At 65.8% G+C, this 89,557-nt stretch carries 75 protein-coding genes, 1 tRNA gene and 1 other RNA gene; 43 read left to right on the top strand and 34 right to left on the bottom strand.

Translation table 11 applies throughout. The annotated features are described in order from the left end of the window. Both KF759_RS08015 and KF759_RS08010 read left to right on the top strand, forming a co-directional pair. Positions 1-354 (top strand): TrmH family RNA methyltransferase (locus tag KF759_RS08015; protein ID WP_291224325.1); only part of this gene is annotated, 354 nt, incomplete at its 5' end. A 91-nt stretch (positions 355-445) separates the two neighbouring features. Continuing rightward, a complete protein-coding gene (locus KF759_RS08010; RefSeq protein WP_291224323.1) occupies positions 446-1,249 on the top strand; it encodes a hypothetical protein in 804 nt (267 codons plus the stop codon). Positions 1,250-1,297: 48 nt separating this feature from the next. On the opposite strand, the gene KF759_RS08005 is transcribed toward KF759_RS08010, so the two are convergent. From KF759_RS08005 to KF759_RS07995, 3 genes are all read right to left on the bottom strand, one after another. After that, positions 1,298-2,722, bottom strand: a complete 1,425-nt coding sequence (locus KF759_RS08005; protein WP_291224321.1) for a M20/M25/M40 family metallo-hydrolase — start codon at positions 2,720-2,722, stop codon at positions 1,298-1,300. Between the two features lie 105 nt (positions 2,723-2,827). After that, positions 2,828-3,226 (bottom strand): large-conductance mechanosensitive channel protein MscL, encoded by a 399-nt coding sequence (gene mscL, locus KF759_RS08000; protein WP_291224319.1) that lies wholly within the window; start codon positions 3,224-3,226, stop codon positions 2,828-2,830. Between the two features lie 141 nt (positions 3,227-3,367). Then, positions 3,368-4,063 (bottom strand): fumarylacetoacetate hydrolase family protein, encoded by a 696-nt coding sequence (locus KF759_RS07995; RefSeq protein ID WP_291224317.1) that lies wholly within the window; start codon positions 4,061-4,063, stop codon positions 3,368-3,370. Between the two features lie 416 nt (positions 4,064-4,479). On the opposite strand from KF759_RS07995, the gene KF759_RS07990 reads away from it, so the two are divergent. The 4 genes from KF759_RS07990 (at position 4,480) to KF759_RS07975 (ending at position 9,025) form a co-directional block, all read left to right on the top strand. Continuing rightward, a complete protein-coding gene (locus KF759_RS07990; RefSeq protein WP_291224329.1) occupies positions 4,480-5,700 on the top strand; it encodes an efflux RND transporter periplasmic adaptor subunit in 1,221 nt (406 codons plus the stop codon). 142 nt (positions 5,701-5,842) lie between these two features. Beyond that, the gene (locus KF759_RS07985; protein WP_291224315.1) at positions 5,843-6,532 is read left to right on the top strand and encodes an ABC transporter ATP-binding protein; all 690 of its coding nucleotides are present in this window, start codon (positions 5,843-5,845) and stop codon (positions 6,530-6,532) included. A 12-nt stretch (positions 6,533-6,544) separates the two neighbouring features. Then, positions 6,545-7,705 (top strand): FtsX-like permease family protein, encoded by a 1,161-nt coding sequence (locus KF759_RS07980; protein WP_291224313.1) that lies wholly within the window; start codon positions 6,545-6,547, stop codon positions 7,703-7,705. A gap of 12 nt (positions 7,706-7,717) precedes the next feature. After that, a complete protein-coding gene (locus KF759_RS07975) occupies positions 7,718-9,025 on the top strand; it encodes an ABC transporter permease (protein ID WP_291224311.1) in 1,308 nt (435 codons plus the stop codon). On the opposite strand, the gene yedA is transcribed toward KF759_RS07975, so the two are convergent. Further along, positions 8,922-9,935 (bottom strand): drug/metabolite exporter YedA, encoded by a 1,014-nt coding sequence (yedA, locus tag KF759_RS07970; RefSeq protein ID WP_291224309.1) that lies wholly within the window; start codon positions 9,933-9,935, stop codon positions 8,922-8,924. The genes KF759_RS07975 and yedA overlap by 104 nt on opposite strands. A gap of 103 nt (positions 9,936-10,038) precedes the next feature. After that, positions 10,039-10,320, bottom strand: coding sequence for a hypothetical protein (locus tag KF759_RS07965; protein WP_291224307.1), 282 nt, complete (start codon positions 10,318-10,320; stop codon positions 10,039-10,041). Between the two features lie 95 nt (positions 10,321-10,415). On the opposite strand from KF759_RS07965, the gene KF759_RS07960 reads away from it, so the two are divergent. Continuing rightward, entirely contained in the window at positions 10,416-10,745 is a 330-nt protein-coding gene (locus tag KF759_RS07960) for a Rieske 2Fe-2S domain-containing protein (RefSeq protein WP_291224306.1), read from the top strand. 15 nt (positions 10,746-10,760) lie between these two features. On the opposite strand, the gene KF759_RS07955 is transcribed toward KF759_RS07960, so the two are convergent. From KF759_RS07955 to KF759_RS07940, 4 genes are all read right to left on the bottom strand, one after another. Further along, positions 10,761-12,614, bottom strand: a complete 1,854-nt coding sequence (locus tag KF759_RS07955; RefSeq protein ID WP_291224304.1) for an SLC13 family permease — start codon at positions 12,612-12,614, stop codon at positions 10,761-10,763. Positions 12,615-12,658: 44 nt separating this feature from the next. After that, positions 12,659-13,348 carry a tRNA (guanosine(46)-N7)-methyltransferase TrmB gene (gene trmB / locus KF759_RS07950; protein ID WP_291224302.1) on the bottom strand — a complete coding sequence of 230 codons (690 nt, stop codon included), beginning with the start codon at positions 13,346-13,348 and terminating at the stop codon, positions 12,659-12,661. 159 nt (positions 13,349-13,507) lie between these two features. Next, positions 13,508-15,877: a DUF6600 domain-containing protein gene (locus KF759_RS07945; RefSeq protein ID WP_291224300.1), complete on the bottom strand. Its 2,370-nt coding sequence runs from the start codon at positions 15,875-15,877 to the stop codon at positions 13,508-13,510. Between the two features lie 352 nt (positions 15,878-16,229). Continuing rightward, positions 16,230-16,946 carry a hypothetical protein gene (locus KF759_RS07940; RefSeq protein ID WP_291224298.1) on the bottom strand — a complete coding sequence of 239 codons (717 nt, stop codon included), beginning with the start codon at positions 16,944-16,946 and terminating at the stop codon, positions 16,230-16,232. A gap of 79 nt (positions 16,947-17,025) precedes the next feature. On the opposite strand from KF759_RS07940, the gene KF759_RS07935 reads away from it, so the two are divergent. Further along, a tRNA-Gly gene (locus KF759_RS07935) sits at positions 17,026-17,099 on the top strand. Between the two features lie 84 nt (positions 17,100-17,183). Next, entirely contained in the window at positions 17,184-17,990 is an 807-nt protein-coding gene (locus KF759_RS07930; RefSeq protein WP_291224296.1) for a TOBE domain-containing protein, read from the top strand. 52 nt (positions 17,991-18,042) lie between these two features. Here the strand turns inward: KF759_RS07930 and KF759_RS07925 are convergent, their stop codons facing one another. Together KF759_RS07925 and KF759_RS07920 are read right to left on the bottom strand one after the other, a co-directional pair. Then, the gene (locus KF759_RS07925) at positions 18,043-20,109 is read right to left on the bottom strand and encodes a TonB-dependent receptor (protein WP_291224294.1); all 2,067 of its coding nucleotides are present in this window, start codon (positions 20,107-20,109) and stop codon (positions 18,043-18,045) included. A 107-nt stretch (positions 20,110-20,216) separates the two neighbouring features. Then, a complete protein-coding gene (locus tag KF759_RS07920; RefSeq protein WP_291224292.1) occupies positions 20,217-20,747 on the bottom strand; it encodes a molybdopterin-dependent oxidoreductase in 531 nt (176 codons plus the stop codon). Positions 20,748-21,037: 290 nt separating this feature from the next. Here KF759_RS07920 and KF759_RS07915 point away from each other — a divergent pair, with 290 nt between their 5' ends. Together KF759_RS07915 and rimK are read left to right on the top strand one after the other, a co-directional pair. Next, positions 21,038-21,529 carry a hypothetical protein gene (locus KF759_RS07915; protein WP_291224290.1) on the top strand — a complete coding sequence of 164 codons (492 nt, stop codon included), beginning with the start codon at positions 21,038-21,040 and terminating at the stop codon, positions 21,527-21,529. A gap of 172 nt (positions 21,530-21,701) precedes the next feature. Then, positions 21,702-22,619, top strand: a complete 918-nt coding sequence (rimK, locus tag KF759_RS07910; RefSeq protein ID WP_291224288.1) for a 30S ribosomal protein S6--L-glutamate ligase — start codon at positions 21,702-21,704, stop codon at positions 22,617-22,619. Here rimK and KF759_RS07905 read toward each other — a convergent pair. From KF759_RS07905 to KF759_RS07885, 5 genes are all read right to left on the bottom strand, one after another. Then, positions 22,613-23,131 carry an adenine phosphoribosyltransferase gene (locus tag KF759_RS07905; protein ID WP_291224286.1) on the bottom strand — a complete coding sequence of 173 codons (519 nt, stop codon included), beginning with the start codon at positions 23,129-23,131 and terminating at the stop codon, positions 22,613-22,615. The genes rimK and KF759_RS07905 overlap by 7 nt on opposite strands. Positions 23,132-23,139: 8 nt before the next feature. Further along, positions 23,140-24,066, bottom strand: a complete 927-nt coding sequence (gene grxD, locus KF759_RS07900; RefSeq protein WP_291224285.1) for a Grx4 family monothiol glutaredoxin — start codon at positions 24,064-24,066, stop codon at positions 23,140-23,142. 118 nt (positions 24,067-24,184) lie between these two features. Beyond that, positions 24,185-24,778 carry a C40 family peptidase gene (locus KF759_RS07895; RefSeq protein ID WP_291224283.1) on the bottom strand — a complete coding sequence of 198 codons (594 nt, stop codon included), beginning with the start codon at positions 24,776-24,778 and terminating at the stop codon, positions 24,185-24,187. Positions 24,779-25,004: 226 nt separating this feature from the next. Beyond that, positions 25,005-25,631 carry an SGNH/GDSL hydrolase family protein gene (locus tag KF759_RS07890; protein WP_291224281.1) on the bottom strand — a complete coding sequence of 209 codons (627 nt, stop codon included), beginning with the start codon at positions 25,629-25,631 and terminating at the stop codon, positions 25,005-25,007. After that, positions 25,631-26,869, bottom strand: a complete 1,239-nt coding sequence (locus tag KF759_RS07885) for an aminotransferase class I/II-fold pyridoxal phosphate-dependent enzyme (RefSeq protein ID WP_291224279.1) — start codon at positions 26,867-26,869, stop codon at positions 25,631-25,633. Before KF759_RS07885 ends, KF759_RS07890 begins: the two co-directional genes overlap by 1 nt. Before the next feature lie 109 nt (positions 26,870-26,978). Between KF759_RS07885 and rsgA the strand changes: the two genes are divergently transcribed. The 4 genes from rsgA (at position 26,979) to KF759_RS07865 (ending at position 33,337) form a co-directional block, all read left to right on the top strand. Beyond that, positions 26,979-28,058: a ribosome small subunit-dependent GTPase A gene (gene rsgA, locus KF759_RS07880; protein WP_291224277.1), complete on the top strand. Its 1,080-nt coding sequence runs from the start codon at positions 26,979-26,981 to the stop codon at positions 28,056-28,058. A gap of 6 nt (positions 28,059-28,064) precedes the next feature. Beyond that, entirely contained in the window at positions 28,065-29,324 is a 1,260-nt protein-coding gene (locus tag KF759_RS07875; RefSeq protein WP_291224276.1) for a flavohemoglobin expression-modulating QEGLA motif protein, read from the top strand. 85 nt (positions 29,325-29,409) lie between these two features. Then, a complete protein-coding gene (locus KF759_RS07870) occupies positions 29,410-30,729 on the top strand; it encodes an amidohydrolase (protein ID WP_291224274.1) in 1,320 nt (439 codons plus the stop codon). Between the two features lie 289 nt (positions 30,730-31,018). Further along, positions 31,019-33,337, top strand: coding sequence for an NADP-dependent malic enzyme (locus tag KF759_RS07865; protein WP_291224272.1), 2,319 nt, complete (start codon positions 31,019-31,021; stop codon positions 33,335-33,337). 91 nt (positions 33,338-33,428) lie between these two features. Here KF759_RS07865 and KF759_RS07860 read toward each other — a convergent pair whose 3' ends face one another. The 10 genes from KF759_RS07860 to KF759_RS07815 form a co-directional block, all read right to left on the bottom strand. Beyond that, the gene (locus KF759_RS07860; RefSeq protein ID WP_291224271.1) at positions 33,429-35,372 is read right to left on the bottom strand and encodes a caspase family protein; all 1,944 of its coding nucleotides are present in this window, start codon (positions 35,370-35,372) and stop codon (positions 33,429-33,431) included. Between the two features lie 10 nt (positions 35,373-35,382). Beyond that, positions 35,383-38,340 (bottom strand): autotransporter domain-containing protein, encoded by a 2,958-nt coding sequence (locus KF759_RS07855; protein WP_291224269.1) that lies wholly within the window; start codon positions 38,338-38,340, stop codon positions 35,383-35,385. A gap of 162 nt (positions 38,341-38,502) precedes the next feature. Further along, positions 38,503-39,117 (bottom strand): OmpA family protein, encoded by a 615-nt coding sequence (locus KF759_RS07850; RefSeq protein ID WP_291224267.1) that lies wholly within the window; start codon positions 39,115-39,117, stop codon positions 38,503-38,505. A gap of 54 nt (positions 39,118-39,171) precedes the next feature. Further along, positions 39,172-39,843, bottom strand: a complete 672-nt coding sequence (locus tag KF759_RS07845; RefSeq protein ID WP_291224265.1) for a hypothetical protein — start codon at positions 39,841-39,843, stop codon at positions 39,172-39,174. Continuing rightward, positions 39,836-40,492, bottom strand: a complete 657-nt coding sequence (locus tag KF759_RS07840; RefSeq protein ID WP_291224263.1) for a sigma-70 family RNA polymerase sigma factor — start codon at positions 40,490-40,492, stop codon at positions 39,836-39,838. Before KF759_RS07840 ends, KF759_RS07845 begins: the two co-directional genes overlap by 8 nt. Next, positions 40,477-40,821: a hypothetical protein gene (locus tag KF759_RS07835; RefSeq protein WP_291224262.1), complete on the bottom strand. Its 345-nt coding sequence runs from the start codon at positions 40,819-40,821 to the stop codon at positions 40,477-40,479. Before KF759_RS07835 ends, KF759_RS07840 begins: the two co-directional genes overlap by 16 nt. A 3-nt stretch (positions 40,822-40,824) precedes the next feature. Further along, on the bottom strand, positions 40,825-42,369 hold the full coding sequence (locus KF759_RS07830) for a DUF4384 domain-containing protein (RefSeq protein WP_291224260.1): 1,545 nt from the start codon (positions 42,367-42,369) through the stop codon (positions 40,825-40,827). Further along, entirely contained in the window at positions 42,366-42,671 is a 306-nt protein-coding gene (locus KF759_RS07825; RefSeq protein ID WP_291224258.1) for a hypothetical protein, read from the bottom strand. Before KF759_RS07825 ends, KF759_RS07830 begins: the two co-directional genes overlap by 4 nt. Before the next feature lie 73 nt (positions 42,672-42,744). Beyond that, positions 42,745-43,218: a hypothetical protein gene (locus KF759_RS07820; protein ID WP_291224257.1), complete on the bottom strand. Its 474-nt coding sequence runs from the start codon at positions 43,216-43,218 to the stop codon at positions 42,745-42,747. Positions 43,219-43,330: 112 nt separating this feature from the next. Then, on the bottom strand, positions 43,331-43,849 hold the full coding sequence (locus KF759_RS07815; protein ID WP_291224255.1) for a GFA family protein: 519 nt from the start codon (positions 43,847-43,849) through the stop codon (positions 43,331-43,333). Between the two features lie 438 nt (positions 43,850-44,287). Between KF759_RS07815 and KF759_RS07810 the strand changes: the two genes are divergently transcribed. The 4 genes from KF759_RS07810 (at position 44,288) to KF759_RS07795 (ending at position 49,072) form a co-directional block, all read left to right on the top strand. Beyond that, a complete protein-coding gene (locus tag KF759_RS07810; protein ID WP_291224253.1) occupies positions 44,288-44,932 on the top strand; it encodes a response regulator transcription factor in 645 nt (214 codons plus the stop codon). A 6-nt stretch (positions 44,933-44,938) separates the two neighbouring features. Beyond that, positions 44,939-46,735, top strand: coding sequence for a hypothetical protein (locus KF759_RS07805; RefSeq protein WP_291224251.1), 1,797 nt, complete (start codon positions 44,939-44,941; stop codon positions 46,733-46,735). Positions 46,736-46,738: 3 nt separating this feature from the next. Beyond that, complete coding sequence (locus tag KF759_RS07800) at positions 46,739-48,541, top strand: sensor histidine kinase (protein ID WP_291224249.1); 1,803 nt, start codon at positions 46,739-46,741, stop codon at positions 48,539-48,541. 171 nt (positions 48,542-48,712) lie between these two features. Next, complete coding sequence (locus tag KF759_RS07795; RefSeq protein WP_291224247.1) at positions 48,713-49,072, top strand: HU family DNA-binding protein; 360 nt, start codon at positions 48,713-48,715, stop codon at positions 49,070-49,072. A 57-nt stretch (positions 49,073-49,129) separates the two neighbouring features. Here KF759_RS07795 and KF759_RS07790 read toward each other — a convergent pair whose 3' ends face one another. The 4 genes from KF759_RS07790 to aceE all read right to left on the bottom strand — a co-directional run bounded on the left by KF759_RS07790 (position 49,130) and on the right by aceE (position 57,073). After that, positions 49,130-51,472, bottom strand: a complete 2,343-nt coding sequence (locus KF759_RS07790; protein WP_291224245.1) for a DUF3772 domain-containing protein — start codon at positions 51,470-51,472, stop codon at positions 49,130-49,132. Between the two features lie 73 nt (positions 51,473-51,545). Beyond that, on the bottom strand, positions 51,546-52,646 hold the full coding sequence (locus KF759_RS07785) for an alkaline phosphatase family protein (protein ID WP_291224243.1): 1,101 nt from the start codon (positions 52,644-52,646) through the stop codon (positions 51,546-51,548). Between the two features lie 137 nt (positions 52,647-52,783). Beyond that, positions 52,784-54,172 (bottom strand): MFS transporter, encoded by a 1,389-nt coding sequence (locus KF759_RS07780; protein ID WP_291224241.1) that lies wholly within the window; start codon positions 54,170-54,172, stop codon positions 52,784-52,786. Positions 54,173-54,352: 180 nt separating this feature from the next. Further along, positions 54,353-57,073, bottom strand: coding sequence for a pyruvate dehydrogenase (acetyl-transferring), homodimeric type (gene aceE, locus KF759_RS07775; protein ID WP_291224239.1), 2,721 nt, complete (start codon positions 57,071-57,073; stop codon positions 54,353-54,355). Between the two features lie 539 nt (positions 57,074-57,612). Between aceE and KF759_RS07770 the strand changes: the two genes are divergently transcribed. Then, positions 57,613-58,236, top strand: coding sequence for a sigma-70 family RNA polymerase sigma factor (locus KF759_RS07770; RefSeq protein ID WP_291224237.1), 624 nt, complete (start codon positions 57,613-57,615; stop codon positions 58,234-58,236). A gap of 497 nt (positions 58,237-58,733) precedes the next feature. Beyond that, positions 58,734-60,800 carry a hypothetical protein gene (locus KF759_RS07765; protein ID WP_291224235.1) on the top strand — a complete coding sequence of 689 codons (2,067 nt, stop codon included), beginning with the start codon at positions 58,734-58,736 and terminating at the stop codon, positions 60,798-60,800. 43 nt (positions 60,801-60,843) lie between these two features. Here the strand turns inward: KF759_RS07765 and KF759_RS07760 are convergent, their stop codons facing one another. Genes KF759_RS07760 through KF759_RS07750 form a run of 3 tightly spaced genes read right to left on the bottom strand, consistent with a single transcriptional unit; the run spans position 60,844 to position 63,657 of the window. Then, on the bottom strand, positions 60,844-61,434 hold the full coding sequence (locus KF759_RS07760; protein ID WP_291224233.1) for a BON domain-containing protein: 591 nt from the start codon (positions 61,432-61,434) through the stop codon (positions 60,844-60,846). 10 nt (positions 61,435-61,444) lie between these two features. Further along, on the bottom strand, positions 61,445-61,822 hold the full coding sequence (locus tag KF759_RS07755; RefSeq protein WP_291224231.1) for a YraN family protein: 378 nt from the start codon (positions 61,820-61,822) through the stop codon (positions 61,445-61,447). After that, positions 61,819-63,657: a penicillin-binding protein activator gene (locus KF759_RS07750; RefSeq protein WP_291224229.1), complete on the bottom strand. Its 1,839-nt coding sequence runs from the start codon at positions 63,655-63,657 to the stop codon at positions 61,819-61,821. The genes KF759_RS07755 and KF759_RS07750 overlap by 4 nt, the downstream gene beginning before the upstream one ends. A gap of 78 nt (positions 63,658-63,735) precedes the next feature. Between KF759_RS07750 and rsmI the strand changes: the two genes are divergently transcribed. From rsmI to lpxC, 19 genes are all read left to right on the top strand, one after another. Continuing rightward, positions 63,736-64,581 carry a 16S rRNA (cytidine(1402)-2'-O)-methyltransferase gene (gene rsmI, locus KF759_RS07745; RefSeq protein ID WP_291224228.1) on the top strand — a complete coding sequence of 282 codons (846 nt, stop codon included), beginning with the start codon at positions 63,736-63,738 and terminating at the stop codon, positions 64,579-64,581. Between the two features lie 7 nt (positions 64,582-64,588). Further along, positions 64,589-64,855, top strand: coding sequence for a hypothetical protein (locus tag KF759_RS07740; protein ID WP_291224226.1), 267 nt, complete (start codon positions 64,589-64,591; stop codon positions 64,853-64,855). Between the two features lie 37 nt (positions 64,856-64,892). Further along, an RNA gene (gene rnpB, locus KF759_RS07735) (RNase P RNA component class A) lies at positions 64,893-65,260 on the top strand. 325 nt (positions 65,261-65,585) lie between these two features. Continuing rightward, positions 65,586-66,368, top strand: coding sequence for a sulfite exporter TauE/SafE family protein (locus KF759_RS07730; RefSeq protein ID WP_291224224.1), 783 nt, complete (start codon positions 65,586-65,588; stop codon positions 66,366-66,368). A gap of 403 nt (positions 66,369-66,771) precedes the next feature. Beyond that, positions 66,772-67,215 carry a division/cell wall cluster transcriptional repressor MraZ gene (gene mraZ / locus KF759_RS07725; protein ID WP_291224222.1) on the top strand — a complete coding sequence of 148 codons (444 nt, stop codon included), beginning with the start codon at positions 66,772-66,774 and terminating at the stop codon, positions 67,213-67,215. Positions 67,216-67,228: 13 nt separating this feature from the next. Then, positions 67,229-68,164: a 16S rRNA (cytosine(1402)-N(4))-methyltransferase RsmH gene (gene rsmH / locus KF759_RS07720; RefSeq protein ID WP_291224220.1), complete on the top strand. Its 936-nt coding sequence runs from the start codon at positions 67,229-67,231 to the stop codon at positions 68,162-68,164. A 29-nt stretch (positions 68,165-68,193) separates the two neighbouring features. Then, positions 68,194-68,433: a cell division protein FtsL gene (ftsL, locus tag KF759_RS07715; RefSeq protein ID WP_291224327.1), complete on the top strand. Its 240-nt coding sequence runs from the start codon at positions 68,194-68,196 to the stop codon at positions 68,431-68,433. Continuing rightward, positions 68,430-70,226, top strand: coding sequence for a penicillin-binding protein 2 (locus KF759_RS07710; protein WP_291224218.1), 1,797 nt, complete (start codon positions 68,430-68,432; stop codon positions 70,224-70,226). The genes ftsL and KF759_RS07710 overlap by 4 nt, the downstream gene beginning before the upstream one ends. A gap of 166 nt (positions 70,227-70,392) precedes the next feature. Beyond that, positions 70,393-71,895 carry a UDP-N-acetylmuramoyl-L-alanyl-D-glutamate--2,6-diaminopimelate ligase gene (locus KF759_RS07705; protein WP_291224216.1) on the top strand — a complete coding sequence of 501 codons (1,503 nt, stop codon included), beginning with the start codon at positions 70,393-70,395 and terminating at the stop codon, positions 71,893-71,895. Beyond that, positions 71,889-73,265 carry a UDP-N-acetylmuramoyl-tripeptide--D-alanyl-D-alanine ligase gene (murF, locus tag KF759_RS07700; RefSeq protein ID WP_291224214.1) on the top strand — a complete coding sequence of 459 codons (1,377 nt, stop codon included), beginning with the start codon at positions 71,889-71,891 and terminating at the stop codon, positions 73,263-73,265. Before KF759_RS07705 ends, murF begins: the two co-directional genes overlap by 7 nt. Further along, positions 73,255-74,388, top strand: coding sequence for a phospho-N-acetylmuramoyl-pentapeptide-transferase (gene mraY, locus KF759_RS07695; RefSeq protein WP_291224212.1), 1,134 nt, complete (start codon positions 73,255-73,257; stop codon positions 74,386-74,388). Before murF ends, mraY begins: the two co-directional genes overlap by 11 nt. Further along, on the top strand, positions 74,388-75,596 hold the full coding sequence (gene ftsW, locus KF759_RS07690) for a putative lipid II flippase FtsW (RefSeq protein WP_291224210.1): 1,209 nt from the start codon (positions 74,388-74,390) through the stop codon (positions 75,594-75,596). Before mraY ends, ftsW begins: the two co-directional genes overlap by 1 nt. Further along, complete coding sequence (murG, locus tag KF759_RS07685; RefSeq protein ID WP_291224209.1) at positions 75,593-76,675, top strand: undecaprenyldiphospho-muramoylpentapeptide beta-N-acetylglucosaminyltransferase; 1,083 nt, start codon at positions 75,593-75,595, stop codon at positions 76,673-76,675. The genes ftsW and murG overlap by 4 nt, the downstream gene beginning before the upstream one ends. After that, the gene (gene murC, locus KF759_RS07680) at positions 76,672-78,114 is read left to right on the top strand and encodes a UDP-N-acetylmuramate--L-alanine ligase (RefSeq protein WP_291224207.1); all 1,443 of its coding nucleotides are present in this window, start codon (positions 76,672-76,674) and stop codon (positions 78,112-78,114) included. Before murG ends, murC begins: the two co-directional genes overlap by 4 nt. Further along, a complete protein-coding gene (locus tag KF759_RS07675) occupies positions 78,114-79,118 on the top strand; it encodes a D-alanine--D-alanine ligase (protein ID WP_291224205.1) in 1,005 nt (334 codons plus the stop codon). The genes murC and KF759_RS07675 overlap by 1 nt, the downstream gene beginning before the upstream one ends. Next, entirely contained in the window at positions 79,115-79,930 is an 816-nt protein-coding gene (locus KF759_RS07670; RefSeq protein ID WP_291224204.1) for a cell division protein FtsQ/DivIB, read from the top strand. The genes KF759_RS07675 and KF759_RS07670 overlap by 4 nt, the downstream gene beginning before the upstream one ends. Continuing rightward, positions 79,927-81,162, top strand: coding sequence for a cell division protein FtsA (gene ftsA / locus KF759_RS07665; protein ID WP_291224201.1), 1,236 nt, complete (start codon positions 79,927-79,929; stop codon positions 81,160-81,162). The genes KF759_RS07670 and ftsA overlap by 4 nt, the downstream gene beginning before the upstream one ends. A gap of 189 nt (positions 81,163-81,351) precedes the next feature. Next, positions 81,352-82,530, top strand: coding sequence for a cell division protein FtsZ (gene ftsZ, locus KF759_RS07660; protein WP_291224199.1), 1,179 nt, complete (start codon positions 81,352-81,354; stop codon positions 82,528-82,530). Between the two features lie 297 nt (positions 82,531-82,827). Continuing rightward, the gene (lpxC, locus tag KF759_RS07655; protein ID WP_291224197.1) at positions 82,828-83,739 is read left to right on the top strand and encodes a UDP-3-O-acyl-N-acetylglucosamine deacetylase; all 912 of its coding nucleotides are present in this window, start codon (positions 82,828-82,830) and stop codon (positions 83,737-83,739) included. A 116-nt stretch (positions 83,740-83,855) separates the two neighbouring features. Here the strand turns inward: lpxC and KF759_RS07650 are convergent, their stop codons facing one another. Then, positions 83,856-84,311 carry a DUF721 domain-containing protein gene (locus tag KF759_RS07650; RefSeq protein ID WP_291224196.1) on the bottom strand — a complete coding sequence of 152 codons (456 nt, stop codon included), beginning with the start codon at positions 84,309-84,311 and terminating at the stop codon, positions 83,856-83,858. 24 nt (positions 84,312-84,335) lie between these two features. Here KF759_RS07650 and KF759_RS07645 point away from each other — a divergent pair, with 24 nt between their 5' ends. From KF759_RS07645 to KF759_RS07635, 3 genes are all read left to right on the top strand, one after another. After that, positions 84,336-85,280: a M23 family metallopeptidase gene (locus tag KF759_RS07645; protein ID WP_291224194.1), complete on the top strand. Its 945-nt coding sequence runs from the start codon at positions 84,336-84,338 to the stop codon at positions 85,278-85,280. Between the two features lie 344 nt (positions 85,281-85,624). Beyond that, positions 85,625-88,387, top strand: a complete 2,763-nt coding sequence (gene secA / locus KF759_RS07640) for a preprotein translocase subunit SecA (protein WP_291224192.1) — start codon at positions 85,625-85,627, stop codon at positions 88,385-88,387. Positions 88,388-88,405: 18 nt separating this feature from the next. Further along, the gene (locus KF759_RS07635) at positions 88,406-89,353 is read left to right on the top strand and encodes a Nudix family hydrolase (RefSeq protein ID WP_291224190.1); all 948 of its coding nucleotides are present in this window, start codon (positions 88,406-88,408) and stop codon (positions 89,351-89,353) included. Positions 89,354-89,557: the final 204 nt, after the last annotated feature.

Here is an 89,557-nt window from a genome sequence, read left to right as displayed (position 1 = left end):
GGCGCCGCCGCGCGCGTGGCCGAAGGTGCCGCCGAAGTCGTGCCGCTCGCATTCGCGCCCGCCGCCGCCGACACGCTCGCGCAATTGCGCAAGCACGCCTTCGCGATCGCCGCCACCGTGCCACGCGAAGGCGTCACGCTCTATGACGCCAGGCTTCCAGCGCGCATCGTGCTCGTGTTCGGTGCCGAAGGGCAAGGCATGAGTGATGCCCTGATCGCTGCCGCCGACCTGCGCCTCACGATTCCCGGCAGCGGCGCGGTCGAGAGCCTCAACGTGGCCGCAAGCGTAGCCGTGGTGCTCGGCGAATGCTGGCGCCAGGTGCGGGCGCTTGCTTCCTCGCCTGGCAAGGAGTAAGACGCAGGCAGATCTTCACCAGATTCGACCGTCAACGCGAAGCAAGGGGTGTGCGATGCGTGCGATTCTCGCAGGTGCGGTTCTTTCATCCGTGTTGTTCTTCGCCGTAGGTGCCGCGTCGACTGCCCAGGCCCAGGGAACCATTGTCGACGGCCCGGTCAGTTTCGTGCGTGGTGTCTCGCCGTGGGATGGTTCTCCAGGTGCGGATTTCAAGGGCGTTGCTGCCAACGCCGCGGAAGACCAGCTGTTCGAAGTGGGTTGGTGGTTCCGCACCACCGCCGACACCAGCGAATCCGTCCTGGGTACACCAAGCGCACAGAGCTATGGCGGCGCGAGTTCGGTGATCGATTGGACCGACGTCGGCACGCGTGCCTTGTTCTCGGCGCAGGAGGTAACCACCGTCATCAATCTGGACCCCGGGAGTTCGCCCCAGGGCGAAGTCTGGATGACGCTGCGCCTCACCAACCTCAGTCAAGTCAATTCGCTCACGCTCGATGTCTTCAATATGGTGGACTTCGACCTGGGGGGGACCTCCGGTTCCGACTCTGCCGTCCTGCTGCCAGACGGCATGCACATTCGCATCACCGATGCCGGTGGCGTTTTTGCCGAGTACGTGGCGCCCGGCGCGTCCGCCTATCTGGTGCGGCCGTTTGGCGCGACTGACGTAGGCGCTGTGCTTGGCAATTCGGCCGTGGATGACTTCGACAACAGTGGTCTGCCGTTCGGGCCCGGGGATTTCACCGCCGGGATGCAATGGTCGGGCATCACGCTGCCTCCGGCCGGCTCGCAGGACCTGGTCGTTCATCTGCTGGTGAACGCAGCGGCGCCGCCGCTCGACAGGATTTTCGCCGATGGTTTCGACATGGACAATGCGCCGACGATTGCGCCGCAGTAATGTCCGCCCGGCAGCGCGGTACGGCGCTGGCCGTACCGTGCCGACGCGTCACTCGTGCGCGTCGGCAAACGCGCCGGGCCGCGAGCCGAAATCACCCTTGGCCTGCGCGGCCAGATAGGCGACCACGACATAGGCGGCGACGTTCTGGCGCAGTTGTTCCGGATCGATCTTGTCGAAGGTATCGTTGGCGGTGTGGTGCCAGTCGAAATAGCGCGTGGCGTCCTGATGCAGGCTCAAGCCGGCCATGCCGACCGCGTGCACGGCGGAGAGATCCGAGCCTCCCGCGCCCGGCGCCTTGGCGTCGTAGTCGATGCCCAGCGGCTTGAGCAAGGCGGCGATCTGGTCGACTGCGGCGCGCGCCTCGGGCTTCACGCTGGCGGTGATCTTGTAGATGCGGTCGGCGCCCAGATCCGACTCCGTGCCAAGCACGGCCTTGGCGATTTCCCTGGCATGCGCTTGGGCATAGGCCTTGCCGCCGTATAGCCCCGATTCCTCGTTGGCGAAGGCGACCACGCGGATGCTGCGCGCGGGACGCTTGGGCAAGTTCGCGATCAGCTTGGCCGCGGCGACGGCGATGCCGATGCCCGAGGCATCGTCGATCGCGCCGGTACCCAGGTCCCAGGAGTCGAGATGGCCGCCCATGATGAAGTATTCATCGGGCTTGCTGCTGCCCTTGAATTCGCCGATCACGTTGGCGCCGGTGTACTCGCCTTCGAAACCGCAATCGAGCGTGTACTTCACCGTGAGTGGCTTGCCACTGGCGAGGATGCGCTCGATCTGGTCGGCATCGGGACTGGACAGCGCGGCCGCGGGAATCGGCGTGACGCCTTCGTTGAAATGGGTGACGCCGGTATGGGCGAGGCGGTTGTCGTCGGTACCCGCCGAACGCAGCAGGAAACCGATCGCGCCCTTGCTCGAGGCCAGCGAGGGGCCAATCGAGCGGACGCCCGCGCCGATGCCATAGTCTTCGCCGCTGCGCTTGGCGTGCATGCGCGGGCCGACATAGACGATCTTGCCCTTGATGCTCGCGGCGTCGGCATTCTTGAGTGCGTCGAGATTGGCAAAGCCGATCACCTCGCCGCTCAGACCAGCCGCGGGCGTGCCGGGCGAATGGCCCAGGGCGGTGAGCGTGAGCGGCTGCGGGAACGGTGCGAGGATCTGTCCGCTTTCGCCGTGGCGTACCCATTTGGGATAGCCCACGGCTTCGGTCCACACCTTGTCGAAGCCCAGGGCCTTGAAGCGGGCGATCACCCATTCGCGTGCCTTGAGATCGTTCGCGCTGCCCGCCAGACGCGCACCGACTTCGGTAGTGAGATCGCGCGTGAAATCGAGCGCGAGGTCGTCCTTGAGTGCGGCTTCGCGCAATTGCGTCGCGGTGGTGATTGCGGCTTCGGGTATCACGGTGGGCTTGCCCGCCGCCATGGCGAGCGGCGTGACGAGCAGGAGCAGGGCAAGCGGCAGCGGGCGGCGCATGGCGGGATCCTCGCGATGGAAGCAGCGATTATGCGCGTTCGTCTGCCCGACGCTTTGGGTCAAAGGTCATGCCCGCGCGGCCAGTGCCGCGCGGGCGGGTGGCACTCATTTGCCCTGCTTGAGCAAGTCGCGGATTTCGGTGAGCAGCACCACGTCGGGCGTGGGCGCGGCCGGTGCGGTCTCTTCCTTCTTCATCACGCGATTCATCGCCTTGATCACGATGAAGATCGCGAACGCCACGATGGCGAAGGTGATCACGGTGTTGAGGAAGCTGCCCCACATGATCGCGACTTCGCCCTTGCCATCGGCGCCGGCTGCCTTGATCACGGTCTTGATCGAGGAAAAGTCGATGCCGCCGATGAGCAGGCCGATCGGCGGCATGATGATGCCTTCGACCAGGGTCGAGACGATCTTGCCGAACGCGGCGCCGATCACGATACCGGTGGCCATGTCGACCACGTTGCCCTTCATTGCGAACGTCTTGAACTCGGATAAGAAACTCACGGCAACCTCCATGACAGGGAAAGAATCTGCGCGCCGCGCAGCGCGGCTACTGTAGCCGTCTGGGCGTGCAGATTCGATGCGTGTTGACGATTTTCCACGTGCGCGCCAAGTTCGCGCAGCGACCACCCGAGCTTGCGCCCCTCAGGCGATGACGCCATCGAGCGCGACAATGCCCTCCAGTTCGGCGCGAAAGCGATCGCCGCGTGCGAGCGCAGCCACGCCCGCGGGCGTGCCGGTGAAGACGAGATCGCCCGGCGCCAGCGTCCACAACTTCGACAGCTCATGGATGATCGAGGCGACGTCGAAGATCATGTCGCCAATGTCGCCGTGCTGGCGCGGCTCGCCGTTGACCTGCAAGGTGAGCGCCCCGCGCCGCGGATGCCCGCAGCGCGCGACCGGCACCAAGACCGAGGCCGGCGCCGAGGCATCGAAACCCTTGGCCGCATCCCAGGGATGACCCTTGGCCTTGGCCGCCGCCTGCAGGTCGCGGCGCGTGAGGTCCAGGCCTACGCCGTAGCCAAACACGCAATCGAGCGCGTCGCCCGGCGCGATGTCGTGCCCACCGCGCCCGAGCGCAACCATCATCTCGACTTCATGGTGCAGTTCCTGCGTGGCCGATGGATAGGGCACGATCACGCCCGAACCTTCGTCGGCGACGATCGCATCGGCGGGCTTCATGAAGAACATCGGCGTGCCGCGTTCGACTGCTGCGCCCATTTCCTTCGCATGCTCGGCGTAGTTGCGGCCAACGCAGTAGATGCGATGCACGGGGAAGCGCTGCGCGCTGCCGGTGATGGCGAGGCTTGGAATCGGCGGCGTGGCAATGGCGTGCGTCATCGATGCGCTTGGCTGCGGGTGGCGGTGCGCAGGATAGCAGCGCGTCATCGATGCCGAAGCGGTGAGCCGATCATTCCCCGGCGAGCGCAGGTGCGAGCGGTGCGCGCAAGGCGCTCCACGCCGGGATCAGCGCGCTGGCGAGGCCGATCATGAGCGCATAGGCGAGGGTCGAGATCAGCACCTCGCTTCTCATTTTGACTTGGGCGAGGCAATGGGTGGCTGTTTCGAGCCATCCGCTGCGAGGCTCGATTGCATTGTCAACAGTACGCGCTGCGGAGACGGGAGGGCGTCAAGCCGCGAGCGAGCTTTTCGTGACGACTGTCACCTCGAAGCCTTGATCCTTGCCAGTGGCGTGGCTGCCGTGCGGTGGCGCACCATGTCAGAATCAAGGGCCCTGTCGGCACGTGTACGCATCCATGGATCAAGGCGAGCTCCTCAAGCAATTGCGCATCGACCGCAGCGAACCCGAGGTGCGTTCGCGAGGCTGGATCGCTGCGTTGGTCATCGGCCTTGCGCTCGTGCTCGCCGCAGGCGCCTGGTGGTGGCTGCGTGGTGGCGCGGTGATCGAAGTCGAGGCTGCGACCGCGGCGGCACCGAGCAGTGCGGCCGCGGGCAGCGCCGCGGTCTTGCAGGCAACCGGCTACGTGGTCGCGCGGCGCCAGGCGACGGTGTCGGCGCAGATCACCGGCACCCTGACCCAGGTGTTGATCGAGGAAGGCGAGCGCGTCGAGAAGGGGCAGGTGCTGGCCACGCTCGAGGACACCGCGCAGAAGGCGATGCTCGCCCAGGCGCAGGCGAACCTGCGTTCGGCGCAGGCCCAGCTCGTGCAGGCACGCACCCAGCTTGCGCAGAACCAGCGTGATCTCACGCGTGCGGACGATCTGGTCGCGCGGCAGCTGGTATCGAAGCAGGCGGCCGAACTCGCGCGCACCCAGGTCGAGAGCCAGCGCGCGCTGGTCGATGCGCAGGCCAGGCAGGTTGAGGTCGCGCAAGCGAGTGTCGCGGGCGCCCAAGTGCAGCTCGACTACTGCACGGTGCGCGCGCCCTTCTCGGGCGTGGTGATCGCCAAGGCCGCGCAGGTCGGCGAGATCGTCTCGCCGCTGTCGGCGGGCGGCGGCTTCACGCGCACCGGTGTGGGCACGATCGTCGACATGGATTCGCTGGAGATCGAGGTCGATGTCAACGAGTCCTACATTCATCGCGTGTCTGCCGATCAGCCCACCGAGGCCGTGCTCGATGCCTATCAGGACTGGAAGATCCCCGGCCACGTGATCGCGATCATCCCGACCGCCGACCGCAGCAAGGCGACGGTCAAGGTGCGTGTCGCCTTCGCGCAGAAGGACGCGCGCATCGTGCCCGATATGGGCGTGCGCGTGTCCTTCCTCGAAGACGCGCAGGACCAGCCAACGCAGGCGAAGGCGCCCACCGGCGTGCTGGTTCCGGCGGGCGCGCTGCTCCAGCGTGATGGCAAGGACATGCTGTTCGTGATCGAGGGCGATCGTGCCCGGCTGCGCAAGGTCACGCCGGGGCAGAGCATGGGCGACCTGCGCCTGGTCGAAGGCGTCGCTGCGGGTACGCGCATCGTGCGCGCGCCACCCGCGGGTCTGGTCGATGGGGCGCGCGTGCGCATCAGGTGAAGCGGTGCAAGCGAAGACGTCGCTGCGGTCATCGCGGCGGCGGCAATGACAGGTGCGCGCGGGCGGGATCACGCCCTGCGCACGGCGGGACATGAACATCCCCGACGCCAGCGGGCGAGTGGGGCAGCAGACGGAGGCACAGATGAGCGCATTGGTCGAGATCCGCAACCTCAGCAAGGTCTACACGCGCGGCAAGCAGAAGATCGAAGTGCTGCATCACATCGATCTGGACATCGCCAAGGGCGACTTCCTCGCCCTGATGGGGCCGTCCGGTTCGGGCAAGACCACCTTGCTCAACCTCATCGGTGGTCTGGATACGCCCAGCCAGGGCAGCCTGTCGGTTGGTGGCCAGCGCATCGATTCACTCGGCGAAGGCGCGCTCGCCAAATGGCGCAGCGAGCATGTCGGCTTCGTGTTCCAGTTCTACAACCTGCTGCCGATGCTGACGGCGCAGAAAAATGTCGAGCTGCCCCTGCTGCTGACCAAGCTGTCGGCGGCGCAGCGCAAGCAGAACGCGGCGATCGCGCTGAAGTTGGTCGACCTCGCCGACCGCGCCACACACAAGCCCACCGAGCTGTCAGGTGGCCAGCAACAGCGCGTGGCGATCGCGCGTGCGATCGTGTCCGATCCGGATCTGCTGGTGTGCGACGAGCCGACTGGCGATCTCGATCGCCAGTCCGCGCAGCAGGTGCTCGAACTGCTGCAGATGCTCAATCGCGATCACGGCAAGACCATCATCATGGTGACGCACGATCCCAAGGCCGCCGAGTTCGCCCGCCACACCCTGCATCTGGACAAGGGCACCCTGGTCGAACAAGCGGCGCAGGCCTGAGGGAGCACGCTGATGAAATATCTGCACTTGGTCTGGGCGGCGCTGTTCCGGCGCAAGACCCGCACCTTCTTCACGATCGCCTCGGTACTGGCGGCCTTCCTCTTGTTCGGGCTGCTCGATTCGGTGCGCACGGCGTTTTCGCAGGCCAGCGAAAGCGTGGCGGGCGCCAACCGCATCCTCACGATGTCAAAGATCAGCTTCACGATGTCGCTGCCGCAGAGCCTGCTGCCGCGCATCCAGGCGGTGCCCGGCGTCAAGGAAGTGGCCTTTGCGAACTGGTTTGGCGGCGTCTATCAGGATCCGAAGAATTTCTTTCCCAACGAGGCGGTAAGCGAGAATTTCTTCAGCGTCTACAGCGATTTCGTGGTGCCGCCCGAGCAGCTTGCCGCGTTCAAGAGCACGCGCACGGGTGCGATCGTCGGCGAGGCGCTGGCGCAAAAGTACGGCTGGAAGATCGGTGACAAGATCCCGCTGCAGGCAACGATCTTTCCGCAGAAGGACGGCAGCAATGCCTGGACCTTCGATCTCGTTGGCATCTACCGCGTGGCCGATCCCAAGGACAGGAACAACGAGCAGGCGATGTTCTTCAACTGGAAGTATTTCGACGAGGCGCGTCAGTTCGGCAATGGCGCGATCGGCTGGTACATCGAGAAGGTCGACGATCCGGCCAATGCCGACCGCATTGCCAATGCGATCGATGCGATCTCGGCCAATTCCGATCACGAGACCAAGACGCAGAGCGAAAATGCATTCACGCGTTCGTTCGTGAGCCAGTTTGCCGATGTGGGTCTGATCGTCGCCGGCATCATGAGCGCGGTGTTCTTCACCCTGATCCTGCTCACCGGCAACACCATGGCGCAGGCAGTGCGCGAGCGCATTCCGGAACTGGCGATCCTCAAGACGCTGGGCTTTTCCAATCCCGGGGTGCTGGCGCTGGTGCTCGCCGAGTCGGTCTTGCTGGTGTTGCTCGGTGGACTGGCGGGGATTGCCCTCGCGGCCGTGGTGGTGCCGGCGATGAGTGTGCATGCGGGCGGCCTGCTGCCCGACAGCGTGCGACCCAACACCTGGGCGCTGGGCATCGGCTTGATGCTCGCGATCGGTTTGGTGGTGGGCGTGCTGCCGGCGCTGCGCGGCATGCATCTCAAGATCGTCGATGCGCTTGCAGGCCGGTGAGAGGAGTTGATCATGAAGACATTGCTCAATATCGCCATCGGTGTGCTGTGCGTTGCCGGCGCGGCGGTGCTCGCCCTGTTGCCCTGGCTGTTGCTGATCGCGCTGGTGGCCGTGCTGGGACTGTGGATGGCCTTCAGTCGCCGCGGCCAGCAGACCTGGTCGGTCACGCGCATGGGCCTGGCGACGATTCCGGGCCGTCTGGGATCCAGCTCGGTGGTCGTGATCGGCATTGCCGGCGTGGTCGGCGTGCTGGTCGCGTTGCTGGCAATGGGCGAGGGCTTCCAGGCCACGCTCAAGCAGACTGGCAGCGACGACACCGTGCTGGTGATGCGCGCCGGCGCCAACTCCGAACTCAATTCGGTGCTCTCGCATGATGCGGTGGTGCAGATCGAGCAGGCGCCGGGCGTGCTCAAGAATGCCAAGGGTGAGGCTATCGTTTCACCCGAACTCGTGGTTGTCGCCTCGCGGCCGCGTCGCAGCTCCGGGCTCGATGCCAATGTCGAGATCCGCGGCGTCGGCGCACAGGTGTGGGAGTTGCGACCGCATGTGCACATGATCGCCGGGCGCAAGTTCACGCCGGGCCTGCGCGAGCTCATCGTCGGCAAGCGCGCGGCCGAGCAGTTCAGCGGGTTGGAAGTCGGCTCGACGATCCAGCTCAGCAACCAGACCTGGACGATCGTCGGCACCTTTGAGTCGGGTGATGCCTACGAGTCGGGTATGTGGGGTGATGCCGACATCGTCGCCTCGGCCTATCGTCGCGGCAACAGCGTCACCGATGTCGCGGTCAAGCTCACCAGTGCAGGGGCTTTCGATGCGTTCAAGGCCGCGCTTGCCTCCAATCCGCAGCTCAAGGTCGATGTGCAGACCACGCGCGAGTATTTCAGCAAGCAGTCCGAGGGCCTTGCCAAACTGATTCGCATCATCGGCAGCGTGGTTGGCGCGATCATGGCGATCGGTGCGATCTTCGGCGCGCTCAACACCATGTATGCGGCGGTGGCCACGCGCGCGCGAGAGATCGCCACCCTGCGCGCGCTGGGTTTTCGCGGCGGTGCGGTGGTGGTGTCGGTGCTCGCCGAAACGATGCTGCTGGCCCTGCTCGGCGGCGCGGTCGGTGCGGTGATCGCCTACCTGATCTTCGACAACTATTCGGTATCGACGGTGAGCCCGAACTTCAGCCAAATCGTGTTCAATTTCAAGGTCTCACCCGGTCTCGTGCTCAGTGGCCTGCACTGGGCATTGGTGATCGGGTTTCTGGGCGGGCTGTTTCCGGCGCTGCGGGCGGCGCGCATGCCGGTGACGGCGGCGTTGCGGGAGCTGTGATCGTGCGCTTGCGCGTGAGTGCGATGATCGCCACGCCCGCGAGGATCACCGCCATCGCGACGAGATCGGTACCGTGCACGATCTCGCCGCCAAGCAGGGCGCCGAACAGCACGGCGATCGGCGGGTTGACGTAGGCGTAACTGGTCGCGATCGTGGGACGCACGGCGCCAAGCAGGTAGAGGTAAGCGCTGAATCCGACCAGTGAGCCGGCGACCACGAGATAGGCTAGCGCGAGGTTCGCGCGCAGCGGTGGCAATGCGTGCAGGCGCTCGCCGATCAGCAATGCGAACGCAACCAACATCACGCCCGCCGTGAGCATTTGCGCGGCGGTATTCATGGCCGGCGCCGGCATGTCACGGCGCTTGCTCCATATCGAGCCAAACGCCCACGCCGCCGCGGCGACGACCAGTGCCAGCGTCGCCAAGGGCGAACCGGCCATGCCGCCGCCGAGGCCGAGCAGGATCACCCCGGCAAAGCCGACGATGAGGCCGAGCCATTCGTGGCGATGTGGCCGCAGTCCGTAGAGTCCGGCAAATACCGCGGCGAACAACGGCATGCTGGCGACCGCAACCGCGGCCAGACCCGAAGCGACACTTTGCTCGGCAAGGCAGACCAGGCCATTGCCCATACCGAGCAGGAGCAGGCCGGTGATCGCACAGTTGCGCCACTGACGCGCGGTTGGCGCCGCCACGCCGCGCCAGCGCAGGAAGCCATACAAGACACTGCCGGCGATGAGGAAGCGCACGCCCGCGAGCAGGAACGGCGGCCAGCTCGCCACCGCGACGCGGATCGCCAGATAGGTCGAGCCCCACACCAGATACAGCGCGAGCAAGGATGCCGGGATCAGCACGGCGGGGCGTTGCCACCAGACCTGCGGCTGTGGCAAATCGGAAGTGATCGGAGTGGACATCAAGGCTCGGATTCCGGGTGCAGGCAGGCCGCAAAGTGTCGGGTACCCTGCGCGGCCCGGACAGGGCCGGCCCCCGCATGATCGATGGAACCAATGACGCGGCTCAGTTGCGGCGTGGCGTTTGCGGGGCGTGCGGCAGCACCGTGAACTCGCCGTCGATGACGCCGCTGGCCGGGCTGGTCGATGGCCTCGTTGCGGCCTGGCCGCCGAGTACCGAGCGCAAGTTGCGCCACAGCATCCACAGTGCGCCGCCGACGACGAGCACGGCGAGCACGATCGCGCCCAGCAACAGCGCGCTGGCGATGGCGACGACGCCGATCGCAAGCCAAGCCAGCCGTGCGAGCGGGTGGCGGGGGCGTGGCAGATGGAACGAGGTTCGGATCATTGAAATGTTTGCCTGTGCCAGAATGCGCGCAAGCGGCCCTGCGGGAAATGGACGATAGGGCCGCGGCGACCTTCCCACAAGTGCTGAAAGCTGGCATGTCTGTTAAAAACGTGTTGTGTCGTTTTGAAGAATTGCCCGATGGCGGCGCGATTGCCGCGCACGTGGACAGCGCTACCGGGGGGTTCGAGTTGATCGTGATGCGCCAGGGCGACACGGTCGTTGCCTATCACAACGAATGCCCGCACGCGGGGCGCCGCCTCGACTATGCGCCCGGACAGTTCCTCGTGCGCGATGGCCGCATCATCTGCGCCGTGCATGGCGCAACGTTCGAGGTCGCCAGCGGTTGTTGCGTGGGCGGACCGGCGCGCAGCGGACTGGTCAGCCTGCCAGTCGAAGTCGTCGATGGCGAGGTGCGACTGCGTTGAGCCCGTCGCGGCTGCCTACACGTGCCCGTAGATGAAGTTGATCGCCAACAGCATCACCACCAGCATGAGCACAGTCAGGGGTGCGCCCACGCGCAGGAAATCGCGCGTGCGATAGCCGCCGGCGCCACTGATGATCATCAGCACCGGATTCGCGCTGGGCAGCAGGAACACGTTCGAGGTGGAGATCGCGACCACCAGCGCATACAGCGCCGGATTGCCACCCGACGCGAGCGCCACGTTGATCGCCATCGGCACCATCATCACCGTGGCGCCGACATTGGAAACGACCTGTGCAAGCAGCAGGGTAATCAGCGCGATCACCGCCTGCAGGCCCCACTGCGGCCAACTGCCGATGTGCTGCAACACTTCCTGTGCGAGCCAGGCGGCCGCGCCCGTGGAGTCCATGGTCCAGCCCAGCGGCACCAGGCAGGCGAGCGTGAACACGGTCTTCCAATTGATCGCCTCGTAGGCCTCGTCCATGTTGAGTACGCCGGTGAGCAACATGCCCACCGCGCCGACCATCATCGCGATCGACAGCTTGATGTCGGTGAACAGCCCCAGCCCCATCGCCACGGCGAAAAATGCAACCGCATGCCAGATCTTGCCGGGGCGCTGTTCTTCCTTGGGGTAGTCGGTGACGACGACGAAGTCGTGCGACTCGGCCGCATTGGCCAGGTCGCGCCAGAAGCTGTGCAGCACCAGGGTGTCGCCGGCGCGCAGGCTCAGCGAACGCAGATCCTCGCGGAACACCTGCTCGCCGCGATTGACTGCAAGGACCGACAGCGCGGCGGTCTTGCGCAGGCGAAGTTCGCCGACGCTCTTCTTGATCCAGTGGGAATTGGGGGGCACCACGGCTTCGGAGATGCCCGCGCGGCTCGGATTGAACAGGTCGGCGAAATTGCGCAGCCGCGTGTGCATCTGACAGAGCTGGGTGTTGGCGAAGGCTTGGATGGATTCACGCTTGCCGAGCACGCCGAGCACGCTGCCAACCCAGATCATCTCATCGCCCGGTGGCGCCAGCCGTGCCTCGTTGTTGCTCTTGAGCGCGAGTATGAGCGGCGCATCGTGCAGTTGCTCGATCTCGGCCACGCTCATTCCCACCAGTGGACTGTCGACGGTGACCACCAGTTCGACCACGCTGCCGTCGATGCCGTAGGTCTCGGCAAAATAGGTTTCGGTGCGCCCGGGCGTGACCTTCTGGCGATCCTCCTCGTCACCGGGCAGGAGCTTGCGCGTGAACAGGGCGAAATAAAGCAGACCCGCCAGCAGCAAGGGCACGCCGATCGGCGCCACCGCGAACAGCGTGAATTGCTCGATCGTCTGCGCGCCCGGCGGCAGGTTGCGATTGGCGTTGACGATCAGGTCGTTGAGCAGGATCAACGGCGAGTTCGAAATCATCGTCATGTTGGTGCCGCACAGGATCATGCAGGCCATCGGCAGCAACAGGCGGCGCAGTGGCAGGCCGGTGCGCGCACTGACGCGGCTGACCACCGGCAAGAACAGTGCGCTCAGAGCCTGACTCTGGATCACGCTCGACAGGCTGCCGGCGACCGCGTTTATCAGCAGCGACACGCGCGCCTCGACACCACCGGCCATGCGCAGGATGAACGAGGCCGCCTTGGCCAGCACGCCGGTGCGGTCGAGACCCGCGCCCATGATCATCACGCCCAGCAGCGAGATCACCGCGTTGCCGGCGAAACCGTCGAACAGTTGCTCCACCGGCAGCAGGCGGGTGATGCCGATCACCACGATCACCAGCAAGGCCACGAGGTCGGCGCGGATCCACTCGAGCACGAGCATGAGCACGGTGAACGCCAGCAAGGCGAACACCAGCATCATGTTCGGAGTGAGGGTCAGACCGGCTTCCATTCGGGGCAGTTCTTGTGTGTTTTGCCGGCGCGCGTCAACCGCGCTCAGATTCTTTCATGGACGAAATCCCATACACGATGGCCCAGACGCAGGCCGCGGCGCTCGAAATGCGTCTGGATGCGCCAGGGCGGACACACGCCGGGGTCGGCGAATTCCGCGCAGGACCGCCAGTCAGGCGCTTCGCGCAGCATTTCCTGCATGTGCTCGGCATAGTCGGCCCAGTCCGTCGCCAAATGCAAGCGGCCACCAGGTTTCACGCGCGAAGCGAGCAGGGCGAGAAACGGCAATTGCACGAGGCGGCGCTTGTGGTGGCGCTTCTTGTGCCAGGGGTCGGGGAAGTAGATCCGCACTTCGGCCAGGCTCGCAGTGCCAAGTTCATTCTCGATCACCTCGACGGCGTCGTGGTTGCAAATGCGCACGTTGTCGACGCCGGCCTGTGCCAGCGCATTCATGAGGCGCCCGACGCCGGGCTTGTGCACCTCGATGCCGATGAAGTCGCGCTCGGGCTCGGCCTGCGCCGAATGCAGGAGTTGCTCGCCGTTGCCGAAGCCGATCTCCAGCACGCGCGGCGCGCTGCGGCCGAAAACCGCATTCAGATCGCGCGGGGTGGCTCGATAGTCGAGTCCGTAGCGCGCCCAGTGTGCGTCGAAGGCGCGTTGCTGCGCGGGCGTGAAACGGCCCTGGCGCAGCACGAAGCTGCGGATGCGGCGTTCGCTGAAAGGTGTTTCGGACATCGGGCCTTCTGCTCGGACAAGGTTCGCGCGTACGACCCGCGTGCGCGCATGAAGCCTGAATGATCGCATCGTCAGTGGCTGCTGAAACAGCCTGCCGGTTGATCGTGCAAAAAAAGATGCCGCGCAGTGCGCGGCATCCTGGACCATGAGGCGGGACAATCAGCGGCGACTGATGCCGCGACCACCGTCATCCGAGTCCCTTGTCGATTCGCGTCGTGCAGGCGCAGCCTCACGCGCTGGCGGCGGTGACGCCTGGCGTTGCGGAGCCTCCATGCGGGGTTGCTGCATTGGCTGCGGCGCACGTTGAACCGGCGCGGGCTGGTAGGAACGCTGCGGCGGTGCGGACTGGTAGGAACGCTGCGGCGGTGCGGACTCGTAGGAACGCTGCGGCGGTGCGGACTGGTAGGAACGCTGCTGCGGCGCTGATTCCACGCTGCGCGAGTAGCTTGGCGGCGCGCTTCCACGCTGCTGGGCGGGCTGATACGTGCGTTGCGGCGGTGCCGATTCCACGCTGCGCGAGCGGTAGTTCGAAGACGGAACGCTTTCGCGCGGCGCCTCCACCGATTCGACATTGCGCGAGCGATAAGCAGGCTGATTGTTCGAACGCGGCGCCTCCACCGATTCGGCATTGCGCGAGCGATAAGCAGGCTGGTTGTTCGAACGCGGCGGTTCGACCTGTTCGTTTCCGCGACCGCGCAGATTGCCTGGGCGCGCCCCGCTGTCGACACTGCCGCTACGCTGCGGGGTACGCATGGATGCATCGACGTTGCCACGCGACGGCATGCCTTCGTTGCCGACGCTGCGCTGTGGCGCGAAGCGTGACGAAGGCAGGGCGCGTTCACTGGGCACCGTGCCGCGGTCATTGCTGCGCTGTACTTGCGCATCGGCGCCGGTTCGCTGCGGCATGCGCGACTGCCCGACGGACGGGGCGTTGCGGCGATCGACGCTGCTGCCCACCGGCGTCCTCGAGATCGCCTGCGGACGTGCGGTCGGGCTGTCCACCACCTGCACGCGTGACGGGATGCCGCGCTGGGCGGTTGCTTCGCCGCGAGCGGGAACGGCTGCAGGCAGCGGGCGTGCGAGCGGGCGCCCCTGGTTGCGTTCAATCGCCTGCACACGCTCGGCGATGGGTGCCACGGTCGGCGCCGGCGCGGTGCGGGCGATGACGCGACGATCGAGCACGGCGGCCTGCGGCACGGCGCTGGCACGGCGCACATCGGCGGCGACAAAGCTCGCCTGGGTGGGAGCGATGCCGAGGCGACTGGCGACCGGGGCCTTGTTCCACTGCGCGGCGTTGACGTTGATGCGGCCGGCAAGCACCGGACGCGAGCCGACGAAGGTTTCGCGCGAAACCGCGGTCATGGCGGCGCTGTTGTTGCGCCACATGTAGTTGTTGCCGGGCACCGGGCGGCCGCGCGAGTAATCGTTGTAGATGTTGGTGATGTGGATGTTGTTGATGATCGTCGTGTTGTGGACGTTGATGTCGGTGAAATAGCGGCGCGAGGTGTGATACCAGGGCACGTAGACATCACGCGGGCCGAGCGGGAACCAGCCCACCGGACCATCACCGAGCCGGATACTCGCGGACCAATTGTTGCCGCCGACGAAGGCGACCATTGCCGGCGAGTAGATTGGCCGGTAGTGGCGCGGGCCGGGGCACCAGCCCCAGCGGTTGCCGACATAGATCCAGCGGCCATAGTGGAATGGTGCAAAGCCCCATGGTGCAGTGTCGATCCAGGTCCAGCCCCATGCGCCGACCCACGACCAGTGTCCGCTGCGGTAGGGCGCCCAGCCGACCGCGACGCTGGTCGGATACCACACCGAGCCGTAGTCGGCGACGGTGTTCCACGAGCCGTATTCGTCGAGATCGGAGTAGCCGATCATGTCGTCGGAGACGTAGCGACGCGAGACCGAACGCTCGTAACGGCGTTCACGCGAGGCGACCCAATTGTCGAAATCATCGCCGCGCGGCAGATCGAGCACCTCGTAGTCACGCAGGGCCGAATCATTGAAGCGATAGCTGTTGCCGGCGCGCACGCTGTAGTTGGCGTTCTGCTCGCCATAGACATCGCCGTTGCCATCGAACACGGTGACCATGGTCGAGCGGCCGTCGGGCGCGACGTCGATGCGGTATTCGCCGGGCATCGTGGTCACGAAGGCGAGCGTGGGAGTGTCGATCTCGTAGCTCTGGTCGCGGCCGAGATTGCGCACGCTCAGGCGCAGCACGCCTTCGCTGAGTTCGAATTGTGCGATCTGGTCATTGAGATTGAGCACGTTGATCGAGCTGCGGTCGTCCAGGCGAACGGTGGCGCCGCCCATCTGCAGTTCGGTGCGTGAATTGCGGTCGGTGTAGAGCGAGTCACCGGCGATCAGCGGCCGGTTGAGCGAAGCCTGCACCCAGTTGTGGTCTCCGGCGGGCTGGAAACTCACTTCGCCGCCGAGATAGCTCAGGCGCGCCACGCGGCTGGGTGGATCGGCCGCGTCGTCATCGGGCGCGGCCAGTGCGCTGCCGAGCATGGTCAGACTCATCAGCCCCGCCAGAGCCGCCGCGCCCAAATATCGCGGAACGGAAAACTTGGTGAACATGGGTTGTGCTCCTCCTCGCGCCTACGCCAGTTCCCGTCGCGGCGGGTCGTGCCCAGATTACGACCGCCGGAACTGACAGGCGCGCCAAGTATCCGCCTCGCGAGCCTGAATGACGACTTTCCGGCCTTGTCGGTTTGCAGTCCATTGCAGTGTCAGTCGGCGCGGATTCAGGCATTGGCGGCGAACCGCATCCGCGGGCGCAGCCGAGCAATCGCATCGGCGCGCATCGCTCTTCACTCGCGCACGGCGCTGCGCCATGGCTCGCGGGCCTGCATGATGCGACTGCGCGCAAGGGTCAACCCGGCCAGCCGACCGCAAGGTCGAAAGCCAGATCGCAGCGCATGTCGGTTTCGTTCAACGGGGCGTCGCGTGCTTCGGTGACCAGTTTGCCGGTGAAGCGCTCACCCTTTGCGGTCAGTTCGATCCGGCCGTTGCCACCGTCGAGGCCGGTCAGGCTGCCGTCCGCGGCGAGGTACATGATGTTCACGATGGTCGCCATGTCGAGATCGCCGCCGACATGCGCCAGCTCGATCCAGCCGGCATCGACCGCTGCATGCTGTGCTTCGATGAGATCGCCGCGCGGGCTGACGAACGTGTTGGTGCCGAGCTCGCCGCGGGCTTGCGCGGATTTCGCCAGCGCGCTGCGGTCGAGCGGCTTGGCGGTCAGGTAGATGGTCGTGGTGACGACGCCGCTTTCGTCGCGGGCGTCCTTGAAGGCAATGCCGTCGCTGAAGTCGAGGCGCTTGCCATCGCGCTCACACCAGCCCTTGACCGAATCCGCGTGGGCGGTACCGGCAAGCAGGAAAACAAGCGAAATCAAGACCGCGCGCATGGTGCCTCTCCTGGAAACCTGCGGATGCAGGCGCTTGCGGGTGAATACGGAAGTCGGCATCGATACGGGCCAGGCTGCAACAGGCGCGGCGACGACAGGCAGGGTGGAATGATCCCGGCAGGGAAGGAGCCGCCCGTCGTCCGCCCTTGCAAGGCCTGCCCGGTTTGCCGGCAGCGCCATCTTGTCGGCCGCGGCGGTCGCGGTTAGGCTCGCCTTCCGCGCGTGCCGCTGCGCAGCAGCTGGTCCGAGCGATGCCGATGCGGGTGTAGCTCAATGGTAGAGCTGTAGCTTCCCAAGCTACTGACGAGGGTTCGATTCCCTTCACCCGCTCCAGCCCCGCATCATCGGTTCCGAGCCGCGCCGCGGCAGCCGGTGCGCTGATGTACCCTGCGATCTCGTTCCCAGGTGTCGGTGGGCATGTCAGGTTCCGATGTTCCCATTCTCGAACCCCTGATTGATCTGCGCGGCGCAGGCACCAGCCTGACGCCGCAAAGGGCGCGGCTGCTGCACGCGCTCGAGACGCAGCATTCGATCAGCGCCGCCGCGCGTGCGGTTGGCATGAGTTACAAGGGTGCATGGGATGCGATTGCCGCGCTCAACCGCTTCGCCGGACAACCGCTGGTGGAGGCGATCACTGGCGGCAGTGGTGGTGGTGGCGCGCAACTGACCGTGATGGGAAAACGCGTGTTGGCGTTCCACCAGGCGCTTACCACGTTGCAGCAGCGACTGCTCGCGGCGCCGCCGGGCGCGACCAGTCCATCGGATATCGATCAACTCCTGCAGAGGCTGGGAAATCTCATGCTCAAGACCAGTGCACGCAACCAGTTTGAAGGGCGCGTCGTGTCGATCACGCGAGGTGCAGTGAACAGCGAAGTGGTACTTGATCTCGAAGGAGGGGATCGGCTCACCGCGATCATCACGCATCGCAGTGTCGAGGATCTGGGGCTGCGCGAAGGCAGCAGCGCGATCGCGCTGATCAAGTCCTCGTTCGTCGTGCTGGCGGCGCCGGGCACACGCACCAGTGCCCGCAACGTGCTGGCCGGCACGGTGAGCCGTTGCCGCAAGGGCGCGGTCAATGCCGAGGTGGAGCTCGCGCTCGCCGGCGGTTGCCGCATCGTTGCCACGGTGACCAATGAAAGCGTGGATGGCCTGCCGATCGACGAAGGCCAGAAGATGCTTGCCCTGATCAAGGCCTCGCACGTGATACTCGCGGTGGCCGTGTGATTCGCTCCGCCCCGTGCAATGCTTGGCATCGCACGGGGCGGCTTGCTCCGGATCAGTAGCGGTAATACAGATTGGCGAACCAGCTGCGTCCGGGCATGGGATAGCCTTCGCTGAGCTCGTACCACTTGTCGCCGAGGTTGCGCACGCCCAGTTCGATCTCGGTGTCGGCTCGCGGCATCCACGCCAGTTTCGCGCCGAAGATTGCGTAGCCACCCAATTGCAGGAAGCCGCCACGGTTGCCGGGGCCGCTGTAGGTGACGATGCGGCCCTGTTCGGTCTCGACGTTGGCTTGCAGTGTCCATTGGGGTGCGAACGCCCACTGGACATGGCCAAACAGCCTTTGCCGCGGACTGTTGGTGAGTCGCTTGGACGGATCATCCAGGTTGTCGCGGTCGAGCAGGGTGTAGGCGATACCGGCCTGGGCGCGCTCGCCCAGTGCCTGCTGCAGAGACAATTCCACGCCGCGATGACGTGCCCGGCCGATGTTTTGCGCTTGATCGCAGACCGTGCCACCGCACTGGTCCGAAGCGACCTCGGCATCCTGGATCAAATCGCTGATGCGGCTTAGAAAGGCAGTCGCCTCGAAATGTGCGCCCTGCCAGGGCTGTCCACGCCAGCCGAATTCGAAATGGCGGGCGACTTCCGGCTTGAGGTCGGGGTTGGGCAGGGCGCGGCCCATGCGCGCCGAATAGCGATCCTTGATGGTGGGAAAGCGGGTCTTGTGCGAAGCGCCCGCAAACAGTTCTCCGTCTTCACCGAGCCTGTGCACCCATTCGATCAAGCCATTGTTTGCCTGGGTCGAGCCCGTCGGCCAGTGGTACACCTCCTTGGCCTCACGCCGTTCGCGGCTGATTCCCGCGCGCAGGCTGGTGTTCTGGCCGAGGCTGATGAAATCCTCGATCGCCAATGACGAGGTGAGGTCGCGATAGTCCTTGAGCGGAGACTGCGGATTGCGGTCGCGGTGTCGATCCTCCTTGAGGTGCAGGGCCAGATGCAGTCCGTGGTTGGCAAAGGCGCTGCCGATCAACTCGGCGCTGGCGCCGCGGGTGAGGTCTTCGTAGGTGCTTGGAAAGCTGGTGTTGTGGATGGGCGTGTCGTAGCTGGCGTTGGTGAAGGCATCAAGTCCATTGCCATAGTGGTCTTCCCATGCGCGCAGGCGCAGGCTGCTGTTCGCGCCGAGGCCCAGACTGCCGAGCAAATACAGACTTTCCTTGTCCCACCACGGCCAGCGCCAGTAGCGGATGCCGCTGCTGGCGCGGCCGGTGTAAACGGGATTGCCCTTCTCGCCGTCCTGTCGGACGTAGCCGATCGCGAACTCGGTGCGATCATCGGCTTCAAATCCAAGCTTGATCGAACTGCGACGATCGCTGCGAAAGGCATTTTCCCGCTCATCGCCGGTATCGGTGGGGTTGGGTTTGTAATCTCGAAAACCATCGGGCAGCGGGAAACTGTCGGCATCCAGCATGGACCAGCCGGCCTGCATGTACCAGCGGCCACGACGCAGGCCGAGATTGCCCGCGACCTTGCGTTCGCCGCCGCTGGCAAGGCCGACGCGGGCGTCGCCTTCCAGCGGCTGGCTGGGCTTTCGCGATACAAGGTTGATTGCGCCGCCCAGCGTATTGGGTCCGTAAAGCAGCGAGGCCGATCCTTTGGCGACGCGGATCTCGGCCAAATCGAAGGTGGTGAAGCGGCCGAAATCGATGTAGCCGTCGTAGGGCACGTATTGCGGGATGCCATCGAGGAACACCGGCACCTGGCGCGGGTCGAAGCCGCGCAACAACACGATGGTTTCGTTGCGGCTGTTGACCGAAAGGTTGACGCCGGGCGCAATGGCCACCGCGTCGCTGACGGTTTCACGATTGAGCTGGTCCAGCTGCTCGCGGGTGATGATCGATTCGCTTTGGGTGGATGTGCCATCGGCCTTGCCGGTCACTTGCACGACGCCCAGTTCGAAGACTTCGGCAGGCAGTTCGTCCGCCGTGGCCGGCCTGCCACCGGAGCCTGCGACCGTGGCGAGGCAGATGAGAATCGAAAGGCTTGCATGGAGCGGCGTTCGCAACCGCAGGCAGGGTGAATGCGGTGGCGCGATTGCGGGATGTTGCGCGGAGAATCCTGACATGGTCGCTACTCGGTTCTGGATGGAATTGGCGCGCACGACAGGGCTGCGCGCGCCGCAGCCGGCACGCGCATCCATGGACGGGAGCTGAGGGGTGGGCGCGTCCGTGATTACGGAATGCGCACGACTTCGATGCGATCGAGCCAGCGCACGTGGCGGGGGCCGGTCTTGATGTCCTGGCCTGAAATCAGCAGCAGCTGACCCTCCTTGGCGTCCAGTGGCTGGCCATCCTTTTCCCAGGCGACCAGAACTTCCTTGCCGATCGTGGTGTTGAACAGCTCGCTCCACGAGAAGGTCACGACGTAGCCATCGGTGGCGCGCGCCACGATCACCATGCGGCGATCGTCCTTGTGACCTTCGAGCTTGAGGCCAACGTGCTTGAGCACGTCGGTGAGCAGCACACCCCGGTAGTTGTCGGCCTTGCCCATGGTCGCGCCCGAGGCACAGACCACCGTGGTTGGGCCGCTGTCGTGCGGCGTGAGCCGCTTGAGTGCCGCCAGGTCGAGCTCGACCTTGGCCTTGACTGCGCCGCTCACGCGCAGCGAATGGCTCGGCGTGCCGATCGCGGGCGCTTGCGCGAACACGGCGGCCGGGGCCAGCGAAATCAGCGCCAAGCTGAACAGGAGGGCGGGAAGTCTCATTGCTCGAACCTCGCTATAAGTTCATGTATATAGCGAAGCATGCACAGGGCCCGATGCGCGGTGCTTGATCTGGGTCAGGCCTGGTCAACGTGCCGCGCCAGCCTGCCAGATGCTGCGCGGCGGGTCTGCCTTGTGCCCGTCGCGCAAGGCGGTCATGGTCCCGGCTCGGGCGCCTGTCGTCGCGGCAGCGCGCACAAGCGCCAAGGCACGACCAAAGGGACTTGACAGGCAAAATCTACGTGTGGTTTAGTACGAGCGCATTCGTACTACACCCGGAGCAAGACCCCATGATGTCCCGTTCGATCCTCCCTCTGATGCTTCTGGCCGGCTGTTTCGCCTTCTCCCTGTCCGCAAGCGCGCGCGTCGCCGATCAGCCCTGGCAAAGCACGGTCGATGCAGCGGCCTTTGCCCAGCAGGCAAAACAGGTGCGCGAAGAAATGCAGACTCAAGGCCGCTATGGCGATATCGGCAGCGCCGATCGCAGCGAGGTGGAAGCCAATCTCGACAAGATGCAAAAGCTGTTCGATGAGCGCGGTTCGGTCTCGAAGATGAACAACGCCGAGCAGGTGGATCTCGCCAATGCGCAGGAAAAGATCAACGCCTTGCTGACCAGCAATGACGGCGATCGCAAGATCTGCACCCTCGAGCAGCGCTCGGGTACGCACTTCAAGACCAAGATCTGCATGACTGCGCGCGAACGCGCCGAGGTCACGCGCGGCAGCCAGGAAGCCTACCGCAAGGAATTGATGAAGGGTGGCGCAACCCAGGCCGTTGGCAACTGAGGCGCCGCAACGGGTGCCGATCCGCGTCCGCTGCGGATCGGTCGCCGCGCCGATGATCGTCGCCCGCAGCCGCCGGGCGCGGGGAGGCGGTCCGCAGGCGCTCGACACGGATGCTTTCCTGTAGGCTGCCGCCACCGTCGCGGCATGGCCGCGTCAACGCCGGCATGCCTGCATGAAAGTCGCCATCCTGTCGCGCAATGCGCGTCTGTATTCGACCCGCCGGTTGGTCGAAGCCGCGCGTGAGCGCGGCCACGTCGTGCGTGTGCTCGATCCGCTGCGTTGCTACATGCGCATCGGTCCGGGCAGTTTCGAGATGCACTGCGGCGGCAAGCGCCTGCATGGCTTTGATGCGGTGATTCCGCGCATTGGCACCTCGATCACCTTCTACGGCACCGCGGTGGTGCGCCAGTTCGAGAAGATGGGCGCCTTCACGCCCAATGATGCCGATGCGATCCTGCGTGCACGCGACAAGCTGCGCGCACTGCAGATGCTCGCGGCCGAAGGCATTGACCTGCCGACCACGGTGTTCGGCGACAATCCCGAAGACAGCAACGATCTGCTGGCGATGCTCGGCGAACCGCCGCACGTGCTCAAGCTCAACGAGGGTGCGCAGGGTCAGGGCGTATTGCTCGCGGAAAAGCGCAGCGCCTCACTGGGCATGATCGAGGCGTTTCGCAGCCTGTATGCGAATTTCATCGTGCAGGAGTTCATCCGCGAAGCCAACGGTGCCGACCTGCGCTGCTTCGTCATCGGCGAGCGGGTGGTCGCGGCAATGCAGCGGCAGGCGCCGGAAGGCGACTTTCGCGCCAACCTGCATCGTGGGGGCACTGCCAATCCGGTCGAGCTCAGTGCCGCCGAACAAGCGGTTGCATTGCGTGCGACGCGTGCCCTGGGCCTGGGCGTTGCCGGCGTCGATCTGTTGCGTTCGGCACGCGGGCCGCTGGTGCTCGAAGTCAATTCCTCACCGGGACTCGAAGGCATCGAGGCGGCCAGTGGCGTCGATGTCGCCGGCGCGATCATCGACCACCTGACCGCGCAAGTGAAGCGCAAGAATCCGGCCGAGCCTTCGCGCTCGCGCCGGGCTCAGTAGTGCAACAACGCGTGCAGCGGCGTTGACGCGCCCCAGGCAGCGCGGCCGGGCAAGGCGTCGAGTTCGATCAGCACGCTGGCACCGAGCAACTGCGCGCCGGACTCATCGATCAGCCGACGCGCGGCACTCAAGGTGCCGCCGGTGGCGAGCACGTCATCGACCAGCAGTACCCGATTGCCGCAGGCGAGGGCATCAGCGCGCATTTCCAACCGGTCCTGGCCGTACTCGAGCGCGTAGTCGATGCCGATCACCGGTGGCGGCAGCTTGCCCGGCTTGCGCAGCGGCACGAAACCCGCGCCGAGCCGGGACGCGATCGCGGTGCCGAATATGAAGCCGCGCGCCTCGACCGCGCAGACCGCGTCGATGCGCATGTCGAGCCACGGCTGCGCCAGCAGATCGATCGCATGTCCGAACGCCTGTACGTCGGCGAGCAGCGGCGTGATGTCGCGGAACAGGATGCCCGGCGCGGGAAAATCCGCGACCGCGCGAATCAGGTCGGCAATGCGTTCCATTGCAGGACTCAATAGCGCGGAATCGATGAATCGATCTCGCGCGACCAGGCGTCGATGCCGCCCTCGATGTTGTACAGATCCGTGAAGCCGTGGTCGCGGAAATGCTCGGCGGCATTGCGACTGGAGACGCCGTGATGGCAGAGGAAGGCCAGCGGCGTGTCCTTGGGCAGGGCGGTCAGGCGGGCATGGGTTTGCGGCGTGAACACTTCGGCTCCCGCGAACGGCGCATGCGAACGCTCTTCGTCTGCGCGCACGTCAATCACCGTGAGGTCGCCGCGCTGCAGTCGCTGCTGCAGGCCGTGCACGTCGAGCGGCTTGATGTCGATCCGCGGCGCCTGCGGCAGGAAGATCGCCAGACCCACGCCGTGGGGCGTCTGGGTCCAGTCGATCTGCGCGCCGCGCGCGCGCTGCGCGCTGGCCACGTCGAAATGGATTTCCAGACCGTTGGCCTGCGCGACGATGTCGTTGTCACCGGCCTCGCGCAGCTGGAACTGCGGCTGGTAGTGGCCGTCGACGACGAGGAACAGGCAGGCATCGCCGGCACCGCCGAGCGCCGCGCGAATCTGCTCCGCGGCCGCGTCGGTGATGTTGAGCTCGGGCGGCGTGCGGTCGGGCGCGGCCTTGCCGAACATCTCGTGGAGCTGGCCCGAATCAAACATCGACTGCACGATGTCGGCACCACCGACGAGCTCGCCATCGACATACAGTTGCGGGATGGTAGGCCAGTTGCCGAATTCCTTGATGCCGGCGCGGATTTCCTCGTCGGCGAGCACGTTGACGCTGTGGTAGTCGTCAAGCACGGCATTGAGGCGATCGGCGGCGGCGGCGGAAAAGCCGCATTGCGGCGCGAGCCGCGTACCTTTCATGAACAGCACGACGCGATGATCGGCGAGCAGCGCCTCGATGCGGGCGCGTACGGCGGGAGACAGGGACATGGATCGATCCACGGAAGGGAAACCGTGCATGATACGCTGCGGCAGCGCAGGCCGTCCGCTCAGTGCACGGGGCAGGCCATCAAGGACAATCCACCACCCGCCTGCCTGACGGGCTGCCTCAGCCGAGAATCTGCGGCCGGCGCGCGCCGGCGTAGCGGCGGGCCCAGTAGCTGTCGTCGAGGTTGCTGACGCTCACGTGCTTGCCGGTCGATGGCGAGTGGATGAAGCGGTTGTCGCCGATGTAGATGCCCACGTGCGAGATGCGCTTGCCGTGCGTACGGAAAAACACCAGATCGCCGGTTTTCATTTCATCGCGCGGGACGCTGGTGCCGATCCGGTACTGGCTGGCCGAATTCGCGGGCAGCAGGGCGCCGACGGTGTGCTGGAAGACATAGCGCACGAAACCGCTGCAATCGAAGCCGGTCCTGGGGTCGTGGCCGCCGCGGCGGTAGCGGATGCCGCGCAGGTTCATCGAGAAGTCGTTGAGCAGCTGGCGCAGGTGCGAAGTCGTGGCCGCCGCGGTGAGGGCGGGCGGGCCGAATTCGGTGCCCGTGCTGTCGGCGAGGCGGATCACGCCACTGGCCGGCATCGCCGTCGAGGCGAAAGCGCCGGGTCGATCAAGGCTCCAGATGGCGGGATCGATGCCGGCGAACGACGCGGCATGGGCGCAGCCGATCGCGCCAAAAAAGCTCAACAGTACGGACAGCGTCATTCGCTGGAATGGCATGCAAAAACCCCGGTGTTGCGCGGATCAAGGGGCAGGCAATGGCCAAGGCGTGCCCCGCGAGGGGGCGAAATTAGCAAAGGCTTTGCTGAACGGTGTTGGCGTTTCGTTAAGAACCGACCGCTTTCCGTGATGCCGTTCACGCAATCGGTGTGGGTCTCGTCGCAGTCGAAACCGTGCGTACTGTGCCAGCCGCGTCGGGCACCCGCGGGTATCAGCTCAGCGCATGCCGCGCTGCCTCGACGATCGGCGCAAGCCAGGCCGTGTACTGCGCCGCGCCGGGGTGGAGACCGTCTTCGGCAAGCCAGCCGGCCGGGTCGGTTGGTGGCGTGCGCGAGATGGCCGTGATGTCGACGAAGCGGGCACCGCGGGCCTGCGTGACTTCCCGCGCGCTTGCGTTGAAGGTGTCGATCTGCGCGCCGATGAGCGCCTTGCCTCGCGGATCGGTGGCGGCAAACGGGGTGTTGCCCCAATCGGGAATCGAGACCACGACGACGCGACGGGCGGCGCCGGCGAGCGCGATCGCGCGATCGAGCAGCTGCGCGAACTGCAGCCGGTATTCGTCGAGCGGACGATCCCGGTACTGGTTGTTGACGCCGATCAGCAGGCTGACCAGATCGTAAGGAGGCGTGAAACGATGAGCGGCGATCGCCGCGGCGAGCTCGTCGGTGGTCCAGCCGGTGACGGCAACGATTTCGGGGGCCTCGATGCTGATTCCCCGCGTACGCAGGCCTGCGACCAGTTGTTCGGGCCAACGTGCGGCCGCCTCGACACCTTCGCCGATGGTGTAGGAATCACCGAGCGCGAGATAGCGCAAGCGCGCGCCCTGCGCCGTCGGCATCAGGCCACGCGCCGATTCGCCTGTGCGGCGAAGCGTTCGAGCTGGCGTTCGATCGCGGCAAAGGCCTCGGCGATCGTTGCCGGTTCGGGCAGCAGGGTGACGCGGAAGTGATTGCGTGCGGCGATGTTGAAGCTCGATCCGGGCACCAGCAGGATGCGCTCATGCTCGAGCAGGTCGAGCGCGAAGGCGGCGTCATCGAAGCCGGGCAGTCGATCAGTATCGACCGACGGGAATGCGTACAGCGCACCTTGCGGCTTGACCAATTGCAGGAAGGCGCTGCGCTCGACGGCATCGATCACCGCGCTGCGCGCTGCATGCAGGCGACCGCCGGGCGCAGTCAACTTGCCGATTTCGTTCGGACCTTCCAGCGCGGGCTTGATCGCCCATTGCGCGGTGACGTTGCTGCACAGGCGCAGGCTCGCGAGCAGGTCGAGCGCGCGCACCAGCTCGGTGGTGGATGCGACCTCGCCGCTCACCGACAGCCAGCCGACGCGATAGCCGCAGGCCAGATGCACCTTGGACAGGCCACCGTAACTCAGGCACGGCACCTCGCCGGCGAGTGGCGCGAGTGCGCTGAACGCGGCCGCGTCGTAGAGCACGCTGTCGTAGATCTCGTCGGCCAGCAGCACCAAGCCGTGGCGCCGCGCGATGGCGACGAGCTCGACGAGCAACTCGCGCGGATAGACCGCGCCGGTCGGATTGTTGGGGTTGATGATCACCAGCGCGCGCGTGCGCGACGTGATCAGCGCTTCGATCTCGCCGGCATCGGGCAGATGCGCGCGTTCGGGCGGACAGGGATAGTGCACGGGTACGCCGCCATTGAGGCGCGTGGCTGCGGTCCACAGCGGATAGTCGGGCGCAGGAATGAGGACTTCGTCGCCGACATCGAGCAGGGCGCGCAGGCTGAGATCGATGAGTTCGCTCACGCCATTGCCGATGAACACGCGCTCGGCGGCGGCATTGACGCCATGGCGCCGGTGCTGCGCGGCGATCGCCTCGCGCGCTTCGATCAGGCCTTGCTGGTGGCAGTAGGCTTCGCTGCGCGGCAGATGCTCGGAAATTGCATCGCGCAGATGCTGCGGCACGCGAAAGCCGAACAGACCGGGGTTGCCGATATGCAGACGCAGGATCGACTGGCCCTCGCGCTCGAGTTCATGGGCGCGCCGACTGAGCGGGCCACGAATGTCGTAGCGCACCTGATTCAGGCGTTGACTGGTCGCGATCGGCGCGGTGGTCATCGAGTATTCCGGGGAAAATGATCCTGCCATCGTAGCAGCGCATCTGCGGCGCCGCACCATGCGGTGACGAGGGCACGGTTCGCACGGCAAACCCGGCTAGAATCCTGCCATGCAGACCGCTTCCGACACCGCCGCGCGCCTGGCCCGCATTGGCTGGCGCCCGGCCGTGCCGGTGCCGGCGCTGGAGCCGGCGCAGCGGCTGGCTCGTGTGGTCGCCCAGCATCGTGCCGGCTATGAATTGCACGATGGCGATGCGCCATTCAATGCCCAGCCTGCGGCGCGTTTCCTGCGTCGTGACATCGATCCGGTCGATCGGCCCGCGGTCGGTGACTTCGTCATCGTCGCGCCGGGCCAGCCGCCGACGATCGAGGCCATCCTGCCGCGTTCGAGCGAGTTCAAGCGCGGCGCCGCGGGCGAGAGCCATCGCCGTCAGGTGATCGCCGCCAACATCGACACCGTGTTCGTGCTGATGGGGCTCGATGGCGATTTCAATCCGGCGCGCATCGAACGCTACCTGCTTCTGATCGAGGACAGCGGCGCGCAGGCCGTGGTGGTGTTGACCAAGGCGGATCGCAGCGATGCCGCCGCTGACGCGCTCGTGCAATTGCGTGAGCGGCTGGGCGATGCCGCGCGTGTATTGGCCATCAATGCCAAGTCGGCCGAGAGTGTCGCGCCGCTGCTGGCCTGGCTCGGTCCCGGCAGCAGCACCGTGCTGGTTGGTTCCTCGGGCGCGGGCAAGTCGACCCTGACCAATACCCTGCTTGGCGAACTGCGCCAGGCCACCGGCGCAGTACGCGAGCGCGACAGCCGCGGTCGCCACACCACCACCCACCGCGCCCTGCTCATGCTGCCCAGTGGCGGTTGCCTGATCGACACACCCGGCATGCGTGAGCTCAAGCTCACCGGCAGCGAAGAACTCGACGAGGGGCAGTTCGCCGATATCGACGCGCTCGCCCGGTCCTGTCGATTCGGCGACTGCGCACACCAAAGCGAGCCCGGTTGTGCGGTGCGTGCGGCGCTCGAAGACGGCAGCCTCGATGGTGATCGCTGGCGCAATTTCTGCAAGTTGCGCGACGAACTCGTCGCGACCGCCGATGCGCTCGAAGCGCAGATGCGACGCAAGGGCGAGGGCAAGGTGCTGACCAAGGCGCTCAACCGGCGACTGGCTGAAAAATACGGGCGCGGCTGAAGACGCATGAACGCGCAGCGCGAGGCCGATCATTTCGCCGAACTCGATCGCCAACTGGTCGAAGCCACGCGCGGCGTGCGCCTGCTCGATGCGGTGAGCTGGCCGGCATCGATCGAGCAGAAATTTCTTGCCGACTGGCAGGCAGGCAAGGCCGTCTTGCCGCAGGTGAGCTATGCGCGCGCGGATTTCTCGGCCACGCGCCATAGTCTGGACGCAATCCTCGCCGCAGCCGATCCGACGCATCCACTGGGTGACTATCTCCATCGCAGTGCGCGTTCCTGGCATGTCGCCACGCAATTGCTCGAAGCGGTGGGCACCCGCGCCTTCAGCGCCTGCTCGATCGAACTGTACGGCCGACCCGATGGCCGCGTGCCGGGCGCGCAATTGTCCAATCTCGATGCCGCGCGCCACTTCATCGAGATCGCCGACGAATGCAATGGCGGCGACCTGCCCGACGGTGCCAGCGATGACATTCCCGCGAGTGTCCTGCGCGATGAATTGTCGGCGCGGCTCGATGCCTATTTCGGAGCCGGCGTGGTGCGGGTGGAAACCGATCCCGACCTGATCGCCAAGGCCGCCGCGGGTGCGACCCGCATCCGCCTGCGCGCGGCGACTTCATTTTCCAGCTACGACCGCGACCAGCTGCTCAATCACGAAGCCTTCGTGCATTCGCTGACTGCGCTCAACGGACGCGCACAGCCGCTGCTGAAGTCGATGGCGCGTTCCTCGCCGCGCATCACCGCCACCCAGGAAGGCCTGGCGGTGTTCGCCGAGCTGATGTCGGGCTCGATCGACATCGCGCGCATGAAGCGGATTTCGCTGCGCATCCTCGCCATCGACATGGCATTGCGCGGCGCCGACTTCATCGAGGTGTTCCGCTGCTTTCTCGATGCGGGGCAAAGCCAGAGCGACAGTTTTGCCTCGGCGCAGCGCGTGTTCCGCGGCGTCATGCCCACGGGTGGCGCAGCCTTCACCAAGGATGCGGTCTACCTGCATGGTCTGCTCTCGGTGCACACCTTCTTCCGCTGGGCGCTCAAGAACCAGCGCATGGAACTGTGCCGCTACCTGTTTGCGGGCAAGCTCGCGCTGCGGGATGTGCTCGCGCTCGAGTCCCAATTCGACAACGGCCGCATCGCGCCGCCGCGCTTCCTGCCGCCCTGGCTGCAACACGCGCGCGGCCTGTCCGGCGTGCTCGCGTTTTCGCTGTTCGCCAACCGCATCCATCTCGACCATGTCGAGGCCGAGGATTTGATGCTGGCGCTGTAGACTGTCACGCCGCACGCAGATGCGCGCGCATGGACGCGGACGCGCGCTGCGGATTTCCACCACCTTGCCTTGCCGGGAGTCGATCATGTCCAAGTCTCCTTTCGTCCTCGCTCTCCTTGCCGCGCTCGCGGCGTGCCCTGTGGTCGCCGCCGAACAGGCAAGCACTGCGCAGGGGGAAATGGCGTCGATGCAGAAGCAGATGATCGCGTGGCGCCGCGATTTCCATCAGCATCCCGAGCTCTCCAATCGCGAAGTACGCACTTCGAGGATCGTCGCGGCGCAGCTCAAGAAGTTCGGCTATCGCGTGCGCACCGGCATCGCACATACCGGCGTGGTCGGCGTGCTCGACAGCGGCAAGCCGGGACCGAAGCTCGCGATTCGCGCCGACATGGACGCGCTGCCGGTGACCGAGGAAGTGGATCTGCCGTTCGCCTCGAAGGCCAAGGGCGAGTATCTGGGCAAGACGGTCGGCGTGATGCATGCCTGCGGCCACGATGCGCACATGGCGATGACGCTGGGCGTGGCCAAGGTGCTCGCCGAGCAGCGCAAGAACTGGAGCGGGCAGGTGATGTTCATCTTTCAGCCGGCCGAGGAAGGCGCGCCGCGCGGCGAGGAGGGCGGCGCACCGCTGATGGTCAAGGAAGGCGTGTTCAAGGACTTCAAACCCGACGCGATCCTCGGCATGCATGTGGTCAGCGCCTTGCCCGAAGGCACGGTGGCGCTGCGACCGGGTGGCGCAATGGCCAGTTCCGACACCTTCCGCATCGTCGTCCACGGCAAGCAGAGTCATGGCGCGACGCCGTGGGCCGGCATTGATCCGATCGTCACCGCGGCCGAGATCGTCACGGCGGCGCAGACCATCGTCAGCCGCAAGCTCGACATCAACAAGGAACCCGCGGTCGTCACCTTCGGCATCTTCGATGGCGGCGCGCGCTTCAACATCGTGCCCGACACGGTCGAATTGCAGGGCACCGTGCGCGCCTTCGACGAGGGCATGCGCAAACAGGCGCTCGATGGTCTGCGCAACATCGCCGAGCATGTCGCTGCCGCGCATGGCGCCACGGTCGAGGCACAGGTGCCGCTGGGGGCCGATTCCAGCAATCCGGTCAACTACAACGATCCGGCGCTGACCGCGCGCGTGCGCGCGAGTCTGGAAACCGCGCTCGGCAAGGAGCACGTGCAGGAAGCGCGGCGCTGGACCGCATCCGAGGATTTCCCGCATTTCGGTGCGGCGATCGAGGTGCCGAGCGTGTATTTCTTCGTCGGTGCCACGCCGCAGGGCGAAGACCCGGCGACCGCGCCGAGCAACCACTCGCCACGCTTCCATCTCGACGAGGGCGCACTCGCGGTTGGCGGTGCGGGCATGCTGCAGGTGGCGCTGGATTACCTGCACGCCACGCCGTGAGCGCCTGGCTCACGGCGAGGGAGTTGTTCGAGGCCTCGGCGAATTTCGGTGCCGCTGGCGCGGCGCCGTTCGGGTTGACCTTGCACCCTCTTGAACACGCTCGCATCAAGTTCAGCTGGCGGCCTCGCGCGGAGCGCTTGGCCCGGATGAAGGCGACGCAAACCAGGGCGATGCGCAAGGGCTGAGGCTGGCTCCGCGGACGGGCGCGCGGTTGTATAGTTGCGCGGCGCGCGGCTGGTGGAATCGTACCGCCGCATCGCGCGTGCACCCAACTCCTGTCACGAAGCCCATGCCCACCCTGGAAGAACTCAAGCAAGCCGCGCTTGCCTACCACCGCAAGGCGCCTTGCGGAAAGATCAAGGTTTCCGCAACCAAGCCGGTCGTCACGGCGCGAGAGCTCTCGCTGGCGTATTCGCCCGGGGTCGCGGCAGCGTGCGAGGAAATCGTCCGCGATCCGGGTGAAGTCGCCACGCTCACCGCACGCAGCAATCTGGTGGCGGTGATCACCAACGGCACCGCGGTGCTGGGCTTGGGCAACATCGGCCCGCTCGCGGCCAAGCCGGTGATGGAAGGCAAGGGCGTGCTGTTCCAGAAGTTCGCCGGCATCGACGTGTTCGATCTGGAAGTTGCCGAAAATGATCCCGACAAACTGGTCGACATCATCGCCAGTCTCGAACCGAGTTTCGGCGGGATCAACCTCGAGGACATCAAGGCGCCGGAGTGCTTCGAGGTCGAACGCAAGCTGCGCGAGCGGATGAACATCCCGGTGTTCCACGACGATCAGCACGGCACCGCGATCATCGTCGGCGCCGCGATCGTCAATGCGCTGCACATCGCCGGCAAGAAAATCGAGGACATCAAGCTTGTCTCCACCGGTGCCGGCGCCGCGGGCATTGCCTGCCTGGACATGCTGGTGAGTCTGGGCGCGAAGATGGAAAACATCTGGGTTGCCGATCGCCTCGGTGTGGTCTGGCAGGGGCGCAAGGAGGAGATGGACGCGAACAAGTGCCGCTATGCGCGTGCGACGGACGCGCGCGTGCTCGACGAGATCATCGAAGGGGCCGACGTCTTCCTCGGTTTGTCGGCGCCAGGGGTGCTCAAGCCGGCGATGGTCGCGCGCATGGCGCAGCGACCGATCATTCTCGCACTGGCCAATCCCACGCCCGAGATCCTGCCCGATGAGGCGCGCGCGGTGCGCGCCGATGCGATCATCGCCACCGGGCGCTCGGATTTTCCCAACCAGGTCAACAACGCGCTGTGCTTTCCCTACATCTTTCGGGGTGCGCTCGATGTCGGTGCGACCACGATCAACGAGGCGATGAAGGTCGCCTGCGTGCAGGCGATTGCCAAGCTTGCGCGGCGTGAAATGACCGATGTCGCGGCACGTGCCTATGGTGGACAGAGCCTGTCGTTCGGGCCCGATTACATCATCCCCAAGCCGTTCGATCCGCGCCTGATCGTCGATCTGGCGCCGGCGGTTGCGCGAGCGGCGATGGAGTCGGGCGTGGCGACACGGCCGATCGATGACCTTTCCGCCTACAAGGAAAAACTCAGCGCCTTCGTGTTCCGCACCACCCAGCTGATGAAGCCGGTGTTCGAACGCGCCAAGGCCAACCCGCAGCGCGTCGTCTATGCCGAGGGTGAGGAGGAAGTGGTGCTGCGTGCGGTGCAGCACGTGGTGGACGAGAAGCTGGCACTGCCGATCCTGGTCGGGCGACCGTCGGTGATCGAATCGCGCATCGAACGGCTCAACCTGCGCCTCAAGCCGGGCGTCGATTTCGAGTTGTGCAACATCGAGAACGATCCGCGCTTCAAGGACTACTGGACGCTCTACCACGAGCTCATGCAGCGCAACGGGGTCACGCCCGACAGTGCCAAGCAGGTGGTGCGCTCGCGCGCGACGATCATCGCCGCGCTGATGCTGCGCCGGGGCGAGGCGGATGCGATGATCTGCGGCGTCGTTGGCCGCTATCACAAGAAACTCGCTTATCTGCGCGGCGTGATTCCGATGCAGCCGGGTGTGCAGTCGCTGTCGGCGATGAGCGCGGTGTTCAATGATCGCGGCGTATTCTTCTTCCTCGACACTCATGTCGCGGTGGAGCCCGATGCCGACCGCTTGGCTGAGGCAGCCGCGCAGGCGGTGCTGCGGCTCAAGTTGTTCGGCATCACGCCCAAGGTCGCGATCCTGTCGCATTCGAATTTCGGCAGCCACGATGATGCCAGCGCGCACAAGATGCGGCGGGTGGTCGAGCTGCTGCGTGAGCGCCTGCCCAAGGGCGTCGAGGTCGAGGGCGAGATGCATGCCGACACGGCGCTCAATCCGGAGATTCGCGAGCGACTGTTCCCCAATTCGCGCCTGAGTGGCGTCGCCAACGTGTTCGTGTGTCCGACCATGGATGCGGCCAACATCGCCTTCAACATGACGCGGGTGATGACCGATGGCGTGGTGCTCGGCCCGATTCTCATGGGCCTGTCCAAACCCGCCCACGTGCTCACGCCCGCGGCGACCGTGCGACGCGTATACAACATGACCGCGATCGCCAGCGTCGAAGCGCAGATCCGCGCTGCCAGCGAGCAGATGCCCTTGCCCGGCCTGGGCAGCGACTGAGGAACGGGTGGCCGGAAGCGGCGCTTGCCGGCGCGGGCGGCTGCGCCGACATGGCGCCCGCGCCCGCTGCGCGGACGCCAAACCAGGCGGCTTAGATGCCGCTGCCCAGAATGAGTTCCAGCTCGGGCATCAGCGAAACCAGATCCTTGCCCGTGCGCGGCACGAACAGGAAATCGCCGCCGACGTGGCCGGCGAAGCGCATCTGTCCGTATTGCGGCTCCTGCTGTTCGCCATAGCCGTCGGCGGCAGTGCGCACCTTGGGCGCGATCTCCTGGTACAGCGTGCGCGCCTCGAATGGTGCGCTCTGGTGCCGCTTGAGTCCGTCGATGAATTCGTTGGCGAATACCGAATGGTTGCCACGGCCGCCGTCCATGACCTCGCGGATGTTGCCCGAACTCATGACCTTGCGGCTCGGGATCTGTGACCGCTGCATCTGCGCGTCGAAGGTGTCGGCGGCCGCTTCATCGGCAACCGATTGCACGAACACGCCCGAGTAGCAGGAATCGGCGACGATGAGGATCTGCCGTGCACGCATCACGCCGATCTGGTCGGTCACATCGGCTGATGAAATGAAATTGGCTACCGAATCCTTGTCACCATCCACCGGCACCCAATAACCCTGCAGGTTGCCAGCATCCCAACTGCCGTGCCCGGAGTAGTAGACGAGCAGATCGTCGTTCTCGGTGAGACTCTTGCGCAATTCGGCCAGCTTGCGGAAGGTTTGCGCGCGCGTGGCATCGAGCAGGAGGGTGGTCTGGAAGCCGAAGCTCTCGCGCAGCAGGTTGGCGACGCTTTCGGCGTCATGCTGTGGTGTGGCCAGCGGTGCCCAGCTGGCATAGCGCGAATTGCCGATGACGAGGGCAAAGTAGCGCCTGGGTGCCTGCGGCGCGGCAGCGGTGCGGCTTGCCGGCGCCTGATTCTCCGCCACCAGCAGCAGCGGCAGCACCGCCTTGTGGTTGGCGACATCCGAGGCGGTGATTTCCACCGGTAGCGCGCGGTCTGCAAACGGCACTTCGAGCGCAAATTCGCCCTTGTCGTCCGCCTTGACCACACGGGTTCCGATGCGGACTTCATTGAGTGCAAGGCCCGCCTTCACGCGAACGCGGATGCGCTGTCGTGTCGTGTTGGCTGGCACGCGCACGGCGATGAGGCCGCGCACCGGCGTGAACGCGGGCTCGATCAACTCGATTTGCGGGGCATCTGCGGCGTTTGCCGGCACGGCAGTGCGTGCGAGGCGTTCGGCTGCCTGCGTGCTCTCCAGCGCGCGATCGGCCTGGGCGCGTTGGGTGCCCGCAGCCTCCAGCGCCTGCTGGGTCTTTTGCAGTGCCTGCTCGACCGCGGCGGTCTTCTGCGCATTGGACTCGCTGCGCACACGCTGCAGATCCTTGCGCAGGCGGGAGATCTCCGCTTCCAGCGCGCGCTCCCGGCTGGTCGCGTTGTCGCGTTGTGCTTGAGCCTGACTACGCGCCTGGCCCAGTTCCTCGCGCAAGGCATTGATCTGGTCGTCACGCTGGGCCACGTCACTGGCGTAGGCCAGCGGCTGCTCGAGTCGCGCGGCGCGGCGGTAGAGCTCAAGCGCGCTGTGTGCATCGCCGCCACTGGCCAGGCCGCGTTCGTAGAGCATCGCCAGCGCCGTCATCGCCGCAGCACTTCCCGAATCGGCCGCGCGCCGGTACCACTGCGCGGCCTTCTGCGGATCGCTCGGTCGACCCAGTCCCTTCTCGTAGATCTGCCCGACGTTGTACTGGGCTTGCGCGTCTCCGTCTTCGGCAGGCGGCAGCCACACGCGCAATGCGGTCTCGTAATTGGCACGATCGGGCTCGGTGTAGTAGCCGCCGCGCAGGCCGCAATCGTCGGCGCTGGTGCGAATCGCGCGGGCGCGACCCGTGGTCGCAAGACCGGTGCCTATGTGCAAGACGACCCCGGGCAGCTCGCAATCGACGATGTCGAAGCTGTCCATGCGTCCGGTCGGCGCGGTGGCACAGCCGCCGGTGAGCAGCAGCGTGGCAACGAGAAGCAGACGTGATGCAGACATGGCGATGGACTCAGAAGGGAACGCGCAGGCCAAGCATGAAGGTGCGGCTGTCGTAGTCGCTGCGGCCAATGTCGGTGTCGAAACCGAAGAATGCCGACAGCGGATGGGCCTTGATCGACGTCATCCAGCTCAAGGACAGGCGTGCGGTCGCGTAGCGACGATCAGGCTTGGCCAGTTGGATCGGAATGGACGGGCCGCCGGCGAGCAGGCGCGCAAAGATGGCATCGACCTTCTGGTTCTCGTTCATGTATTCCACTGCCAACGAGGGAATCCATACGCCGCTGCGCGTGCTGAAAGCCCGATCCAGGCTGACGCCGGCATTGAGCGCGGACCGTGACAATGAGGTGCCTCCAATCGACAGCGCATCGATGCAGTCGCCGTGCTCGGTGAATGCATCGAGCTTCGCCCGTACGTTCTCGTAGCGAAGATACGGCGTGAAGCGCATCGCATTGCGATTGAACGAGTAGCCTGCCTCGATGCTCAACGCGCGCTGGGTGCCCGAAGTCTGCGTCCACAGCTGGATGTTGCAGGCGAGCCTGCGCACATCGAATTCCGTTCCGCCAAAGTTGAGTGCGGCATTGACGTAGGCATTTTCGACGGGCAGCCATTGCGCGTAGAGCGATCCGCTCAACCCGCGGGCATGCTGCCGGGTGCCGCCAGCTGCATTGGTACTGGAGCGCAGGGCGCCAATCGCGGCTCCGAATACCAGACCCGGCGTCGCCCTGACATCGGCGCCCAGGGTCAGGCCGCGCGTGGTGACATCGAATCCGTTGCGGGTGCCGGGACGGGAATCGCGCTTGCCCAGGTCGATGCTGCCGGCGGCGAAGGCATTGAACCGCGTTTCCTGGTCGCTGCCTGCCCTCTTGTCGGTGGAAATCGCCCCATCGCCGGTCTGCACGACCACGTCGTTGCTCAGGCCGCGCCCACCATTGCGCAGGTCGCGCAGGTGATTGCCGATGTTGGTGAATTGCGTGCGTGGCGCATCGAGCACCTGCTGCACCATCGGTGCCAGCATTGCCGTGGCCGGCTCCTCGATGGCGCGTTTGGCGTTACGCACCGGAACCGACAGGCACACGCCCGGCCGGTTGTTCACGCAGGCTTTCAAGGTGGCACTCATCAGGGCGTCGGTCACGCTCAGGTGGGCGGTCGCCATGCCCAGATCGCCAACCTGGACTCTTGCTTCGATCGAGCCAGCATCGGTGGGGGTGAGTTCGAACTCGAGCATGACTCCGCCTAGCGCTGCACCCTGCACGTCGCGCACCGCGAACGTCAGCGGGGTGGAAGTGTTTGGCTGCAGCACGAGCAGGGCCGTGGCAGGCGTCAGGATGATTGAACCTGCGCGGTCATCGGGTCCATGCAGGGTCAAGTCGAGCGGCGCGGGCGCGCGCGGCGAATTGACGACCAGACGACGATTGGCGCTCGTGCATCCGGGCACGAAGCTGACGGTCGCGATGCCTTGCGCGTTGGTGATGCTGCTCCCACTCGCGGGTGCGTCTGCGGAAACACAATCCACCTTGCGGGGCTGCGGCGCGGAAATCTCGACCTGCCAGGCGATCGGAGCGCCAGCAACCGGAGCGCCGGTCTCATCGATCACCGCAACCGGCAGAGTCAATGCCACGCCTGGCGTGAACTGCAGGGCAGGTGCGTTCGGACCCAATTCCAGATGCGTGACCTGATCGCGCACGCGGACATGTGCAGAGTTGGAATATACGTACCCGTAATTGGAAATGCGTGAGCGCGCAGTGATTTCATGATTTCCTGCCGGCGCATCCGACCAGGTGAACTGGTACGGCCCTCCGGGTGGGATGCGGCCGATGACATCGCCATTGGCGAGCAGGTCGACCGTCATGGTTGCCGCCGATTGCGGATCGACCTCGACTGATAGCTCGATGTCATCGTGGGTGTGAAACGTGGCGCCGTCGAGCGGTGATGTCAGTTTGAGCAACTGTGCGGCCCAGCGTGAGTTCTGCAACGACACGCGCCGGCAGACGGTAGGCTGGTTGCGCAGGCACGCGTTGAGCGTCGCGAAGCTGGTTGCGTTGGACAACACCAGTTGGGTGTTCGCCTCGCCTTCGTCACCGGTCTGCGCGCTTGCAACGACCGTTCCCGCTGCGCTCGGCGACAAGGTGAAATCGAGGATCGCGCCGGCTACGGGGAGGTAGTCCGACGTGCGGACCCGAAACCTGATGTCGGTCGAATGCGCGGGTGCGACGGCAAGCAACGTCACGTCCGGAATCATCACCACACTGCTTGCGGTGCTGTCCGGCCCTGAAATGACCAGGCTAAGGGGGCTGGCTGCACCGGGCGCGGAGACGATGAGGCGGCGGTCGGCGCTCGAACATCCCGGAACGAATCCGATATTCACTATGCCTTGCAGGTCGCTGATGCCGGAGCCCGATGCAGGCGTGTCTGCTCCCGTGCACGCGAACTTTTCGGATGTGGGCGCCAGTTCTTCCAGCTGCCATGTCACCGGTGTGCCGGCCATGATCGATCCCGTCTCGTCGGTGACGGCGATCGGCAGGCTCAGGTTGACGCCCGGCGTGAACACGAGCGCGGGCGCGCCGGGCGCCAGCTCCAGCTGAGGCACCGGGTCACGGACGATGACCTGTATCGGCGCACTGGTGTAGGAGGGATCGCCCGTGATGGCGTAGCGGGGAATGGGGATGTAGTAGGTGCAGGTCACCCAGAGCTGGTGGGTTCCGGCCGGCACGTCGTTCCAAACGACCTGATACGGTCCCCCGGGACCGACTTCCCCGAGCAAGTTCGAGTTGGCGAAGAAATCGATGAATTCCAGGTTGCTGGCGCATATGCCTGTGAGGGAAGCCGTCAGCACGATGTTGTCGTGCGTGTGGAACGTGGCTCCATTCTCCGGCGAGGTCAATGCGATGAGCGGTACGGTTTGCGCCGATGCAAGTCGTGGTAGTGCGAGCCATGCCAGCGCGCAGGCGAGCAGGACGAAAACAAGCATGCGCGCCCGGATATGGTCGTTGCGCCGACCGCATCCGTGCGCGCGCGAGCGAGCAGCACTGTCCATCAGGGCCATCCTTTGTCGAACGAATCAGGGTCCATGTCGCCAACAGGGCGGCGCGAGCGTCGTTCGCGCGCTCGCGCCAGTCCGAAGCTGCAGGGTTCAGCCCAGATGGAATTGCACGCGGCGGTTGCGCGGGTCCAGTGGGTTGGCCGGATCGAGCGGCGCCCGCTGGCCAAAGCCCTGGGTGCGCAGGCGCGACGCCGGGAAGTTGTGGTGTTGCTCCAGATAGAGCTTGACGGTTTCCGCGCGGTGGCGTGAAAGCACCTCGTTGAACGCGGGCGTACCGGTGGCGTCCGTATGGCCATCGATGATGATCACCTGGCTGGAATCGAGCAACTTGAGCCCTTCGGCGATCGCATCGAGTTGCGCAGAGGCCTGCGGTCGCAGCGCGGCGGAGCCCAATGCAAAACCGATCGCGACGTCGAGCGCGCCACCTGGCGCTGCCGGTTCCACGGGCGTCGCGGCAGCGACTTCAGGCGTGGAAGGGCCGTTCGCGGCCGAGACAGAATCGGCCGCCGCTTGCGCAGCAGCAGGCTCGTCCATCGACAGGCCGCGCTTGCGCACGTGTGGTTTGAAGTTGCTGCCGGCCAGCGCACGCGCGACGTCGATGGGGCGCGGCACCTCGTTCTCGCCCACGTAGCGGGCCTGTTGTGAATATGCGAAAGGCGCGAACGCAAGGCCAAGGACGAGCATCCATACAGGGGAAGATTTCATGATCATGCTCCAGGGGTTGTTACCGGCTTGGGTCGTGCGATGAGCCGGTGAGGTTCAATTCGATTGCGCTCCGGTGCGCGTCGGCGGCAGCGATTCGACGCCGGCCACTTCACGCACCGCGCCGGTGGTGCGCAGCGCATCGATTGCAGCGATCACGCGTTGCTGGGGCACGGCGAGATAGTATTCACCGCCTGCGCCAGGACCGCCGACGATGGAGGCATTCTGGGCGGCAACCAGCAATCGGATCTCGCCTTCGGTCGTGGCAGGATCAAACACCACGCGCAGCAAGGCGCTATCGACGCCCATCGTGGTCGGCCGCGCCACCCCTGCCGGGGCACCACGCATCAGCTGCGTATCCACATGCGGCGGGCGATCCGGGAGCAGAAATTGCGCAACTGCGACCACAAGCCCGCCGGCCAGTGCCGGTCCGAGCCAGGACATCGGACGTGAACGCCCTTGGGCAAACCAGCTGCGCAGCCAACCCGCCGGTTTGGTCGTTGATTGAAGGCGCTCCTCCAGCTGGATTCGATCGAGGGTGCGCTGCAGGGCAATATCCTCGGCGACCGCCATGTGCCTGCATTGCGTTGCGGCAAGTTCTTCCCAGAACAGGAGCTCATTGCGCAAGGCCGGTTCCGTGCGCAGGCGACGGGCAATGTCGGCACGCTCGGGTTCGGCGAGCGTCGCGTTCACATACCAGGGCAGGGCGGAAATGGATTCATCAAGCATGGTGGACCACCTTGGGTCTGTTATGCCCTTCGCTGATCATCATCAGGCGCAGGCAGTTCCGGATCTTCTGGCGCGCGTGAAACAGGCGCGTCTTGACGGTGTTCTCGGGACAACCCTGCATGCTGGCTACCTCAACGAGAGGGGCACCTTCATAGAACACCAGATGCAGGCATTCGCGATGGACGTCGGACAGCTTGTCCATGCAATTGCGCACGCTGCCCTCACGCTGCTGGGCGGCGACGCCTTCCTCGAGGCTCGGCCCGTCGTCGGGCAGCGCGTCATCGATCTCGACTGCGGCACCGTCGATCATTCGGGTCGGCGAGCGCATGCGGTCGAGAGCGCGGTGTCTGGCGATGCCGATGACCCAGGTCGAGAAGCGCGACAGGCCATCAAACCGCTGCGGGTTCTTCCAGACTTCGAACATCGTGTCGGAAACCACTTCCTCGGCTTGCTCGTGGTCACCCAGCAAGCGCATCGCGTAGGCAAATACCCGCCGCCCCATCGCGCGGTGGATCGTCACGAACGCAGCCTGATCCTTGTCCGCGACGCGCTTGAGCAGGTACGACGCGGTCGCGTTGTCCAGATCGCCATGGCCATGGATCGGCCGGGCGGCGGCGTGGATGTTCGCGGCGCTCATTCGACCAGACATGTGGAGTTGTCGAGGTCGTACAGGCGCAGGCTGCGGCCACCTGCCGCGGGCACGTTGACCGTCTTGTCTTCCTCGATCGGCAGCTGCGCGACCTGACGCTCGATGATGAGCTTGCCCTTTTGCCAACAGCGCAGGGTGCGGCTCGTACGAGGTGAAACCTGCAGGGCGCGTGCGTCGATCGAGTCTATTTCACCCAGCCCGCGCGCCTCGGGCGCGTTGCCGCTGCTCCCGGGGGCCGGCGCGACGCCGGCCGTGGCATGAGTTGCATGGGCGATGCACAGGACCAGTGCAACTGCCTGCAACAGTGGAATGGCACGAAAGATCGTCATGGCTCAGCCTCCCGATGGCTTGGCGGAAAAGGCTGCGCCAACCCCTGTGAATTCAATCGTGGCCACGGCGTGCTCGGGCGCCAGGCTGGAAAACACGTTGCGCAATACGCCCAGGTCACCCACCTTGGCAAGGGGCTTGAGGTCTCCGCCCGGCAAGGCAACGCCGAGCGTGCTGTCGACGCTGCTGCGCGTGGCAAAACACTGCAGGTATTGCGCGGCCGCCGCGGCCGTGATCTGGAAGCGACCGCCTGGCAGATCGACCGCATGCCCTGCCGCCACGCGCGACTGGGCTTGCCAGCGGTTGGGGAAGACGCGGGCGGTGGCCCCGGTTTCGTCCCTGAGGAAGCAGTAGACGCTGGCGTCGATGCTAGGCGTCAGGCGAAAACGCACGGAGTTCGGGCGGGCAGGATCCACGGGCAGGGCCTGCAGGGCGATCTTGAGATTGGGTTTGCCTTGCTGTTCGAGCTTGGCCATCACCTGGTTCTGGTCCGCCGCAAAGTGCGCGCGCATCAGGGCCAGCGAGAACTCGCCCGTGTAGGGCACGCCGAGCACGTCGAAGTAGCGGCGCAAGGCGGTCTTGAACACATTTGGGTCCGTTGGCTTGCCATCGTCGGGCAGCAGGCCGATCGCGGTGAGGTGGCGGATGTAGAACGCGAGCTTTTCGGCGCCGCCCATGCCGTCCTGCCAATCCTCGATCTCCGCTGCGATGTCGGGGTTGGATTGATCCACGCCGAGGCATTTCCAATACGGCACCTTGGTCAGTTTGCCGATCAGTTCGATCGCGGAAAGTTCGACCAGGTTGCGCACGGCAACCGCCTTGCCGTCGGACTTCGAAAAGCTCGTCATGTAGTTGATGCCGAGCTTGGAAAACGCGGCTTCACCGTCGATGCCATCGCCTTCCTGCAGGATCGCCGCGCTGTTGCGCGAATTCACCCCAGGCACGATCGTGAAATCCGCCGAGCGCACCACGGTCAGGTCCAGCGCGAGCATGTTGATCGAAGTGCTGCGAGATGCGCCGACGCCGAGGAAATTCTTGCTCGCAATGCCCAGGGTGAGGCCGGCATCGGCGGTCTTCTTGGCGAGGTTGTCGTCGAACTGGGTGATCGATCCACGCACGGTGTAGGTCGGGATCAGGTCCGCCTGGAACGCCGACAGGGAATTGGATTGCAGCATGTAGGAGCTGAGGTTCTTGACATCATCGCCATAGGCCATCGTGCGGATCGCCTGGCTGCGTCGTGTCATCTGCGACATCGCCGAGAGGAACATCTGGGTGGTGCCGACCGAGACCTTGGCGGTCTTGTCGTTGAGGTCCTCGACCAACAGCGACGCGCGCGCGCCATAGGTCTCGAGCAACTCGTCCATGCAGCGCAGCGGCTTGTCGAAATCGGTCACCACGCGCTGCACCGGCAGCATCGTGCTTTGCCGACGCTGGCCATATTCCTTGACCACGGGAGTGCGGGTGTCAGACAGGGTCTGGCACCCGGCGAGGCCGGCGATGAATACCAGCAGGCAGACGCCGGCGGTGACCCGTAAGGCCTGATGTTTCACCGGTTGCATATCTGCACGATGTTGCCGGTCACCACGGTAATCGGCTTGCGTGGAGTACGCATGCCCGGCCTTGCGTCGTTGTTTGACGAATTGACGTTCATGTCGCAGCTGTCGCTGCTCTGGCCGCGGGTCCCGGCCGGGTTCTTGCCGTCCTTGTCGTCCTGGTAGCGATGCATCTTCGACAGCTCCTTGACCACGCTGGCGCGTGTGCCGTCGTCGAGATCCTTGATGGCTGCGCCGATGCTGCCGGCATGGGCCGATGCGCACGCAAGCAAGGTGAATGCAAACAATGCCGTCTTCATCACTGGTCCTCCCAATGCGGGATGGCGGCGGGGAAATCCCGCCGCCTGGTGCGAACTCGCGCGAAAACTCGGCTTATTCGGCGTTGCCGACGTTCACGTTCTGCTTGGCCGTGGAGCCCATCACGGCGGCATTTGTGACGATCACGTTCTTGGTCGTCAGGGTGGCCTCGCCACCGTTGGCCGCGTTGGCGAGCTTGACGTTCTGCTTGGCGGTCGAACCCATCACGGCGGCGTTGGTGACGATGATGTTGTCGGCCTTGAGCGTCGCCTTGCCACCATCGCTGGCATTGCCGAGCTTGAGGTTCTGTTCCGCGGTCGAACCCATGACGGCCGCGTTGGTCGCGATCACGTTCTTGGCGGTGACCTTCGACTGGCCGCCGTCCTTCGCATTGCCGATGTCGATGTTCTGCTTGGCCGTGGAACCCATGACGGCTGCGTTGGTCACGATGACGTTGTCGATCTTGACTTGGGACTTGCTCTTCTGTGCGAAGGCGGCGCCGGACATGGCGAGGGAAATCAGCAGGGCGGCGGCAATCTTGGTCTTCATGGATGTCTCCAGGGGTGAATTGGAATTTGGGGTTCCGGCACGGAACTCGTTGAGTGCGCGACGCCGTGCCGGTGGCGTCTGGCATTTGAGTCGCGGACTCGGCTGGAGAGGTTCAAAGAATCTTTGCGTTGCCTCGGAGGGCCCGCACCTGTTGCATCGAGACGGGGATCTCGAGCGAGCGTGGTGGGCGCGGTGGCGCGCGCAGGCCGTCGTACATCGGCCCGCCCGGGCGCTCCAGGTACTTGGGCAGGTTGTCGGCAACGTCGAATTGCCGCTGCGAATAGTTGACGTGCATGATCGGTGCAAAACGCTCGGGCACGGCGCCGTGGCCAGCATTGGCCAGCGCTTGGCCCGGAATCAGGCGAAAACCCAAGGCATCTTCCGCGAACAGGATGTCGCCGCAGCCGGCGCAGAAATGACGTTTCGATTGGCGGTTCCCGAGCGTGAAGCAGGCCAAGGCGCGCGCCCCGGCGGGCAAGTCGACTTCGCTGCGGCGCCATGCGGCAAGGGCAGTCACCGCGCCGCCGAACAGCTCACGGCATGCCTGGCTGTGGCAATACGCGCGCAGCACCGGGATGCCGCTGGCAAAGATTCGGCTGGTACCGCAACGGCAGGAAATCGACAGGGTCATCGGGGCGTGCTCCGCAGGAAGGGTCCGGGCATCGAGTCCCCTGCACGTGGATCTGTTCGATCACGAGGGAGCGAGCCGATCCTGCCTTGCATCCCGGCGCGCCGATGCCCACGGCGCGGCTGTGCGCATCACGCGGTCGAAGGATGGCCATCCATGGCCGTGCGGGGCGATCAGGGGATGAAGCCCCGCGCTATCGACTGAGTAATCCTGCGCCGATCCAATGAAAGATGCGTCCACAAATTTGTGTAGACAGTTACCCAAGGCTTATGAGGTTGGGCAATATGCAATCAGGACCCGGTCGGGTTTGTGCGGCACGCTGGCTATGATGGAAGGCGCCTGCGCCCCCGGTCATGGATCGCGACGAGCCGCTTGGGTCGGTCGGCACGCGGCATTTCATGGGCGCGCGGCCTTGGTGTGGTGACGATGGGGGATAGGGCCTTGCGGGTACTGCTGCTGGAAGATGACCCTAATGCGCGTCAGGTGGTGCGCGAAGCCGTCAGCGTGCTCGACAGGTACGACATGCAGTTGCAGGAAACCGAAACGCTGGCGCAGTGCTTGCAAGCACTGGATGAGCAGCCTTGCGACCTGCTGCTGGCCGACCTCGTCTTGCCCGATGGATCGGGCATCGATGCGATCGTCCATGCCTGCGCGCTACCGCAGCCACCGGTCGTGCTGGTGATCTCATCCGTTGCCGACGAAGACAGCGTGGTCGAGGCGATCCTTGCCGGCGCCAAGGGCTATGCGTCGAAGCTCGATCCAACCGAGGAAATTGCGCACTCCATTGCCGTTGCCTCGCAGGGCGGCTCATGCATCAGCCCGAGCATTGCGCAGCGCCTGATGGACCTTCTGCGCAAGCAGGAAAATCTGCGCAAGCCGCCGCAAGGACTACCGGTCAGCCTCACCCAGAGCGAACGCGCGGTCCTGCAGCTGGCTGCGCAAGGACACAGTTACCGGGCCATCTCCGAAATGACCGGCACGCGACCATCGACGGTGTACACCCATGTACGCCACGTCTACGAGAAGCTGCAGGTTTCCAATCTTGCCCAGGCTTTGTTCGAGGCGCGGCGCCGGCGCCTGGTGTGATTGGAGATGCCAAGTGCCCCGCGCTCCGGCTTGCGCCTGGCCTTGCAACGCTTGTCGATGGTTGCCGCATTGATGGTCGCGGTCGCGCTCGCCCTGTTCGCGACGCGTTATCGCCAAGCGCCAGGCGCGCAGTGCATTGCCACGCCGCCGCAGGTGATCGAGGTCATGCAGCCGGGCCAAGCCACCGCAGCTGGACCGGCGCTTGCGCGTTACCAATTCCGATTCGAGCTGCCGACCGTGCCGGCCGCGCGGCTTGCGCTGGCAATCGGCAGCGCCCGGCCGTTCTATCGACTCACGCTCAATGGCGCCGATCTCACGCCGGGCGTCGAGCTTGCGGCAAGCAACCGGCGCGATATCTCACCGCACCTGCATGTCTTGCCGGCGGACCTGCTGCGCACGGGGGACAATGTTGCCGACCTGATTCTGCCGGAAAACCCAGCCCTTGGTCCGCATGGCGTCGAGCAGCTGTGCTTGGGTCCATTGGCCGTGCTCGGCCCTGCATTCGAAGCGAACTGGTGGCGCATCACGGGACTGGCCAGGCTTGGCCTCGCCTTGCTGCTGGCGCTGGCGATCCTGGCCGGCCTGCTGTGGTGGCTCAACGGCCGGCCTGCCGCGTACCTGTGGTACATCGCGCTGCTCGCGGTGCTGATCGTGCGCATGGCGTATGGCGCCTCGCCGGCGCGACCGGGCGGCCCGATGCTGTGGATCCACATCGGCAACGCGAGCCTGATTGCCTTGCCCTACCTGCTCCATGGGTTCATGCGTGCGCACTGGCGCTATCGGGTACCCTGGCTGCTCAAATTGCTGTACGTATCCACGTTTCTCGAAGCGGCCTGCGTGGCCTTGCGCATGCATGGGTTGCCGCCGGCATCCGACGCTGTCGCAGGCATGGCTTTCATGTTGCTCGTGTTGTCCAGCGCCTTGATGGTTGCGCTCGTGATCTTCGTGCGGGCGCGTTTCATGCACCGTATCGAGCGGCGCGTCGTGATTGGTGTCTGTGCCTTCGCCTTCATGGTGTCGCTGCCGGAAACCATTGATGGCTGGCTGCCGTTCGCGCAGCGCTGGCATGGCGCGAGCGCGCTGGCGATGATGGCGCTGGCCATGGGCCTGGGCTATTTGCTGGTGCGGCGCATGGCCATCGGCGGTTACGTCCTCAATGCGGCAACCGAAAGCCTGGCCGGGGAGCTCGATCAGGCGCTGGCCGACGACAACATGCCGACCAGGCGATTGTGGGCGCATTTGACCTCCAGGATTGGGGAGCGCGAGCGCCGCAGGCTCATGCGCGACATTCATGATGGCTTTGGCTCGCGCCTGGTCGGCGTACTTGCGCAAGCCCGCCGCGAGTTGCCGCACTCACCCCTGCGCGGGCAGATCCAGCGCGCCTTGCTCGACATGCGCTTGATGCTCGATGCGATGGATGATTCCTCGCAATCGCTCGGCAGCGCGATGGCGCGCTTCCGCAGCCGCTTCGAGCAAGCCAATACACTGGCTGCGGATCGCTGCCAATGGAAGTTCGATCAACTCGATGATGTCATCATCGGCAATCGCAATCGCCTGATCGCAGCCTATCGGGGAGTCGAGGAGTTGCTCAGCGAGGCCCTGGCCGGTATTGGCGACGGACCGGTCGTGGTCGCGATCCATGCAGGTGCTAGCGCGGTCGACTTCACCGTGCTCGGCGGCGCGGGTTGGAATGCCACCGTGGTGGCGCGCGTCGAACGGCTGGTTCGTTCCGCGCGCGGCGTGCTTCATTGGTCGATCGATACGCAGCAGCCTCGCTGCGGCTTCACCTTGCCGATGTTCTGATTCATGCAGAAAGCAGCCTTCCAGCGCCGTGTGATTGCAGCCGCATTGGTGTTGCTCGCGATGCTTGCGGTCGTGGCCTTCTACCGCAACACGAATGCGCCGCCTTCCCTTTGCACCGACGTGATGATGGATGCCGATCGCGGCGCGCCGGTCGATCTGCCCAGTTACCTGCATGCCAACGCCGATGGAACCGCGATCCTGTCCTTGCGGCATCATTTTCGATACGACGCCGATCGCGTGCCACAGGCGGCCTACATCGGCATGGCCGCGCCCTTCCTCGAAGTGCACGTCAATGCGCGCAACCTGACGCCGCAGATCGACCTCGAACGACGCGATTACCGTTCCTCCGTGCCGCGCCTGTACCTGATACCCGAGGATGCCTTGCGCTGGGGCAACAACCTGCTCAGCTTGCGCGTTCCAATCAGCGACACGCTGGGCCCGACGATCCTTGGGCCGATGTGCGTTGGCCCCGCAGCACAGTTGCAACCCGTGTGGTTGGGCAACTGGTGGCGCCAGGTCGTGATCCCCGTGATTTGCATCGCCTTGTTGGTGGTGCTCGGCTTGATCGCGGTGGTCCTTTCCAGTTTGTACCGCGGTGCGCCCGAATGGACCCATTTCATGCTTGCCGTCGCGCTGGCGACCCTGCGGCCCCTGTATCTGGTGATCGGCGTGATGCCCGGTGGGCCGGAGCTGTGGCGCACGCTGTCCGACCTGAGTCTTCTGTTCTTCATCGTCGTGGTGCATCGCTTATTGCTCGGTTTCTGGCGCATCACGGCAAAGCGCTGGGCCGGCATCATGATGACCGCCCTGATCGGCATGCAGGTGGTCATGCGGCTGGCCGACCTTGATGCAAACCGCTGGCTGGACCTGCTGTTCTGGCTGGGAACTGCCGGCATTGCCGCGCTGCTTGCGATCGATGTCTGCCTGCGCGCGCGGCATGCGCCACGCATCGAGCGGGCGGCCCTGTACTGGGCCTTGGGCTTTGCAATCCTGTGCGCGGTCCTGGAAATCCTGGGCGGGCGCGTGAGCCCGATGCAGGGCATGCGCTGGATCAGTCCGCTGGGCGTGACCGTGCTGATGGCGACGATCGGCTTCCTGCTCGTGCGCCGCGTGACGATGGGCGCGCGCCTGCTCAAGCAGGCAGCCCGTACCCTCGATGTGCATCTCGATGGCGTGCTGCCGACCGGACGTGCCTCGAGCCTGACCGCGTGGAACCGGATTTCGGAGGAAATCGCCGGCGAGGAGCGCGAGCGCATGCTCAATGCGATCGATGAGGGATTCGGTGCGCGCATGCTTGCAGTTCTCGCGCGCATTCGCGATGAAATGCCAAGCTCGCCCCTGAGCGGTGAGATCCAGCGTGCGCTGCTTGACTTGCGTTTGATGATCGACGCGATCGATGGCGCTTCGCAAACGGTAGGTGGCGCGCTGGAATTGCTGCGACAACGCATGCAATCGCCGCTGGATGCGGCGGGCTTGCGCAGCCAGTGGTTGATAGACGGCGTCGATCGCGTCCAGGTCACGAGCCGGCGCAGGCTGGCCGAGGTGTTCCGCTGCGTCGAGGAACTGCTCAGCAACGTAATCCAGCACGCGCAGGCGAGTGAAGTGCGCATCATTGCGCGCCGGGACCAGGGCGATCTCGTGCTCGCGGTTGAAGATGATGGCTGCGGCCTGGTGCAGCCACGGGGCAGCGGGCGTGGCTTGCGCAACCTGCAGGCGCGCATGCATGCGCTGGGCGGGAGCTTCTCGATCACGCCGCGTGCGCAAGCGCCGGGCACCAACGTGATGCTGCGGGTGGCGCGCATCTGAGTGCGCGCCGGCTGATCCACCTGCGAAGCATGCTGGCGCGATCCGTGCACGTCGCGCCGCACAAAGTGCGTTTTTTTGGGCCTTTGCTTGCGCGCAAGGCCTTAAAACACGCTACGCTACGCGCAGCGGCGCCAGCATCGCGTCGCGCTACCCCACGGAGAAACGATAACCATGGCTACATCCAAAAAGCCGGCTGCCGGCAAGAAGCCCGCGTCCAAGCCGATCACCGAAGCGCTGGGCAAATCGGGCCTGGTGGCGCATCTGGCCGAGCACAGTGGCGTTGCGTCCAAGGACGTGCGCGCCGTGCTCGCCGCGCTCGAACAGGCAGCTGCCAATTCGATCCACAAGAAGGGTGCGGGCGTGTTCACGCTGCCGGGCCTGCTCAAGGTCACGGCGGTCAATGTGCCGGCCAAGCCCAAGCGCAAGGGCATCGATCCGTTCACCAAGGAAGAGCGTTGGTTTGCGGCCAAGCCGGCTTCGGTCAAGGTGAAGATCCGCGCTCTCAAGAAGCTCAAGGACGCGGCGCAGTAAGCGCGCCCATCCGCAAGCGTTCTTGCGCACCGCCGGCCTCGTGCCGGCGGTGTCGTATCAGGGGTTGATGCCGGCGTCGGACCTTGTGCCGGCGCCATCGAGCGAAACCGGCATCGGCGTGCGCAGGCTGATGCCCTCGGCACGCAGGCGCGCCAACAGTTCCAGCAGCAGTTCGCTGCGCACGCTGCTGGTATCGCGCGGGTTGGCGATGAAGGCGGCGATGACGAACAGCAGGCGGTTGTCGCCGATGGCATCAAGCAGAACCACAGGGGCCGGGTACGCGAGCACGGCCGGGTGACTGACCAGCACGTTGAGTGCAATGTCGTGCACACGGCCGGGGTCACTGTCGAGCGCAACCGGCAGGGTGAAACGTACGCGGCCCTCGGCGCCGGCGCGGGTTACGTTGCGCACGCTCTTGGTGATCAGTTCGGAATTGGGAACGATCACGGTCGAATAGTCGGCCATGCGGATTTCGGTGGCGCGCACGTGGATGCGGCGGATGTCGCCCTCGGTGTCCCCCAGCGCGACCCAGTCGCCGACCTTGACCGGACGCTCGGCGAGCAGGATCAGTCCGGACACGAAATTCTGCACCACAGATTGCAAGCCGAAGCCGATACCGACCGAGAGTGCGCTTGCGACCCAGGCGATTCGCTCCAGCGACAGGCCGAGCTCGGACAGGGCCAGCGCCACCACCAGGACAAGGCCGGCATAGCCGAGGATTGTCGACACCGAGGAACGCATGGCCGGTTCGAGGCTGGTGGTGGGCAGGAAGCGCTCGCCGAACCAGCGTTGCGCGGCGCGTACCGCCCAGCTGCCGAGCAGGAAGACGGCAATGGCTCCGAACACTGACGATGGTGCCAAGTGGATTTCGCCGATCGACAGACCGTTGCCGAGTTTGCTGCCGCGCTCGAGCAAGTCCGAAGGCCGCGTACCGAAGGGTGCCAGCGAAGCGGCCAGCGCCAGCACGAAAACCAGCAAGCGGAACGTACCCGAGAGCAGCACGCCCGTCTGGTCGAGCGTGTGTGGCGCCAGACCCAGGGTGCGCTGTGCCCATTCCGCCTGCGAAGAAAGCACTGCGGCGGCCAGATCGTCAATGAAACAGATCAGCAGGTAGCAGCTCGCGGCAATGATGCCCAACCACAGCATCTGCCCGGAAATGAGATAGGCGACCGCGATGTAGCCCGCGAGGCAGGTCAGCAAGGTCGCAAAGACGCCCAGCCAGAGCGCGGCGATCGTGAAGCCAAGCAAGTTCGCATGCGCTGCGTTTGCGGTGTCGGCCGGCACGCGCAGACGCGTGAGCGTCCAGGCGATCAAGCCGCCGTAGCCGAGGGCGGCAATACAGCTGGTAGCGATCGTCGCCGACAGGCTGATGCCGATCAGGCGATTGAGCGCAACCAGGGCAATGATGGACGTGCTGAAGACGCCGAACAGGATGGGCGCAAGCCGCAGGCGTTGCGCGATCGAGTCGGGAATCGGCGGCAGCCGCCAGCTTGGGCGCGACACCGACAGCAAGGCGCGGGCGAGTCCGGCGACGAAGCTGCCGACGTAGATCGCGCCAACGAGCGTGTTGGCCAACTCCCTGGCCATGCCGCTGAGCGCGCCTTGAGCATCGAGTCCGGCCAATGCGATCTGCGCACCGGCGCCGTTCAACACGGTACCTGTGATCACCACTGCGACGGCATGGGACGAGCGGCGCAGGCGGCCGGGAGCCACCCGGTTTGCGGTCAGGTGCTGCAACAGGCGTTCGGCCAGCCAGCGTCCAAGCAGCACCAGCAGCAACGCGGCGCTGATGCCGGCGATCGCGTTCACCCGGTTGTCCGGCGCAAAGCTGGCCTGCAAGGCGCTGCGCAGCGCGCCGCGCAGGTTGGCAAGGCGCGCGCCATCACGGGGTGCATTGGTGCTGACCTCGACCCAGAACGCCGGCGTCAATGGCGAAGCGGTGCGCTGCGACAGGCGGGTGAGGAAGTTGGAGCGGCGGACCTCGGCGATCTCACCACTGAGCTGCTGGCTGTCGACGCTGAGCAATTTGGCGCGTTTGATCTCGGCGTCGAGCGCATTGATCTGTCGGCCCAATTCGCTGCGCTGCGCAGCGATGTCGGTGGCTTCGCTGCTGCCCTTGGCCGGCGCCGGTCCGAGTTCGGCCAAGCGGGCTTCAATCGCTGCCAGTGCGGGTGTGCGCTCGGCCACAATCGCGTCTGCCTGGCTCGACACGGCCGCCGCTGCATCACGAAATCGATTGAATTGGGCGTCGTCGACGTCGGCGTCGCCGAGTTGCTTGCGGATATCGGCGACTTGCGCGCGTGCTTCGTCGAAGAATTTCGATGAGTCCGGCGATTGCGCCAATGCAGGCACCGCGCAGATCAGAAGGATCAGCAGCAACGGAAGGCGGAAGATCGGCATCGGGAGATGATAAGCAACGTTGAAGAACTCGGCACGGCGGATCCGCCGCGACCGGCGAAGCATCGCGGCTGTGTCAGTGCCGCGTGAATACGTCGGCGCCGAAAGTCACCAACCCCGGAATGCCCGCGTAGCCGAGCGGTGCAAGTCCGAAGTTGTCCTCGCTCCAGCGCAACAGGGAATAGTGGTTGTAGGGTACGTCGCTCAGGGTGCCGGGGGCGATGTGTGGTGACAGCAACACCGCGCCGATGCGGCCGCCGCCGGGACCACCCAAACCGGGTTCGGGACCGCCGGGCAAAGGCCGTGCGCCGCAGCAGGCCGACTTGTCAGCCATGGTCGCCTCGTCGAAGGTGATGAGGATGAGCCCGCCCTGCTTGTAGGCCGGCGAAGCCATGATGCGCGGCACCCAATGGCGCAGGAACTTGTCAACCGAAACCAGTCCTCCGGGTTCGCCGTTCTTGCAGGGTGCGTCATGCCCGTCGTGACAGAGATTGGGCGTGATGTAACTGTAGTTGGGCGTGGTGTCGAGCCTGCGCAGGTCGCGGTCGAGGCGATTGAGATTGACAACCCCGCGCCGGCAACGTTTGTGGTCGTCGATGATCGAACGGAAGTAGACAAAGGGATTGTGCTTGGCGACGTACATGTCGCGCGCGCTGGCGTGGCGCGTACGCTCCTCGGCACCGATCGGTGAGTGGCCACACTCGGCAGCTGCGCGCGCAGGATCGTTGCCCATGTCTTCCATGTACGCCTTCCAGTGCTTGCCGGCAGCGTCGAGCTGGTCGGCGATGGTGAGCACCGAAGCCGGGTAGACGCAGCCCTCGCCGGGCAGCTGGCCGTCGGCATCGAGCGGACCGCTGGCGACGAATTGGCTGAACGTGGTGCAGTCGCGTTGGGTCGCGGGATTGGGCGCCTGGCCGCTGATCGTCGCGATGTAGTTCGGCAAACTGAGGTGGCCGATGCCGTAGAACTGACGCAGCAGCGCGCCCTTGGCCGGCAATTCACGCGCAAGGTACGGTGCCGGTGACTGCTTGCCGAAGGTGGTCTCGAACAACTGGTTCTCGAGCATGATGATGAAGAGGTGATCGATCTTCGGTGCCTTCCAGTCCTGTCCTTGCGCGCGTGCGGGCGCGGCCTGGTTGGCAAGCAGGCAGGCGACAAGCAGGATCAGGCATCGCATCGATTTCTCCAGCAAGGGCGCGAAGTCCGGCGAGCGCGGAGTTTAGGGCAACACCGATCAAGCAGCGTAACCATCACGCTCCCTGTCTGCGTGGGGATCGCGGCGCATTGAAGGCAGCAAGGCGCGTCGCGCATGGATCAGTGCGAGACGTCCTCCAATCGCCGCCCGCTCGTGCGTGGTCCCAGCAGCGCGATGAGCCCTGCGAGCACTCCGGTGAGGCCGATGCCGAGAAAGCCGACGAAGAACGAGGTCGCCCCAACCAGCGCCGGCAGCAACAGCGCGCCGACCGCGCCGCCGGCGTGACCGATGCCATCGGAGAGCGCAAAGCCGCTGGCGCGTGCGCGCGTCGGGAACAGCTCCGCGGTGTAGGTATAGGCCACTTGCAGATACAGGCCCAGCGCAAGTGAAGCCAGGAAGGAACCGGCCACGAGCATGGTTTCGTCGCTCTTGGCGCCGATCAGCAGCATGCCGGCCAGCCACACGAGGGTCGAGCAGAATATGAGCAGTCGCCGCTCGAAGCGATCCGCGATGCAGGCCATGAGCAGGGCGCCCACCGGATAACCCAGGGCGCCGATGCCCAGAAACAGCAGCGAACTGCCGACCGCGAAGCCCTGCTCGGCGACCAGCGTCGCGGCATCGCCGAGGAATCCGTAGTTGCCGATGTACCAGCAGAACCACATCGCCGCCAGCAGCACGAGGCGTCCGCGATACGGTGGCGCGAGCAGCGCACGGAACGGGAATGCGTGCAGCTCGGCGGAGACGGCTCTGGGCTGCGGCGGTGGCAATTCAATTGCGCGCATGCGTGCGCCTTGTTCCATGCGCCGCACGACCGCGTCGGCCTCCTCGACGCGCCCATGCAGGGCGAGCCAGCGCGGCGACTCGGGCAACTGGAAGCGCGCGATCACGCCGATCGAGGCGATCAGGCCGCCGATCACGAACATCGCGCGCCAGCCCCAGGCGAAGTTGGGCACCAGCGCCAGCGCGATGAACGGCGTGAGCGCCTGGCCGAGAATGCCAACGAGGAAAGTCAGGTTCGAGATGCGGCCACGCTGGCCCGCGGGCGCCAGTTCGCCGACATAGGTCGAGACGAGGTTGAGATCGGCGCCGACGCCGAAACCGGTGACGAAGCGCCAGATCGACAGCGAGACGATACCGGTTGCGGTGGCATCGAGAAACGAACCCAGCGCGGTGATCGTGAGCGTGACCACCAGGGTGCGGTAACGCCCCACGCGATCGGCAATCGCACCGATCACGATCGAGCCGATCACGTAGCCGATCAGTCCCAAGGCAAGTGCCACGAACAGCGTTTCCGAGTTCGACAAGCCGAACTCGGCTGCGATCGCCGGCATCGTGTAACCGATGTCGGCGATGTCGAAGAATGTGAAGAAGTAGCCGACGCCGATGATGGCCAGATAGCTGCGTGGCAGCGTCCACACCGGAATGCGATCCTGGCGTGCAAGCACGTCCTCGGCAGTCAACGCCAGCGCAGCGGCCGGCGCACTTCGATCGTCCAAAACCATCTCCATGTCCCCGTGATCGCCTTGCGTGAAGGCAACATGGGACACTGTAGTCCGCGGATGCGAAACGGATCGGAAACGCGGCACATGGGGCGTGACGGGTCGCCGAACGCCACTGCAACCCTGGCACGCAGGGACCGTGCCCGCGCCGGAGCGCTGCGTCGCGCAGCGCTCGCGTGATTGAATCGCTCAGACCGTGAGCGGGTTGGCCTTGGCTGGATCGAGCTTGTATTGCTTGATCGCCCGCGCGACGTCTTCGGGATTCATCTCGCCGTCCGCGGCCAGCGCGGTGATCGCCGCATGCGCGATCCAGTAGCGGCTGATCTCGAAGAATTCGCGCAGATGGTCCCGCGTGTCAGAACGGCCATAGCCATCGGCGCCCAAGGCGATGAAGCGACGCCCATGCGGCACGAACGCGCGGATCTGGTCGGTCACCGCCCGCACGTATTCACTGCAGGCAATCACCGGGCCGTCATGGGCATCAAGGCACTGTGTCACGTACGCCACGCGCTGCTGTTTGGGGTCCGGGTGCAGGCGGTTCCAGCGCTCGCAGTCAAAGCCATCGCGCGACAGCTCGCTGAAGCTCGGGCATGACCACACGTCGGCCTTGACGCCGAAGTCGGCCTCAAGCAACTCGGCTGCGGCAATCGCCTCGCGCAGTGAGCCGCCAGCGCCCATCAATTGCACGCGTGGCGCGCCGCTGCGGGCCTTGCCCTTGCCGCTGGTCTTGTCGGCAGGCGCGGCGCGGAACAGGTACATGCCCTTGACGATGCCCTCGTAGCAGCCTTCGGGCATGTCGGGGTGGTGGAGGTTTTCGTTGGTGGTCGTGAAATAGTAGAAGACGTCCTTTTGCTGCTCGTACATCTCCTCGACACCCTTGTGCAGCAGCACCGCGATTTCGTAGGAGAAAGTCGGGTCGTAGGCGCGGCAATTGGGTACGGTGCCAGCCATCAGCTGCGAGGCGCAATCGGAATGTTGCAAGCCTTCGCCCGGGAAACTCGCGCCCGCGGTCGCGCCAACGAGAAAACCACGCGCGTGCTGGTCCCCGGCTGCCCAGATGAGGTCGCCGATGCGGCGAAAGCCGAAGAACGAGTAGTAAATGAAGAACGGCAGCATCGGTTGATTGGAGACCGAGTAGCTCGTGCCCGCCGCGATCCACGCCGAGACGCCGCCGGCTTCGGAAATGCCTTCCTGCAGCACCTGGCCGTCCTGTGCCTCGCGGTAATAGAGCAGCTGGTCGGCATCCTGTGGGCGATATTTCTGTCCGAATGGCGCGTAGATGCCGATCTGGCGGAACATGCCTTCCATGCCGAAGGTGCGCGCTTCGTCGGCGACGATCGGCACCAGGCGCGGGCCGATTTCCTTGTCGCGCAGCAAGAGGTTCATGCCGCGCACCAGCGCCATCGTGTTGGAAATCTCGCGCTCGCCGCTGCCCTTGGTGATCTGTGCGAAGGTGCTCAGGTCGGGCGTGTGGCAGGGCTTGTCGGTGCGCTTGCGCCGCTGCGGCAGAAAGCCGCCCAGCGCGCGCCGGCGCTCGAGCATGTACTGGACTTCGGGCGAGTCCTTGCCCGGGTGGTAGTAGGGCACTTCGCCGAGCTTGTCATCCGCCACCGGGATATTGAAGCGGTCGCGGAACATGCGTACGGCATCGAGCTCCATCTTCTTCTGTTGATGCGTGGGATTCTCGGCTTCGCCCGACCCCAGGCCCATGCCGTAGCCCTTGACGGTCTTGGCCAGGATCACGGTCGGCATGCCCTGGGTCTGCATCGCGGCGTGATAGGCCGCGTAGATCTTGTGCGGGTCGTGACCGCCGCGGTTGAGACGCCAGATGTCCTGGTCGGACAGACTGGCGACCATCTCGCGCGTCTCGGGCGTCTTGCCGAAGAAGTGCTCGCGCGTGTAGGCGCCGCCAAAGGCCTTGTAGGCCTGGTACTCGCCGTCCACGCACTCCATCATCACCTGGCGCAGCTTGCCGCTGCGATCGGCAGCCAGCAGCGGATCCCAGTAGCTGCCCCAGATCACCTTGATCGCGTTCCAGCCGGCGCCGCGGAACACGCCTTCGAGCTCCTGGATGATCTTGCCGTTGCCGCGCACCGGGCCGTCGAGGCGCTGCAGGTTGCAGTTGATGACGAAGATGAGATTGTCCAGGCCTTCGCGTCCGGCCAGCGAGATCGCGCCCAGCGATTCGGGTTCGTCGACTTCGCCATCGCCGAGGAAGCACCACACCTTGCGATCGGACTTCGGAATCAGGCCGCGGTTTTCCAGATAGCGGAAGAACTGCGCCTGGTAGATCGCCTGGATCGGCCCCAAACCCATCGATACCGTCGGCACCTGCCAGTATTCGGGCATGAGCCAGGGGTGCGGATAGGAGGTCAGCGAGCGGCCCGGTGCGATCACGTCGGCGCGGAACAGATCGAGCTGCTCGGCACTGAAGCGGCCTTCGAGGAACGAACGTGCATAGATGCCGGGGCTGGAATGGCCCTGATAGCAGATCAAGTCGCCTGGGTGTTCGGCACTGGGTGCGCGCCAGAAGTGGTTGAAGCCCACGTCATACAGCGTTGCGCTGGAGGCAAAGCTGGCGATGTGGCCGCCCAGCGAGCCCGGCTTGCGGTTCGCACGCACGACCATCGCCATCGCGTTCCAGCGCGTGAGCGAGCGGATTTTCCATTCCAGCGCGGCGTCACCCGGCGAGCGCGCTTCCAGGTGCGGCGGAATCGTGTTGACGTACTGGGTGGTCGGCGTGAACGGCAGGTGGCCGCCGGCGCGGCGCGTCTCGTCGACCATGCGTTCGAGCAGGAAATGCGCGCGCTCGGTGCCGTCGGCGTTGATGATGCCGGTAATCGACTCGATCCACTCGCGGGTCTCGCGCGGGTCGAGGTCCTGGTCGAGGATGTCATTGAGCTGGTTCATGCGCGATGCTCCGTCTGCGGCGGCGAGCCGGCCAGGCCGCGCGGAAGGCGCGCCCGGGCTTGCGATGTGGGAATGCGAAGTCTAGCAGGGTGCCGAAAGCGTGGGTCCGGCACGCGGTGCGGTGATCGCGCCTTGCGCGATCGTGTTGCCCGCCTGTCCATCGCGCGCAGCGGGTGGACCTGACCGCCGCGCCGGGCATTCCCGTCGAAGTGGCGCGAATCATGCTTGGGCGAGGGTCGTCACTGGCGAGCCGCTTGGCCTGGCACGAAAGCATGCGCAATTGCGTCAGTCTCGAATGGGGTCGCCCGAGCGTAATCATGCGGGCCAGTTGCGGTAGTGATGTCTGCACTTGTCGCCTTTCGGCGTTTCCGCTGGCAACAGGCTCCGCTCGAGGGTCGAATTGCCGGCCTTCCGGTCCTCCCGTCGGGAGGGTGCCGGAGACGGTGCAGGAAGCATCGCGCTCGCCGCGCGGTGAATGTCGGGGAAGGGGGGCGTTGCGGCCGGAGTCTTGTCCAGTCGCGGTCAGGGAGAAATGGGGCATGAAAGAGGTAGCCATTCCGGAGCGCGAACCGCGCAGCGGGAATTTCGACGGTCCGGCATCAGCGTTCCTGCTGGGGCGTGTGGTGGCCAGGGACGAACAGGCATTTGCGATGATCCATCGAGCCTTGGGACGGCGGGTGTACGCCTATGCGCTGCGCTTGGTGCGCAGCCACGAGGAGGCGGAGGAAGTCGTTTCCGACACCATGTTCGAAGTCTGGAAGAACGCTCACCGGTTTGATGGCCGGTCGCGCTTTTCGACGTGGGTGCTCGGCATTGCGCGTCACCGCGCACTCGATCGCCTGCGCGCGATCAATGCGGCGAACGTTGCGCTCGATGACTCGATACCCAGCGATGAGGTGGCAGCCTTCGACATGATCGACGCGACCGAGCGTTTCGAGGTCGTGCGTGATTGCCTGGACAGACTGTCGGGCGTGCACCGGGAGTGCCTGCATCTGGTTTTCAATGAAGGGGCATCGCTCGCGGACGTTGCCACGGTACAGGGATGTCCGCTCAATACCGTCAAGACACGCCTGTTCCATGCGCGCCAGAAACTGCGTGCTTGCCTGCGCGTCTTGCGTCGAACCGAAGTTTCGCTGCGGGAGCAGACTGCCAGGCGCGCGTGACACTGCGCGGGCGGGAGTCCGCGACGGTGCGGCTGCGCCGGGAGGCTGTGTGGCTGACCACCCGAAAGCTGGTGATTCCGGCACGCGATCCGGCTCATGGTTGCGTGCGGCCCGATTCGCGTTCCTGATCGAGGGGATCCCCGAGTCGGTGCGTGCAGGATGCTCGCTCCATGCCGGCACGCAGGCGCAGGCCCGGCCGTCCTTGTTGCGGTGCAATGTTAATTGCCGTCTCCACAGCGTGTATCTTGCGTCGAACCGGGTCGACCGGTCGGTGACGCGATCGGGGTACGGATGCGCTCACGCGACTGCGCCGCATGGCCGACGGCGCTGCGCGAGGGCTGGGGCCTCACCACGATGTCCGTGGTGTGTGGCAAGGCGCGGATCGATCAGGACCGGCTGCAAATCCTCTGCCCGGCCACATGCCGGTGAGGACTCATCGACCGGATCGACGTGGCGAACGCGCCGCGTCCAAACGAGGAACACGGAGGAGCGTACCCATGCTGCGAACCATGGCAGGACTTTTCATTGCAGTGCTGGCCTGCATGGCAGCGCAGTCCGCGCGCGCCGACCTCGTCATCTACGACGATGCGCTGCAGAACGGTTTCCAGGACTGGTCTTGGGGCGGTGGCGGCAATTTCGCCAACACCTCGCCCGTGCATGGCGGTAGCAAGTCGATTGCGTTGACGGGCAACAATTACAACGCGGTCTCGATGGTCAAGGCTGGCGCCAACATCGGCGCCGCAAGCTACGTCGATCTGCACCTGTGGATCCACGGCGGCAGCGGCAACGGCCAGCAGTTCACGCTGTTCCTGCAGAATACCGTGACCTCGGCGCAGGCCAGCAAGCCGCTCAATGCCTATATCGCAGGCGGCGGCCCGAGCGCGGGCATCTGGAAGGAAGTGGTCGTGCCGCTGGCGAGCGCGTTTCCGGGCATCACGCAGTTCGACCGCATCGACATTCAGAGCGAGTCGGCAGGTGCGCAGGCGACCGTGTATTTCGATGACATCGCGCTGCGCGGCAGTGCGTTGCCCGACCCCATCTTCGGCAACGGCTTCGAAGGCAGCGGGCCACCGAGTGCCAACCTTCTGGTGCAGGAGAACGCCGTCAGCGTGGCCGGCATGACCAGTGATCGTTTCACCTGGCGCGACAGCCTGCTGCGCCCACGCGTGGCGGTGCTCGCGCACAACAACGGCGCGGCCGGGCCGGGCGGTGCGCGCGGCGGCGCCTTGCGCGAGTTCCGCTACCAGATGCCCAACGACAGCACGCGCACGATCGGCGTGACCAATTACGGCAATGGCGGTTATGCGGGCTTCGGCTACATTGTGTCGCACTCGGCGTGGCTGGATGGCGGCGTATGCTTGGGCGGTGATGATTCGCCACTGGGTGGTTTCATCGCCGGCAATTTCCAGCGCGTGTTCACCGGGCGTCACCATGCGATCTTCCGCTACACGCAGAACTATCCACGCTATTGCAAGGAAAGTGGAACTCCAGAAGTCAGATACATCCCGGTCACGATCGACTGGGTGTTCGCCACCGGGCGCGACCATCCGCTGTGGGCGGTGACCTACGACATGAGCGCCTTGCCGGCCGGTTATCTCTACGACGACTCGCGCGCGCCCTATGGTGAACTTGAATTCGACGGCGATGGCTCGCAGGACGTCAGCGGCGTGGCCTGGGGCGATCTGTGGAAGTTCACCACCACCAGCGCGCCCGCCACGCTCAACAGTGCCTGGAGCTGGAACCAGCCCAACACGATTCCCTACGTGAAGGAATGGATCAATGCGACCGACGCGACGATGGGCATCGTGCAGACCCAGCCGCTGTTGCTGCAGGATGCGGGCGGCGGGCGCAATCCCTGGTACCACGATCTCACCGCACGCTGGAACACGACTTCGGCCAACGGCGCGGCGGGTGACGGTTACCTGATGCCGTGGCAGGACAGTTGGCCGTATCAAGCGATCTCCTGGAGCCTGAATACCGGCTCGCCCAATGCGGGCACCAACAACACGCGTCTGACCTGGGGCACGCAGTTCGGCTTCCTCGGCCAGACCAGCTACGAATCCAACACCAATACCGCGCTGGGCGACAACGGGCCGATGCGTTCGGGCTATCCGCGCCAGAGTTACTCGACCTGGATCGTGCTCGGCGCGCATTCGACCGATCCGGTCGGGCTCGAAGTGAGCGAAGCCGAAGCGCTGCAGACGCTCACGCTTACCGCGCTCACCGGCAGCGTCGCCGCCTCGGGTCCGGCTGGCGTCAACCGACCCGACACGCGCAACTATGCGCCGCTGGGATACGACCCGGTCTACGCCGCGCTCACCTTCAATGCCGCGGGCAACACCCTCGATGCGAACATCAAGGTCGGCGCCGGCACGCTGCGCCATCCGCTCTTGATCGTGCGCGGTTTTACCGCAGGCAGTTACCCCACCCTGAAGCTCAACGGCACGACGCTGGTGATGGACCAGGACTGGTTCCCGTCCTTGCGTGCGGGCAGCAATGAGCTGTGGATCACGCTCAACCGCAATCTCACGGGGGCGAACAACCGCATCGTGATCACGCCGTGACGGAAGCGCCGCGTGCGTGCACGCAAGTGCACGCACGCGGCCGTCAGTCGGTGTGTTCGAACAGCTTGACGACCTTTTCCACGCCGTTGACATTGCGCACGATCGAGGTCACGGCCTCGTCTTCCTCGTGCGAGACGCGGCCCATCAGATAAGTGATGCGGTTGACCGTGGTGACATTGACGCGCGTGGGATCAAACCCCGGCAGGCTGGTGATGTCGAGCAGGGCGGTCTTGGCATGCGCGGTGATCGTGTTGTCGCGGCGGCGCGACCAGAAGCCCTGCGGCGTGCCGATCTGCAGTTCGTTGATGATGCGTCGCGTGCCCTCGAAACCGCTCACGATGTTCTGCGCGCGCTGCTTGAGTTCCTCGTTGCGCACGGTGCCGGCGAGCAGCATCACGCCGTCGTAGACGGTGATCACGACATCGTTGCGCAGCGCCAGTTCCTTGTCCTTGTTGAGGTCGTTGTACGCGGCCAGGAAGATGCGTTTGTCGCCCGTCCAGGTGCCCACTTCACGGCGATCGTGGGCAGCGCTGCCGGCAACGGCGGCGCCGCCGACGACGGCGGCAAGGCAGCCACCGAGCAGCGGCATCAGCAGGAGCAGGGCAAGAATCGCCACGGTTTGGCGCAAGGGCATGGGGCGTACCTCAGAAAGCATCGAAAGCATTGCGTCGCCAGTCGAACTGCGGCTGGCCGGATGATCCGCCAACCGCGATCACATCGAAGCGGCAGGCTGCGCGCGCCAATTGCGGCCGTTCGGCGAGGAAGCTCGCCGCGGCGCGCACGAGGCGCGCGCGCTTGCGCGCGGTCACCGAGTCGATGCCATCGCCGTAGCCGTTGTCGCGGCGATAGCGCACCTCGACGAATACGAGCGTCGTGCCGTCGAGCATGACCAGATCGAGTTCACCATGGCGATAGCACACGTTGCGCGCGAGCAGGCGCAGTCCCGCGGCCTGCAGTTGCGCGCAGGCCAGATCCTCGCCGCGCGCGCCGGCATCGCGGCTTGCCGTGCGCGCTGCATTCACTGCGCCGGCACCGGCGTCGACTCCAGCGCGCCGACCACCGGCATGGCCAGGCCGTTGTCGAAACGTGCCCAGTCGACCAGCCGATGCACGCGACCGAAACGGTCGACCGTGAGCTGGCCGGTGGCACCATTGAGGTAGGCATCGGGGTGCGCGCCGAGCCAGTCGAGGTAGGGCAACAGCGCATAGGCATCCATGCCGAATGCGAACAGGCGGCCACCGGCGCCATTGGCGCTGTCGATTTGCGGGCCGACGAGGCTGCGGTCGGGGCGCCCTGCGATCGGTCCGAACAGCCACGGCGCATCGCAGAATTCCACACCGTCAAGATCGCGGTCGAGCATCGCGTTGGCATCGCCGGCATAGATGTGGGAGGTCGCGAACAGCGCCGCCTTGATCCGCGCCGCGCGCAATTGCGGTACCAGCAGGCGCCCCTGCTGTGGACGCACGCTGATGAACACGCCGGCCTCGCTGCCCTCGCCGAGCGAGGCCGTGGCCTGGGCAATCGACTTGGCGTAGTTGATGTCCTTGTCGCCCAGTTGCACCTGGCCGACGATCGCGCCGCCACCGGCCTCGAACTGCGCGCGAAACGCCCGTGCCGCACGCTCGGACCAGTCGGCCTGTGCGCCAATGATCGCGCTGCGCGTGATGCCGCGCGCGAGCATGCGCTCGGCCACCTGGGCGCCTTCGGTCTCGGGCAGCAGGCCGTATTCGGAACTGCCCGGAGGCGGCACTTCGCCGGTGTCGGGATGGTTCAAGGCCAACACCGGCACCTCGAGCACTTCGTGGAACAGCGCGCCAACCGCTTCGCGCAGCAAGGGGCCAACCACGCGATCGGCACCTTCGGCAACCGCCTTGCGATAGGCCGCGATGGCATCCTGCGGTGTCTTGCCCGAATCATAGATGCGCAGTTGCGGACGTCGTTCGACCGCTTCGGCGGACCATGCGGTCATGAAACCGTCGCGGATCGAAGCCGCGACGCTGGCGAACTGCGCGCTCAGTGGCAACAGCAAGGCGACTCGTTGCGGCGGATGGTAGCCCTCGGCACGCGAGTTGCCGCCCGCGTTCGCGTCGATCGTGCCGATCTGGCGACTGGGCTGTGGCAGCGTGCGCGGCAGCGCCTGTCCCTGCTTGCGCATCGCCTGCTCGATCCAGGGGCGCAGTGGATCGTCCGGGGCGAGCGCGGCGAAGCGATCGCGCAGCGTCTGCACGTTGATGGTGGCGAGCGTTGCCAGCAATTCCTTGCGATTGTGGTCGCGATCGAGCCCTTGCAGGTCGCGATCGAGTTGCGCGCGCGTGTGCGCGGCGGTGAAGGCATCTCCGCGGGCGAGCTGGCTGCGTGCACGCAGTTCGAGCACGCGCATGTGCAGGGCCGGGCTGGCCTCGGCGTCAATGGCGTCGAGCAGGGCTTCGGCACGGGCGGGATCCCTGCGGTGCAGGGCGATTTCGACTTGGAGCAGGTCGAAACGTGCGAGATCTTCGCCGCGCAGGCGACGGCGACGAATGTCCTCGAGTTCGGTGGCGACGGCCTCGATTTCGCCGTTGTCGCGCAGCGTCTCGGCCGCGCGCAGGCGATAGTGGTCGGCCACCGCGCCGCGTTCGCTGTCGGCAAGCTGCCGGTAGGCCGCGGCGGCTTCATCGAGGCGACCCTGCGCAAAGAGTTGGTCGGCTTGGGCGGCTTCCGCGTGCGCGGCGGCCGTGTCGACTTCGGGACGCACATTCGAATCGCCGGCAGGCGTGCAGGCGGCAATGCCCAGCGCCAGCGCGATCATGCACAGGCGGCGCAGGATGCTGCGCAGACGGGTCGGGCCAGGCTGCGACGTGTGCTGGATGTCGATCATGGCCTCTCCGTTTGCGCGGGTTGCAATCGCTGCGATGATAGCCGATCGCGGGCCAGTGCCCGGAGTGGAAATCGCGACATGAATGCCAGACCAGGACGCCTGTGGGTGGTGGCCACGCCGATCGGCAATCTCGGCGATTTCTCGCCGCGCGCGAAAGAAGTGCTTGCACGCGTTGCACTGATTGCCGCCGAGGACACGCGCCACAGTGCGCCGCTGTTGGCCCAGCTTGGCCCGCATGCGCCATTGCTTGCCCTGCACGAACACAACGAGCGTGAACAGGCGCAGCGCATCGTTGCGCGCCTGCTTGCCGGCGAGGAAGTCGCCTTGATTTCGGATGCCGGCACTCCGCTCATCAGCGATCCGGGCTTTCGTCTGGTGCGCGCGGCGCGCGAAGCGGCCTGTGAGGTCTCTCCGGTGCCCGGCCCGTGTGCGGCAATCGCCGCACTGTCGGTGGCGGGTCTGCCCAGCGATCGTTTCGTGTTCGAGGGTTTTCTTCCAGCCAAGGCAGCGGCACGCCGCGAGCGCCTGCGTGTGCTCGCCGACGAGACGCGCACGCTGATCTTCTACGAATCGAGTCATCGCATCGTCGAGACACTGTCCGACATGGTCGCGGTTTTCGGTGCGCAGCGCGAAGCCGTGCTTGCGCGCGAGCTCACCAAGCGCTTCGAGACCGTGCTTGGCGCGCCCCTCGAAACCCTGCATGCGCGCGTGCTCGCCGATGCCGACCAACAGCGCGGCGAGTTCGTGCTCGTCGTCAATGGCGCCGATGGCGAAGACGAGGCAGCCACGCTCGCCGCCGGTCGCCGCATCTTCGCCTTGTTGCGCGAGGAACTGCCGCCTTCGCGCGCGGCGCGATTGGCAGCGGCGATCAGCGGCGCGCCACGCAAGCAACTGTATGCCGAAGAATCCCAGCCTGCGGAGTGAAGCCAGAATGTCCGAAACCACACCCGGCCGTCGCGCCGACAACCGCGACGAGGCGATTTCTCCGTTGCGCAAACTCGCACTCATCGCCGCGGCGATTCTCGTCGGCGCTCTGGTCTACGCCGCGCTCGACTATGCCTTCAGTCAATTTGCGCTGGCGCGTTTTCCCGCGCCCGAGCAGGCGGCCGTGTGGTCGACGATCGGACACTTCGTTGCCGCGATCATCGCGCTGGCCGCGGCCATGCAGCCGCTGCGGCGCTGGTGGTGGCGGCGTTGAGGAAGCCACGGCGCCGGTCAATGCTAGACTCGCCCACGGAGTCGGCCAGACAACCGCGGCGTCCGCAAGGACATCGAGGAAAGTCCGGGCTCCACAGGGCAAGGTGCCAGGTAACGCCTGGGCGGCGCGAGCCGACGGAAAGTGCAACAGAGAGCAGACCGCCGAACGGTTCGCTCATCGGCAACGGTGAATGGATGCGTGGCAAGGGTGAAACGGTGCGGCAAGAGCGCACCGCGAGTCCGGCAACGGACCGGCACGGCAAACCCCACCTGGAGCAAGACCGAATAGGGGGACCATGACGTGGCCCGCGTCGTCCCCGGGTTGGTTGCTTGAGCCGCGCGGTGACGCGCGGCCCAGAGGAATGGTTGTCCACGACAGAACCCGGCTTATCGGCCGACTCCACCTTTTTCTCGCGCTCTTCGCGTGTGCGGGTTCGATGCCCCGGATTCGATCCGCGGCCGAGCCCGCACATCTTCGCCAATCCGATGCTGCTCCCGAAGCGTCCGGCGCGACGGCATAAGGGCATCGCGACTTTTTCTTTCCACGGACGGATCGCATGCACCCACAATCGCGCTCGACACGATCGATGCAATGGCTCGATCCGTGCGCGTCTGTCATCCTGTCGGCTGCATCTTGCGGCCTGTCGTTTCGGGCAGCGCGTGTTTGCCGACTGCGTACGGAACGTGTCAGCGCACAGGCCTTGCATCCAACCTGACGGGATTGCCGCTGCATGTTTCCATTGCCTGAGCTCACGCCCGACCAGATCAACGCGATTCTGCCGTTCATTCTTGTCGGATTCTTTGCCCAGCTCGTCGATGGTGCGCTCGGCATGGCCTTCGGCGTGATCACCAACACCCTGCTGGTGAGCGTGCTCGGCGTGGCACCGGCGCGCGCTTCGGCGAGCGTGCATCTGGTCGAGTCATTCACCACCTGCGCATCGGGACTCAGTCACGTCCTGCATGGCAACGTGGACTGGAAGCTGTTCCGGCGTCTGACGATTCCCGGCGTCGCCGGCGGCGTTCTCGGTGCCTATCTGCTGTCGAACATCGACGGTGCGGTCGCCAGGCCCTTCGTGATGGCTTATCTGGCGGGGATTGGTTTCTATCTCTTGTGGCGCGCATGGCGCATGCGGCGTGATCAGGTGCATGGCGATGCACGCTTCGCGGCACCACTGGGCCTGGTCGGTGGCTTCCTCGATGCCGCCGGCGGCGGTGGCTGGGGCGCGGTGGTGACTTCGAACCTGCTCGCGCAGGGCACTGAACCGCGACGCACGATCGGCACGGTCAATGCCGCCGAATTCTTCGTGACCGCCACGGTGTCGGCCTCGTTCATGGTCACGATCGGCATTTCCGCGTTTTCGATCGCCGCGATCGGACTGGTCGCCGGCGGTCTGGTCGCGGCGCCGTTCGGCGCGATGCTGGCGAAGAAGATTCCCGCGCGCAGGCTGCTGCTGTTCGTGTCGGCGCTGTTGATCGCCACCAGCAGTTTCAGCCTCTATCGCGCCTTGGTCTGAGCCGGGTCGCTCGAAGCATGGACGCGGCGCCGAATGCGCCTGGGCGCGCCCTTGCGTCCACTTCCGCGCTCCAATCGCACGCATGCCCGAGCTTTGGGGGCAGCGTCATCCGGTGGATGATCGTGTAGTGATGTCAAAATTCGTGCCAGATCCGGTTCCGGCTGCGCCGTCTGCTGTGTTCAGACCGCAAGGCGGTAGCACGAATCCTTGAATTTCAATGACATTGCACGCGCTCCTCAGGAATTGCCTGAAATTGCGAAGACTGCCGTCCAGCCCATTGATCCATAAGGAAATTCTCCTTGACAGTCTCGAGGCCTGCGACTAACGTGGGGATGAGTGTGGATTTGTGGGAAATGGTGGAGATCCATCACCTGCAAACGGGGCAAGGCGCAGCAGGCTCGGCATGTTTCAAGGCGAAACCGCAATCACCATCGACGACAAGGGCCGCGCGGCGATTCCAGCGGCCCATCGCGATGCCGTGGCCGCCGCGGGCGGTCATCTGGTCGTCACCTACAACCCGTTCGAACACGGCTGCCTGTGGATTTATCCGCAGGCCGAATGGGAGCGCGTGCGCGACAGCGTGATGGCGCTGGCGACCACGGTGAAGGTGCATCGCGACATCCAGCGCAAGCTGGTCGGTGCGGCCATGCATGTCGAGCCCGATGCCAATGGACGCATCCAGTTGCCGGCCAGCCATCGCGGTTTCAGCGGCATCGAGAAGCGTGCGGTGTTGCTTGGCATGGGCGAGAAGCTCGAGTTGTGGAGCGAGCAGGCACACCAGACCAACATTCGGCAGACGATCGGCGAGGACGCAATCACCGACGGCATGCTCGACCTGCGGCTGTGACGGGCGAAAGGCGATGAACGCGGGCGCAGCGTACGGACATGCGCCAGTCATGCTGGAAGAGGTCATGGAAGGACTGCAAGTGAAAGCGGATGGCAGCTATCTGGATGGCACGTTCGGGCGCGGTGGGCATGCGCGACAACTGCTGGCGAGGCTGGGACCCCGCGGCAGCTTGCTGGTGATGGATCGCGATCCGGAGGCGATCGCGAGCGCGCAACGGGAGTTTTCCGCTGATGCGCGGGTGACGGCGAGACACGGCAACTTCGCGGCGATGGCGCAGTGGCCGCAAGCGTTGGCGGGGCTCGACGGTGTGTTGCTCGATCTGGGCGTTTCTTCCCCCCAGCTCGACGATGCCGGTCGGGGGTTCAGTTTCCAGAGTGATGGACCGTTGGACATGCGCATGGATCCGGGTAGCGGCATGAGTGCGGCGCAATGGTTGGCGCAGGCCAGCGAAACGCAGATCAGTGACGTGTTGTGGCGTCACGGCGAGGAGAGGATGAGTCGACGCATCGCCCGGGCCATCGTTCAGCGGCGGCAGAGCCAGCCGCTGGCGACCACGCGCGAGCTGGCCGAGCTGATCGCGCGCACGATCGGTCGCCGCGATCCGCACAAGCATCCGGCCACACGCACGTTTCAGGCGCTGCGCATCGAGATCAATGGTGAGCTCGACGCGCTCGAAGCGGGTCTGGCTGCGGCCACGCAATGCCTCAAGCCCGGCGGCCGGCTGGCGGTGATCAGCTTTCACTCGCTCGAAGACCGCATCGTCAAGCAGTTCATCCGCGGTCCGCTTGCGCGCCCGCAGCGCCGCGGCCTGCCGTTGCCCGAAGTCGCGCCGCCGCCGTTCACTGCGGTGGGTCGCGCAATCCACGCCGGCGACGCCGAGCTGGCGCGCAATCCGCGCGCGCGCAGTGCCGTGTTGCGCATCGCCGAGCGGCGCGGGGAGGCGGCTTGAAGCTCGCCTCCATCCTCGTGCTGCTGCTGATGCTGCTGGCCGTGTTGGCCAGTGCGATCGGTGTCGTCTACGTGCGTCAGCAAACGCGCCTGCAGTTCGTCGAACTGACTCGCCTGGGCGCCGAGCGCGATGATCTCAATGTCGAATACGGTCGCCTGCAACTGGAACAGGCGACCTGGGCCGACAACAATCGCATCGATCAGATCGCGCGTGAAAGGCTCGGCATGCTGGCGCCGCAGCCGGCGGCGACGGTGGTGATCCGCCGATGAACGCACGCGTCCGCCCCGTCCACGTGCGCGCCCGCCTGCAACTGGTTGCGCTGATGCTGGGTCTGGCCTGCGCGTCCCTGGTCGTGCGCGCGGTCGACTTGCAGGTGGTGCGCAAGGACTTTTACCAGGAGCAGGGCGATGCCCGTTACCTGCGTGATCTGGAGATCCCGGTTTCGCGCGGCACCATCTTCGATCGCAACGGCGAGCCGCTGGCCGTATCGACGCCGGTCGAATCGATCTGGATCAACCCGCAGGAATTGCTCGAACACGCCGAGCGCATCGGCGAGCTCGCCGGGGCCACCGCGCTCGATGCGCAGTCGCTGCGCGAACGCGTCGAAGAGCGCGCCAAGGCCGGCAAGGAGTTCGTTTTCATCAAGCGTCATCTCAATCCCGATGACGCCCAGGCCGTGCTCAAGCACGCCATCCCCGGGGTCTACAGCCAGCGCGAGTTCAAGCGCTACTACCCCAGCGGCGAAGTGATGGCGCACGTGCTCGGCTTCACCAATGTCGACGATCAAGGCCAGGAAGGCATCGAGCTGGCGTTCAATGACTGGCTGTCCGGCAAGCCCGGCAGCAAGCGCGTGTTGCGCGACCGGCTCGGTCATCAGATCGAAAACGTGGAACTGCTGCGCGAGGCGCAACCGGGGCGCGACCTCACCCTGTCAATCGATCGGCGCATCCAGTACCTGGCCTACCGCGAGTTGATGGCCGGCCTGCGCAAGCACAACGCGAAATCCGGCTCGATGGTGGTACTCAACGCGCACAGTGGCGAAATCCTCGCCATGGTCAACCTGCCTTCCTACAACCCCAATGCGCGCGGCAATGCGCCGATCGAGTATCGACGCAATCGCGCCGTCACCGACGTGGTCGAGCCGGGGTCGACGATGAAGGCGGTGACGATCGCGGCGGCGCTCGCCAGCGGCAAGTGGAAGCCCGAGACCAAGGTCGATACCTCGCCGGGCACCTGGAGCTTCTATGGTCACACCTTCCACGACACCCACAACCACGGCGTGATCGACGTCACCCACGTGATCACGGTGTCGAGCAACATCGGCGCGGCCAAGATCGGCGGCTCGCTGCCGCGCGCCGACATGTATGGGGTGTTCCACTCGCTGGGTTTCGGTGAGGTCAGCGGGAGCGGCTTTCCGGGCGAGGCGCCCGGACGGTTGCCGATTCCCAGGGAATGGGGGCCGGTCGAGCAGGCGACGATCTCGTTTGGTTACGGTCTGAACGTGACGCCGTTGCAGATCGCGCGCGCCTATGCGGCGATCGCCGATGACGGCATCCTGCACACGCCGACCTTCGTCAAGGGCGGCGGGGATGCGGGAGAGCAGGTGCTCGATCCCAAGGTCGCCGGCGAAGTGCTGGCGATGCTGCAGACCGTGGTCGCCAAGGGCGGAACCGCACCGACTGCAGCCGTGCCGAACTATCTGGTCGGCGGCAAGACCGGCACTTCGCACCAGTCGGCTGCGGGAGGCTACTCCAACCGTTATGTTTCGCTGTTCACCGGCATCGCGCCGGTCAGCGATCCGGAGTTGGTCGCCACCGTGGTGATCCACGATGCCGGCAGCAACGAAGCGGGTCTCATTACTTATGCGGGCGGATTCGTTGCCGCGCCGGTGTTTGCGCGGGTGATGGATGGTGCGCTGCGCCTGCTCGATGTGCCGCCAGACAACGTCAAGACCTGGTACGCCGGCGGCGCGATGCCGGCGCCGAGCGTGCCCGCAGTGCCATCGCGCAGCGAGCCCGATGCCGAGACGCTCGGCAACATGATCGAGGTGGCCACGCCATGAGCAGCCTTGTGCCGGTTGCCGTGCGCAACGCCCCCGAATTGCCCGCAAATGGCCCGATCGCCCGCCGCGCCAGCGCCGAAACGACCGGCACCCTGTGCCCGCGGCAGCGATCAGCTCGAGCGCTGCGCATGCGCACGGGAGCAGCGGCATGAGTCGGTGTCCATCGATGAGTCTGCGTGATCTGCTTGCGGGACATGCCGATGCCGGTGCTGCGGGTGACATCCGCGTGAACGGCCTGAGTCTGGATTCGCGCAGCCTGCGTGCGGGTGAGGCCTTCGTTGCCTTGGCCGGCAGTCGGATGCACGGCATGGGCTTTGCGCCGACCGCCGTCTCCCGTGGAGCGGTGGCGATCCTCGCCGATCCTGCGGGCATCGCCGATGCGACTGCGCGTGATACGGCAGCCGGTACATGCGGCGCGGCGCCACTGCTGTGGGTCGAGGACCTGCGCGCGCGGGTCGGCGCACTCGCGGCGCGCCTGTTCGGCGAGCCTTCACGCGCGCTGCACGTGACCGGCGTCACCGGCACCAATGGCAAGACCTCGACCGTGCAGCTCATCGCCCAGGCCTTGCAACACGCAGGTCGGATCACGGCGACCATCGGCACGCTCGGCGCGGGCCTGCATGGGCGATTGCAGGCCGGCGAGCGGACCACGCCCGATGCAATCCAGGTGCAGGATCTGCTGGCGCAATTCCGCGATGCGGGCGCGAGCCACGTGGCAATGGAAGTGTCCTCGCATGCGCTCGATCAGGGGCGCGTCAATGCGGTTGACTTTGACCTGGCGGTCTTCACCAACCTCACCCGCGATCATCTCGACTACCACGGCACGATGCAGGCTTACGGCGCGGCCAAGGCGCGCTTGTTCGCATGGCCGGGCCTGCGCGCCGCGATCATCAATGTAGACGATGCCTTCGGGCGTGAGCTGGTCGCGCAGCTCGAAACGAAAGCCGAGGGCTTGCGCCTGCATCGTTGCGGCATCGACAACGACGCGGCGGACATCGTCGCGCGCAAGATCGAGACGGGTGCGCATGGCCTGGACTTCCACCTGGGCACGCCCTGGGGCGCAGGGCCGGTCAGCACCGCACTGCTCGGTCGATTCAATGTCTCCAACCTCCTCGCGGTGGTCGCCGTGCTGGGCGAATGCGGACTCGATTTCGCCGCGATCCGTGCGGCGCTCGCCGCGCTCGACCCGGTGCCCGGTCGCATGAGTCGCCTCGGTGGCGCGCCGGCGCAACCACTGGTGGTGGTCGACTACGCGCACACGCCCGATGCGCTCGAGCAGGCACTGCGCAGCTTGCGCGCGCATTGCCGGGGCGAGCTGATCTGCGTGTTCGGCTGTGGTGGTGAACGTGACGCGGGCAAGCGGCCACAGATGGCCGCGATCGCCGAAGCGCTGGCCGACCGCGTGATCGTCACCGACGACAATCCACGCGCTGAAGACGGCGATGCGATCGTGGCGCAGATCCGCGTTGGCTTCCGCCAGCCGAAGCGGGTGCACTTCGAGCGTGATCGCGCCCGCGCGATTGCTGCCGCGGTGAAGGCGGCCGCTGCCGCCGATGTCGTGCTCGTCGCCGGCAAGGGCCACGAGCCCTATCAGGAAATCGCCGGCACGCGTCGTCCATTCGATGATCTTGCCGTGGCGCGCGCCGCGCTGGAGGCACGCCCATGCTGAACTGCACGAGCGCCGACATCGCCCGCTGGAGCAAGGGTCGTCTGCAGGGCAGCGACGTGCCGCTGCGCGGCGTCGCCATCGACAGTCGCCAACCGATGCCCGGCGCCTTGTTCATCGCCTTGCGCGGCGAGCAGCACGACGGCCATGACTTCGCCGCGGATGCCGCGCGCAATGGCGCGGCCGCGTTGCTGGTCGAGCGACCGCTTGCGATCGCCTTGCCGCAGATCGTGGTCACCGACAGCCAGCTTGCGCTCGGTGAACTCGCCCACGCCGTGCGCCGGCGCAGCAGCGCGCGCGTGATCGGCATCACCGGTTCCAACGGCAAGACCACCGTCAAGACCCTGCTCGCTTCGATCCTCACGCGGCACGGGCGCACCCACGTCAACGCCGGCAACTTCAACAACGAGATCGGGCTGCCGCTGACGCTGCTTGCAATGCCTGCCGACACCGAATATGCCATCCTCGAGATGGGCGCCGGCAAGCCGGGCGACATCGCCTATCTCGCGCGCATCGCCCAACCCGATGCGGCCCTGGTCAACAACGTCGCTCCCGCGCATCTGGAACGACTCGGCAGTCTGCAAGGGGTGGCCGAGACCAAGGGCGCGATCTACCGCTCGTTGCCGGCCGAAGGCTTGGCCGTGATCAACGCCGATGAGGCCTTCGCCGAGTATTTCGGTGTGCTCGCGCGCGGTCGCCGCGTGTTGCGTTTCGGTCTCATGCGCAGCGTCGACATCGGAGCCATTCTCGATCCGGGCTTGGCCGAGCAAGGCTGCTTCCGCCTGCTCACACCCAGCAGCGGCATCGAGATCGCGCTGCCGCTGCGCGGGCGCCACAACATCGCCAATGCGCTCGCCGCGAGTGCGCTTGCGTTTGGTCTGGGCGTGCCGCTGGCGACGATCAAGGCGGGCCTCGAAAGCGCGGCCCCGGTGGCCGGACGCTTGGCGCGCATCGAACTCGCCTCGGGCGCACAACTGATCGACGACAGCTACAACGCCAATCCGGGTTCGTTTGCGGCGGCGATCGCGACGCTGGCCAGCGAATCCGGCGAGCGCGTGCTGGTGATGGGTGACATGGCCGAGCTGGGCAGCGATGCCGAGCGACTGCATGGCGAAGTCGGAGCGCTGGCCAAGCGCAGCGGCATCGAGCGGCTCCATGCGGTCGGGACGCTCAGCCGCTCCGCGGTCGAGAGCTTTGGTGCCGGCGCGCGGCATTTCGCCAGTCAGGCCGAGCTGGTGAAGCACTTGCGCAGCGAACTGCGCGACGGGCTGGTGGTGCTGGTCAAGGGGTCGCGCTCCTCGGCAATGGACAAGGTCGTGCGCGAACTGCAGGGCGCGAGCGGCAGCAACGGAGGCAATCGCCATGCTGCTTGAACTGGCCGATCTGCTGCGTGGGCATTTCAGCGGATTCCATCTCTTTCAGTACCTCACCTTCCGCGCGATCATGGGCGCGCTCACCGCGCTCGCCGTTTCGCTGCTGGCCGGACCGGCGCTGATCCGCAAACTCGCCGCGCTCAAGGCCGGACAGGTGGTACGCAGCGACGGTCCGCAGTCGCATCTGTCCAAGGCCGGCACGCCGACGATGGGCGGCGCGCTCATCATTGCCTCGATCGCGGTGTCGACCCTGCTCTGGGCCGACCTGCACAACCGCTTCGTCTGGCTGGTGCTGCTGGTGCTGTTCGCGTTCGGCGCGATCGGTTTCTATGACGACTACAAGAAGCTGGTGCGCAAGGACAGCCGCGGCCTGGCCGCACGCTGGAAGTATTTCTGGCAATCCTTGTTCGGGCTGGGCGTGGCGGTATTCCTCTACGCCAGCGCGGATACGCCGGCGGCGACCACCTTCTATCTGCCGATCCTCAAACAGGCGCAGTTTCCGCTCGGCAGTCTTGCCGAGCTGGCGCAGGGCGGTTCGCCGTGGCTGTGGCTTGGCGCATGCGCCTTCGTGTTGCTGGCCTACCTGATCGTGGTGGGCTTCTCCAATGCGGTCAATCTCACCGATGGTCTCGATGGCCTGGCGATCATGCCTTGCGTGCTGGTGTCGACTGCGCTGGGCGTATTCGCCTATGTCGCCGGCAACCGCGTGTTCTCCGAGTATCTGGGCATTCCGGCGATTCCCGGTACCGGCGAGTTGGCGATCTTCTGCAGCGCGATGGCCGGTGCGGGCCTGGGCTTCCTGTGGTTCAACACCTATCCCGCGCAGGTATTCATGGGCGACATCGGCGCGCTCGCTCTCGGCGCAGCGCTCGGCTGCGTTGCGGTGATCGTGCGGCAGGAAGTCGTGCTGCTGATCATGGGTGGCGTGTTCGTGATGGAAACGGTGTCGGTGATGTTGCAGGTCGGCAGTTTCAAGCTGCGCGGCAAACGCATCTTCCGCATGGCACCGATTCATCACCACTTCGAGCTCAAGGGCTGGCCCGAGCCGCGCGTGATCGTGCGCTTCTGGATCATCAGCGTAGTGCTGATGCTCATTGGTCTGGCCACGCTCAAGGTGCGCTGATGCTGCTGCTCACGCCCACCAACGAACAGCAGGCCCTGCGCGTCGAAGGCATGAGCGGGCGCTACGACCCGTGGTTGATCGTGCTTGCCTGCGCATTGGCAAGTCTGGGCGTGGTGATGGTCGCGTCGAGCTCGATCGCGGTGGCCGAGGGCCAGCACATCGGCGCCTTCTATTATCTCAAGCGCCACCTGGTCTTCCTCGCCATCGGGCTCACCGCAGCGCTGGTTGCAGCGCGCATCGAACTGTCCTGGCTCGAACGCCATGCGCCATTGCTGCTGTTGCTGGCGGCTTTGCTGCTGGCGCTGGTATTCGTGCCGATGATCGGCGTGCGCATCAACGGCGCGCGGCGCTGGATCCGCATCGGGCCACTGGGCTTCCAGTCGGTCGAGGCGGTCAAGGTGTTGCTGGTGGTCTACATGGCGAGCTATCTGGTGCGCCATCGGGACAACCTGCAGACGCAACTGCTCGGCGTGCTCAAACCGCTCGGCATAGCGGCCCTGTTTGCCGGCCTGCTGCTGGCGCAGCCCGATTTCGGTTCCGCCACCTTGCTGATGGCGGTGGTGATGGGCATGGTCTGGCTGGGCGGTGCGCGCCTGCGCGACCTTGCCTTGCTCGCATGCGCAGCGCTGCCGTTGGTGGCCTGGATCGCGTTCGGCCAGGACTATCGGGTCAAGCGCCTGACCTCGTTCCTCGATCCCTGGGCCGATCCGTTCAAGGATGGATTCCAGTTGACTCAGGCCCTGATCGCGATCGGGCGCGGCGAGTGGTTCGGCGTGGGCTTGGGCGGTTCGGTGCAGAAACTGTTCTACCTGCCCGAAGCACATACCGATTTCATTCTCGCCGTGCTCGCCGAGGAGCTGGGCTTCGCCGGCATCGTGCTGGTGCTCACGCTGTTCGCCGCCTTGGTCGGGCGCGGCTTCGTCATCGGCATGCGTGCCATCGAGCAAAACCGCCATTTCGCGGCGTTCTGCGCCTTCGGCGTGTCGCTGATGGTCGGCCTGCAGGCGTTGGTGTCGATTGGCGTGAACCTTGGCGTGTTGCCGACCAAGGGTCTGACCTTGCCGCTGATCAGCTCGGGTGGATCGAGCGTGATCATGACCTGCGCGGCGATCGGTCTGTTGGTGCGGGTGAGCTACGAGGTCAGTCGCGCCGACAACGCGATGATGGCACTGGTCGAACAACGGCAGGCGGTCGGGGTGCGCGCATGAAGCCGACGCAAGTCGACAGCGGTCCGGTGATGATCATGGCCGGTGGCACCGGCGGACACATCTTTCCGGGCCTTGCGGTTGCCGACGAACTGCGCGCCTGCGGCGTGCCGGTGGTATGGATCGGCAGTCGCGGCGGACTGGAAACGCGCCTGGTGCCGCGTCACGGACTGGTGCTGGAAACGCTCAGCATCGGCGGCCTGCGTGGCAAGGGCATCGTGACCATGCTGACGATGCCGTTTCGATTGCTGGCAGCGACGATCGCCGCCCGCGGCCTGCTCAAGAAGCACGCGCCGCGCTGCGTGTTGTCGATGGGCGGTTTTGCCGCCGCCCCCGGCGGCTTCGCCGCGCAGATGGCAAAGATTCCGCTGGTTGTCCACGAGCAGAACAGCATCGCCGGCATCACCAACAAGCTGCTTGCACGGCGTGCCACGCGTGTGCTTACCGGTTTCGAGAACGTGTTCGAGGGTGGCGAATGGGTCGGCAATCCGGTGCGCGCTTCGATCTCCTCGTTGCCGGCGCCGGCGCAGCGCTACACCAGTCGCAGCGGCCCGCTGCGGCTGCTCGTGCTCGGTGGCAGCCAAGGCGCGCAGAGTCTCAATGTGGCGCTGCCCGAGGTGTTGCGTCGGCGCGGCTCGAAGCTGCCGGTGGTGGTGCGCCACCAATGCGGCGAGCGTCATTTCGACAAGGCCAAGGCCGCGTATCTGGCAGCGCAGATCGAGGCCGAGGTGGTGCCATTCGAAGATGACATGGCAGCTGCCTATGCGTGGGCGGATCTGGTGATCTGCCGCTCCGGTGCGTTGACGCTCGCTGAGCTCGCCGCAGCGGGCGCACCGGCGATTCTCGTGCCCTATCCGAATGCGGTCGATGATCACCAGACGCGCAACGCGCGGGCGATGGTCGCTGCCGGTGGCGCGGTGCTGGTGGCCGAAGGCGATGACTTCGTCAAGCGCCTGGGCGCGGCCTTCGAACGCCTGTCGGTGCGCTCGCGCCTGCAGGCCATGGGCAGTGCCGCGCGCATGCTGGCCAAGCCGGATGCCGCGCGCCGCATCGCCGACATCTGCCTGGAGGCCAGCGCATGACGCCGTCGCGCCTCCAGCAGCATGGCGACATCATGCAGGACTTTCGGCGCGTGCACTTCGTCGGCATCGGCGGCGTCGGCATGAGCGGCATCGCCGAGGTGCTGTGCAATCTCGGCTATGCGGTGTCGGGCTCGGACAAGGCCGACAACGCGACCACCCGGCGCCTGACCGCGCTGGGTGCACGCATCGACCGCGGCCATGCCGCACAGCACGTCGCCGACGCCGACGTGCTGGTGGTATCGAGCGCGATCAAGCCCGACAACCCCGAACTCCTCGCCGCACGCGAACGGCGCATCCCGATCGTGCCGCGTGCGGAAATGCTCGGCGAGCTGATGCGCTTCCGGCGCGGCATCGCGGTCGCCGGCACGCATGGCAAGACCACCACCACCAGCCTCACCGCCAGCGTGCTTGCCGAGGCCGACTTCGATCCGACTTTCGTGATCGGCGGCCAGTTGATTGCCGCGGGTGCGAACGCACGCCTGGGCAGCGGCGAGTATCTGGTCGCCGAGGCCGACGAGTCCGATGGCTCCTTCCTGCTGCTCTCGCCGGTGATCGCGATCGTCACCAACATCGACGCCGATCACCTGGAAAACTACGGCGGCGATTTCGAGCGCGTGCGCAAGGCCTTCGCCGAGTTCCTGCATCGTCTGCCGTTCTACGGCGTGGCAGTGCTGTGCGCCGACGATGCCAACGTCGCCGTGCTCGCCCGTGAAACCAATCGCCGCACCCTCACCTACGCGATCGACGCCGACGCCGACGTGCGCGCCAGCGACTTGCAACAGGACGGCCAGGCGACCCGTTTCATCCTGCATCTGCCTGACGCTGCCGAGCCGGTTGCCGTTCGCCTCAACCTGCCCGGTCGCCACAACGTGCTCAATGCACTCGCCGCCTGCGCGGTGGGTTGGCAATTGGGCGTGGATGCCGCGGCAATGGCGCGTGCGCTGGCGCAATTCCAGGGCGTGGGCCGCCGCTTCCAGATGCGCGGCGAGCTCGCGCTCGACAACGGCCGGGTGCTGCTGGTCGATGACTACGGACACCATCCGCGCGAGCTGGCCGCGGTGTTCGCGGCCGCGCGCGGCGGCTGGCCTCGGCGCCGCCTGGTGGTGGCGTTCCAGCCGCATCGCTACACGCGCACGCGCGACCTGCTCGATGACTTCGCCACCGTGCTCGCCGATGCCGACGTGCTCGTGCTCACCGAGGTCTACCCGGCCGGCGAAGCGCCAATCAGCAATGCCGACGGTCGCGCCCTGGCGCGTGCGGTGCGTGTGCGCGGCAAGGTCGATCCGGTGTTCATCGCGCATCCGCGCGAGCTTCCGGCGACCCTGCCGCCGTTGTTGCGCGATGGCGACCTGCTGCTGTTGCTGGGCGCGGGCGACATCGGCGCGGTGGCGAGTGAACTTGCGGCGGCGGGTCAACTGCGATCCGCGGGAGGCGCGTGATGTCCAACCAAGCCACGATCACCCCCCGCGTGCCGGCGTTGCGCGTGACCGATCCCAGGGCTTTTGGCCGTGTTGCCGTGGTGATGGGTGGGCAGTCGGCCGAGCGCGAGGTCTCGCTCGATTCGGGTCGCAATGTCCTTGCGGCGCTGACCGAACTGGGTGTCGACGCGCATGCGGTCGATGGCATTCCGGCGCTGCTTGATGCGCTGCGCGCCGGCCACTACGCACGCGTGTTCAACATCCTCCACGGTCAGCGCGGTGGTGGTGAAGATGGCGTGCTGCAGGGCGCGCTCGAATCGCTGCACGTGCCCTGCACCGGTTCGGGCGTGCTCGGCTCGGCGTTGTCAATGGACAAGGTACGCAGCAAGCAGGTGTGGATTGCGCAGGGCCTGCCGACGCCGCGCTTCGTCGCCTTGCGCAAGCGCGATGGTGCCGGTGATGTGCATGCAGCGGCCCGCGAGCTCGGCCTGCCGGTGATCGTCAAGCCGGCCTGCGAGGGGTCGAGCGTGGGTGTTTCACGCGTGTTCCGCGATGCCGACATCGAAGGCGCGGCAGCGCTCGCGGCGCGCTATCCGGGCGATTTGCTGGTCGAGAAGATGATCGTCGGCATGGAACTCACCGTGGCGATCCTCGGCGGCGCCGCGCTGCCGTCGATCCGCATCGTGCCCAAGGGCGAGTTCTACGATTACCACGCCAAGTACGTGGCCGAGGATACCCAGTACCTGTGTCCGGGCCTGGACGGCGAGGCTGAGCGCGAGCTCGGCGCACTGGCGCTGGCTGCCTTCGATGCGCTCGGTTGCAGCGGCTGGGGCCGCGTCGACGTGATGCGTGATCTCGATGGCCGCAATCACCTGCTCGAAGTCAATACCGCGCCGGGCATGACCAGCCATTCGCTGGTGCCAAAGGCTGCACAGCAGATCGGCATCGACTTCCGCAGCCTGTGCTGGCGCGTGCTTGAAACCAGCCTCGATTCGACGGCCGAGCTCGGCGGGGGCGGTCCATGAACGGTGCGCTCAAATTGCTCGCCTGGGTGCTGGCGCTGGCGCTGGTCGCGCTGCCGGCGCTGGGTGTGCTCGAAGGCTGGTTCGCGGTCGATCGCTGGCCGGTGACGCGCTTGTCGGTGAGCGCCCGGTTCGACCATGTCAGTTCCGAGCAGATCCGTGCCACGGCCCAACCGTTCCTCGGCAAGGGCTTCTTTGCGACCCGGCTCGGACCGCTGCGCGATGCGCTCGCGCGGCTGCCGTGGGTGGAGCGCGTCGAAGCGCGCAAGCGCTGGCCCGACACCATCGAGCTGGTGGTTTACGAGCAGCAACCGTACGCACGCTGGAGCGATGACCGTCTGGTCAATCGCAATGGCAAGTTGTTTGTCGCGGGCGCGGCGTTCGGTCTCGATGGCTTGCCGCGGTTGTCGGGTCCCGATGATCGCCTCGATGACATCCTGCGCTTCTATGCGCAGTACCAGCCCGAATTCGCCAGCAGTGGCCTGGTGATCCGCGCCGTCGAGGTGTCGCCGCGCGATGGGTGGCGCCTCACCCTCGCCGCCGGCACCACGATCGATCTCGGTCGCGAGCAGCGCATCGCGCACCTGCGCCGCTTTCTCGATGTCTGGCCGCGCTTGTCCGGCTCGCACGCGCAGCCGCCGCAACACGTCGACCTGCGCTACACCAACGGCTTTGCCGTGGCTTGGCCGGCCGAAGCCGGCGCCAGGCCCGCCAGCGGCGTACCCGCGGGGCTTGCCGATGCCGCCCTGGCGGCTTCGCCGGATCTGGTCGAAGTCGCGCACCCGTATTCCCTGAGCAGGTTTCCGACCCCATGAAATCCAGGACCGACAAAAACCTCATCGTCGGCCTCGACGTCGGCACTTCCAAGATCGTTGCCATCGTCGGCGAGCACACCCCGGGCGAAGCGGTCGAGATCATCGGCGTCGGATCGCACCCGGCGCATGGCCTCAAGCGCGGCGTGGTCGTCGACATCGAGTCGACCGTGCATTCGATCCAGCGCGCGATCGAAGAAGCCGAATTGATGGCCGGCTGCCAGATCCGTTCGGTGTATGCCTCGATCGCGGGCAATCACATCAAGGACGAGAACTCGCACGGGACCGCACCGATCCGCGACAAGGAGGTTTCTGCCGCCGACCTCGACGCGGTGCTCAACTCGGCCTGCGCGATCGCGATTCCGGCCGATCGCAACGTGCTCTACCGCGAGCCGCAGGAATACCTGATCGACGGTCAGGAAGGCATCCGTCATCCAGTCGGCATGTTCGGCGTGCGGCTGGAGGCCAACGTGCATCTGGTCACCGGCGCGGCCAGCGTGATCCAGAACATCAGCAAATGCATCAACCGCTGCGGGCTGCAGGTCGACGAAATGCTGCCGGCCGCGGTCGCCTCGGCGCGCGCGGTGCTGACCGAGGACGAACGCGAACTGGGCGTGTGCATGGTCGACATCGGCGCCGGCACCACCGACATCGCGATCTACACCGGCGGAGCCTTGCGCCACACGACCTCGCTGGCAATCGGCGGCGACCAGGTGACCTCGGACATTGCGCACCTCATGCGCACGCCGACCGCGCATGCAGAGGAACTCAAGGTGCGCTACGCCTGCGCCCTGGCCCAGCTCGCGCATGCCGAGGAAACGATCCAGGTGCCCAGCGTCGGCGATCGTCCACCGCGCCGGCTGGCGCGGCAGAACCTCGCCGAGGCGGTGCAGCCGCGCTACGAGGAAATCTTCGAGATGGTGCAGGCCGACCTGCAGCGCAGCGGCTGCGAACCGCTGGTGCGCGCCGGCATCGTGCTCACCGGCGGCGCGGCGCGCATGGAAGGCGCGCTCGACCTGGCCGAGGAACTGTTCCACATGCCGGTGCGCCTGGGCACGCCCCAGCACGTGACCGGCCTCGCCGACGTGGTGGCCAATCCGATGCAGGCCACGGGTGTGGGCCTGTTGATCCATGGCAGTCGCAGCGGCGCGGTGCGCGGTTCCACATCGGGCAGTGCGGCCGCGGTCAGCGGGCTTTGGGGTCGCGTCTCGACCTGGTTCAAGGGTGAGTTCTGAAGGGTTCGAACTGGATGCAACCGGCATGGGGGTCGGTTCAACCAGGCAGCAGCGCAGCGCAGGACGCGCGGCGTGCGACCGAAACGGTCGCAAGCAGTGGCACGCCAGCCACTGACGTACGGCGCGGGCGCGGAGCGTCACGTAGCCGCAATCGAGCAACACATAACGACTATTGCGGAGGATGGGAGCATGGCCAGTTTTGAATTCGTCGAGAAGATGTCGCCCAATGCGGTGATCAAGGTGGTGGGCGTGGGCGGTGGTGGCGGCAATGCCGTCAGCCACATGGTGCACGCGGGTGTGGATGGCGTGGATTTCGTTTGTGCCAATACCGATGCGCAGGCACTGCGCAGCAGCGGCGCCAAGTTCACGCTGCAACTGGGTGCCAATGTCACAAAGGGTCTGGGCGCGGGCGCCAATCCCGAGGTCGGCCGCCAGGCCGCGCTCGAGGATCGCGAGCGCATCGTCGAGCTGCTGCAGGGCGCCGACATGGCCTTCATCACCGCCGGCATGGGCGGTGGCACCGGTACCGGCGCCGCGCCGGTGGTGGCCCAGCTCGCCAAGGAGATGGGCATCCTCACCGTGGCCGTGGTCACCAAGCCGTTTCCGTTCGAGGGACGTCGGCGCATGCAGGTGGCGCTCAAGGGCATCGAAGACCTGTCGCAGTACTGCGATTCGCTCATCACCGTGCCCAACGAGAAGCTGCTCACCGTGCTCGGCCGCGACGTGACCCTGCTCAGCGCATTCAAGCAGGCCAACGACGTGCTGCTGGGTGCAGTGCAGGGCATTGCCGACCTCATCACGCGACCGGGCCTGATCAACGTCGATTTCGCCGACGTGCGCACGGTGATGAGCGAGATGGGCATGGCGATGATGGGCTCGGGCACCGCCAAGGGCGACGACCGCGCGGTCGCGGCGGCCGAGGCGGCGATCAACAACCCGCTGCTCGACGACGTCAATCTCGCCGGCGCCTGCGGCATCCTCGTCAACGTCACCCACGGCACCAATCTGACGATGCGCGAGTTCGACGACATCGGCCAGGTCGTGCACGAGTTCGCCAGCGAGGACGCCACCGTGGTCATTGGTACCGCACTCGACCCCGAACTCAAGGACGATGTGCGCGTCACCGTGGTTGCCACCGGCCTCAACCGCGCGGTGGCGCGCCAGCCGATCCTGCGCGAAACGCGCGAGACGGCACGGCCGCCGATGCGCGTGATCAAGCGCGATGGCACCACCGGCCAGGTGGTCGAGGACTATCTGGGCATTCCGGGGCAGGCTGTGCGCGCCGCGATCGAATCGGCGTCGGCGCAGCCCGAACGCAGCGCCGAGTACCTCGACATCCCGGCGTTCCTGCGCCGTCAGGCGGACTGAGGCGGGTTCGACGCACCGGCAGGTTCCGGCCGTCGACCGAACGACGGTCCGCTCCGATCGGGAGCGGCCGCCGCGGAGTCTTCGGCCTGCGCTGGATCGATCCGCAGCTTCCATCCCACCACCGCCCTGTGGCGTCAGGGCGGTGGGTTTCTCGCCATCACGTCTTGCCGGCCTGTCGCTGTTGCAAAATAGCGACAGATTGTAGGCTGCATACATCGGTTTACTTTTCCGCCCGTCCGGGCCTGTGCTAACCTCGCGGCGTTTTGTCAGCTCCAGCCCCGGGGTTACACATAAAAAATGATCAGGCAACGCACGCTCAAGAACACCATCAGAGCGACGGGCGTGGGTCTCCACACGGGCGACAAGGTGTACATGACCTTGCGACCCGCAGCAGTCGATACCGGCATCGTGTTCCGCCGGGTCGACCTGCCCAATCCGGTCGATATCCGCTCCTGTTGCGAAAACGTCGGTGACACCCGACTGTCCACGACCTTGGTCAAGGGCGATGTGCGCATTGCCACGATCGAGCACCTGCTGTCGGCAATGGCGGGCTTGGGCATCGACAATGCCTATGTCGATCTGTCGGCGCCCGAAGTGCCGATCATGGACGGCAGCGCCGGCCCCTTCGTGTTCCTGCTGCAGTCGGCGGGGATCGAGGAGCAGGCCAAGGCCAAGCGCTTCATCCGCATCAAGAAATCGGTAACCGTGCGCGACGGCGACAAATGGGCGCGCTTCGAGCCCTTCGATGGCTTCAAGGTCGGCTTCTCGATCGACTTCAACCATCCGATGTTCACCAAGCGCACCTCGACCAGCGAGATCGACTTTTCCACGACCTCGTTCGTCAAGGAAGTCAGCCGTGCGCGCACCTTCGGTTTCATGCGCGACATCGAGTATCTGCGCGAGCGCAATCTGGCGCTGGGCGGTTCGATGGACAACGCGATCGTGCTCGACGACTACCGCGTCCTCAACGAGGACGGGCTGCGCTACGAGGACGAGTTCGTCAAACACAAGATCCTCGATGCGATCGGCGACCTGTACCTGCTCGGCCATAGCCTGATTGGCGCGTTCTATGGCTACAAGTCGGGTCACGAGCTCAACAACAAGTTGTTGCGGACCCTGCTCGCTGATGCGGCAGCCTGGGAAGAAGTCAGCTTCGAAGATGAAGCATCGGCTCCGATCTCCTACGTCCATCCGGCGCAGGCGGTCTGAGCACGGCGCAAGCTCGCCTGAATTCGGCGAGTCAGAGGCAGGCGGCGCAGTCGCGCCGTTGTTGCAGTGATTCAAAACCATCGATGGCGTCACGGATCGACGGACGCCTGACGTGGTTACTTGTCGGCACAGGAAGCCATTTCGAGCAACACGGCCCGCAATTGCGGGTCCTCAAGGAGGGTTGCCGTCGTGCGCAGGTGGCGCGCGGCTGCAGCAGAAAGCGGTGCAGGCTTTGTCGGGTTCGGGGGAACAGTCGGCAAAGAGGCCACTTTCACGGCAAAGCGTTCGATCACCTCGCCAATGGCGTGGCGGGCTTCGGCCAACAGCTCTGCTTCGTGCAGGCGCAGGCGGCTGGCCCAGATCGGACTGGAAGCCAGAAAGACGAGCCGTCCTTGGCGGATGTCGGCGAGACGTGTCTCGCGGGCGGTCGCTGCGGGCAACAACCGACGCAATCGTTGGTCCAGCGAATCCAGGGCGTGCGCACGTTGTGCGATCGCGCCGAGGGTGACGCACTCTTTCGCGAGCCGGGGCGACGGCGCGTGCGAGGGTGGACTGGAACGATTGGATGACATGACCAGCAGGAATCCGTAACGGCCATGAACATTATCATCCTCCGCAATACCGCGACGCCGCCCTGGCGCTTTGACCTGGGTACGCGCCGTGGCCGCCTGCTCGTGCTGGGCACGACCGCTGCCTGCGTTTCCGTCCTGATGGGGCTGGGCGTTGCAATCGGCTTGTGGGCCGGAACCTCGCATGCGCGCGAATGGCGCGCCCTCGATGCGATGCGCATTACGCTCGACAGCCAGCGCCACGACCTCGATGCGCTCGGCGCCCGTTCGCGCCGCAACGTCGATGCACTGTCGGTCCAGCTGGGTCAGTTGCAAGCGCAGGCGACCCGGCTCAATGCCGTGGGCGCGCGTCTGGCCCAGATCGGCAAGCTCGACGACGGCGAGTTCGATTTCTCCACCGAGCCGGCGATGGGCGGTCCCGAGGATGCCGTCAGCGGCGGAGCCGCGCCCTTGCCCCTGCAGGAAGGCATCGACCAGATGCGTGTCGCCTTCGACAGCCAGCAAATCCAGCTCGACATGCTCGAAAACCTGCTGCGCGATCAGAAGATCGACCGCGCGCTGCTGCCGACCGGCATGCCGGTTGCGCAGGGCTACATTTCCTCGGGCTTCGGCGGCCGCGCAGATCCATTCGATGGCCACCAGGCCGCGCACCTGGGGGTCGATTTCGCGGCACCCGCAGGGTCTGCGGTGATGGCGGTAGCCGGTGGTGTCGTCACCTTCGCCGGGGTCCGCAATGGCTACGGCAACGTCGTCGAGATCGACCACGGCAACGGTTACATGACGCGTTATGCCCACAATCGTTCGCTCAGCGTGAGCGTGGGCGAGCGTGTGCGTGCAGGGGAAACCATCGCTGCGGTTGGTTCGACCGGGCGCTCGACCGGCTATCACTGCCATTTCGAGGTCTGGCACAACGGCCGCGCGGTCAATCCGATGGCCTACGTGAACAACGTGCGTTCGACCCAGAGTCTGTAAGGTCATACCTTCGCGGCTGCCGTGGGGGCCACGCCCCGGTCGCGCAGGCACTGCAGATTGCTCGCTCCCCACGGTGCGTCATTGGCGAGCCGTGGGTGTCAGGCGTCTGCGCGCGAGATCCGGAACCCGCCCCCGACGCCACTTGATCGGCGTTGCCCTGACACCCATTTCCTTGGTTATCGGGCCCGGCCGCCGTATCATCGGCAGCTTGGCCTCGTGCCGCCCCGTGTCGCGCCAACCCCTTCTGTCCGGGGCATCGGCTGCGCGCGGCCCGCGAAGCCCGGGTGCGCCCATGCCGGCGTACCTGTGCGCCGCACTCCCGAATCCCAAATCGAAGACCATCCATGCTCAACTCTGTCCTGACGCGCATTTTCGGCAGCCGCAACGAACGCGTGCTGCGCCAGCTCGACAAGTCGGTCGCCAAGATCAACGCGCTGGAAGCCCAGTATCAGGCGCTCGGCGATACCGAGTTGCGCGCCAAGACCGAGGAGTTCCGCAAGCGCCTCGCCGACGGCGCCTCGCTCGACAGTCTGCTGGTGGAAGCCTTTGCCACCGTGCGCGAGGCCTCGCGCCGCGTGCTGGGGATGCGCCATCACGACGTGCAGCTGGTCGGCGGCATGGTGCTGCACATGGGCAAGATTGCCGAGATGCGCACTGGCGAAGGCAAGACCCTGGTCGCCACCTTGCCGGTCTATCTCAATGCGCTCGAGGGCAAGGGCGTTCACGTCGTCACCGTCAACGACTACCTGGCCAAGCGCGACTCGGCCTGGATGGGCAAGATCTACGGCTTCCTGGGCATGCGCGTGGGCGTGGTTTGGCCGGGCATGGAGTACGGCGACAAGCGCGCCGCCTACGAGGCCGACATCACCTACGGCACCAACAACGAGTTCGGTTTCGATTACCTGCGCGACAACATGGCGCTGGCCAAGGAGCAGCGCTACCAGCGCGGCCTCAACTTCGCGATCGTCGACGAGGTCGACTCGATCCTGATCGACGAAGCGCGCACGCCGCTGATCATTTCCGGCCCATCCGACGAATCGCCGCAGCTCTACGTCAAGGTCAATCGCATCGTGCCGCGCCTCACGCGCCAGGCCAGCGAACCCAAGGTCGGCGAGCCGCCCGTACCGGGCGACTTCTGGGTTGACGAAAAACAGAAGCAGGTGCACCTGTCGGAAGAAGGCATGGAGCATGCCGAGCAACTGCTGCGCAGCGAAGGCGTGATCGGGCCCGACGAGGGTCTGTACGACTCGCAACACATCGCCGTGGTGCATCACCTCAACGCCGCACTGCGTGCGAATGCGATCTACCAGCGCGATGTCGACTACATCGTGCGCGACGGCGAAGTCATCATCGTCGACGAATTCACCGGCCGCACGCTGCCCGGTCGACGCTGGTCCGAAGGCCTGCATCAGGCGGTCGAGGCCAAGGAAGGCGTGCCGATCCAGCGCGAGAACCAGACGCTGGCCTCGATCACCTTCCAGAACCTGTTCCGCATGTACAAGAAGCTGTCCGGCATGACCGGTACGGCCGATACCGAAGCCTACGAATTCCAGACGATCTACGGTCTCGAAGTGGTCGTGATCCCGACCCACAGGCCGATGGTGCGCAAGGACGAGGCCGACGTGATCTTCCTCAAGGCGGGGCCGAAATTCGAGGCCATCGTCGAGGACATCAAGGAATGCCATCAGCGCGGCCAGCCGGTGCTGGTCGGCACCGCGTCGATCGACATGTCCGAATTGCTCTCACGCATGCTCGACAAGCAAGGCGTCCCGCACGAAGTGCTCAATGCCAAGCAGCACGAACGCGAGGCGCACATCGTCGCCCAGGCCGGCCGCCCCGGCTCGATCACGATCGCCACCAACATGGCCGGTCGCGGTACCGACATCGTGCTGGGCGGCAGCCTCGACGCCGAGCTCAACGCATTGCCCGAAGACGCCAGCCAGGCCACGCGCGACGAGATCAGGGCGCAATGGCAAAAGCGCCATGACGAAGTCATTGCCCTCGGCGGCTTGCGCATCGTCGGCACCGAACGCCACGAGTCGCGCCGCATCGACAACCAGTTGCGCGGCCGTTCCGGACGCCAGGGCGACCCCGGTTCCAGCCGCTTCTACCTCTCGCTCGAGGACAACCTCATCCGCATCTTCATGGGTGAGGGCGTCGCGCGCATGATGCGGCTGTTCGGCATGAAGGAAAACGACGCGATCCAGGACCGCATGGTCAGCCGCCAGATCGAAAAGGCGCAGCGCAAGGTCGAAGCGCACAATTTCGATATCCGCAAGCACCTGCTCGAGTTCGATGACACCGCCAACGACCAGCGCAAGGTCATCTACCAGCAACGCAACGAATTGCTCGACAGCGACAGCGTCGCCGAAACCATCGCCGCCATTCGCGAGGATGTCGTCACCGATTTCGTGCAGCGCCAGGTGCCGCCCGAATCGGTCGATGAACGCTGGAACATCGGCGCGCTGGAAAGCGCCCTGGTGTCGGAGTTCGGCTTGCAGACCAATCTGCAACAGTGGATCGAGGAACAAACCGAAGTCGATGCCAATCACGTGCGCGAACACGTGCAGGAACTGATGGAGCGGGTGTTCCGCGAAAAGGAAGCGATGCTCGGCAGCGAAGTCATGCGTGGGCTGGAAAAGCACGTCATGTTGTCGGTGCTCGACAACGTCTGGAAGGAGCACCTGTCGAGCATGGACTACCTGCGCCAAGGCATCTATCTGCGCGGCTACGCGCAGAAGCAGCCCAAGCAGGAGTTCCAGCGCGAGGCCTTCGAGTTGTTCCAGGCCATGCTCGGTCGCATCAAGTTCGAGGTCGTGCAGCTGCTGGCGCGCGTGCGCATCCGCAGCGAAGACGAAGTTGAAGCGATGGAAGCGCAGCAGCGCCTGCAGGCTGAAGCGCAGGCGCAGTCGATGCAGTTCCAGCATGCCGACGCGGCGGCGATGAGCGCGGGGCAATTGGCCAACGACGGCGAGCACGAGGCAGGTGCGCAGCCGGTGGCGGTGCAGATGCCCGTGCATCGCGACGAACCCAAGGTCGGCCGCAACGATCCCTGCCCCTGCGGCTCGGGCAAGAAGTACAAGCAGTGCCACGGCAAGCTCGCCTGAGCTGAGAGCGCATCGTCGATGCCCTCAGCGACGCCCATTGCGGTCGTTGCCGGCGTCATCATCGACGCGCAAGGGCGCGTGCTGCTTGCGCAGCGCCCGCCCGGCAGTCATTTGGCTGGGACGTGGGAGTTCCCGGGCGGCAAGATCGAACCCGGCGAGGCGGCCGTCGATGCCCTCGCGCGCGAACTGCGCGAGGAACTGGGTCTGGTCATCGAATCGGCGCGGCCCTTGATCCGCGTGCCGCACGACTACGGAGACAAGCGCATCGTGCTCGATGTCTGGCGCGTGTCGGCGTGGTCGGGCCGGCCGCATGCGCGAGAAGGCCAGCAGCTGGCCTGGGTCGCGCTCGGCGATCTCGACCGCGTCAGCATGCCTGCCGCCGACTTGCCGGTAGTCACGGCGCTGCGCCTGCCCAGTCGCTTCCTCATCACCCCCGCGTTCGAGCAAGGGCACGGTGAGGCCCTGCTGGCCGGCATCGAGCGTGCCTGCACGCGCGGCGTCGGCATGATCGCGCTGGATCAGCCGGGCTGGCCGCGTCCCGAGCTGGCTGTTGCGGCGCGCCGCGCACATGCGATCTGCCAGACCCATGGCGTGCAACTGCTGCTTGCCGACGACGCGCCGCTCGCGGCGATCCTCGGGCTTGAAGGCGTCTACCTGTCGCCGTCCGTGGCCGCGGGTTGCGCACGTCGCCCAATGCCGGAGGGTTTCCGTGTCGGCGTCGCCTGCCATGACGCTGCGCAACTCGAGCGCGCGATCAGCCTTGGCGCCGACTTCGCCACACTCGGCCCGATCTTCGCCCCCACCGATGCGCCCGCTGCCGACGCCATGGGCTGGGACGGCTTCGAGGCGCGCATCAGCGCTGCCACATTGCCCGTCTATGCCTGCGGCAATCTGGAGAGTGACGACCTCGACGCCGCGCACATGGCCGGCGCACAAGGCATCGCCGCCCGCCGCGGACTTTGGTAGCCACTCGAGCCTGCCGCACCCCGTAGAGCGCCGCTTGCTCCGCTCCCGTGCTTCTCGTAGAGCGGAGCTTGCTCCGCTCCCGTGCATCAGGTCGGGCCTTCCGGCCCTCCTACCTCGCGCTGTTGTAGGAGCGACGGCAGTCGCGGCCTTCCCGTAGAGCGGAGCTTGCTCCGCTCCCGAGCGTCAGGTCGGGCCTTCCGGCCC

It is taken from the genome of Dokdonella sp. (assembly GCF_019634815.1).
GTDB lineage: Bacteria > Pseudomonadota > Gammaproteobacteria > Xanthomonadales > Rhodanobacteraceae > Dokdonella_A.
This window is presented reverse-complemented; position numbering and strand designations above follow the sequence as displayed.

Bases quoted from the DNA above. Each gene is read 5' to 3' on its own strand.
- rimK (WP_291224288.1), top strand. From the start codon at position 21,702: ATGAAAGTCGCCATCCTGTCGCGCAATGCGCGTCTGTATTCGACCCGC.
- KF759_RS07930 (WP_291224296.1), top strand. From the start codon at position 17,184: ATGTCAGGTTCCGATGTTCCCATTCTCGAACCCCTGATTGATCTGCGC.
- KF759_RS07785 (WP_291224243.1), bottom strand. From the start codon at position 52,646: ATGCGATGCCTGATCCTGCTTGTCGCCTGCCTGCTTGCCAACCAGGCC.
- KF759_RS07905 (WP_291224286.1), bottom strand. From the start codon at position 23,131: ATGGAACGCATTGCCGACCTGATTCGCGCGGTCGCGGATTTTCCCGCG.
- KF759_RS07915 (WP_291224290.1), top strand. From the start codon at position 21,038: ATGTCCCGTTCGATCCTCCCTCTGATGCTTCTGGCCGGCTGTTTCGCC.
- KF759_RS07875 (WP_291224276.1), top strand. From the start codon at position 28,065: ATGAACGCGCAGCGCGAGGCCGATCATTTCGCCGAACTCGATCGCCAA.
- KF759_RS07840 (WP_291224263.1), bottom strand. From the start codon at position 40,492: ATGTCTGGTCGAATGAGCGCCGCGAACATCCACGCCGCCGCCCGGCCG.
- KF759_RS07980 (WP_291224313.1), top strand. From the start codon at position 6,545: ATGAAATATCTGCACTTGGTCTGGGCGGCGCTGTTCCGGCGCAAGACC.
- murG (WP_291224209.1), top strand. From the start codon at position 75,593: ATGAAGCCGACGCAAGTCGACAGCGGTCCGGTGATGATCATGGCCGGT.
- KF759_RS07955 (WP_291224304.1), bottom strand. From the start codon at position 12,614: ATGGAAGCCGGTCTGACCCTCACTCCGAACATGATGCTGGTGTTCGCC.
- KF759_RS08005 (WP_291224321.1), bottom strand. From the start codon at position 2,722: ATGCGCCGCCCGCTGCCGCTTGCCCTGCTCCTGCTCGTCACGCCGCTC.
- KF759_RS07995 (WP_291224317.1), bottom strand. From the start codon at position 4,063: ATGACGCACGCCATTGCCACGCCGCCGATTCCAAGCCTCGCCATCACC.
- KF759_RS07865 (WP_291224272.1), top strand. From the start codon at position 31,019: ATGCCCACCCTGGAAGAACTCAAGCAAGCCGCGCTTGCCTACCACCGC.
- mraZ (WP_291224222.1), top strand. From the start codon at position 66,772: ATGTTTCAAGGCGAAACCGCAATCACCATCGACGACAAGGGCCGCGCG.
- KF759_RS07805 (WP_291224251.1), top strand. From the start codon at position 44,939: ATGCCAAGTGCCCCGCGCTCCGGCTTGCGCCTGGCCTTGCAACGCTTG.
- KF759_RS07730 (WP_291224224.1), top strand. From the start codon at position 65,586: ATGTTTCCATTGCCTGAGCTCACGCCCGACCAGATCAACGCGATTCTG.
- KF759_RS07870 (WP_291224274.1), top strand. From the start codon at position 29,410: ATGTCCAAGTCTCCTTTCGTCCTCGCTCTCCTTGCCGCGCTCGCGGCG.
- KF759_RS07960 (WP_291224306.1), top strand. From the start codon at position 10,416: ATGTCTGTTAAAAACGTGTTGTGTCGTTTTGAAGAATTGCCCGATGGC.
- rsmI (WP_291224228.1), top strand. From the start codon at position 63,736: ATGAATGCCAGACCAGGACGCCTGTGGGTGGTGGCCACGCCGATCGGC.
- ftsZ (WP_291224199.1), top strand. From the start codon at position 81,352: ATGGCCAGTTTTGAATTCGTCGAGAAGATGTCGCCCAATGCGGTGATC.
- KF759_RS07800 (WP_291224249.1), top strand. From the start codon at position 46,739: ATGCAGAAAGCAGCCTTCCAGCGCCGTGTGATTGCAGCCGCATTGGTG.
- KF759_RS07790 (WP_291224245.1), bottom strand. From the start codon at position 51,472: ATGCCGATCTTCCGCCTTCCGTTGCTGCTGATCCTTCTGATCTGCGCG.
- KF759_RS07985 (WP_291224315.1), top strand. From the start codon at position 5,843: ATGAGCGCATTGGTCGAGATCCGCAACCTCAGCAAGGTCTACACGCGC.
- KF759_RS07860 (WP_291224271.1), bottom strand. From the start codon at position 35,372: ATGTCTGCATCACGTCTGCTTCTCGTTGCCACGCTGCTGCTCACCGGC.
- KF759_RS07650 (WP_291224196.1), bottom strand. From the start codon at position 84,311: ATGTCATCCAATCGTTCCAGTCCACCCTCGCACGCGCCGTCGCCCCGG.
- murF (WP_291224214.1), top strand. From the start codon at position 71,889: ATGCTGAACTGCACGAGCGCCGACATCGCCCGCTGGAGCAAGGGTCGT.
- KF759_RS07850 (WP_291224267.1), bottom strand. From the start codon at position 39,117: ATGAAATCTTCCCCTGTATGGATGCTCGTCCTTGGCCTTGCGTTCGCG.
- KF759_RS07710 (WP_291224218.1), top strand. From the start codon at position 68,430: ATGAACGCACGCGTCCGCCCCGTCCACGTGCGCGCCCGCCTGCAACTG.
- rsgA (WP_291224277.1), top strand. From the start codon at position 26,979: ATGCAGACCGCTTCCGACACCGCCGCGCGCCTGGCCCGCATTGGCTGG.
- KF759_RS07815 (WP_291224255.1), bottom strand. From the start codon at position 43,849: ATGACCCTGTCGATTTCCTGCCGTTGCGGTACCAGCCGAATCTTTGCC.
- KF759_RS07975 (WP_291224311.1), top strand. From the start codon at position 7,718: ATGAAGACATTGCTCAATATCGCCATCGGTGTGCTGTGCGTTGCCGGC.
- KF759_RS07940 (WP_291224298.1), bottom strand. From the start codon at position 16,946: ATGGCGCTGCCGGCAAACCGGGCAGGCCTTGCAAGGGCGGACGACGGG.
- KF759_RS07675 (WP_291224205.1), top strand. From the start codon at position 78,114: ATGTCCAACCAAGCCACGATCACCCCCCGCGTGCCGGCGTTGCGCGTG.
- KF759_RS07925 (WP_291224294.1), bottom strand. From the start codon at position 20,109: ATGTCAGGATTCTCCGCGCAACATCCCGCAATCGCGCCACCGCATTCA.
- ftsA (WP_291224201.1), top strand. From the start codon at position 79,927: ATGAAATCCAGGACCGACAAAAACCTCATCGTCGGCCTCGACGTCGGC.
- trmB (WP_291224302.1), bottom strand. From the start codon at position 13,348: ATGTCCGAAACACCTTTCAGCGAACGCCGCATCCGCAGCTTCGTGCTG.
- KF759_RS07795 (WP_291224247.1), top strand. From the start codon at position 48,713: ATGGCTACATCCAAAAAGCCGGCTGCCGGCAAGAAGCCCGCGTCCAAG.
- KF759_RS07780 (WP_291224241.1), bottom strand. From the start codon at position 54,172: ATGGAGATGGTTTTGGACGATCGAAGTGCGCCGGCCGCTGCGCTGGCG.
- KF759_RS07645 (WP_291224194.1), top strand. From the start codon at position 84,336: ATGAACATTATCATCCTCCGCAATACCGCGACGCCGCCCTGGCGCTTT.
- KF759_RS07895 (WP_291224283.1), bottom strand. From the start codon at position 24,778: ATGACGCTGTCCGTACTGTTGAGCTTTTTTGGCGCGATCGGCTGCGCC.
- KF759_RS07855 (WP_291224269.1), bottom strand. From the start codon at position 38,340: ATGCTTGTTTTCGTCCTGCTCGCCTGCGCGCTGGCATGGCTCGCACTA.
- KF759_RS07945 (WP_291224300.1), bottom strand. From the start codon at position 15,877: ATGAGTCTGACCATGCTCGGCAGCGCACTGGCCGCGCCCGATGACGAC.
- aceE (WP_291224239.1), bottom strand. From the start codon at position 57,073: ATGAACCAGCTCAATGACATCCTCGACCAGGACCTCGACCCGCGCGAG.
- yedA (WP_291224309.1), bottom strand. From the start codon at position 9,935: ATGTCCACTCCGATCACTTCCGATTTGCCACAGCCGCAGGTCTGGTGG.
- KF759_RS07885 (WP_291224279.1), bottom strand. From the start codon at position 26,869: ATGACCACCGCGCCGATCGCGACCAGTCAACGCCTGAATCAGGTGCGC.
- KF759_RS07845 (WP_291224265.1), bottom strand. From the start codon at position 39,843: ATGCTTGATGAATCCATTTCCGCCCTGCCCTGGTATGTGAACGCGACG.
- rsmH (WP_291224220.1), top strand. From the start codon at position 67,229: ATGAACGCGGGCGCAGCGTACGGACATGCGCCAGTCATGCTGGAAGAG.
- KF759_RS07835 (WP_291224262.1), bottom strand. From the start codon at position 40,821: ATGACGATCTTTCGTGCCATTCCACTGTTGCAGGCAGTTGCACTGGTC.
- KF759_RS07965 (WP_291224307.1), bottom strand. From the start codon at position 10,320: ATGATCCGAACCTCGTTCCATCTGCCACGCCCCCGCCACCCGCTCGCA.
- KF759_RS07740 (WP_291224226.1), top strand. From the start codon at position 64,589: ATGTCCGAAACCACACCCGGCCGTCGCGCCGACAACCGCGACGAGGCG.
- KF759_RS07760 (WP_291224233.1), bottom strand. From the start codon at position 61,434: ATGCCCTTGCGCCAAACCGTGGCGATTCTTGCCCTGCTCCTGCTGATG.
- grxD (WP_291224285.1), bottom strand. From the start codon at position 24,066: ATGTCCCTGTCTCCCGCCGTACGCGCCCGCATCGAGGCGCTGCTCGCC.
- KF759_RS07765 (WP_291224235.1), top strand. From the start codon at position 58,734: ATGCTGCGAACCATGGCAGGACTTTTCATTGCAGTGCTGGCCTGCATG.
- KF759_RS07770 (WP_291224237.1), top strand. From the start codon at position 57,613: ATGAAAGAGGTAGCCATTCCGGAGCGCGAACCGCGCAGCGGGAATTTC.
- mraY (WP_291224212.1), top strand. From the start codon at position 73,255: ATGCTGCTTGAACTGGCCGATCTGCTGCGTGGGCATTTCAGCGGATTC.
- KF759_RS07670 (WP_291224204.1), top strand. From the start codon at position 79,115: ATGAACGGTGCGCTCAAATTGCTCGCCTGGGTGCTGGCGCTGGCGCTG.
- KF759_RS07750 (WP_291224229.1), bottom strand. From the start codon at position 63,657: ATGATCGACATCCAGCACACGTCGCAGCCTGGCCCGACCCGTCTGCGC.
- KF759_RS07920 (WP_291224292.1), bottom strand. From the start codon at position 20,747: ATGAGACTTCCCGCCCTCCTGTTCAGCTTGGCGCTGATTTCGCTGGCC.
- KF759_RS07890 (WP_291224281.1), bottom strand. From the start codon at position 25,631: ATGCCGACGGCGCAGGGCGCGCGCTTGCGCTATCTCGCGCTCGGTGAT.
- ftsL (WP_291224327.1), top strand. From the start codon at position 68,194: ATGCTGCTGGCCGTGTTGGCCAGTGCGATCGGTGTCGTCTACGTGCGT.
- KF759_RS07635 (WP_291224190.1), top strand. From the start codon at position 88,406: ATGCCCTCAGCGACGCCCATTGCGGTCGTTGCCGGCGTCATCATCGAC.
- lpxC (WP_291224197.1), top strand. From the start codon at position 82,828: ATGATCAGGCAACGCACGCTCAAGAACACCATCAGAGCGACGGGCGTG.
- ftsW (WP_291224210.1), top strand. From the start codon at position 74,388: ATGCTGCTGCTCACGCCCACCAACGAACAGCAGGCCCTGCGCGTCGAA.
- KF759_RS07705 (WP_291224216.1), top strand. From the start codon at position 70,393: ATGAGTCTGCGTGATCTGCTTGCGGGACATGCCGATGCCGGTGCTGCG.
- KF759_RS07820 (WP_291224257.1), bottom strand. From the start codon at position 43,218: ATGAAGACCAAGATTGCCGCCGCCCTGCTGATTTCCCTCGCCATGTCC.
- KF759_RS07825 (WP_291224258.1), bottom strand. From the start codon at position 42,671: ATGAAGACGGCATTGTTTGCATTCACCTTGCTTGCGTGCGCATCGGCC.
- KF759_RS07990 (WP_291224329.1), top strand. From the start codon at position 4,480: ATGGATCAAGGCGAGCTCCTCAAGCAATTGCGCATCGACCGCAGCGAA.
- murC (WP_291224207.1), top strand. From the start codon at position 76,672: ATGACGCCGTCGCGCCTCCAGCAGCATGGCGACATCATGCAGGACTTT.
- secA (WP_291224192.1), top strand. From the start codon at position 85,625: ATGCTCAACTCTGTCCTGACGCGCATTTTCGGCAGCCGCAACGAACGC.